Origin of the sequence: Streptomyces sp. WMMC940 (genome assembly GCF_027460265.1) — a bacterium.
Lineage (GTDB): Bacteria > Actinomycetota > Actinomycetes > Streptomycetales > Streptomycetaceae > Streptomyces.
On sequence record NZ_JAPZBC010000001.1, the window covers coordinates 3358015 to 3472163 of the forward strand.

Here is a 114149-nt window from a genome sequence, read left to right on the forward strand (position 1 = left end):
CGTCGCGTCGCTGGCCGGCATCGGCTTCACCGTCTCCCTGCTCATCGGCGAGCTGGCCTTCGCCGGCGACGCCGCCCTGACGGACGAGGTCAAGGCGGCCGTGCTGCTCGGGTCCCTGATCGCCGCGGTGATCGCCTGTGTGCTCCTGAAACTACGGGTACGCAAGTACCAGGCCCTCTGCGAGGCGGAGGACCGCGACGAGGACCAGGACGGCATCCCGGACGTGTACGAACAGGACAACCCTGAGTACCACCTGCGGATGGCCGAGATCTACGAGAAGAGGGCCGCGGAGCACCGGCGCATGGCGGAAGTCGCGGGTGCGTCGCGCGGCGACGGCGACAGTCCGGCATGATCTGACAGCAGATCCGAAGCAGAGATGAGGGAGTCACCGATGAGCGACCCCGGCAGCACGACCACCACCGTCGAAGCCGCGGGCGACGTGGTCGGACCGGTTCGGCTGGCCGGCGCGGACAAGACCATGGGACAGCTGGTGGCGACGGCGACCGCTGAGATGTCCGCCCTGGTGCACGACGAGATCGCGCTGGCCAAGGCCGAACTCAGGCAGGACGTCAAGCGGGGGGTGACGGGCGGAGTGGCCGGCACGGTCGCCGGGGTGCTCGCCCTGTTCTCCCTGCCGGTGCTGAGCTTCGCCGCCGCCTACGGCATCCACAATCTCGGCCTGGGACTCGCCTGGTCGTTCCTGATCGTGGGAGCGGCGTTCCTGCTGCTCGCGGGCCTGGCGGCGCTGCTGGCCATGACCAAGTTCAAGAAGGTCAAGCCGCCGGAGCGCTCCATCGCCTCGGCCAAGCAGACGGCCGCCGTGCTCCAGAACGCCAAGCCGCACCCCCGAGGGGCCAAGGACGTGTCCACATCTGTGGCACGCTCGTCCGCATGACGGCACCCGATACGCCCTCAGTCGGCAACGGAAACAGCACCGGAAACGGAAACGGCGGCCCCGTGCGGATCGATGGTCCCTGGACCCATCGCGACGTGGCGGCCAACGGTGCGCGCTTCCACATCGCGGAACTGGGCGACGGACCGCTGGTGCTGCTCCTGCACGGCTTCCCGCAGTTCTGGTGGACCTGGCGGCACCAGCTGACCGCGCTGGCCGACGCGGGCTTCCGCGCGGTCGCGATGGACCTCCGCGGCGTGGGAGGCAGCGACCGTACGCCCCGGGGTTACGACCCGGCCAACCTCGCACTCGACATCACCGGCGTCGTACGGTCCCTCGGCGAGCCCGACGCGGCCCTCGTCGGACACGACCTCGGCGGCTACCTCGCCTGGACGGCGGCCGTGATGCGGCCCAAGCTCGTCCGCCGGCTCGCCGTCTCCTCGATGCCGCACCCACGCCGCTGGCGCTCCTCGATGCTCGGCGACTTCGCACAGAGCCGCGCCGGATCGTATGTGTGGGGCTTCCAGCGACCATGGCTGCCGGAGCGTCAGCTCCTCGCGGACGACGCGGCCTTGGTGGGCCGGCTGATCCGGGAGTGGTCCGGTCCGTGCCCCCCCGAGGAGGACACGCTCGACGTCTACCGCCGGGCCATGACCATCCCGTCGACGGCGCATTGCTCGATCGAGCCGTACCGGTGGATGGTGCGGTCGATCGCGCGTCCGGACGGCATCCAGTTCAACCGCAGGATGAAGCGCCCCGTCCGGGTGCCGACACTCCATCTCCACGGCTCGCTGGACCCGGCGATGCGTACGCGCAGCGCGGCGGGCTCGGGCCGGTACGTCGAAGCCCCGTACCGCTGGCGGCTGTTCGACGGACTCGGCCACTTCCCCCATGAGGAGGACCCCGCGGCGTTCTCCAACGAGCTCATCAACTGGCTGAAGGACCCCGAGCCCGACCGCTGACCCCCGGCCGCGCGGACGCGGCGTGCCCCGGCCCGCCGGAGCCGATCCCGACGAAGAACCGCCAGGACGCCGGTCGGGGACCACCGCCCCGCGAACGGGTGTGCGACGAAGGGGGATTGCCTGGCGCATAGGCCAATTGGCGGGCCCAGACGCGGTTACCGACCTTGGGGCACGGGCACACGTCGGGGTATGGGCTGGACGCACGACTACAGTGACACAGCACGCAACTCCCGCTCGGCCTCCGCGCCGGTAGCGGACGAAAGGGGCGGCCCCCAGGGGCGGGGCCATGATCCCCGTCTCGGGATTCCGCGCATCCTCCGCCGCAGGGCCCGCTGGGTCTCGGCACGACTGCGCCATCCTCGCGGCTGACGTCGTCACAACGGCGTCCGTGTCACCTTCTCACGCACGTCTCCACAGGGGCGGACACTCCGTGGACGCGGAGACCTGCGGGGTGCACACGCCTTCCGCGGGACAGCCGTGTGGCAGAGGTGCTGCTCTCCGGGGTGCCCACACATCCGGGCGGCTGTTACCCGGCACGGGTCATGCCCGGGCACACGTATGCCCGGCCGGCACGGGGCGCCTCTGACTCCGGCGTCAGAGACGACACAGCGGGCGTCCGTGCCCGGAGGGTACGGACAGGAGCCGTGCGCCCGGGCCGGAAGGCACACGTGGCACACGGTCGAGGGACCTCCCCACGCCTGCCGTGCGCCCGGGCCGTGACACGGATCCGGACCGGCTGACGTCCGGGCCGGGGGCAGTGCCGGCCGTCACGCATCCGTGCGGCGGCGGCGAGCGTCAGAGCGCGCAGCCCTGGCTGTCGACCTCCTGGTTGGCCATGCGGCCGAGCCTGATGTCGTCGCGGATCTCGTCCGCCGTCAGCGCGTAACCGGTGTCGGCGTCGTCGAGGGACCGGGCGAAGATCACGCCGTAGACCTGGCCGTCGGCGGTGAGCAGTGGGCCGCCGGAGTTGCCCTGGCGGACCGTCGCGAACAGCGAGTAGACATCGCGGCGCACCTCGCCGCGGCGGTAGATGTCGGGACCTTTGGCGTCTATACGACCGCGGACGCGCGCCGGGCGGACGTCGTACGACCCGTTCTCCGGGAAGCCCGCGACGATGGCACTGTCACCGGTGCGGGCGTCCCCGTCCGTGAAGCGGAGGGGCGGTGCCTTCAGGTCGGGTACGTCCAGTACGGCGATGTCGCGCTGCCAGTCGTAGAGGACGACCTTGGCGTCGTAGCGTCGGCCCTCGCCGCCTATCTGCACGGTCGGCTCGTCCACTCCGCCCACGACGTGCGCGTTCGTCATGACCCGGCGCTCGGCGAAGACGAAGCCGGTGCCCTCGAGCACCTTGTTGCAGCTCTGCGCGGTGCCGACGACCTTGACGATGGACCGCTGGGCGCGGGCCGCGACCGGGCTGTCGACCAGCGCCCGGTCCGGCGGCCTGACCTCGGTGATGGGCTCGTTGGCGAAGGGGCTGAAGACGTGCGGGAAGCCGTTCTGCGCGAGGATGGACCGGTAGTCGTCGAACCACGTGGGCGCCTGCTCCGGCAGCACCCGGGAGACACCGTGAAGGATCTTGGAGTTCCGGACCTCCGTGCCGAACGGGGGCAGGGTGGTGCCGGCGACGAGGAGGCCGATGATCCAGGCCACCAGCAGCATCGCGACGACGTTCACGAGGGCGCCGCCGGTCGCGTCGAGCGCGCGTGCCGGGGTCCACGTGATGTACCGCCGGAGCTTGTTGCCGAGGTGGGTGGTGAGGGCCTGCCCGACGGACGCGCAGACGATCACGATCACGACGGCGACGATCGCCGCTGCCGTGGACACCTCCGTCCCGTTCGTCACCCGGTCCCAGAGGAACGGGAGCAGATAGACGGCGACGAGTCCACCGCCGAGGAACCCGATCACCGACAGGATGCCGACGACGAAGCCCTGACGGTATCCGACGACGGCGAACCACACGGCGGCGAGCAGCAGCAGGATGTCCAGCACGTTCACCGTCATTAGCCTCGCAGTTTCCTCGTCCGGCACTTCGTCCGGCAGGAAGCTTCCGGATCAGCTCCCGGTGACGCCGGACCGGCCACCGGAGAAACACAACACCTGGGCAACGGTCTCATGCGCGCCAGTCGAGCGGGACCTGCCTGGCCCGGTCCCATGGGCGTTCCCAGCCGGCGAAATGAAGGATGCGGTCGATCACTCCGGCGGTGAATCCCCAGACCAGAGCCGATTCGACCAGGAATGCCGGACCGAGGTGGCCGCTGGGGTGGACGCTCGTGACCCGGTTCGCGGGGTCCGTGAGATCCGCCACGGGCACCGTGAAGACCCGGGCGGTTTCGGCGGGGTCGACGGCGGCGACCGGGGAGCGGTCCCGCCACCAGCCGAGGACAGGGGTCACGACGAAGCCGCTCACCGGGATGTACAGCCGGGGCAGCACCCCGAAGATCTGGACGCCGGACGGATCCAGCCCCGTCTCCTCCTCCGCCTCCCGCAGGGCCGCGCGGAGCGGCCCGGTGGTGGCCGGATCCCCGTCCTCGGGGTCGAGGGCGCCGCCCGGGAACGACGGCTGGCCCGCGTGGGAGCGCAGGCTGCTCGCCCGCTCCATGAGCAGCAGCTCGGGGCCCCGGGCACCGTCCCCGAAGAGGATCAGCACGGCGGACTGCCGCCCTCCGCCGCTCTCGGGCGGGAGGAACCGGCTGAGCTGCTCGGGAGCGATCGTCCCCACGGACCGCTCGACGGGCTGCAGCCACTCGGGCAGGCCGTCGCTGCTCACGACCACATCGCCGTCGTATGTCTCATGTGTGCGTGTCATGGGCACCCCCGTGGTGTGCAACGCGTGCGGCGGCCGGGATCGTTCCGGCCGGCTCGGGCAGACCCGGGCTCCGGCGCGGCTCTGGAGGCCCGGCAGGAGGACGGAACGGCGGGCCCCGGAGGAACGACGAGGCCGCCGGCCCCGGGCCACAGCGGAACCGGAGGCCAGGACCCTGCCGCCGGCGCTCCGGTCCGGCGGCAGGTGCTCGGATGGATCACCCGGCCCCCAGCGGGGGCGCGGGCTTGCCCGGGTAGTCGGGCGGAGGGTTCAGACGCTGTCCGGGGAAGCCGCCCTTCTCGTACTTGAGGAGCTTCTTCGCCTTCTCCGGGTCGGTCTCGCCCTCCCCGTACGAGGGGCACAGACGTGTGATGGGGCAGGCGCCACAGGCGGGCTTGCGGGCGTGGCAGATCCGGCGACCGTGGAAGATCACCCGGTGGGAGAGCATCGTCCACTCGCTCTTGGGGAAGATCTCCGCGATCTCCGCCTCGATCTTGACCGGGTCCTCCTGCTCGGTCCACTTCCATCGGCGGGCCAGCCGCATGAAGTGGGTGTCGACGGTGATACCGGGGACCCCGAACGCGTTCCCCAGCACGACGAAGGCCGTCTTGCGCCCCACTCCCGGCAGCGAGACCAGGTCCTCCAGCCGCCCCGGAACCTCTCCGCCGAAGTCGTCCCGCAAGGCCCTGGAGAGGCCGAGGAGGGACTTCGCCTTCGCCCGGAAGAAGCCGGTCGGCCTGATGAGCTCCTCCAGCTCCTCCGGCACGGCCGCGGCCATGTCCTCGGGCGTCGGGTACTTCACGAAGAGCGCAGGCGTCGTCTGGTTCACCCGCAGGTCCGTGGTCTGGGCGGACAGCACCGTGGCGACGAGCAACTGGAAGGGGTTCAGGAAGTCGAGCTCGGGATGTGCGTACGGGTACACGTCGGCCAGCTCGCGGTTGATCCTCCGAGCACGGCGCACCATCGCGGGCCTGGACTCGGGCTTGCCGGCCGGCGCGGCCGGCGCCTTGGCCGCCGTCCTGGAGGCTCCGGCCTTCTTCACGGTGGCTGCCTTCTTCGCGGGGACTGCCTTCTTCGCGGCGGCCCTCCTGGATGCGGCCGTGGCCTTGGAGGCCCCCGCCGGCTCCACGGCAGAGGTCCCGGCCACAGCTCCGGCCGGGGCCTTCCGGGCGGCGCTCTTCTTGACCGCGGTCTTCTTCGCCGCAGTCGCCCTCGCCTCCGGTGTCTTCCGCGCGGCCGCCCGCCGCGTCTCCGGGGAAGCCATGGAGCTAGTCCTGTTCTTCGCTTTTGCTGCTTTTGTCGGTAGAGGCGAGTCGTGTTCGCCCACAGCGGAATCCTGCTGCCCTGCCACCCTGATGGCCCCCTCGGCCTGCGCTCTCACCGGCGAATTGGACACCCGGCCAGCCTAAGGGCCGCCACGGACATCCGCCCCGGCCATGGCGGATCACCACTCGAATCGGCCCCTGCCTCACGACAGGAAGGGCCGGTGCGTCAAACTTGTGTCGGGCCCTTGTGATCGATCGCACTGTTTTGGTGTGCGGCATCATGGGGACCACCGTCCCCTGAGCAGGTCGACAAGGAGAGAACTCGTGGACGACGTTCTGCGGCGCGCCCCGCTCTTCGCGGCGCTCGATGACGAGCAGGCCGCGGAGCTCCGCGCCTCGATGAGTGAAGTGACGCTCGCCCGCGGCGACGCGCTCTTCCACGAGGGCGACCCCGGCGACCGCCTCTACGTGGTCACCGAGGGCAAGGTCAAGCTCCACCGCACCTCGCCCGACGGCCGGGAGAACATGCTGGCCGTGCTCGGCCCCGGTGAGCTGATCGGTGAGCTGTCCCTCTTCGACCCCGGTCCGCGCACCGCGACCGCCACCGCCCTCACCGAGGTCAAGCTCCTCGGCCTGGGCCACGGCGACCTGCAGCCCTGGCTGAACGCGCGCCCCGAGGTGGCCACCGCCCTGCTGCGCGCCGTCGCCCGCAGGCTGCGCAAGACCAACGACCAGATGTCCGACCTGGTCTTCTCCGACGTTCCCGGCCGTGTCGCCCGGGCACTCCTCGATCTTTCGCGTCGCTTCGGCGTGCAGTCGGAGGAGGGCATCCACGTCGTCCACGACCTGACCCAGGAAGAGCTGGCCCAGCTCGTCGGCGCCTCCCGCGAGACGGTGAACAAGGCGCTGGCCGATTTCGCACAGCGCGGCTGGCTCCGCCTCGAGGCCCGCGCCGTCATCCTGCTCGACGTGGAACGCCTCGCCAAGCGTTCCCGTTAGGCGTTCCGTTGGCCCGCCCGGCCCCCGCCGGGCGCTTACGGCCGCGCCCACGAGCCCTATGCCCCGCACCGGGCCGTGAGACGGTCGGACGCGCACCCCGGGCCCGGCGTGCGCCGGGGGCGCGGGGCGCACATCGCGCCCCGCACCACACGCACGCAGGGTCCCCCGGCGGACGGTCGCCGGTGGCACCTTCGCACGTCCCGGGCGTCCCCGGGCGCGTCAGGACACCCGCGTACGGTCGCTCAGCGCTTGCCGCCGTCCACGATCAGTGGGTTCCCGGTCCCGCCGCCGCACGGAACGGCGTACACGGGGTTCTTGACCGCGGCCTCCTTGTAGGCCTCGATGCACTGGTTCGTCAGGACCTTGTCCGTCAGCGAATCGTTGAGGATCTTGTTCGCCCGGGCGATGCCCTCGGCCTCGATCCTGCGCCGCTCGGCCTCGGCCTTCGCCGTGCGGGCCGCCTCGGTCGCCCGTTCCGTGGCCTGCTGCTGCTGGATCTTGCGGTCGATCTGGTCCTGCAGGCGGTCGGACGGCTTCACATTGCGCAGGTTCACCGTGGTCACGTCGATGCCGCGCGGAGCCAGCCGCTCCTTGACGAGCCGGCCGATCTCCGAGTTGATCTTCTCGCGCGCCGATGTGTAGCCCTGTTCGCTGGTGTAGCGGGCGAAGACGTTGCGAACGATCTCGCGGCTGTCCGGGTAGACCAGTCGCTGCTGGATGGCGTCCTCGCTGCCGGCCAGCTTGTAGAGCTCCACGGCCTTCGCCGGCGTCACGGCCCACTTGACCGTCACCTCCGCGTACATGACCCCACCCTGGCTGGAACGCACCTCGATCACGTCCTTGTCGGACAGGTTGAGGTCGACCGGCCGGGTCGAGAACGTCGTGACGCTCGTAAAGGGCGACTTGACGTGCATACCGGACGTCATCGGCGACCCGACCTTGCCGAAGGCGACCGGGACGCCGACCTCGTAGGCACTGATGACGTACACCATGCTGGCGATACCGGCGAAGAGGCCGGCGATGAGCGCGGCGGCGGCACCGATCCTGAGGCCGCGTGGCCCGCCGCCCCGGGCCACGAAGAACATCACCACGGCGGCGACGACGAGCAGGATGGACACGACGAACACGGTTTCCCCCCATGTACCGACAGGCACGGAACGCTGAAAGCAAGCGGAGCGTAAGGCACACGGGTCGCGGGCCCCGAAGCGGGGTGGGGCATACGGGCCGCGGTCCCGCCCTCCCGACCGGGCGCTTCCCGCCTCGCCCGAAGACCTCCCCCTCCCGACCCGGAAGGGCCGGAGGAGCGCTGGAGCACCGCTCCGGGCGGGGCTCGGGCGACGGCCGGCGGCGAGGGCGGGCTCAGCCGGCACGAAGCCTCGGGTCGGCCCGGAGCGAAGGCGCTAGATGAGACCGTGCTCCTGCAGGTACTCGAGCTGCGCCCGCACCGAGAGCTCCGCCGCGGGCCACAGCGACCGGTCGACGTCCGCGTACACGTGTGCGACCACATCGGCCGCCGAGCGATGGCCGTTCTCCACGGCCGTCTCGACCTGCGCGAGCCGGTTCGCCCGATGGGCGAGATAGAACTCCACCGCGCCCTGGGCGTCCTCCAGCACCGGTCCGTGTCCCGGGAGCACCGTGTGCACACCGTCGTCCACGGTCAGGGACCTCAGCCGGCGCAGCGAGTCCAGGTAGTCGCCGAGGCGGCCGTCAGGATGCGCGACGACCGTCGTGCCCCGGCCGAGGATGGTGTCGCCCGTCAGCACGGCCCGGTCGGCGGGGAGATGGAAGCAGAGCGAGTCCGCCGTGTGCCCGGGGGTCGGCACGACCCTCAGCTCGAGACCGCCGGTACGGATCACGTCCCCCGCGGCCAGTCCCTCGTCGCCGAGCCGGAGCGCGGGGTCGAGGGCGCGCACCCTCGTGCCGGTCAGCTCGGCGAACCGGCCGGCTCCCTCGGCGTGGTCCGGATGTCCGTGGGTGAGCAGGGTCAGGGCGATCCGCTTGCCGGCCTCCTCGGCCGCCGCGACGACGTTCCGCAGGTGCCCGTCGTCCAGCGGGCCCGGATCGACGACGACGGCGAGATCGGAGTCGGGCTCGGCGACGATCCAGGTGTTGGTCCCGTCCAGGGTCATCGCGGACGGATTGGGCGCCAGGACGTTGATCGTGCGGGAGGTCGCGCTCCCCGAGACCACCGCGCCGCGCGGCTGACCCGGCAGCGCCGATGCGTTCGTCATCGCGTGCCTCCCGTCGGATCGGCCGGATCGGCCGGACCAGTCCGACCCGAGGAGGGGACGTGCTTGGTGAACTCCTCGTGGCCGGGCCAGCTGAGCACCAGTTCCCCGTGCTCCAGACGTGCCTGGGCCAGGATCGGCGCGAGGTCCTGCCCGGCGGCCGCCGCGAGGGCCTCCGCGGCGGTGGCGAACCGCCCCAGGACCCGCAGTGTGGCGATCGTCGGCGGCATCATCAGCAGGTCGCCCCTGTCGTATCCCGCGGCGGCGTCCGCGGGCCGGATCCACACCGTGCGGTCCGCCTCGGTCGAGGCGTTCCTGGTCCGCTGTCCGTGCGGCAGCGAGGCGACGAAGAACCAGGTGTCGAAGCGGCGCGGCTCGAACTCCGGAGTGATCCAGCGGGCCCAGGCCTCCAGCAGGTCCGACCGCAGCACCAGGCCCCTGCGGTCCAGGAACTCGGCGAAGGACAGCTTCCGGTCGACGAGCGCGGCCCGGTCGGCCTCCCAGTCGTCGCCCGTGGTGTCCTCGACGACGGAGTCCCCGGTCTCCCCCGCCAGCAGGACCCCGGCCTCCTCATAGGTCTCCCGGACCGCCGCGCAGACGATGGCCTGCGCGGACGCCTCGTCCTCGACGCCGAGCCGCCGCGCCCACTCGGCCGGCGAGGGACCCGCCCAGCGCACCTGCCGGGCATCGCGCTCGTCCACTCCGCCGCCGGGGTAGACGTACGCACCCCCGGCGAAGGCCATGGATGCGCGGCGGCGCAGCATATGGACGTGTGCACCCTCGGAGGTGTCCTTGAGCAGCATCACGGTCGCCGCCCGCCGGGGGACGACGACGGTGATCTCGCCCGCGGCGAGCGCCCGGATCCGGTCGGGCCATTCCGGTGGGTACCACTGACCATTGGACATGGCCGGATGCTATGCGTTCACGCGCGGATGTTCGAGGGGTGGCCGGCCAGCGGCGGCGGGCAGGGCGGCCCGGCCGGTCTCGCACATCCGGCGGTTCGGCCGGTGCCCGGCCGGCGGACGTCTTCCCTCCGGTGACCTGTCGGCGGACGCGTTCCCGCCTTCCCCGCCTCGCCCGGCTCCGGGCCGCTCTCCCGCGAGGGCCCGGGCCTCGGGTCCCGGGGCTCGCCCGGCGAGGGCCCGGGGCGCCCGGGCCCTCTCACATCAGCCCTGGACCAGCTCCACCTGGATCTCGACCTCGACGGGCGCGTCCAGCGGCAGTACGGCGACACCCACGGCGCTGCGCGCGTGCACGCCCTTGTCACCGAGGGCCGCTCCGAGCAGCTCACTCGCCCCATTGACCACGCCGGGCTGTCCGGTGAAGTCGGAGGCGGAGGCGACGAAACCGACCACCTTCACGACCCGGGCGATCCGGTCCAGGTCGCCGGCGATGGACTTCACGGCGGCCAGCGCGTTCAGAGCACAGGTGGCGGCCAGCTCCCTGGCCTCCTCCGGGGTGACCTCCGCACCGACCTTGCCGGTGACCGGAAGTTTGCCCTCCACCATCGGGAGCTGCCCCGAGGTGTAGACGTACGGGCCCGACTGCACGGCCGGCTGATACGCCGCCAGCGGCGGGACGACGGCGGGCAGCGTCAGCCCGAGTTCGGCGAGCTTGGCCTCGACCGTCCCGCTCATGACTTCTCCCGCTTGAGGTAGGCCACGAGCTGCTCGGGGTTGTTCGGCCCGGGGACGACCTGGACGAGCTCCCAGCCGTCCTCGCCCCAGGTGTCCAGGATCTGCTTGGTCGCGTGCACGAGAAGGGGCACGGTCGCGTATTCCCACTTGGTCATGGAGCCGACTGTAGCCGCACCGGTGGGCGGCCCCGCGACACAGGTTCGCGCGGCACGCGAGACGCCCGGTGCGCCTGACCCGCCCAACGCGACCCGGGGTCGCTTAGCCCGCGGGTCGACTGGTTAGGCTCCAGGACGTGAGCAGGCTCCAGGTCGTCAGCGGCAAGGGCGGTACCGGTAAGACGACGGTCGCCGCGGCCCTCGCGCTCGCCCTCGCGACGGAGGGAAAGCGCACCCTCCTCGTCGAGGTCGAGGGCAGGCAAGGCATCGCGCAGCTCTTCGAGACGGAGGCGCTGCCCTACGAGGAACGCAAGATCGCCGTAGCGCCCGGCGGCGGTGAGGTGCACGCGCTGGCCATCGACGCCGAGCGGGCCCTCCTCGACTACCTCCAGATGTTCTACAAACTCGGGTCGGCCGGCCGGGCCCTGAAGAAGCTCGGCGCGATCGACTTCGCCACGACCATCGCTCCGGGCGTGCGGGACGTGCTGCTGACGGGCAAGGCCTGCGAGGCCGTGCGTCGCCGGGACAAGCAGGGCCGGTACGCCTACGACCACGTCGTCATGGACGCCCCTCCGACCGGCCGCATCACCCGCTTCCTGAACGTCAACGACGAGGTCGCGGGGCTCGCCAAGATCGGCCCGATACACAACCAGGCCCAGGCCGTGATGCGCGTCCTCAAGTCCGCCGAGACCGCGGTGCACCTGGTGACGCTGCTGGAGGAGATGCCCGTTCAGGAGACCGCGGACGGCATCGCCGAGCTGCGCGCCGCGGACCTCCCCACCGGCAAGGTGATCGTGAACATGGTGCGGCCGCACATCCTCGACGAGGAGGCGGTCCGGACCGCCGCGACCGCCGGACGTCGCAAGGACATCGCCAAGTCGCTGACCGGAGCGGGCGTCAGCGGCGCGGCCAAGCTGGTGGGACCGCTGCTGGAGCAGGCCGCCGAGCATGCCCAGCGCGTCGAGCTGGAGCGCGAGCAGCGTGCCGCGCTGGAGGCACTGAAGCTGCCGGCGTACGAACTCCCGCTGCTGAGCGAGGGGGTCGACCTGGCGGGGCTCTACCAGCTGGCGACCGAACTGCGAAAGCTCGGAGTGGACGCCGGAGCCGATGCCGGGACGGACGCCCGATGACCGGAGTGAACGGATGACGTCGTCGATGACGCATGGCAGCACCCTGCGGGACACACCGCTGCTCGAGATCGATCCACTGCTCGATGACCCGGGCATCCGCATCATCGTGTGCTGCGGCGCCGGCGGGGTGGGCAAGACGACGACCGCCGCCGCCCTCGGGGTACGGGCGGCCGAGCGCGGCCGCCGGGCGGTCGTGCTCACCATCGACCCCGCACGCCGGCTGGCCCAGTCGATGGGGATCGACCTGCTGGACAACACCCCGCGCCGGGTGGACGGCATCGAGGGCGACGGCGAGCTGCACGCCATGATGCTCGACATGAAGCGCACCTTCGACGAGATCGTCGAGGCGCACGCGGACCCGTCCCGGTCCCGCGCCATCCTGGAGAACCCCTTCTACCAGTCGCTGTCGGCCGGCTTCGCGGGCACGCAGGAGTACATGGCGATGGAGAAGCTGGGGCAGTTGCGGGCGCGCGACGAGTGGGACCTGATCATCGTGGACACTCCGCCCTCGCGGTCGGCACTGGACTTCCTGGACGCTCCGAAACGGCTGGGGTCCTTTCTGGACGGCAAGTTCATCAGGCTGCTGATGGCTCCCGCGAAGATGGGCGGCCGGGCCGGGATGAAGTTCCTGAACGTCGGCATGTCGATGATGACCGGCACGCTGGGAAAGCTGCTGGGCGGTCAGCTGCTGCGTGACGTGCAGACCTTCGTGGCCGCCATGGACACGATGTTCGGCGGCTTCCGCACCCGTGCCGATGCCACGTACCGGCTGCTGCAGGCGCCCGGAACGGCGTTCCTGGTGGTCGCCGCCCCGGAGCGGGACGCGCTGCGCGAGGCGGCGTACTTCGTGGAGCGCCTGGCGGCGGAGGAGATGCCGTTGGCCGGGCTGGTGCTGAACCGCGTCCACGGCAGCGGCGCCGCCCGGCTGTCGGCCGAGCGGGCGCTGGCCGCCGCGGAAAATCTTGACGAGGACGGCATTGTGGATCAGGAGGCCGGGAAGGCTGTTGGGCGTGGCTCCACGGGGTCCTCTCCCACCCCTTCCGCCGTGGAGCCGGATTCCGAGTCCGACCAGCCCTCGGCACCCCCGACCTCACAACTGACCGCCGGTCTGCTGCGCCTGCATGCCGAACGGATGCAGGTGCTGTCGCGCGAGCAGCGCATGCGTGACCGCTTCACCGCGCTCCATCCCGAGGTGGCCGTGGCCGAAGTGGCCGCGCTGCCGGGCGATGTGCACGACCTCGCCGGCCTGAGGGCCATCGGCGACAAGCTCGCCGGCGGCGCCCTCCCGGCCGGAGACGCGTAGCCCGGACTACGACGGCGTCTGCCTTCTCGGGCATCCGGGCACACGGCGGAGCGACGCGGCCCGCCGCACGGCCGGGCCGCGCGGTGCCTGAGGGCTGTCCCGTACTGCGTGCGGCCGTGCACAGGCGACCGCCGGCACGCCTCTGCGAGGGGACGACAGGCGACCCCGTCCGCTGTGTGACGGCTCACATCCGGGTGGGGAGCTCCAACGCCGAGGACACGCACGGCTCGGGCGGACCGGGCACGCGTGGCCGGCGCGCTCGCCGCGGCCACCCCGGACGGCAGACGGGACGCACGACCGTCAGGCCGCCGTCAGTCGGCGAGACCGCCCGAACACGGCTCGGCGGAACACGCTCCACAGGGCGCGACAACGAACCCGAGGGACCCATGGGACCCGCAGAGCGGCCGGAGGTCCCTCGGACCCCAGGCCGCGCGGAGGGACACGATGTGGCGTGACCGGGGCCGGACCTGCGGCCGCCTCGGCCCCGGTTCAGCCCACGGCGGCGAACGTCTCATAGGTCTCGTCGTCCTCGAGACCCACGGGCAGGATGCCCGCGCTGCGCTCGTACTCCGTACGCGCGGTCTCCAGCAGACGACGCCAGGAGGTGACGGTGGGGCGCCGGCGCAGCAACGCGCGCCGCTCCCGCTCGGTCATGCCACCCCACACACCGAACTCGACACGGTTGTCGAGCGCGTCGGCCAGGCACTCCGTCCGCACCGGGCATCCGGTGCACACCGCCTTGGCCCTGTTCTGCGCCGCTCCTTGTACGAACAGTTCATCCGGATCGGTAGTGCGGCAAGCTGCCTGCGCACTCCAGTCGGTTACCCAGCCCATGCCGGCGCCGTCCTCTCCCGAATCGAGGCTCCCCCACGGCGGCAGCGGCATATTCACCGCTACCAGTTGAGGACGTTACGGAAGGTGGACACAGCGCAACACCCCCTTCGGGCCCAATCTTGAATGGCCCGAACGGACTATGCGTAAGCGGCAGATCACCCGGGGGAGTGAGCTGAGGGCATACGTAATGAATCCGGCAAATCAGCCGGACAAACGGAACGGCCGCAGGGAGGACGTCACTGCGGAGCGACTCGGGATGGCGCGCGGTCTTGATGCACAACCGCACTGCTGTGACAGTTGGGAGCAGCTTAGGCCAAGGCATATACGCGTGTCCGGAGAATGAGAACGTAGGCTGCCCCTATGTCGAAGAAGCGATCGGGCGGTGGTCTGACCGGGACCCAGCAGGCCGCCAAGTTCCTCGGTGTCAGTGTGCTCGCGGGAGCCGTGCTGGCGGGCCTCGCCCTGCCGGCCGCCGGCGCGCTGGGACTGGCCGCCAAGGGCACGGTCGAGGGATTCGACGAGATCCCCGCCAATCTCAAGACCCCGCCACTGAGCCAGCGCACGACGATCCTGGACGCCGACGGGGGCCAGATCGCCACCGTCTACTCGCGTGACCGCACGGTCGTCCCGCTGAAGGACATCTCGCCGTACATGCAGAAGGCCATCGTCGCCATCGAGGACGCGCGTTTCTACGAACACGGGGCGATCGACCTCAAGGGCGTGCTGCGCGCCGTCAACCGCAACGCGCAGGAGGGCGGCGTGACCCAGGGCGCGTCGACCCTCACCCAGCAGTACGTCAAGAACGTCTTCGTCGAGGAGGCCGGCGACGATCCGGACAAGGTCGCCCAGGCCACCCAGCAGACCATCGGCCGCAAGGTCCGCGAGCTCAAGTACGCGATCCAGGTCGAGGAGGAGCTCGGGAAGAAGAAGATCCTCGAGAACTACCTCAACATCACCTTCTTCGGCCAGCAGGCCTACGGCGTCGAGGCGGCGTCCAAGCGCTACTTCTCGAAGTCGGCGAAGAACCTGAAGCTGGAGGAGGCCGCGCTGCTCGCCGGCATCGTCCAGTCGCCCAGTCGCTACGACCCCGTCAACGACGGCGAGGAGGCGACCAAGCGGCGCAACACCGTGCTCCAGCGGATGGCCGACGTCGGCGACATCTCCCAGTCCGAGGCCGACAGGGCCAAGGAGACGCCGATCACACTGAAGGTCAGCAAGCCCAAGAACGGCTGCATCACGGCCGTCGACGGCGCGGGCTTCTTCTGCGACTACGTGCGCGAGGTCTTCCTCACGGACCCGGTCTTCGGCAAGACCCGCGAGGAGCGGGCCAAGGTCTGGAACCAGGGCGGCCTGACGATCCGTACGACCCTGGACCCGCAGGCGCAGAAGTCCGCCCAGGAGTCGCTGAAGGACCACGTCTACCAGGCCGACAAGGTCGCGGCGGCGGTCACCATGGTGGAGCCCGGGACGGGCCGGATCATCGCGATGGGCCAGTCCAAGCCGTACGGCTTCGGCGAGAACGAGACACAGATCAACTACTCGGTCGACGCCAAGATGGGCGGCTCCAACTTCGGCTTCCCGGTGGGTTCGACCTTCAAGCCGTTCGTGGCCGCGGCCGCGCTGGAGCAGGGCCGGCCACCGACGCAGTCGTACCCGGCTCCGTACAAGATGCCGTACCCGGACTCGATCGCGAGCTGTTCCGACCGGCCCTGGCGGAACCGCGGCGGCGACACGGTGGAGAACGAGAACGAGAAGGAAGTCGGGCCCTACGCCCTCCGCGAGGCGATGGAGCTCTCCGTCAACACGTACTTCGTGCAGATGATAGGAGACATCGGTCTCTGCCCCGTGGTGGAGATGACCGACCGCCTGGGCGTGGTACAGGGCAACGGGGAGAAGCTCCCGGCCAGTCCCGCGCCGCTGACCCTCGGCTCGACCGGTATCTCGCCGCTCACGATGGCCAACGCCTACGCGACGTTCGCCAACCGCGGCACGCACTGCACACCGACGGCGATCGAGTCGATCACGACCGCCGACGGCAAGAGCCTCAGGGTTCCGCGGACCGAGTGCGGCAAGGTGATGTCGGAGCGCACGGCGGACACCGTCAACACGCTGCTGCGCGGCGTGGTCGACTCCGGTACCGGCCAGGAGGCCGGCCTGACGGACCGTGACAACGCGGGCAAGACGGGTACGACGGACGAACGCAGGAACGCCTGGTTCGTGGGCTACACCCCGAACCTGTCGGGAGCGGTCTGGGTCGGCAGCGCCACCCAGAAGGTGAAGATGGTGAACATCCGCATCGGCGGCCGCTACCACGGCAAGGTCTTCGGCGGTCAGGTCCCCGGCCCGATCTGGAAGGACGCGATGGCGGGGGCGCTGGAGGGCAAGGAGGCCCCGGGCTTCAACACCGTCCACGTGCCCGACACGTCGCAGGACGAGGGCGGGGAGGACGAGGGGCGCCCTGACGACGACGGCCGCCACGACGACAAGCCCGGCAGGAACGGCGGCCGGGACCCGTTCCCCGGCATCTCGCTCCCGCCGGACTTCATCGGCGGCAACGTCACCCGCGGCCAGGACAGCGGCGGGAACGGAGGGCGGCATCGGGAGTGACCCCGATGCCGACCGCGGCTCCGGTCACCGTCCCCGTCCCGGTCCGACGTGATCCGTCCCGCGCGGATACGTGACAGGAGCGGGCCGCACCGTCCGGTGGTCCGGGGCGGACGCGGCCGCCGGTCCCGGCACGGGTGCGGCCGCCGCGGCCCGCGCGGTTCACTCGCCGCGTGCCGCCGGACCGGGCAAGGGTCACCCGACCCCGGACAGCGGCCCGGCCGCGGGGGTCACCGTGGCGCCACCGGCGTGGAGCAGTACGGCGAAGGGTCCCGGTGCGGATGGCACCGGGACCCTTCGCCGTACGGGCGCGGTGCGGAACAGGCGCCGCGCGGAACGGGCGCCGCTCGCGGGGCCGACCGCGGAGTCAGCCTGCGAGGAGCTTCTTGACCGCCGCGGCCACGCGGCCGCCCTCGGCGCGGCCCGCCACCTTCGGGTTGACGATCTTCATGACCGCACCCATCGCCCGGGGACCCTCGGCGCCAGCGCCCCTGGCCTCCTCGACGGCCTGGGCCACGATGCCGTTCAACTCGTCGTCCGTCAGCTGCTTGGGCAGGTAGGCGTCGAGGATCTCGCCCTCCGCCTTCTCGCGGTCCGCCTGCTCGGCGCGACCGCCCTGGGCGAAGGCCTCGGCCGCCTCGCGGCGCTTCTTCGCCTCCTTGGCGATCACCTTCTGGACCTCGTCGTCGGAGAGTTCACGCGCCTCCTTGCCCGCGACCTCCTCCTTGGTGATCGCGGAGAGGGTCAGCCGGAGCGTCGAGGAGCGCAGTTCGTCGCGCGCCCTGATCGCCTCGGTGAGGTCTTCCTGCAGCTTGGACTTGAGCGTGGTCATGCGTCGATTGTGGCAGGCGCGCGCCCTCACACGCCCGCGCATTTCCCCCGCGCGGGCCGGAGCCCCTGCTGCCGGGACGACGGCCGCGGCGGGCCGTGGCCTGCGCCCCCTCACCCCACGGCGTCGGCTCACCCGTACCCCGGCCACCCACCACCTCGACCCGACCGCCACCTCAGCCCGACCGTCGGACCGAACCGCCCCTGAGATCGACCCGACCGTGAGATCCGCTCACCCACCCCCTCGCCCCGGGCCGTCACCCCTGCCCGACCACCACCCCTGCCCGACCGCCACCTCGGCCCGACCGTCGGACCGACCCGCCCCTGAGATCGACCCGACCGTGAGATCGGCTCACCCACCCCCTCGCCCCGGGCCGTCACCCCTGCCCGACCTCCGCCCGTAAGGCGCCGGACACATCGTGGCCGTTTCCGGGTGGCGCCCGCGTCGGCCTGCGGCCACCGGCCGTTGACAGCCTGCGCGCATGCCGGTCCTCCGCCTTCCCGTCGACGACCGCCGCTGCCGGTGGCTGGGGCTGACGGGGTCGGCGGCGCTGGCTGCGGGCGGCACGGCAGCCGGTGCCCTGCCCGTAGGCGACGCACCGGCGCCGAACTCCGGAACGGCCGTGCTCGGCCTGGCCGCGGCGTACTTCGGACTGGTCCTGCTGGTGGCCGCCTGGGCGCTCCTCGGCCGCACGGCACGCGGGCCCGTGCCGCCGAGCCTTCGCGGCCTGCTGCTCACCCTCGCACTGTGGGCGGCGCCGCTGCTCCTGGCCCCGCCCCTGTTCAGCCGGGACGTGTACAGCTATCTCGCGCAGGGGGCGATGGTCGACGCCCGGATCGACGTGTACGCCAACGGCCCGTCCCGGCTCGGCGGACCGCTGGCCGCCGAAGTGGCGCCGATCTGGCGGCACACCCCGACCCCGTACGGGCCGGTCTTCCTCGGCTGTGCCTCGGCGATAGCGGGTTTCGCCCGCAGTGAGGTCGTCACCGGGGTCCTCGGCATGCGGCTGGTGGCCCTGCTCGGCGTGGCACTGATGGTGCTGTGTCTCCCGGCTCTCGCCGGGCACTGCGGCGCCGACCCCCGTACCGCCGTGTGGCTCGGCGGACTCAACCCGCTCGTGCTGCTCCACCTCGTCGGCGGTGCCCACAACGACGCGGTCATGCTGGGCCTGCTCGGCGCGGGTCTCGTGGCGGCACTCGGCCGGTGGCCGGTCGTCGGTGCCGTACTCGTCACCCTCGCCGCGCTGGTGAAGGCCCCGGCGGTGCTCGGTCTGCCGGCCGTCGCCCTGCTCCGGGCGCGACGCCGGTCCGGCAGGAGCCCCCTGCTGCGTGCCGTCCTCGCCACCGGCGGCGCGGCGGCCGCCACCACCGTCGCCGCGACCGCGCTGGCCGGCACCGGCTACGGCTGGACGGCCGCTCTCGACACCCCGGTGTCGCCGGGTAACTGGTCGCTGACCTCGACGCTCGGCCGCCTGACCGGGGCGGCGCTGCGGAGCGCGGGCAGCGGGCCGGCCGAATTCGCCGTACCTGCCTGGCACTTGGCCGGCCTCGCCGCCACCGCTCTCACCGTCCTCGTCTGCTGGAGACGCCACCATCTGCGCCGGCCGGTGTACGCGGTCGGACTCAGCCTGGGTGCCGTGGCCGTCCTGGGCCCGGCGATCCGTCCGTGGTACGTCTTGTGGGGCGTGTTCCTGATCGCAGCCACGGCGCCCAGCGGTTCGGTGCGCGTGCGGCGCGTGGCTGCCCTGGTGAGCGGATTTCTCGCTCTCGTGGTGATGCCGAGCGGGTTCACGCCCGACCATAATCAGCTGTTGATCGCGGTTGGCGGAAGCACACTGGGGGTACTGGCGCTGTGGTGCGCATACAGGCTGGCGGCACGAGCGGCAGACCGGGCTCCCCGCCCGGAGGCACCCCCTCCGGCGGCTCCCCGCCCGAAGGAACCTCCTCCGGCGGCCCCGTACCCGGAGGACCCGCCGCCCCCGGCAGCAGCCCCTCTCCTGGATCCTCCGCCGCAGCGCGACGACCCGGCGCGGGACCCGCACCGTCCGCTGGGGAGCACAGCGTGAGCGTTCCCGTGACCAGGCGGGGCCGTGTCCTGGTGGCCCTCGGCATGTCGGCGGTGGTGGTCTTCTTCCTCGGCACCGTGCCGTTCCACCGGAACTGGTTCGACCTGCACGTCTACTACGGGGCGGTCGAGCACTGGATCGGCGGCCACCCGATCTACGACTACCTCCGGCCCGGAACCCGCTACGGCTTCACCTACCCGCCCTTCGCGGCACTGTGCATGCTGCCGATGACCCTGGTCGGCTGGCACAGCGCCCTGGCGATAAGCCAGCTGATGAACGTGGCGGCGGCCGCACTCATCCTCTACGTCTGCCTGGACGCGACGATCAGGCGGGAGAGCCGGCACAGATGGTTCGCGTACGCCGTGGCGGCCTGCATGCTCGCACTGCTGGAGCCCGTGCGGGACACCGTGAGCTTCGGCCAGGTCAATCTCCTCCTGCTGGCGCTGGTCCTCGCCGACTGCTGGCTGCTGACGGCCGGGCGCGAGCGCTTCCCGTCGCTCGGCCGGTTCGCCGGTCTCGGCATCGGCCTCGCGGCCGCGATCAAACTCACCCCGGCGATCTTCATCTGCTACCTGCTGGTGACCCGGCGGTGGCGGCCGGCCGGGGTCGCCATCGGCACCGCGAGCGGCGCGACCCTGCTCGCCGCGTTGGCGGCGCCGACGGCATCGCGCACGTTCTGGACCGAGGCGATGTGGAACACCGACCGGGTCGGTTCGCTCTCCTACGTCTCCAACCAGTCCTGGCAGGGCATGCTGGCCCGGCTCACCGAACCGTTCGCCGAGCCCAGCCGCGCGGTGTGGGCCGTGGGCGTACTGCTCCTGATGTGGCTGTGGGCCCGGCGGGTGCGGCAGGCCGTCGCCACGGGTGACGAGCTCGCGGGCTTCGCCCTGACGGGTATCGCCGCCTGCCTGGTGAGCCCGGTCACCTGGGTGCACCACCTGGTCTGGCTGATCCCGGCCCTCGCCGTGCTCACCGACAAGGGGCTGCGGGCCGCGCCGGGCGGGGAGCGCCGCCGCAGGCTGCTGACCTGGGCCCTGGCGAGCTACGCGATCCTGTGCAGCAGCATGGTCTGGCTGTGGCGGTGGAACGACGGCGGTGCGCCCGGATTCCTCGGTGCCAACGCCTACGTGTGGATAGCGCTGCTCCTGCTACTGCTGCTGCCGCTCGGACGGCCGGGCACGGACGGGGACGGGCCGTATGCGGAGAGCGGACCGTCTGCGACGATGGGCGCATGCGCGCACGCTACGGCCTCTCCCTCAAGATCGGTGCCGGTGTCACGGCTGTCGGAGCAGTCGGCATCGCCTACGCGGCCGGGTTCGAAGCCCGCTCCTTCCGGCTCCGGCGGGTGACCGTCCCCGTTCTGCCGAGAGGGATGCGTCCCCTGCGCGTACTGCAGGTCTCCGACATCCACATGGTGTGCGGGCAACGCAAGAAGCGGGCCTGGCTCCAGTCGCTGGCGGGGCTGCGCCCCGACCTCGTCGTCAACACCGGCGACAACCTGTCGGACACGAACGCCGTGCCCGAGGTGCTCGACGCCCTCGGGCCGCTGATGGAGTACCCGGGTGTGTACGTCTTCGGGTCGAACGACTACTACGGCCCGAAGCTGCGCAATCCGGCCCGCTACCTGATCGAGAAGTCCCAGGGCCGCCACGGGCTCAACGGCAACGCCCCCGCGGTGGGCGTCGTGCACAACCCCTGGGAGGGCCTCCGGGACGCCTTCGACGCGGCCGGGTGGGTCGGCCTGAGCAACGCGCGCGGCCGTCTGAAGCTCGACGGCGGCCTCGAGCTCGCCTTCACGGGGCTGGACGATCCCCACATCAAACGGGACCGCTACGAGAAGGTCGCCGGCGGCCCCGACAAGACCGCCGACTTCTCGATGGCCGTCGTCCACGCCCCCTATCTGCGCTCGCTGGACGCCTTCACGACCGAGGGCTACCCCCTGATCCTCGCGGGCCACACCCACGGCGGCCAGCTGTGCATCCCCTTCTACGGCGCCCTGGTCACCAACTGCGACATCGACACCGACCGGGTGAAGGGTCTTTCCACCCACGGGTCCGACGGCCTCGTCTCCTACCTCCACGTCTCCGCGGGCTGCGGCACCAACCGCTACACCCCGGTCCGTTTCGCCTGCCCTCCGGAGGCGACGCTGCTGACGCTGGTCGCACGGGACTGAGCCGGCCCCCGGCCACGCCAGGACGGCGCGGCCGTAGCGGGACGCGCGGCCGTCGGCGGCGCGCCGGGCGAGGGAGCCGGCGGTACGGGTGTGACGGCTGAGGTCCCCCCGCTGGCACCGCCCCTCCCCGGCCGGCGTCCGACACGACTCAAGCCGCTCCGCCCCTGGTGAGGGCCCCGTAAAACCGGATTTCGTCTCCGGGCGCCGGTGGGCTAAAGTAAACGACGTCGCCGCGAGAGCGAGTGACATCGGGGTGTAGCGCAGCTTGGCAGCGCGCTTCGTTCGGGACGAAGAGGTCGTGGGTTCAAATCCCGCCACCCCGACAGAGAAACACCAGGTCAGGCTCGGTGCTGAGAGATCAGCACCGAGCCTGACTTGTTTCTCAGGGGCTCTCTGGAGAAATCCTGGAGAAGATCTTGGAATCTTTCTCCAGACCAGCTCCCTACCGGCGAGCCTTCAGTAGCGCGTCGAGGACAGCAACGGGCGAGCCGGGGCTCATCGCCCGGCGCGCGTCCAGCGCTTCCTCCCACATCCCGGTGAGCGCAGTCATCAGCGTCTGCCGCATCCCGGACGTGATGTGGTCATAGCGGGACTGCACGGAACCGTCCTCGTGGCCCATGCGTTCGTCCATGAGCTTCGGCGGGGTCCCCACTTCTCTCATGAGGGTCTTGTGCGTATGGCGCAGCCCGTGCGGTGTCAGCCCCGGAGCGATCGGCACCCAGCACGCCTCAGCCCTCTTGGAGGCTCCTCGCCCGCGTGCCGGAATCCCGGGCCAAGGCTCAGCGACCACGGGCACCGGGTGCTCCTGCTGATTACCGCGCCCGGGGTACCGTCCGGTGACGGCTGGCTGGAAGAGCCAGGTGGCGAATCCGGAGCGTCGCCAATGTGCAGCCAACTCCCCCGATCCCGCGTTCCGGACGTACCCGAGATCGGTAATGGCCTCCAGAACCTTCAGCCGGGTCGGCTCCGCCACAGCGTCCGGGCGATTGAGGACGTTGGAAACGGTGCCGGACGAGACGCCGGCACGGCGAGCGACGTCGGTCAGCTTCGCTCCCGGACGGGTCGTAGCGCCGTTTGCGGTGCCGTGACTGCGGAAGACGTAGGCCAGTCCGTGGCACTCACACGGCTTCGGTTTCGTCCGGGCAATGTGGTCGGCAAGAAGCGAGGCGAGGAAATCCGGAGCGTCGATGTCCCGGTAGGAGTCGTCCTTGGGCGGGCAACGATGCAGTTCACCGGTATCCAGCTCGTAGAGCTGCCACTCCACGCGAAGACTCTTCGGCCGGACGAACTCGGCCTCAAGGCCCACGACTTCACCCCAGCGCATGCCTGTGTAGCCCTTGACCATGCAGCCAACGAACTCGTCGTCGCGGCCGGACAGCAGCGCCATCCGCTCCGCGAGCAGCAGAATGCCGAGAGCCGTCGTAACCGCCTTCTCCGGGCCACGGTTGCGTGAGCGACCAGCGCGCTTTCCGCGTCCGCGCCGCTTGGTTGCCGGGTTGGAATCGCGCAGCCCCTCGTCAACAGCATCGGCAAGGATCAGGTGCAGCGTCGCCCGCCATGTCTTGACGCTGGTAGCCGCATAGGGAACGGCGCGCTCGCGCTTCTCCCAAGCGGCAATGTCGGTACTCAGGATGTCCGCGATGGCGAAGTCCTCGAATGCGGGGAGTAGATGCTCTTCGATGTGCCGCCGGTAGTTCTGCATGGTGGACGCCGCCAAGTCCTGCGCGGCATACCAGCGGCTCACGTAGGTACCGAAGGTGATCCGCTCCGGAGGCACCTTCTTCGTCCCCGCCAGCAACTTCGCCTCTTCGGCATCCGCCGCCTTCTTCGCGGCTGCCTTGGTCCGGAAGCGGATGGCATCACCATCCGCATCGCGGACCGTTCCATACTTGCCAGGCGCGAGCTTGTACCGGCCGCGCCAGTAGCCGCCGAGATTCTCGGCATACCCCAACTTGTTCTCCTCATAGACGGGTGTGCCGCCCGGCTGGACGACCGGGCGGCACACGGAATCAGGCTGCGCTGGACTGCGATTGGCTGTGTCGCGCCCTGCGCGGCGTCCTTGCCTTCAAGGGGGCGACGGCCACCGCCGCCGTAGTAACCGCCCGGCGACGCGGTGCAGGTGCGGCTCGAACAGCGGCGCTATTGGTCTGGGCGGGACGGCTCTCGAAGATGCGCATGATCTCTGCGAAGTGCTCGGCCGTGAACCGGTAGCTGCCGGCGGGCTTCGTGAAGGGGATGCGTCCCCTGCGAGCCTGCTCCTTCACCCACCACTCGGAGCAGCCAAGGGCTTGGGCGACATCCGCAGCGGAGTGGAGCTGAGGCAGGCCAGTGCTCTTCTGACTCACTTTCGCGTCTCCTCTGGAGTTCACTTGGGGGTCTTGTCAGAGCCCGGACCTGTCCGAGGCTCGGATTTCTGCGTCACCGCGTCATCAGCGTCACTTGAGGCTCTGACCTGCGGGTTTGGGTGACTCTGCGGATCGGGTGTGCGTCACCGGTGCGTCATTGGGAGCGTCACCGGGTGACGCAGGTGACGCAGGATGACGCAGAGAAATCCGTCTGCGTCACCGCTGTTGGCGCAGGTCAGGGGCCGTTTTCCGGGCCGGGTGACGCAGGTGACGCAGCGTCTTCCTACTTAGGACAAAGAAGGTGCTGCCTGTAGTACTTGACTGCGCCTTACAAAGCGAAGAAGGAGCCGCTGCGCGGCACGACCTTGGGGCGGCGTTCCGCCGAACAGCAAGAGGAGCACGTGCTCTTCTTGCTGTTCGCTTGAACGTGCGGTCGCGGGTCAGAACGCCCGCGTCTGCTCGTGCGGAAGCAGGGCCGGGGCGACCGTGCGGGTCATTTCGAGGTAGCGGCCCGCCTTGGTGCGGCCCGAGTCGATGAGGACGCCCCGGGCGGCGAGGGTGGGTTGGAGGCGCTTGAGGCGGTCGGAGAGGACTTTGCCGGTGGTGGGCCAGCCCTTGGGCAGGGGACGCGGCTCGTCGCTGCTGTAGAGGGTGCTGAGGAGGTGCAGCCATTCTGTGGAGGTCATCCGCTGCGCCGTTCCCGGGGTGAGGGTGTCGGCGTGCCTGAGGACGATCTGTGCGAGGAGGTCGCCCTCGATGACGTCGTCGTTGAGGTCGTCCAGGCTGGCCCGGTAGGCGGTGAGAGCCCCGAGACCGGTCGCGGCGTCGAGCTGTGCGCACAGGCGCGCGAAGTCCGCCATCCGCAGATCGGTCGGGGTTTCCGCTTCGACGGCTCGGACCTTGACGGTGAGGTCTAGCAGGGAGCCGAGGACGGTGGGTAGGGCTTCCGCGTAGTCGGCCCACAGTTCCGCTTCGGTGCGCCGGACCTTGGGGCGTTCCAGCCGCAGGGGCAGGAGTCGTTCGGCGAGGTCGGGGCGGATGACGCCGACGTCGATGCCTGTGAGGAGCAGGGGGCGGCGGTATCCGATGCGGTATACGTCCCCGTCGGTGAACAGGGCGCGCTTGACGTTCTCGATGCCGGTGACGATGCAGCACATCGCGTCGGAGAGTTCCGGGGTCATGTGGGAGAGGTTGTCCAGGGCGGTCACCCATCCTGCCGCGACCGCTGCGACCAGGTTCTCCTCGTCCTTCGGCGCCCGTCGCAGGTCGCCGCTCATGCCTTCCACGATCCTGATGAGCATGCGGCCTCCGGTGGACTTGCCGGCGCCCTGCGGCCCGGTGAGGAACGGCGCGGGGACCGGTACAGACGGCTCCAGGCAGCCGATGAGCCAGGCGATGGCCAGGCACTCGGTTTCCGCGGTGGCGAAATTGCACAGGCGGAGCAGGAGGTCGATGCCCTTGCCGTTCGTGTCCTTGGCCGGCAGGGGCAGTTCCCCAGTGAGCTGGGTGCGGCGCCAGCACACCTCGCGCGGGTCGGGGACGGCGATGTCCCAGCCGGTGGGGTGGATGCGCACGGACTGCCCGTCGTCGCGGCCCAGGTCCAGCCAAGTCGCCCCGTCAAAGCCCGGGGCGACGCGGATGTTCACGGACTGCACGTCCTCGCTCAGCGCGAGTGCTTCGATCAAGTCCAACGCCTCCTTGAGCGCGGTCCCGTTGAACACGCCGTATCCGTCCTTGAACAGGCCGACCATGAGTTCCTGGCGGTGGCTGCCCGTGGTGCCCTGTGAGCGGATCGGGCGGGCTACGGGGTGGCCTTTCCGCTGCGCGTACACGGTGCCGTCGGGGGTGCGGAAGTACCGGAAGTGCGCCTGCGCGTAGTCGGTGATGACCTCGCGGGCGGGAGTCTTCTCGTCGTCGGCCATGGTCACAGTCCCAACCTGGTGCGGGCGTTGGCCCACGCGTCGGTGCAGTGCCGGACGGTCTCGCCCTTGGCCTGCGCGGCGGCGAACAGCCGGGCGATGTGCGTCTCGGTGAGGCAGCCGCACCGGCCGTGCGTGGACAGCACGGCCAGGAACGTCCGGTACACGGTCGCGTGCACCGCCTCCCGGGCCTCGGTGATGCGCTGCTCGGCCATGGCGATGCCACGCTCCAGGAACGCAGGCGTGCGATGGCGGCACTCCCCGCCCCCGGTAGGCGCGGGCACGGCGAAGGGAACCGGCCGGACTGCGGTGGGCGCCTTCACGGTCAGCGTTCGCACGGCGTCCGGGAGCTCCGTCATGGTGCCGCTGCCGGGACCGAGCCACCGGGCGTAGGCCATCGTGGACTTGATATCCACGCCACGCCGCACGCCGTTGGCGGAGGTCGTAGCCCCGCGGTAGAGCCAGTGCTCGCCGCGGGTGGTCGGCACGGTCCGAGTCGTGGGCAGATTCTCGCGGGCCCACTCGATGGCGTCGGCGTTGTCCAGGTCCACGACGGTGAGGCCGGCACCGCCGGGGTGGTAGGCGACTGTGCTCGCGGCGAGCCAGGCGTGGCGCCAGGGGCCGGAACGGATGACGTCCGGGTCGGTGGTCGCGGCGGCCCATGCGTGGCAGGGCGCGGGGCAGGTGCAGGGTCCGGGGGTCTTCATGTTCGGCCGCCCGCCACAGGCGTTGTCCGCGCAGCGACGGCAGTTGCCGAACGGGGCCTTCCCTGCCCGTAACGGCATGGCGGGCACGCCGGAGGCTGCCAGGGAAAGCGCGGTGCGCAGGTGCTCTCCCCGAATGTCGGTCGGTTGGGTCATGCTGGATGTCTCCAGTTCTGTGATCTGGGCTGGTTGGCAAGGGCGGCCCCGCTTTCATTGGCGTGAGATGGGGCCGCCCTTGGCGTAGCTAGTACTGGTCGCGGGCGTCGCAGGAGTCGCAGTCGCAGTCGTCGTCGTGGGGGCAGTCGCAGCCGCAGGGGTGTCCGGTGCCGATGCAGGAGCACTGGCACATGCCCTCACCGCACGGCTCCTCGTCCGGCCCGTTCTCGGGACCGCTGTAGGTGAGCGGGCTGACGGCGCTGTGCGCGAGATCCAGGCACTGGGCGAGACCATGGGCCTGTTCCATGGCCGTGATCAGGAAGTCCTGGACGTTGGCGACGTGCCGAGCCGGGTCCTGGCCATCGGCGGATCCCAGGTGTCCGAGGGTGGTCAGGACATCGAGCGCGGTGCCGATCTGCTCGATGGCCTGCGGGAGCCGCTGAGCCAGGACCTTCAGCGCCGCGATCGCGTCGTAGGCCTCTGCCGGGTACGTCAGGCCCGGTGTCCCGGGACGAGGGAGGGTGCGGTGGTTGAACTCGCGGATGGCTTCGGCTGCCTTGCGGGTGAGCTGGGCGGGTTCGACGGTGGTGGCGGTCATGCTGCCTCCTGGCTAGTGGTGCAGGTGGGTGTGGGAGCGGGCGAAGGTGCCCCGGGTGTGGGTGGTGACGTGGGTGTTCTTGGTGACCGGCCCGGTGTAGACCGCGTGGGAGATGCTGCGCTTGGCGCGGGAGAACGCGGCGCCGATGGAGAGTGCGGCGAAGGCGATGCCGGTGAGGAGGACGCCCATGCAGATGACGCCGGTGACGCTCATGGAGGCGAATCCCTTCAGCACGAGCCAGACGCCGCAGCCGATGCCGGTGGTGCCGGCGCCGATGCCGATGGAGGCGACCGCGGTTCCGGCGGCCCAGGCGGGCACGATCCGGCGTTCGTCCTGCCAGACCGGCACCGCGTCCCCGACCGTCGGCGGCTCGGTCGTGTCGCGGTAGGACGTCGGTGTGGGCGCCGGGGGCGGTGTGGGGCGGTAGATGTCGTTGATGATGCGGCGGGCTTCGGCGTTGGCCTCGGCGTCGCTCATGCGCGGCCACCAGTCGGCCGGGGTGTTGGTCTCGCTCACAGCACGTGCCTCCCGTCGGGGTCAGGTGATGTTGGATGCGGCGTTGAGGAGGGCCTGTATGGCGGTGCGGATGGCGGTGGAGGCTCCGGTGTCGGCGGTGAAGAACCCGAAGAGGAACACCGCGAGCGCGGCGGCGGGGCCGACGTGACGGGTGCGGATGAGGACGAAGGTGAGGAGCCCGAAGAGGGCGACGGCGGACAGGGTGACGATCACGAGCGGGCCTCCCGGGAACGGCCGGCGGGCAGCTCCCTGGGGTGGGTGCTGCCCGCCGATGGCTTGTCGTCTGACTTGTCGTGTGGCTTGTCGCTTGTCTTGTCGTCTTGCTTGTCTTGTCGCTTGTCGCCTCGCAGGTCACAAGCCGTTTCCGACCCCCACGACACCCCAAGGACAGGTGTTCGTGTGGGGCGGGCGGCAAGCGACAAGCGCTACTCGCCCGAGGGCGGCCCGGGGGTGTGATCGCGGTGGACATAGCGGGCTTTGGTGCCCTCCCCGACCCTCACCGCGGTGCCGTCGTCGGCCCACGCCTTGAGCCATCCCACGACCGTCTGCCGGGTCGTGCCGTACTCGTCCGCAAGCGCGCGGGCGATCGCTGACGCCCCCGTGCCGTCCGGCCCGGCCGCGAGGAGCGCGGCGAGCGCGGCCCGCTGCGCGGGACTGTCCTCCGGCTCCTTGCGCAGCGCCGACAGGTTCAGCCCCGAGGATGCGGGCGGCGGCGCGTCCGGGTCGGGGGCAGTGGCGAACTGGGCGTCGATCTCCTCACGGAACCGGCGCAGCAGGTCATCGTCCCCGCCCGCCTTCCCGGCCCGGTCCGTGCGGTGGGCGGACAGGCTCAGCCCATCCCCAGGCGGGGACTGCTCGATGCCGGTCCCGTCCGGGGTGAGGTCGCGCATCCACGCGGTCCGCTCCGCGTCCCACCGCCGCGCATAGTCGGGGCCGGCGGCATTCGCGGACACCGCGTCCAGACGCGGATGCCGGTCGGACGTGGCGATGGTGATGTCGCGGATCTGGCTCGGCTTGATCCGCCACGCCTTGAACAACGCGCCCGGGGATTCGGGGGTGCCCATGAACCCGGCGCCCTTGAACGGCGCCTGATCCACCCCCAGCCCCCGGCGGCCAGGGAACATCTTGGACAGGTCCATGCCCTCGGTCTCCCCACCGGTCAGCGCGACCCTCACTTTGGCCTCGCGGCGAATCATCAGGTTGCCCAGCACGCTGCCGGTCGCCCCGAGCGCGGTGATGATCGTGCGGCCGCCCATGGAGCGGTGCATGCGGATGAACTCCAAGATCCGCTTGGCGAGTTCCTTCATCCGCCGGTCCGTGGAGACGAGGATCTCCGCGCCCTCGTCGATGACCAGCATGATCTGCGGAATCTTCGCGCTCACCGGCAACAGGTCGGTGTCGTGCTTGGCCAGCAGCTCCTGGTAGGCGCGCTTGCGGTGCAGGCCGATGGCGATCGCCGCGTCCAGCAGCTTCAGCGCCTCCTCGTACGTGCCGGCGAGCCAGTCCACGCCGGGCCGGACCGGATTCCCGTCCGCCTGCTTCAGCTCGCCTGCGAGGGCGGGGCGTACCCAGGGCAGGCCGGCGGATCCGGCGTTCAGGTCGATCACCCAGGTGAGGACGTCTTCGGCGCGGGCGAGTCCGGCCAGGATCGTGTGGAGCATGTTCGTCTTGCCCGATCCTGTCGGCCCGACGACCAGTGCGCACTGTTCTCGCAGGTAGGCGAGTACGTCATCGCCGTTGGTGCGGAAACCCCAGGGGATGCCGGTCAGGATCGACAGCGGCGTGTAATCCGTGGGGTACTCGCGTGGTTCGGCGAGGACGTTGCGGGTGGTGACGTCCACGATCGCCCGGCCCTGGTGGGCGCCGGGGCCGACCGCGGCGGTGCAGCCGTGCGGCAGTTTCGCATCGGCGGACAGGGCCGCGGCGTGCTGGGCGATGCGGTCGTAGGTGGTGCCGCCCTGCGGTTCGAGATCGAGGGAGTAGCCGTTGCCGGTCTCCCACATCTCCACCGCCAGCACGCGCACGGTGATGTTGCAGATCCGGCGGATCCGCTCCACCCACTCGGCAGCGATCTGACGCCGATCCGCAGTCATCTCCTCCGCGATCTGGCGCCGCTCGGCGGCCAGGGCCTCCTCCTCGCGCGCTTCCTCGTAGAGGGCGACGGAGCGGGCGCCGGCACCCATGCCGACACCGATCGTGGCCAGCGAACCGAGCGCGGCCCAGGACAGGGGGCCGGTGGCCATGGCCCAGGTAGTCCACCCGGCACCGACCAGCCACGATGCGGCCTTGAACGCCAGGGTGCGGCCCGCGTTGCGGACCTTCAGCCCGGCCACGGTGTGACCGAGGGCGCCGGCACCTCCCACAGCCATGGCCCACATAGGGGGCATGCCGGTGGCGGCGCCGGTGGTGGCGATGGCCAGGGCTCCGGTGGTCGCGGACAAGGCGCCGGTCACGGGTCCGTGACCGGCACTCCAGTCCAGCACCGGGCCACTGTCCGCCTGCTTCCTCTTCTTCGCGGCAGTGGTGGCCTTCATGTCAGACGTTCCAGCCCTTCTCGGCTTCCGGGCCGTTGCGGGGGTCCTCGTGGCGGGCGATGTCCTGCTCGTGGGCCTGGCGGAACAGCGGCCCCATGTCCTCCGCGACCGCGACCGCGGACATCAGGGCGCCAAAGATGTCGTTGAACCCGTCCGCGACTTCCTTCTCCAGCGGGAACTCGGAGTCGGCGCGCTCCGCGAGGGTCTTCATCACGTTCGCGACGCTGGTCAGCGCGGCGGGGAGGCTCTCGACCATGGCCAGGATCTCCATGGCGTCCTCGGGGTCGTAGGACTGGGCGGCCTGCTCCATCTCGGCTGCGTGCTCTTCGAACTGGAACCCGGACACGTGCTCTCCTTCACTGGTCAATGACGTGTGATCGGTGCTGTTCGGGACAGGCCCGGCCGGGCGCTCCACCCGCTCCCCGAGCCCGTCCGTGACGTCCTTGGCGGCTTCCTGCTCTGCCGCGTCCTCCGCGCTGGCCTGTTCCTCGCGTATCGCCGTATCGCGCTCGGCACGCTCCTCGCGGGCCGCGCCGGTCAGCCGCCGGTAGAGGCGCCGGCCGGGGTGGACCAGCCAGGACAGGCCCAACCTCCGGCCCAACGGGCTCGCCAGGAACCCGAGGAGACCGACCGGGAGCGCGAGGAGCGCGGCCAAGGCGCGGCGCCCATGGAACCGGGCCGCGGAACGGCGCAGAGCCTTCCGAGCGGCCTGCCGAGCAGGCGCCTTACGCACGTTCGAACGCCCGGCGGACACCTTCCGCGCGGTGGCCGCATCCCGGCGCGCCCGCTGCTTCGCAATCGCGGCCTGCTTCACCGCACGCGCCTTTCGGCCCGCACCCCCGAGCATCCGGCCCGCCACACCACCCGCCCCCGCCCGCGCCTTGCCGCCACCGGGCTTGTTCGCGCTGGGCTTCGGGGTGTTGCGGCGAGCGTCGGCCACCGCGCGCCTAGCCGCGGACGTCTGCTCCCGCTTCTGCGCCCGGGAGCCCCCGGCCTGCTTCTGCGCCTTCCGCAGCGCCCTGACCTGCCCCGCCTTGGACAGCGCACGCGCCGCAACGCCGGCGGGCTTGTTCACAGAGGCCGGAGCGCGGTGCTGGCCCGCCCCGGACCGGCCCTGACCAGCCCCACGCCGCTTCTGGCCGGGGACCTTGCCCGATCCGCCAGCTGTGCGGCCGCCGGCGGAACTGGCCTTCCTACCCGTGGTGTTGAGGCCGCCGGAGTGGTGGCGTGCGGCGTGCTGGCGGGCTGCGGTACGCGCGGCCGCCCGGCGGGCGGCCTGCTTCGGACGCGGGTTGCGGCTGCGGTAGGAGGCGAGGGTGCCGACCACGACGATGCCCGTTGCGGCGACCGCCGCGGCGATCGGCCCGCCGGCCAGACCGGCCGCCGCGATCGTGGAGACCGTCGCGTTCGCCCCCGACAGGGCCAGCGGGGCGACCGGCCAACCACCCGGAGCGTCCTCTACCTGGCCGTTCTTCTGCTCATCCGCCTTCCCCACAGCCTGTGCAGGAGACGGGGCAGACGGGGTGTCGGTGGCGGCCGGGGCCACTACCGCTTCCGTACTGGTGTCGGTCATGCTGAGAGCACTCCTTCCGGAGTGAGAAGCAGGACCCGAACGCACCGGTCCAAGGGATACGTTCGGGTCCTGCGCTTATGTGGGGAATGCGCTGTTCAGAGACAGGTGTCAGGCGGCGCTCTGTTCCTCGGGGCCGGCACAGGCGCCGCACATGCCCAGCGAGGACGGAACGACGTAGCCGACGTCGCGCCGGCACTCCGGACAGATACGGCGCGCGGCGTTGGCCTTGGCCAGAGCCGCCAACCGGCCCGGCGTCATCGGCCGCACCGGCTTCGCAGCATCGATGCGGTACAGGTAGGCGACCAGCGGGCCGCGCCGTCGCCGCGGCCGTTCGAGCTGCGCGGCGACGTCCTGCCCGCCGGGCCGGAGCCCGAGGGCGCGCAGTTGCCGGTAGGTCGCATAGCCCTCGGGGGCCAGCCGCCAGCGGTAGACGGGCAGGGTCACGACGTGCTCTCGGCGGCCATGAGCGTGGTCCACGCCTCACGCACCCGGTCCTCAGCGCCCTTGAAGCCCTGCCCACGGAACTCCATCGCGGCCTGCCGATACGACAGCGGCGGGTTCTGCGAGTGACGCAGGAACCGCAGCACCACGACCAGCTGCTCATCCGAGAGCGTGGCCCCCGGCTCGGGGACCGTCACACCCGCGACCATCGCCACATCCGCGAGCGTCACGGCCGGGAGATGAACCTCCTCATCCCGTGACTCCCCGGTGCCCTCGGCGAGCGGTTCGGAGTCCGGCGTCACGCTGGCGTCACGCCCGTCGTCACACCCACCCGCCGGACCGGAAGGCAGGGCGTTGACCTGCGTGCCGTCCACGCCCCCGGCGGTGTCCGAGGGCGGTAGGGCAGGTGCCGTCGCGGGAGCGGATTCCAGCGGCGTGACGGTCGCCGTCACGGGTGTGCCGAACATGGCGGCCAGGGCGGCATCCGCCCCCTCGGTCACGCGCTCGCGCTGCACGTTCACCAGTCGCGCCCCGAGCGTGACGTCACCCACGCCGACCTTCTCCGCGAGCTTCCACGACTCCCGCTCCGACTGCGCCTGCACCTTGGCGTCGGGGTGGTTGGCGGCACGGGCCCGGTGATAGGCGAGGGCCTGCACCAGCTCAGCCGTCTTGCGCTCGGCCTCCGGGTCGCGGCCATCGCGGTGCACGACGATGCGACGCGCGAGGAACGCGGCGCCCTCCGCGGACACGGACATGCCCATCGGAGTCAGCGCGTAGATGACCACGCGGCCCGCATCCGGGGCAGCCATCGCGGACATCGCCGACGCGGCCGCCGGCAGCGCCCACAGACCGGCGCGCACCGGCCACGGGGATGCCTGGCCCAGCATCGTCAGACCGAGCAGGACCAGCGCGAGGACTGCGGTTGCGCCCTCACCGGCCGCTACGGCACCGGCCGCGGTGCCCTTGCCGTACATGTGGCTGATGTTGGAGAACGTGCCGATCGCACCGAACCCGCCGGTCGCGGCCATCGGCACGAACGCCGCGGTCAGCACGAGCGCCTGGCCGCGGGTGAGCTTGCGCGGCGACGCCGTGACTGCGGTGCCGGTCATGCGGCTTCCCCCGTCCCGAGCCGGTTGGCGACTGTGCGACGGGCGGCCAGGACCTTGTTCGCGGCCCGGCGCAGACGGCGCTGGTCCAGCTCCGACGTCGGCCGGTCCAGCAGGCTGATCTGGACGTCCAGCAGGTCCATCTCCGCATTGATGAGCGGACGCTCCAGATCGATCGCGTGAAGGTCCCGCCAGGACGGTTCCGCGTCGGGGAGGCCATCGGTAACGGGCTCCTGAACAGCAACGATGAGCTTCATGGGTCGTGTCTCCCTAGCAGTAGGCAACGGCCCAAACAGCGGCCCCGGTGCTCGAACACCGGGGCCGCACGCCGTTGAAGTCGGTAGATCCGGCTCCCCTCAGCGCTGCTCGTACGAGACGAGCAGCGGAGGCAACCGGCCGCGGCAGACCGGCCGCGGAGAGGTCGAAAATCGCGCGGCGCTCTCCCCGCGCCGGCCGCCTTTTCGGAGGAGGCGGCCACCTCGTCGCACTGTTGAGTTCTCAAGAAACGACCAGCGTGGGGCCCGCGGCGTGCGACCGAAGCCGCCTTCCGACCGCCACAGAGGGCAGTCATACGGGCAATCCCAAGCCGTTCATGCAGGTCAAGCGCTTGCCAACCCAGGAAATCGGGAGGCCGTTCATTGACTAGCCTGCACTAGTTTGCTGTGCTGCACAAGCTTGCGCGGTGATGCGCTCTAGTTCGCTGTGGTGGGTACGCTCAGAGCATGACTGTCACTGGTGGACCCAAGTCAAAAGCGACGCAGGTGGCGGACGCACTCCGCGACGACATCAAGAAGATGAAGCCGGGGGACAGACTCCCGTCGCAGCGAGAGCTGATGGACCGGTTCGGGTTTGCGAGCCAGACCATCCAGAACGGCTTGGCCGCACTCCGCGCCGAGGGGTTGATCGTCTCGGCCGGGAACCTCGGCAACTTCGTCGGCGACGGGTCGGCCCCCACCAGCAACGTGCGCGACGACATCAAGGAAATCCGCTCCCAGATTCAGGCGTTGGCTGAACGGGTCGCAGTGCTCGAAGAGCGCTCCGCCCCGAGTGGTGCGTGATCTGCAACCAGCATGCGGGGAACGGGAGTTGATGTGTAAGTGACACCAGGGGGACGGAGAGACGGAGGTGGGGACATGTCCAGTGACACCCCGCTGTCCCCTTCCCTGTCCCCCCGGGCCACGGGGGAGACTCGGACTAGGCACTCGGAGGAGGGCGTATGACCGACGACCGGCCCGCATGGGCGCGGCGCATCGCTGCCGAGCGGACAGCACGCGACTGGTCGCAACGCGACGCGGTTCGGGCGTTGCGGGCGCACGCTCCCACGGAGCTCCCAGCAGAGGACAGCATGATTCGCCAATGGAAGCGCTGGGAGTCAGGCCAGACGCCTAACGACTTCTACCAACCGATCATTGCGGCTCTCTTCGGCACCGTGACTCACGCGCTCTTTCCGGCGCCCTCACGGCGCGACGGGGATAGGGAGATCATGGCAGCGTCCGGCATGGAGACGCTGGAGATCGTGAGCCGTCTCAACCGGTCCGACGTCGACAACGCCACGCTTGATGCCCTGCGGATCACGGCGGACCGGCTCGCCTCGGAGTACCCATTCATGCCGAGCGAGCAGCTCCTCATCGAGGGACGGCAGTGGCTTCGCCGTGTCGTCGAGCTTCACACGAAGAGCCTCACGCTCGCGCAGCACCGCGAGGTTCTCGCACTGTCCGGTTGGCTCGCGCTTCTGGTCGGCTGTGTCGAGTACGACACGGGCGACCGCCACGCCGCCGAGTCGACACGACGCGCTGCGCTCTCGCTCGCGACCGAAGCTGACCATGCGGAAGTCGCCGGGTGGGCGCACGAGATGCGGGCATGGTTCGCCCTCACGACCGGCGACTACCGCGGAGTCATCGCGGCAGCGCAAGCCGGAGCTGAGACGGCGGCACATCACGGCGTGGCCGTTCAGCTCGCTGCCCAGGAAGCCAAGGCTTGGGCACGGCTCGGAGACCGCCGGCAGGTCGAGGTGGCCTTGGACAAGGGGCGGCGAATACTCGAAGGGATGCCACACCCCGACAACCTGGACAACCACTTCGTGGTGGACCCTGCCAAGTTCGACTTCTACGCGATGGACTGCTATCGCCTGGTCGGTGAGGACAAACTCGCGCGAACGCTCGCCGAAGAGGTGCTGAGGGCGGGAACCGACTTCGACGGCACCGAGCGCTCGCCGATGCGCAACGCCGAAGCCCGCGTCACGCTGGGCGTCGCGGCGGCACGTGAGGGCGACTTGGAGCAGGCACTCATCATGGGTGAGCGGGCTCTCGAAGGCGACCGTCAGTCGGTGCCGTCGCTCATCATGACCAGCCGCGAACTCGCTGCCGAGATGAGGCGCCGCTACAGCTCCGAACCAGGCGCACAGGACTACCTCGCGCGGCTTCACTCGCTCGCCGAGCAGAAGCCCGGATTCATGCCCCGGTGAGGATCTGCTCGGTGCGGCAGGGGACTGCCGCACCGAGCCTCAAGAACACAGGCCGCCAGTCGGCACGGCAGGGCCTTGTGGTCGAAGTGGCCGGCGAGCCGGTCCAGGAAGCGGCACATCACTTCGGCGGTGAAGGACTCGGTGAAGACCATGAAGTGCATCCGGCCCTTGGTGCTGATCGCCGACATCGCGTTCACGGAGAACCGGTTCCCGCTCCGCCGCACGACGGGCGTCTTCCCCTTCTCACCCCAGGTGCGGCCGGTGACCTGGTCGGATCGGATGCCGACCTGGTCGGCGAAGAGGATCTCGCCGCCGTCTTTCTTCGCCTGCACGCGGATCTTCGGCCAGGTCTCTTCATGCCAGCGCCGGACGGCCTCGGGGTCCTGCTCGACGGCCCGCTTGTCCGGGCGCTGGAAGGACAGCCCCCACCGCTTCAGGTACTTGCCCACCCCCACCTCGGTCAGCCGCACCCGGTACAGCTTCGCGATCAGCTCGCCCACCAGCCGCCGTGTCCACAGCTGACCGGAAAGCCCCACGTCACAGGGCCGGTGGTCCAGGACCGCCTGCCGCACCGCGGCCTGCTCGGCCTCCCCGAGCACCTGGTGCACACCGACCGGCTTACCCCGAGGACGCATGACCAGGGCCTCCCGACCACCGGCCTGCCACTTCGCCCACCAGCCGTCGACCGCCTTCAGCGACACCCCGAACACCGCCGCCACGTCCTCGCGGTCCCGCCCCGCCATCAGAGCGGCCACCGCCCGCAGCCGCAGGGCCTCCTGCGCCGACGGCGACAGATGCCGCGCGTCCCCCACCAGATCGCTCACACCCACCCAACGACCCAGAACCCAAACCGTTTCTGATCAATACTACTGGCGTCGTACGGCCGCGGACCGGGCCGCCCGGCAGGCGGCCGACGCCCGGCTCGCCGCCCGGATACGAGCCGTGCACCGTGAGTCGGACGGCACCTACGGAGTCCCGAGGATCACCGCCGAGCTCCGCGAGGACGGCTGGCGCGTCAATCACAAGCGGATCGCGCGCGTGATGCGGACCATGGGCTTGGCGGGCGTGCGGCTGCGTCGCAGGCACCGCACCACGATCGCGAACCCGTCCGCGGCGAAGGCCCAATCGGTGGATGCGGCGGTATTGCTGGCGCAGATGGTGACCCGCGCGCAGAACTCGAACAGCGCCAGGCCGAAGGGCTGCCGGCGGAGTCCTGGTCCGGCGCGCTGTCGCCGGAGCGGCGGGAGCAGCTGGAGGAGATCGACCCGTCCTGGTGCCCGGCCTGGCCAGTCGAATGGCAGCGGGCCTTCCACTCACGAGGCAGCACCTGGAGGAGGTCGGCGGTGAACTGCCCACCGAGCCGGGCATCGTCGTACACCGGGGCGAGGACCTCGGACGGTGGGTGCGGGCGCAGCGCCTCGGCTGGAACAAGCTCACGGCGGTGCAGCAGTGGATGTGCGAGCAGGTCCTCGGGATCGAGCCCGCAGCCGAGGCCTAGAAGCCGCCGCCGCGCCGCACGCAGGCCGACAGATGGGCCATGAACTATGAGGCGGCCAAGCAGTTCTACGAGCGTGAGAGGCACCTTCAGGTCCCGAGGAAGCACGTCGAGCGGATCGTCGGCGAGGACCAGGAGAAGCGGGAGCACAAGCTGGGGGCCTGGATCGGGAATCAGCGCAGCCGGGCGGCGACGCTGACGCCGGAGCGGGTGGGGCTGCTGTCCGCCATCGACATGCGCTGGACATAGCCCCGTACGAACGAGCAGCGGCGCCGGGCCAGGGGTCTGTCCGGCCTCGTCCAGGCCTGGCCGCGAGTGTGGGGTGTCCGGCCGCGTTGATCGGCTGGGCACCCCACACTGAAAAATGGCTAGTTGCCGGTGTGGTAGGTGTTGACGAGCTTGGTGGAGGCGTAGACCCAGGCGCCGGGGTTGGACGCCCAGCCGGCCTGGCCACCGTTGAAGAGGGCGTCGGGCCGGGCGGTCCAGGTCCACATTTTCACGACGTCGTCCGTCTGGTGGTTCATGATGGCGAGGTCGTCGCGGCCGTCGCCGTTGTAGTCGCCGGTCGTCATCTGCAGGCGCTTGACGTCCAGGCCGCCGGCGCTGTTGAGGGTGAGCGTGGCGGAGCCGAACTTGTTCTGGCCGTCGACCTTCTCGAACAGCATGGTGCTGGTCTTGTCGCTGCCGTCGGCGTAGTCGTACCAGATCAGGGTGTCGTCGTGGCCGTCGCCGTTGAAGTCGCCGGCCTGCGGGATGGCCTGATCCCACTTGAGGGCGGCGGTGTTCCACCACGTCGTGGGGCTGGCGAAGGTACCGCCCGGCTGGGTGGTGAAGACGTAGGTCTTCATCCCGTTGCCGCCCTGGTCGTAGTACACGCCCAGCTCTTCGCGGCCGTCGCCGTTGAAGTCGCCGGTGACGAACTTCGTGCTGCTGCGCAGCCAGGTGCCGGCGGGTGCGGACCAGGAGGCGACGGGGGCGTTGAAGGTGCCGTTGGTCTTGGTGGTGAAGGTGTGCAGCTTGGTGGTGCCGTCGGCTCCGGCGTACCAGACGGCCATGTCGTCGCGGCCGTCGCCGTCGAAGTCACCGGCCTGCGGGGTCATGTAGCTGTAGTGGAACGGACCGCCTGCGGGGGAGCTCCAGGCCTGGACGGGGGTGGCGAAACCGCCGTCGGTCTTGCCGAGGGCGACGAAGGCCTTTACGCTGGCGTCGCTGTAGCCGCGCAGCATGGCCATGTCGCTGCGGCCGTCGCCGTTGAAGTCGCCGGAGACGAACTTCATGTACCTCGCATCCCACTCGCCCACGGGGGCGGCGTAGGACTTGTACGGTGCGCTGAGTGTGCCGTTGTCGCCCTTGCCGAAGAAGGTGTAGGTGGCGTCCGAGCCGGCGGTGAAGTCGTACCAGGCGCCGATGTCGCTGCGGCCGTCGCCGTTGATGTCGTTGCGGACGACGGTGTTGCTGGACCACAGAGACTGGTTCTGGGTGTTGTAGACGACCAGGTTGCCGCGGTCGGTCAGGACTGCCTGGCCGCCGGCGGCGGCCGTCTTGGACTCCCAGAGAGTCGTCGTGTCGGCGGCGCTGCGGACGATCAGGTTGCCGCTGGCGTCGAAGCGGGCGGTGGCACCCGGGTTGCCCGCGGTGGCGGTGGACCACAGGGTCTTGCCGGCGTTGGACGCGATGACCAGGTCACCGTCGGTCTGCATGGTAAGGCGGGCGCTGGCGGAGACGAGGCTGTCACCGGGCAGCAGCTGCTGGCCGGCGGTCAGGGTCGAGCCGAGCTTGATGTTGTCCGCACGCGCGGCGATGGCGTCGGTGCGGGTCTCGGCCGCGTCCTGGCCGAAGCATCCGCCCTGCCACGAGTGGCTGCTGACGGCGACGAGCTCGGGCTTCCCGTTGTTGTTGCGCAGGAGCGGGGCTCCGGTGTCGCCCATGCAGATGACGTCGCTCGCGGTCTTGCCCGCGACATTCACGTCCGTGTCGCTGACTGTATTGACGGTGAACGAGCCCGTGTGGAGCTTGAGGGGTGCCCATTCAGTCTTGGTGCGGCCGTATCCGGCGACCGTCAGGGTGTCTGCGCCGGCGGCCGGGGTGGTGGCCATGGCGACAGGGGTGATGCCGGTTGCCGGAGTCGCGAGGCGGGCCATGACCAGGTCGCGGCCGGCGCGGGGCACGAGGTCGACGATCTCGCTGACGTGGCCGCCGGTGGTGGCGGACAGGTCGCTGCGGCCGATGGTGGCGATGGTCTTCTCGGCGGGCTTGCCGGGCGCGAGCTCAGTGTCACTGGTGGTGAAGCACGAGGCGGCGGTCAGGACCCAGCGGGCGTCGACGAGTGCGCCGGTGCAGGCGCGCCTGCTGTCTTCGTCACCGATCTCGATCTTCGCGGTGAACGCGTAGACGTTGTCGGCGGCGGGGGTGCCGGTGACGGCCTGGGCGCCGGTGCCGGTGAGGACACTGGAGACGACGGCTGCGGCGAGCAGGGTGCTCGTCAGCGTGGCGCGCGGGCGAATGTTGGACACGTTGATTTTTTTCCCTGGGTGTTCAGTGGTGCGCAGGCCGGTTCACGGCTGCTGGGCGCAAAAGGTGATGGTGCGAGCAGGGCCGGGGTCAGCCGGTGACGCGCAGTTCGACGAGGACGGAGCGCAGTCCGATGTCGCCTGCCTCGCCGACGGGCTGGTACTCGTTGGCCGGCACGTCGACGACGGTCTCCTCGCCCTCGGCTGTGAGGGTGGCCTCGACGGGGTGGTCCTCGGTCCACACGCCGTAGGCGTCGGGCAGCTCCAGCGTGAGGTAGCCGGTCTTCGCGGTGGCGTTGAAGCAGTAGCCCGCGTTGTCGAGGCGGGACTCGATCTTGATGTTCCACGCCTGCGAGCACTGGACCAGTGTGATGTGCCCGTCGCCGCGCTTCAGGGTGATGCCGCGCTCCTGGAGGATCTTGTCGGCCCCCGGGTAGTTGAAGTCTTCGACCGCCGACGGCATCTCCGTGGCAACTGCCGCGGTGGCCGCGGTCTGCGGCGCCGCCTGGGCAGTGGTCAGGCCCGCCGTTCCCAGGCATGCGGCTACGGCACCAGCAGTGCCGAACAGGAGTGCCTTGCGGGCACGCGAAATCGCCATGGCTTCCCTCACAGTGAAGATGAACAGATCGGAGCCCCCTCCGATCCGCTGAAGTAAAGCACATGTAATGTTCCTGTGAACGCGCCCCCAACTCGCCGCCCACCAGGGGGCAAGGAAGCGGCGGACCCGTGTATGTGGGTTGGGTGTTCCCGCGCGTTTGCTTTGGCAGCCACCCAGGCTTCGCTGCGTTCTCTTCGAAGCGGACATATCCGCCTTGCATGGATGTTGGCGGCGATGTGCCGGGTGTGTTCGGCATGGAGGAAAAGCCAGGTGAAACACTTCTCACGCTCCATATGGGCGGGGCGGAAGCGCAGAGACCGACTCAGAGAGCGCACGAGGGCCGTGGCCGCGCGCAGCACATGCGCCACGGTGCTGTCCGCCGCAATGCTAACGGGGTTGCTGGGAACAGCGCCCGCGTTTGCCGCCGAGGGCGACGAGGCCGGCGTGCCGGTCTTGTCGCATCGGGAACTGGCAGTCGACTCCTGGATATACGGCGGTGTGGGTGTCAAGGAGGCTGCCGAACGGGCGCTTCTTGGCACCGATGAGGACGTCCAGGAGTTCCTCGAGGGCAAGGGCGCCCTGCAGCTTGCCGATGACCGTGTGGATGCCAGCCGTGTTCTCAATGCGGGTGGCCCGGCGGTACGTGAGGCGGCCAAGACTGCCCTCCAGTCCGGTAAGCCGGAGGCGCTGCAGGCGTTTCTGAAGGACGGCTGGAAGGCGCCGCACCAGCAGGACCAGCGGGTCGAGGTCTCGCGGGTCGTCAACCTGGGCGGCATCGGGGTGCAGGACGCCGGCAAGGCGGCTCTGAACGGCACGCCCGGGGAGGTCGAGAAGTTTCTGAAGTCGGGCCAGTTCACCGCGCGTGAGGCGGACGACCGCGTCCAGCTCTCGAAGATCATCAACACCGGCGGGCCCAATGTGAAGGCGGCGGGCAAGCTCGCGCTGCAGGGCACCTACGACGACATCGTCGAGTTCCTCGAGGTGGGCCAGTTCGTGGCCCGCAACCGTGACCAGGAACACGCCACCATCGCCCAACTGACCGAGCAGGCCAAGCAGTCCGGCAAGCTGGCCGAGGACGCGACCAAGTCCGCCCAGGAAGCGTCCGCGCGGGCGATTGCGGCCGCCGAGCTTGCCAAGCAGGCCGCGGCCAAGGCAGCGTCGGAAACCGCGGCGGCCAAGGACGACGCCACGCGCGCCGCCGTCAAGTCCAAGCAGGCCGCCGCCGCCGCCCGGGCCGCAGCCGATGCGGCGCAGACGGCCATCGGCGCGGCCAATGCCGCCAACCGCTCCGCGAGGATCGCCGCACTGGCCGCAGCCCAGACCGCGAACGCGGCCGCGGCCGCCGCGGATGCCGCCAACCGCGCCTACAACGCAGCCATCGCCGCGGGCAAGGACAAGGACCAGGCCGCCAACGCGACCGCCCAGGCCAAGGCCGCCCGCACGGCAGCGAACCTGGCTACCCAGTCCGGCATCGCCGCCCAGCAGGCCAGCGCTGCCTCCCTGGCCGCCGCTACCGCGGCCGCCGCGTCCAGGAGCGCGAGCGGTAACGCGAACCTCGCCGCCGACGCCGCCGACGAGGCCGCCGGCCATGCGGATGCCGCCGGGGCGTCCTCGGCCGAGGCCCGGGCCGCCGCGGCGGAGACCCGCCGGCACGCCAACGAGGCCAACCGGGCCGCCACGGCTGCGGAGACCCTGGCCCGCAAGTCCGCCACCGCTGCCCTGGAGGCGCGCGACGCCGCGAACTCGGCAGCCGCGCACGCCAACAACGCGGCCGCCGCCGCCGAGGAAGCCGCCGCACACGCCGGGGAGGCCGCCGACCAGGCCGCGGAGGCCACCAAGCAGGCCAACGCTGCGAAGGTCGCCGCCGAGGCAGCGAGCGATGCCGTGGAGACCGCGCAGGAGACCTTCGACATCGCCCGGGAGACCGAGGCGGAAGAACTCGCCACCCGCACCGCTGCAGGCATCGAACACGCCAAGTCCCGAAAGTCCATCGCAGAGACCTTCACCACCGAGGTCTCCGGCACCGTGGTGGAGGGCCAGGCGATCGAGGACGACACCCGCGCACTGGCCGCCGAGGCCGCTCAGCCCGGTGCCGACGTTACGGCCATTGCCGCCAAGGGCCGCAAGGTGGCGCTGCGTGCGCTGAAGCACTTCGGCTCCTGGCGCCAGGAAGCCGCCGTCCGGGCCCTGTCCGGCAGTGACGAGGACGTGCTGGAGTACCTGCGTACCGGATGGCAGCAGGCCCAGCAGGACGAGACTCGCCAGCAGGTCGCCGACGTCGCATCCAACAGCCCCTACGCCTCCGTCCGCACCGCAGCCACCCAGGCACTCGCGGGCACCGATCAGCAAATCGCCGACTTCTACAGCACCGGCCAGTACCAGGCCGGACTCGCCGACTACCGCGTGCTCGTCTCGCAGATCCACAACACCGGCGAAACGGGAATCAAGGAGAAGGCCGAGGCTGCCCTCGCCGACGGCAGCGCCCAGGCACTGCTCGCCTTCATCAACAGCGGCCAGTACACCGCGCGCAACGCCGACGAACGAGTAGCCGCCAGCCAGCTGGTCAACACCGGCGGCCCGGAGGTGAAGGCCGCCGCCACGATCGCCCTGACCGGACCGGCCGACCAACTGCACCAGTTCGTCGAGAACGGCCAGTACATGGCCGAACGCAAGGACAACCTGGCCGACACCCACATCGCCCAGGTCCAGCGCCTCATCGCCGAAGGCCAGTACATCGCGGCCAAGGCCCAGGAGAACCGATGGCTCGCCGCCAAAGCCGCAGCCGACGCCAGGCAAGCCTCCGGCGAAGCACAAGCAGCCGCCGCCGAAGCACAAAACCAAGCCACCCGCGCTAGCGGGTACGCCGCCGACGCCGACAAGGCCGCCGACAGCGCCGAAACCAGCGCCGCCCAAGCCAAGCAGTCCGCCACCACCGCCCGCAACGCCGCCAACAGGGCCGAACAAGACGCAATCGCCGCCGAGGAATCCGCCGCCCAGGCAGAATTCTCCGCCCGCTACGCACGCTCCTCTGCAGTCATGGCCGATGAGGCGGCGACCGACGCACGCGAATCCGCGTTGGCCGCAGGCAAGAGCGCCGAGGAAGCAAAGAGCCTCGCGAAGCAGGCCTGGGCGGACGTAGTCAAGAAGCGCGAGGCCGAAGAGGCTGCAGCGCGCCGCGCGGCGGAAGAAGCACGCAAGCAGCAACGCGAAGCAGAGAGCAAGCCACCCTGCTATCTCCACCCCACCAGAGACACCCTCCCCCTCTGCGCACTCGCCGGACAGCCCCTCGAAACCCCTCCGATCGATCCCGTTCTCAAGGAGATCGTCTGGAGCGCCACCGGCCTCAACGACGCCAAGGACTGCTTCAAGGACCCCGGCCTCAGCAAATGCGCCATGTTCGCCATGGCCTTCCTTCCCGTCGGCAAAGCCAAGGGCCTAAAGAACGCATTGGAAACGGTCGAGGATGCGGCACAGGCATCACGACTCCGGACCTTCCCCGGCGCCATCGCCGACGCCAAGCATCTGGACGAAATGGCAGCAAACGGCATCAAGTTCAACAGAGCAGAAGTGATCGCTACCGCGCGGACTGCTGATGGCCGCATCGTATTCCTTGAAATGGGGAACTCGAAGGCTGGCCTCCGGCACGTAATGAAACACGGCGATGAGTTCACCAGAGCCGGCATCTCCGATGACGAGATCCCGTCCTTCGTTGTCAAGGCCGTCAGCGAAGGAAAGATCGTCGGCCATCAAGGAAGCGGCACGGGTCGGCCGATCTATGAGGTGGTTTACAATGGAAAGAATCATAAGGTGGCTGTAACCACCGGCAGTAATGGGTTCATCGTGGGCGCGAACATGAGGGGTTCGGGATCGTGAGCAAAGAGACAGAGTCGAGCGATATCCGGGTTATGGCGGACTACGGATGCCATCCCCTCTGGCTCACACGCGAAAACGACAATGTGTCGCCGACGGATCCTCAATTGGGGCTAACACCCATTCTGGCTGAACGGCTAAGCGAGTGGGCTCAAGAATTTGACAGAATTCTTTGCCTGGATGATCCGGCTTCGTCCGGATTCCCTTCCCCGGAAGCCGAGGCCAATTTCGCCGAGAGTGGAGAGAGGTTGGCGCGAAAACTGGCTCAGGAATTGGGCCCCAGCTGGAAGGTTGGCTATTTCGATCTCAGGATCGATGCCGACCGTGAAATTCCTTACATGCTCTAGCTAGGGACCGATCTGGTTGCCTGTCGCGTGGGCGACAGGCAACCGCAACACGTCATTGAAGATTCCAGGCGGCTTGGCCTCAAGCGATACCATGCGAAGCATTAGGAAGGCCAGCAGTGCCTGACAGCGACCTGCACAAAGAAGAACTCGACTATCTGATCCGATACGCTCACATGGCGCCGGTCTATTTTTTCCCCGCTTCGCGACGCAGCGGAGAAGATCGCAGGCAAGCGCAGTAGCGAGAGCGAGATTCAACAAACCACCCTGAATCTGATCAGCGACATGATCGACCAGGGGGTCAAAGTCGGAGACATGAGCCCGAAGGATGGCGATGGAGTCATCCCTTGGAATGTTCCGAAGAATGACGCACTGCGTCGCGTAGCGGACGAGATGCGACAACACCAGGACCCGGTCGACTTCATCGACATCTGCTAGTTCAGCGCCATCTGAGTTCCCGCGCACGCTATAATAGCCTCCGAGACTCCGGCTCACGCTCCTTGGAGAATTCCTGGAGATGATCTTGCGATTGGGCCCCTGAGGGGCCAACGGAGACCGACGCGGCCCAACGCTCTGATCTACACATTTGACATGCAACACAGGTGAGCGATCTTCCAGGACCTGATTCGGGACGAAGAGGTCGTGGGTTCAAATCCCGCCACCCCGACAGAGAAACACCAGGTCAGGCCCGGTACTGAGAGATCAGTGCCGGGCCTGATTTGCTGTGCGGCCCCGTTTTGGGAGCCATTTGGGAGCCAACTGGGTGTGATCTTCGGGATCCGGCTCCCGGCGGCTCCCGGCGAGGGGCGTTCCGCCTTCGAGCGCGCTGTGCGCCGGGTGCACCCCGGGAGAGCCCTTCCCCACGGCTTGTGCCGGGGAACCCACGGACGGTACGACGATCGCCATGCACCCATGGTCTCCATTAAATGACCGGCAGCTCGCGCTCCTCACCCGCATCGGTGGGGACGGAACCGACCCCGTCACGTCGGACAACCCCGAGCTCGCGACCACGGCCCGCGCGCTCAAGGACCGGGGCCTGATCACAATGCCCAAGAAGAAGGGGAAGTGGCAGGCGGAGATCACCGACGCGGGACGCTTCTACCTGGAACACGGGCATCATCCCGACCGCCCCGAGCCAGCTCCACGCAGACCTCGTTCGGCGGCATATGGAGCCAAGGCGCCGGCTGCACCTCGCCCTCGGCAGGACGCCGCTCCCCCACCCGAGACCAAGCCAGCCCCGCAGCGTGCCGTGAAACCCCCACACCCGTCACCAGCGGAAGTCGGGGCGGCACTGATCGCACAAGTGCAGGAAGCCGGACGATTCCTTCGGATCCCGGACCCCAGCGACGCGGAACGGGCTCGGTATCGCAGAGCCTTCGACGCGGCACGGCAGCGCGCCCCGGAGGGATACCACCTGAAGTACAGCGGGCGGGCGAAGGGGGACTTCTTCCTCGGCCTGCTCCGGGTGACCGGTGAGGACGACACCGAGTGGAACCGGATCCGCCTGGCACGCAGCCGTGTGATCACCGACGTCGAGGACGTGCTCGCCGCAGTCACCGCGGACCACAGCGCCTTCGAGATCTCCGAGGAGGTCCTGCCGAGAGTGCTCACGCTGCTCCGGCTCCTCGCCGAACAGGCTCTCGCACGGTACGGCGAGATCGCGGTATCCAAGAAGCGCAAGCAGCCCAGGCCGCTGCTCACCGTCCACGGCAGAACGTACGAGATCAGCTTCCGCGAGCGGCAGAAACAGGTCCGGTACGTGCCCAAGCAGCCCGGCCGACGTACGTACGACTGGCAGCGGGTCACCCCGGCGCACAAGTTCGAGCCGTCCGGCGAGCTGGAGCTGATGGTTGGCCAGCACTCGGGCTACGGCTACGGCCACAGCTACGGCTGGAAGAAGGAGTGGGCCGACACCGCCAAGAAGCCCTTGGAGGAGCAGATCGGCTCAGTCTTCCGGGTGTTGAAGGCGCGCGCGGAGGAGCAGGAGCGGGCTCGGCTGGAACATGAGGCGGAGCAGCAGCGTCTGCGAGAGGAACGAGAGCGGCAGGAGGCAGAGCGCCGGCGGCTGGAAGCGGAGCGGGAGGAACGCGAACGGCGGGAGTGGGAGGCCGCCGTCAGTGTCGCTTCGATCAAGGCCGTTCACGCGGCACGGGCCGAGCACTTCGGCACGGGCCTTGAGCGGTGGCGTGCCGCAGGGGAGATCAGGGCTTTCTGCGCCGCTCTGGATGAAGCCGCCGTCGCGTCGCAGGATGCCCTCGAAGCCGAGAGACTGCGAGAGTGGTCGGCTTGGGGAAAGGCGGAGGCCGACCGGCTCGACCCCACCATGAACGGCAGGGGCCTGGCCTCGCTCAATTTCCATGCGGAGCCGACAGGAGATCAGCTGCGACCGTTTCTCGACGGCTGGCACCCGCACCGGCCGGAGAAGGAGAAGCCGCCGGCGCAGCCCGCGCCGCCCAAGCCGGAGCCAGACCCGTGGCGAGGTGTCATCGACGCACATCAGGATCAAGGCTGGAGATATGGACGCCAAGGTCGCGCTCAATGGTGGAGGCGATGACGCCGTGGCCTCGGTCGCGTAGGGCCTTGACCGCCTTCTCGACCAGCTCCCCGAGCCGGATGACCTCGGCGCGCAGGGCAACCAACTCGTCGTAGCGGTCTGCCTTATCTTCGCCGCACCACGCCCGGACGGTCCGTAGGACGGCTCCATCCGCGTCCAACTTGCGATCGTCCCGGCGGCCGTAGGAGTACCAGGAGGACTGGGTGCGCTCCTGCTCGATGTCCTGCTGCTTGCGATCCACCTCAGGGAGGATCTCTTCAGCGAGGCGGCCGGCCACCTGACGGGCGACGCGTTCGGTAACCGGCCATCCGGCCAAGCACGAGCCGTCGCTCTTCTCGTAGACCATCGGGTCGGCACGTAGTTCAGCGGTGTCCATGCCGATGACCGGTGCCGCGTCGTCAAGGCGGCCCAGCTCCAGGACTCCTGCGTCCGCAACGCCCCTGCGCAGACGCAGCCTGTTCTTCGGCCGGACGAACCCGAGGATCATGCGCGCGGCCTCGAACTCTGTGCTTCCCCGCACCTGGCGTGACGCCTCGGCCAGTGCCAACTCTCCCGCGTCGTCCGCGCGGAACACGTCGACGTCCGCCCACAGTGTTACGAGAGAGTTCGGATTGACCCACTCCTGCAGGCCCGCGTCGTCGCCGTCGAGGAACCGCACATGGATCCAACCGGACCTGCCGGAGCCGCCCACTCGAACGATCTCCACCCGGCGAACCGCGCCGCCCAGCTCCTTCGGCCTGGCACGGTATGCCCAGTGCTCACCCATCTCCATGTGTCCATTGAGTCAGGTCAGTTGGCGCCATGACGCGGCATTCGCCGCAATCAACTCGAAGAAATGACTGCGCCAGACTGAACCTGTCCCGCGTCAGCTCGGCGGCGCGTTTGAGCGCGCGGAGCGTGGACGGGCGCACGAGGGGATGTCCTCCGGGTCAGGTCAGGTGGGTCGAGATGGCTTCGGCCAGGGGCAGCGGGACGCCGAGCCGGGCGCGAAGGGTCGAGGTGTCGATGGGTGTTCCGGTCCGGGCGCGGTGCTCGTCGGCGCGCGAGGTTGACGAGCGCCGGTGGCACCGGGGGCGCAGAGGGCGGAGCCGGTTTCGGCTCCGAAGCGGGCAACTCGGCCACCGGGGTCGGTTCTTCGGCCGCGTCCGGCGCCGGAGCCGACTCGTGCTCCTCCGAGCGGGCATCTGCGGTTGCTCCGTGAGCGAGGAGCGTCCCGCCCAGGAAGGCGACTGCGGGCCAGCCGGCGACGAGGATCCGCAGCCAGTCCGGTACGTCGTCCAAATCGAGCAGTCCGGCCGTGGCCACGTTGGCGCCGAGCGAGGCGGTCAGTGCGACGAGGAACCAGCACCATCCGGCCGCTTTCGCCCCGCCGGAGCGGAGCCGCCGCCAGGCCGCGACCAACAGCAGGTCGACGGAGACCGGGTAGGCCCAGGCCTTCCAGCCGTCCTGCCCGGCAGCCAGCGCCAGATCGTGCAGGTGGGCGAAGGACAGCGCGGCGGCGATCAGTGCCTGGACGAGTACGGCGTCGATACGGACGGGCAGGGCACGCACGGGGCAGCTCCTTCCGGTTTAGGGCATGGAGGGGTTGGGAGGTGGCACGGATTGGCCGTGCCGGCCGTGGGCGGGTGCGCCTATTCGGTGACCGGGCGAGCGGTGGCCACGGGCCCGGACGCCTCGACCGGCATCGGCGCTACGTACGGGCGGAAGGGATCGAGCGCCGGTACGTCGGGGGCGAGGTCAGCCGTAGCGCGGCAGATGGCCGCGGCGTCGGCGAGCGAGAGGTAGGGGGTGCGGATGCGGGACCAGCCGCCGGAGGTGTCGCCGACGACGGCGAGGCCGGGCAGTTCGGGGGCGATGGCGCACGCCGCGAGGACGGCTTCCGGGGCGATGTCGCCTAGCGCCATCTTCGCCGAGGCTTCGTCGTTCACGCGGTGGCAGACGCGGCCGGTGAGCTGGGCGCGGAGCATGGTCGCGCCCTTGCCCAGCTCGGCGCCGAAGCGCTGCCCGCAGACTTCGAGGTAGATCCCGGCGGCTCGGCCGAGTTGGGCGAGCCGGATGAGCTGGGTGACCATCTCGTCCCGCCGTTCCTCCTCCTTTCTGGTGGCGACAAGGAAGAGTTCCGCCACTTCGTCGATGAACAGCACGATCGGAGCGGGGCGTTCGCCTTCCGGCAGGCCCCAGATGTCCGAGGTGATCAGCTCCTCGGGCGTGCCGGGTGCGATGCCCTGCCGGGCCTTGATCAGGTCGTACCGGTCTTCCATCTCCTTCACCAGTGCGGGAAGCAGTTCGGCCGCTTGGTCCGGGTCGGTCGCCAGAGCGGAGAGCCTGGGCGCGAAGGGAGCCAGTTCGACCCCTCGCTTGCAGTCGATCCCGACCAGGACCACCGGCTGGGCAGCGAGACCGGTCAGCAGGTTCCGCAGGTACATGGACTTACCCGAGAGCGTGGCGCCCAGGACCAGCTCATGCGGCACGGTCCGGTAGTCGCGTATGAACGCAGTCGCGTCCTCCCGTAACGCCACCGGGATCTGCAGCGGACCGCCGTCGAGCCGACGGGGCATCCGTACCTTGCGCAGTACGTCGAAGCCGACGAGCCGCAGTTCGACGACCCCTGACTTGACGTCCCGCACATGGACGGCGTGGACGCCCCAGGCGTGCCGGAGGCGTTCCGCGGAGGCCGCCACGTCCGCCGGCTCCTGGCCGGGAGCCAACCGCAGCCGCATACGCAGTCCGGTCGTCGTGGGCCGGATGACGCCCCGACGCGGAGGCACCGGCCGAATCTCACGCCGGGTGGCAGCTCGAACGGCCAGCGCCCGCCACCGGGACGGCTCGACGGTCAGGCCGCAGGCGTCCATGGTCGAGGAGTACGAGGCCAGAAGCCGGGCCGCCGCGAGCGGCAGCCCGACCGTGGACCAGTACGCCGCCGGGTATGCGTGCCGGGCGTAGGCGGCGCCGCCTATCGCAGCGAGCGAACCGCCCAGCTCGGCCCACGTCACCAGGTCCGTCACGGCGATCAGCCCGCTTCCGCCATGGGGAAGGCGCCCGGGGCGACGGCGGTCGCCCGATACGCGATGCCGTGGCGCTCCTGGCCGTTGAACACGCTCTGCCACGGCCGAGCCACCAGGCCCGGAAGAGACACCGGGGCGCCGACGGTCAGGCCCTCGGTCACGCCGCTCTCCGGGACCGCTACCTGGATCAGCGACGACTCGCCCTCGTCGATGTAGACGACGCCGACGGTCATCAGCACCTCGCCGGACACCGCGTCCTTGGCGATCTCACCGGTCTGCCGGTCGCGCACCTTCGGCGCCGGAGCTTCGGTGAGCAGGATGGTGGCGGCCGAGGCGTCAACACGGATCACACGCACAGGGATTGCTCCTTCTGAGAGTCGATCAACTTGCCTACCTGACAAGTTGACTTAGCAAGTCCGAAGTTAGAGATGACAGGTTGACTTGTCAAGTCGCTATCACTGGCAACTCGCTCCCGACCGGGGTCAGTTCAGGCGGTACGTGTCTTCGAGTTCCTGCCGGTCAGCCGGCAGCAGCAGCTCGGAGACCTGCAACGAACGGCCCGATGCGTCGCGCGCCACAACCAGAACGCTCAGCACGGGAACACCGTCCGGCAGGTCAAGTACGGCTGCCTCGCCCGCATCAGGCAACCGAGCAGACACGCGCTCGACGACATGATCGAAGCGGATCTTCTTCCGAGCTTCGAGGTGTTCGCGCGCACTCCCGCTCAGGGGTTCGCCGGACCCCAGCTCAGTGCCTTCCGCCAGGCCGGCGGGGAAGTACGACGAGACCAGCTCCACCGCCTCGCCGTCCTCTTCGACCAGGAAGCGACGCAGGAGTACTTCGGTCCTCTTCGGCAGGCCGAGCGCCGAGGCGACTCGCGACGGAACAGGCACACGCCCGACTTCGATCAGGCGGCCCGCGGCGTGAGACTCGTCGCGCTCAAGCGCCCCACGCCCCCGCCGGTCCTTCTGCTCGACGACTTCCGGGCGACCCCGGACGGTCGTCCCGTATCCCTGCCGGGACTCCAGCCAGCCGTCCCGCTTCAGGAGCTCCAGGGCCCGGACGACGGTCGGGCGGGACATGCCGAACGTCTGCACCAGCTGGTTTTCGCTGGGCACTCGGGTGCCGGGCGCGTACGTGCCGTCTTCGATGCGACGCTGAAGCGTCTGCGCGAGGCGCACGTACTTCGGTGGCTCCACTTCATAGGTCACGAGCGCCGCCTGTCGAGATTGGCCAAGTCAACTGGTCAACCAGCCTAGCGACACTTTCACACCGGGAGTAGAAGGGGTGGACCGTCCCGTCACGCCGGCCAGGCATCGGCGACCACGAAGGAGACGACCGTGCCGCCGTGCCGACTGGGACCGGAGCGCCAGGAGTCGGCGATGGAGTCGACCAGGAGCAGTCCCCGTCCATGAGCGTCGTTCGCTTCGGGGTGCCGCACCCGCACGTTCACGGGGAAGCCCGGGTTGTGCACGTCAACGCGGAGCGCGGTTCCCTCGCGGTACCACTCGACCCGCACCAGCCAGGGGTCGTCCGCCTGCCCGTAGAGGATGGCGTTGGTCACCAACTCCGAGATCATCAGAGTGCAGTCGTCGACGGAGCAGGCCGGGTTGTACGGAGCGATGAACTTCCGGAACCAGCGTCGGGCGCGAGGCACCGACTCGGGTTCCGGATGCAGGGTCATCGCGCCGAGCCGCGGCGAGCCCTGACAGGGGTAGCGGTCGATCGTGTAGGCCATGCGTGCTCACTCCTTGCCGCTGCCGTCGCAGTCGAGGCAGCGCCGCTTCGACATGGCACGGTCGCGGTCATTGGCCGTGGAGAGCGCCAGCACCGTCCGGGAGCCAACGCGCTTCCAGCCACGCCCCCGACACCCCCGGCAAGCTAACCGCGCATCCGGCTCCGGCCGCCGACTCACCACGTCGTGCCTCCTTCTCCTCCAAGTGGCCTTAGCCACTTTCTGGATAGTGGCATTAGCCACTTCGAAGACGCAAGCGGTTCGGTGCAATTGGTGAGTCGTCAGGTCAGCGGGTAGCCCTGCTCGAAGGCCCAGCGGTGCGGCGGGTAGGTGGCTTCGGCGAACTCCAGGGGGCGGTCATGGAGGTCGAAGACGACGTGATGGACGATGAGGACCGCGGATCCCGGCTCCAGCCGCAGGTCGGCCACCTCCTCGTCGGTGGCTTCCCGAGCGCACATGCGATCCTCCGCGTAGCTCCCTTGACGCCCCGTCATCCGCTCCACGTACATCAGCGTCCCTTCCTGGATCCGCTCGGGATCCGTGAGCTTGGGCGCCCGCCGGCCGATGTCCGGCGCGAACCACGAGGTGGACAACGTGATCGGGCCGTCCTGGTTGTTCGTCACGCGCCGGCGGTGCACGGCTCGACGATCCTTCACCAGGCCCAGCGCCTCGGCGACGTGGTCCGGAGCCTCCAGCCAGCCGGCGGAAGTGATCACCGCGTACTCGCCGGGCGTGTAGATCTTCCCGGTCTGCCGAGCACGCCCGTACAACTCCCGTGCACGCCGGTTCACTTCGAGGCTGCGCACGTACGTCCCCGAGCCCTGACGCTTCTCGACCAGGCCCTGATGACTCAGCGCCGCCAGGGACCGCGCGGCCGTGGGCCGGGACACCTTCCAGTCCGCGGCGAGCTGCCGTTCCGAAGGAACCTCGTCACCCGGCCGCAGGTCGCCCCGAAGGATCTGATCACGGATGTGGTGAGCGATCTGGAGATACTTCGGTTGAGCCTCTTCGATCTGAGGCATCTCCCCTCCTTGTCCAAGTGGCTATGGCCTTTGGCCACTATAGGGTGAGTGGCCAACCCGCGAACCCGTAGTCTGATCGCATGACGCGGTTGATCGTCGCAGCAGGAGGAGGGGGCGACGCAGTCGCCGCCGCCATGCTCCACGCCGCCCTCTATGGCGACCGGGACCAAGCGGTGATCCTCACGTACGCATGGGACCGCCTCCTGATCGACCCGCTACCGGGTCCGCGGCGACCCGCCGACTTCACCGGCCTGGAGCGCCTCACTCCGGCCGTGTGGAGAGTGCCGGCGCAGGCCCGGCCGATCGCACCGGCAGGTTCCACACTCCCCCGACTGGCGGCGGAGCTCCCGCACACCTTCGCGCTGCTCGACCCCTACCAGGGAGCCGAGGGACTCACCCACCAACTCGAGGATCTGGTGAGTCACTTGGAGCCCGAGTCGATCGATCTCCTGGACGTGGGCGGCGACATCCTCGCTCGCGGCTACGAGCCGACGCTGAGGAGCCCACTCGCCGACGCCCTCGCCCTGGCAGCCTGCTGCCAGGTGAACGCGCCCATCCGACTGCTGGTCGCGGGGCCAGGCTTGGACGGCGAACTCCTGTCGGCCGACCTGCACGACGTGCTTGGCTCCGTCGTCCACACCTTCACCGCCAGCGACGCGGAGACGATCAGCCCGGCTCTGGAGTGGCACCCGTCCGAAGCGACCGGAGTCCTCGCCGCGACGGCCAGGGGTGCGCGAGGCACCTGCGAGATCCGGGACGCAGGGCTCCCCGTACCGCTCACGGACGACAGCCCCACGGTGCACGAGGTCGACCTGGACGACGCCGTCAACCGCAACCAGTTGGCCCGAGCCATCATGGCGACAGAGCACCTGGACGAGGCCGAGGCCTACAGCCGCGAGATCTGCGGCTACTCGGAAATCGACTACGAGCGCAACAAGGCCCTGTGGCTCAGGGATCAGCAGCCCGCGACTCTGGACCCGTCCGCCATCTGGCCCCAGCTCGACCAGTTCGAGGCCGAAGCCCGCGCCCGCGGAGTCACCCACACGACGTTCCGCCGTATCACCGAGGCCCTGAACCTCAGCGGCTCCCAGCGCGATGACCTGCGACAGCTCCTCATCAACAGCCGGCAGGAGCAGTATGACGCGCCACTGTGGCGCATCCCCATAGCCGCTGAGTAACAATCTTGTTCACGGGTTCAAGGCGCATCCGCCGCGCACAGCGCGGCGTACGCGCGGCCCGGCGGCTCGGGCCGCGCTCCTGTCTTCGCCCCGCTCCGGCCCGGCCTCCGGGCGCACGCCGATGGGCGAGGGCTTGATGGGGTGAACCCCGATGTGGCTGGGGCGGTCGGCTCCGCGGCTTTACGCAGCCACCATGGGGCGAGCCTCGAAGATCATGGCCCCAACGTCGTGCTTTACCGGGCAGGTCCACAGACTGCCCGACGCGCCGGAAGCTTACGGGGCCATGATCTCTCGCCCCATGGCAGCTCCCGCCCAAAGCCGCTACACCGCCCTCGTAGGAGAGGGCCCCGCAGCCCTGGCACGACCTAGGCTGGAGCTGACATGAGTGTGGACCTCATTCAAATTTCTCATCGGTGAACCAACCGACTCCGGCACCCCACGCAAGACACCTTCGCGTCACCATTACGGAAGAGTGGCGCGATCAGGCCACATAAAACCTCAAATAAAGATCAAGTTGTCACGGTCGGGTAAATACTCCCGAAGATGCGGCCCCAAGGCGCTGTTGCGATGCTTGACTCCCCCTAGTCCGCGACCACGGATAGAACAGAATGTTCCGCATCGAAACAGGGGGAAAGCACTCGATATGGCACGCATTCGAAAGATCTCCGTCGTAATGGCTTCGGCTGCGATCGCAGCTTCCGTTCTAACTCCCGTCACCGCAGTCGCCGCAGACGACAGCCCCGACCCCGCTCCCGCCCCCGACGTCTGCTCGGGTGGGTGGCGCAGCAACGTGTACGGCTACAAGGCCACCCACATCGGCAAAGGCCCGGTCTACAAGGACGGTCCTGGCGGGACGATGGTGATCACCAGGACCACCGCAGAGAAGGTGGGGTCGTCGATCTCCGGGACCGCAGGAGTGACGGCCGATTTCGCCGTGGCCCAGGCAAAAGCGGAAATCAGCAGGGAATCCGTCAAGGAAGTCAGCTGGGGCACCGATCACCAGTACAGGCGGAACATAACAAGCGGAAGGTACGGGAACACGCAGTACGGCTCCTGGGGGCACTCCGCCACGTGGGAGAAGTACTACGAGCTCCCCAATTGCAGGAAGTCCCAGCGGACATCGGGAGGGGTTAAGGTCGCGAACAAGGCCGTCGGATTCCGCTACTGGGAGACCCGATCCTGATGAATCTTTCCCGCGCTGCCGCGTCCGCGGCCATCGTCACTGCCACCGCGGTGACGGCCACAGCGTGTACAGGTTCGGGTCAGCCCACACCCCGCACAGGCACACCGTCGGCACCAGCCTCGGCCGTGGTGCTGTCGCCGCCGGAGATCCGACCCGGCTATCGCCAGATTGCTTCCGGAGGTCCCCGGCGCGGCGCGTGGGACCTCGGTCCGGTCCAGCTCGCCAAGGGCATCTCCTGGGTGAACGTCAACTGCGTTGCGGACGCCGGTGCCGGTGCCGGTGCCGGTGCCGGTGCCGGTGCCGGCAGGATCACGCTAGTTGTCGACACAGTAGGAGAGTTCACGGTCGACTGCCCAAGCACCGAGGGCCCGCATCAACGTCAACCAACTCGACCTCGCTGAGGGCCGCAAAGGACGCTTCCACGTCGAGACCACGGACAATGTCCGGTGGATCGCCAGCATCCAAGTCCCCAAGTGACAGAACACACCGCACGGGCCCGCCGGCGCGACTGGTGACGGCGGCGCCGTACAGCAGCGCGGCACCGTAAACCCAGCAACCGCCCCCGTCGCTCAGGGCCTGGTAGCGGCCGCAATTGCCGTCGCTGACCGATCCCGGCCAGGGCTACGGATCAGAAGGCTCCCGACATCCACGGCTGACATCAACGGAGCCGGACGGAGGCGCACACCAGCGTCTTCGTCCGGCCGCCGCTCAGTAGGCAGCAGCAGTCGGAACGGCCCCAGATCGAACTTACAAGGCAGGTGTCAGCCGCAGCGCCCGTGCCAGATGCGTGCCAGAACGGGCGGTCAGCCACGGTCAACCGCGGGACGACAGAGTGCGTCGCCGCAGTGGTCGATCAAGGACTCCGCCCTGCTCAACGGCTCAGAGGCACGGATCCGTTCGGTGATTCCCAAGCTCAGGTGCTACGACGCGAGATGCGCCGCTCCTCCAAGGCCAAGCAGTAAATCGGACAGGTCCGACTGAAGTCGGTTGTACTTGTCCTCACTGGCCTGATCTCTTGCGAAGTCGTCCAGGCTGCCGGTCATCTCAAGCCCCAACGCTTCCGCTTCCTCGAATCCTGCCAGGAGTGCCGCCTGCCAGACCTCAGTGTCATTGGCCGCGTGGAACCTCTCGTCCTTCATCGGAACCATCGATAGTTCTTCGGCCGCACGCACGTTCAACTCACCGAAGATCTCGACTAGCTGTCGACGCACCCTCTTCCTAGGACGTGAGGAGAGACCCCAGGCGTGGGCGACCATGTCACACAGGTAGCGCGACCTTGCCGAAGGGAGCAGGAAGTCGCCCGGGTAGGACCTCGACGCCGTGTAGCGGTGCCAGTGGTAGGACAGGTGAGCTCGGAGCTCGACCACCTCAGCCCGCAGTCCCAGCACGGCAGTGGCGCGAGCCTTCCCAATCTCCTGTCGGTAGCTCACGAAAGGCGCAAGGAAGAGAACGACGATTGCACCCCCGAGGGCGCCAGTTCCGATCTTGATAGCAAGATCTCAAAACATGCTCATCCGAACAGTGAACCTCTTTCATCCTGCGCTGAAGGGTGAAATGGGCTGGTCAGCGGGCGTGGTGACGAGGCAGGGCCCCTGGTCGTTGGCGTGGTGATTCCACTCAACACGCTGGCGACCGGAGGGGCCCTGTTGGTTCCGTATCCTGCCATGCTCGATGTCCAGCATGAGCTCGTTGAGCATGTTTCCTGGCTGCTGTACGAGCACCGCCGGGCCCGCAACGTCCGCTGGCGCAAGCTCGGTTGCTTCAAGCAGGCGCTGCTCACCCTGGTCCATCTGCGCAAGAACGAGACGTTCTGGTTGCGTCCAGGGAAGTGGTGTACGGACTCCCACCTGATCCGGGTGTTTGGCCCGGCGTCGGAGTGAGGGTCCGGATATGAGAACGGCCACCGGCTGATCTTCGAGTTGTCGAAGCTCGAAGGAGATCAGCACGATGACCGCATCCGACAGTCTGCCCCTGCACGCTCTCGCCGAGGAGAATCTCGCCGCGGCGAGTCCCGATCTGCTGCGCGCGATGATCAAAACGTTCGCCGACGCGCTCATGTCTGCGGAGGCCGACGCGCTCTGCAACGCCGAATACGGGCAGGTCAGCGACGAGAGGGTCAACCACCGCAACGGCTATCGCCCGCGCGAGTGGGACACCCGCGCCGGGACCGTCGAGCTCGCCGTCCCCAAGCTGCGGCAGGGCAGCTACTTCCCGCACTGGCTGCTGGAACGGCGCCGCCGGGCCGAGCAGGCCCTGATCTCGGTGGTCGCCACCGCCTACCTGCTCGGTGTCTCCACTCGCCGAGTGGAGAAGCTCGCCGAGTCCCTCGGGGTGACGCAGCTGTCGAAGTCCCAGGTCAGTGCGATGGCCAAGCACCTGGACGAGCAGGTCACCGCCTTCCGTAACCGTCCCCTGGACGCCGGCCCGTACTCGTTCGTCTGGGTCGACGCGCTCACGCAGAAGGTCCGCGAGGGCGGCCGCATCGTCAACGTGCATGCACTGATCGCGGTCGGCGTCAACGCTGACGGCCACCGCGAGATCCTCGGCCTGGACGTCGCCACCGCCGAGGACGGCGCCGGCTGGCTCGCCTTCCTGCGTTCCCTGATCGCCCGTGGCCTGTCCGGCGTCCAGCTCGTCATCTCCGACGCCCACGCCGGCCTCGTCGACGCCATCGGTGCCGTTCTGCCCGGCGCCTCGTGGCAGCGCTGCCGCACCCACTACGCGAGGAACTTGCTGAGCCAGGTCCCGAAGTCGGCCCAGCCCTGGGTGGCCACGCTGCTGCGGACGGTCTTCGAACAGCCCGACACCGACGCGGTCCAATCACAGATGCGGCACGTCCTGGACGCACTCGAGGCCAAGTTCCCCAAGGCTGCAGCCCACTTGGACGCCGCGCAGCACGACTTGCTCGCCTTCACCGCCTTCCCGAGGGAGATCTGGCGGCAGATCTGGTCGAACAACCCGCAGGAGCGGCTGAACAAGGAGATCCGCCGCCGCACCGACGTGGTCGGCATCTTCCCCGACCGCACCGCCGTCATCCGGCTCGTCGGGGCGGTCCTGGCCGAGCAGAACGACGAGTGGACCGAAGCCCGCCGCTACATGGGCCGCGAACTCCTCGCCAAGGCCCGACTCCACCCGATCGAGTCAGAAACCGACGACACCGTCCTGCCCACCGAACTCACCGCATAGCCTCAAATACGAGATCACCGAGTGGCCGTCGATACACCACTCCAGCGGACGTGACCGACGTTCTCGCAGCTCGGAGCCGGTTTCGGGATATCCCAGGCCACCGCCTGGCGGTACGTGGACGAGGCCTTGGACGTTCTGGCTTCCTGGGCGCCCGGCCTTCATGAAGCTCTGACCGGCCTTGGTGAAAGCGACCACGTCATCGTTGACGGCACCCTGATTCCCATCGACCGGATCCGCGCGGACGAGCCGTACTACTCCATGAAGCACCGCAAGCACGGCATGAACGTGCAGGTCATCGCCCGACCCGACGGCACACCGCTGTGGTTCTCCCGCGCGACACCGGGCCGCACCCACGACCTGACCGCGGCCCGCGCCCACGGCATCGTCCAGGCCTGCCTCACCCGACAGATCCTCGTCCTCGCGGACCGCGCCTACCAGGGCGCCGGCGCCACTGTCCGAACCCCGTACAAGAATCAACGCGAACAACCCGAGCACTACCAGCAGTTCAACCGCGACCATGCTCGGCTGAGAGCTCCAGGAGAACGGGCCTACGCACACCTGAAGTCCTGGCGGCTACTACGGCGAGCCAGATGCTCCACCCGCCGGATCGGCACCGTCGTCCAGGCCGTCCACACACTACTGACCTGCGACTATTCAGGATGAAAGAGGCTCACTGAGCCCTTTCCAACTTGCGGCAACAGCGAGCCAGTTGGGGTGACAACGTGGTGAAGCCCCTGGTAGATGGGTTTTCGACCAAGAGAACCGTCTCCACCAGAGGCTTCGCATGCTTGTCTACCCTTCGGGCGTCGACGTGTCCAGCTCTGCCCTGCGCTTCCTGTCCGCCCGTCTGCGGCAGCACCGTCGCGCGATCGGCTCCCGCTGGAGGCGTCTGAACCCCGGCCGCCAGGCCCTGCTCGATGGCGTCCCTTGACGTGGTGTAGCCGATCACGGTTAGGGAGTGCGCCGGGGGCGTGCGCTGACAGCGATTCCGCTCCCTGCCCAGCAGGCGGGCCACCTGCAACTCTCCTTGGTGAACGGCCAGTTCAACCCGGGAGGTGCACGGTGGCCCTGTCCCAGTCTGACCTACTACGCCTGCTGGAGTCACTACGTTCGGCGGACGGGCTTGAACTCGTCCGCGGCGTGGCCGAGCGGATGCTCCAGGAGCTGATCGAGGCCGAGGCCACGGCCCGGATCGGCGCGGAGTGGAATGAGCGCACGGAGACGCGCACCGCGCTTCGCAACGGCCACCGCGACAAGACGGTCAGCACGCAGGCCGGCGACCTGGACCTTGCGATCCCCAAGCTCCGGTCGGGGAGCTTCTTCCCCGCGCTGCTGGAGCGACGCCGCCGCATCGACCAGGCCCTCTACGCGGTCATCATGGAGGCATACGTCCACGGCGTCTCCACGCGGTCGGTCGACGACCTGGTCAAGGCCCTCGGCGCGGACACCGGGATATCCAAGAGCGAGGTCTCACGGATCTGCCAGGACCTGGACGGCCAGCTGACCGCGTTCCGTGCCCGGACCCTGGACCACGTCCGCTTCCCGTACATCTACCTGGACGCCACCTACTGCAAGGCGAGGGTCGATCACCAGATCGTGTCGAGGGCAGTGGTGATCGCCACCGGGATCACCGAGGACGGCGGCCGCGAGGTGCTGGGCGTGATGGTAGGCGACAGCGAGACCGAGATGTTCTGGACCGAGTTCCTGCGTCACCTGCGCGAACGCGGTCTGACCGGGGTCCGGCTCGTGATCGGCGACCACCACTTGGGGCTGGTCAAGGCCATCCGCAAGGTCATGCTCGGAGCCGCCTACCAGCGGTGTCGCGTTCACTTCCTGCGCAACGTGTTCAGCGTGATCAAGAAGGAAGCGGCGGAGATGGTCGCCGCGACGATCCGCACGATCTTCGCCCAGCCCACAGCCGACGCGGTCCGCACCCAGCTCGACACCGTCGCCGACATGCTCGGCAAGCAGTTCCCGAAGGTCAGGGAGATGCTGCTGGACGCGAAGGACGATCTGACCGCCTTCGCCGCCTTCCCGGAGCGACATTGGAAGAAGATCCAGTCCACCAATCCACTGGAGCGGATCAACCGCGAGGTCAAGCGCCGCACCGACGTCGTCCAGGTCTTCCCCAACGATGACGCGCTCCTACGGCTGGTCACCGCCGTGCTCTTCGAACTGCACGACGAATGGATCGCCTTCCCCCGCCGCTACCTGCCCGAAGGAAGCATGGACCAGCTCTACCCCGCCGAGCGCTCCGAAAGCGCCCCCGCGCTACCCGACACCACCAACACGACCGCCGGATGATCGGCTACACCACGAGAAGGGACACGACCCCCTGCTCGCACTCGCCCACCTGCGGATGGGAAACACGTATGCCCAGCTCGCGGCCGGATTCGGTATCGGAACCACGACCGCCTATCGGTATGCCACCGAGGCTGTCGAACTCCTGGCAGGCCTCGCGCCCACCCTGGCCGACGCGATCCGGGTCGCGTCGACGAAGGCGTTCGTAATCCTCGACGGCACACTCCTGCCGACCGACCGCATCGCCGCGGACCCGCCCTTCTACTCCGGGAAACACAAGAAACACGGGATGAACCTGCAGGTCCTCACGGATCCCTTCGGCCGGCTGCTGTGGGCCTCGCCGGCACTGCCCGGCGCCGTCCACGATGTCCGCGCGGCCCGCGAGCACGGCATCGTCGACGCCCTTGCCGCAGCCGACATCAAGTGCTGGGCGGACAAGGCATATCGGGGCGCCGGCGGGACCGTTCGAACCCCCTACTGGGGCCGCTGGGAAACCCTTTCCACCGGCCAGCAGGCCGTCAACCGGTCCCACGCGAAGATTCGCGCACTCGTCGAGCAGGCCATGGCCACCCTCAAATCCTGGCGGCTCCTCCGCAGGCTCCGGTGCTCGACCACCCGCGTCACCAGCCTCGTCCGGGCCGTCCTCGCCCTGCATCTGGCCAGCTCAGAGTGAGGATGGAAAAGGCTCACTATGAGTTTATCGCTCGCGCTCAACTTGCTGGCAGTTCTGTTGTCGGCTGTCGCACTGGTCACCTCAATAGCAGTCTCGCGGCGACAGCTTCGCTTGGCGCAGAACTCCAATGTTCTGCCAATCATTCTCCAACTCTTTAAGGAGACGCGCGATCCAGATTTCTCCCGTGCGATCGAATACATAAGCCACGACTTAGCTCGGGAGTATCCACCCGACAACGGTTATCGGCGACTTCCGCCTGAAGTCAGGAAGCATGTTCGCCGTATTGGTCTTTTCTACGATGACGTCGGAAAGCTCGTGGCTTTTGGTGTTGTCGACGAACGGCTGGTAATTGGCTCCTACGGCGTCAACATAGTGGCCATGTGGGACGCCTTGTCTCCGTACATTCACAGAGAGCGAGCCTTGTCCACCAAGTCTATGCTCTATTTCGAGGATCTCGCGGCCAGAGCCAAGACCACGCCGATGGCGGCAGTACACGCAGAGTTGAGACTCTCTCAGTGCCCACCATGACCTCAACCCTAGATCACTGCTTTGTAAGCCTGGCGCTGCTCTTTGCCCCGTTGCGCCAGGTCAGCAAACCCGCGGCGGTGCTCCAGGCGCCAGCAGGTCTCTGCCCCTTTAGCGCCCCGACTGACCGTGGCTGACCACTCGTTCTGGCACGACTGTGGCACGGTCTGACCCTCTCGATGCGAACTACGGTCGTGTGTTCCTGCTGTTGACCGAGGGCTGCAACGGCGCTTGCCGTGGCTGACTGGAGGGCGGATCGTGTCCTGGTCATGAGTGAGAACGGTTGCTCCCGGGCTTGCCATACCGGCGACGCCACCGCCGCGCCGAGCGATAGGCGCGCGGCTTTGGCGGGATCGGATCCCATGGTTTCCGCCAGTCGGTGTAACCGCCGAGGTGGTCTACAAGGTCCAGGCCGGGGTCGTCGGCCAAGGCACTCCACTCGTCGTAGCTCCCCTCGAGGAAGAGCGCGTAGATTCCGACCCAGCCCAGCCGGTACCGGTAGATGAAGGACGGCTCGTCTGCATGCTCGATGATGATCCGAGGGCGAACGCCGCTGAGATGCCAGATCCGGGTCTCGGAACGGATTGTGGCCTGACGGTGCCCGATGGTGAGGACACTTCGGTCGCCGGTCCGGCGCAGTTCGGCTGGCTTCTTGCCTAGCTGCCCGGTCCACATGACCTCTTCCCGCATTGGTCGCCGCGTCATGACGACATGATCCGTCTGCCCGTTCCGCCACGGCAAGGCTGAGGCCAACTCGGGTACTCCTCGTCAGTTAGCCAGGTCAGCGGTCCAGCGCACCTTCGGTGCGCGCCGGGGGCGTGGTAAATGCCGTGGCGCGCGCTGGAGGTGCTTCTGTCTGCCCTGACGGGGGTCGACGTCGGTCCGGGACGCTGGTGGGGTTCGTTCCGGCCGAAACCGATTGCTCTGTGATGCCGGTGAGCTCGCAGGTCAGCGTGGTGCTGAGGGCCGTCCACGGGAACCGTGGAGTGTTGCTGCGAGCACGTGCGTCAGAATTCCTGATTCACCCTGGCCCTCCCGGAACGGCGTACTGCTCGACCGCCGAGGGAGGGACCGGGACATGGACGTGCTGCACGACCGCTGGGCCGGCCTGGACATCAGCAAGAAGGACGCCAAGGCGTGCGTCCGCGCCCCGAGCACGAAGCGGCGGGGGTCGTTCACCACCGAGACCACCACCTGGGGATCGACGACGAACGCCGTACTCGCACTGCGCGATCACCTGCTCGCCGCCGAGGTCACACTCGTCGTGATCGAGGCGACGTCGGACTACTGGAAGCTGTTCTACTACCTGCTGGCCGACGAGTTGAACGTGATCCTGGTCAACGCGCGGCAGGTCAAGAACCTGCCCGGCCGCAAGACGGACGTCTCGGACGCGGCCTGGCTGGCCCAGCTCGGCGCCCACGGCCTGGTGAGGCCCTCGTTCGTGCCACCCCAGCCGGTGCGCGAGCTGCGGGACCTGACCCGGGGCCCGCACCCAGATGACCCGCGAGCGCGGCCAGATCGTCCAGCGCCTGGAGAAACTTCTCGAAGACACCGGGATCAAACTGGCCGCGGTCGCCTCCGACATCATGGGCGTCTCCGGCCGGGCCATGCTGGAGGCCCTCATCGCGGGTGAACGCGATCCCCAGGTCCTCGCGGAGCTGGCCAAGCGCAAGCTCCGCAACAAGATCCCCGAGCTCACCGAGGCGCTGACCGGACGCTTCCGTGCCCACCATGCCTTCCTGACCCGGCTGCACCTGGATCACTACGACCAGCTCACCGACGCCATCGGGCAACTGGACACGCGGATCGACGAGGCGATGGCCCCCTTTCGTCCCGCGCTCGACCTGCTCGACACCGTCCCCGGGATCAACCGGGCCGTCGCCGAGGTGATCACCGCGGAGACCGGCGGCGACATGAGCCGTTTCGCCTCCGCCAGACACCTCGCCTCATGGGCCGGAGTCTGCCCCGGCCACCACGAATCCGCCGGCCGCACCAAGAACACGAAGGTCCGCCCCGGCAACCCGTATCTCAAGGGCGCCCTCGGTCTCGCGGCATTCGGCGCGGCCAGGACCAAGGACACCTATCTGCAGGCCCGCTACAAACGGCTGACCACCCGCCGCGGCCCGCTCAAAGCCCTGGTCGCCATCGAGCACTCGATCATCACCGCGATCTGGCACATGCTCACCGACGACGTCCCCTACCAGGACCTCGGCGGCACCTACTTCGCCCAGCGCGACCCCGAACGCGCCACCCGCCGCGCGGTCACCGCCCTCAACCAGCTCGGCTGGGTCTGATGCAGGTTCGGGTGACATCTGAACTGGCTTGCCCTGTGGGGCAGGTGGGAAGGATGTCGCTGTGCCCAAGCCCTATCCGGAGGAGTTCCGTCAGGACGTCGTGCGGGTCGCGAGGAACCGCGGGCCGGGTGTGACGGTCGAGGAGGTGGCCACTGACTTCGGAGTCCATCCGATGACGTTGTGGAAGTGGATGCGCCGAGCGGACATCGACGACGGCTCCAAGCCCGGAACCTCCAGCCAGGAGAGCGCGGAGCTGCGGGAGGCACGTCGGCGGATCAAGCTGCTGGAGCAGGAGAACGAGGTCCTGCGCCGGGCCGCGGCCTATCTGTCGCAGACACATCTGCCGGGAAAAGGATTTACCCGCTCGTGAAGGAGCTGGCCGGGGACGGGGTGCCCGTCACGGTGACGTGCCGGGTACTCAAGCTCGCCAGACAGCCCTATTACCGCTGGCTCGACAAGCCGGTGACCGACGCCGTACTCGCTGAGGCGTATCGCGCGAACGCGTTGTTCGGGGCCCACCGTGAGGACCCTGAGTTCGGCTACCGCTTCCTGGCCGACGAGGCCCGCAGCACCGGGGCCGCGATGGCGGACCGGACCGCGTGGCGGATCTGCCGGGACAACCGCTGGTGGAGCGTGTTCGGCAAGAAGCGCGGCCGGGGCAAGAAGGCCGGCCCGCCAGTGCACGACGATCTCGTCCGTCGTGACTTCACCGCGGCCGGCCCGAACCGGCTCTGGCTCGCCGACATCACCGAACACGCCACCGGCAACGGTAAGCTGTATCTCTGCGCGATCAAGGATGTCTTCAGCAACAGGATCGTGGGCTACTCCATCGACACGCGAATGAAGTCCCGCCTGGCCGTGATCGCCTTGGACAACGCCGTGGCCCGGCGTGAAAACGTCGACGGATGCATCCTGCACACCGATCGCGGCTCGCAATTCAGGTCCCGGAAGTTCGTCCGGGCGCTCGACCGCCACCGGATGGACGGATCGATAGGGAGGGTCGGGACAGCCGGCGACAACGCGGCCATGGAGTCCTTCTTCAGCCTGCTGCAGAAGAACGTCCTCGACCGCAGGAAGTGGGCCACCTGCGAGGAACTACGGATCGCCATCGTGACCTGGATCGAGCGGACCTACCACCGCCGTCGCCGGCAAGCCGCACTCGGCCGACTGACCCCCGTCGAATTCCAGACCGTCATGACCACACCGGCCCTCCAGGCCGCGTGACTCAACCTGTCACCCGAACCTGCATCAGACCCCTTGACTCCCGTTCGAGGCTGTGACAGAGGTGCATGGCATATGGCGCCGGCGCACAGGAGGCCACGGACACACCCTCCGCAAATGAAGTCCCACGGCTGACAGCACTGATGGTCGTGGTCGACGTGCCAGTACGAAGTCTCTTCGTCTCCTCGGGGCCCCCGCGCACACAATGCACATACACGGTGTTGGAGTTCCAGGATGGCGTGCATGTCGCTCGCCTTCAGGTTGTACCGCCGCGCCTGACGCGCTACGACGCTACAGCTCAGGCAATGGCCCCTAACCTCGCGCTTTCATGAAGCGGACTGTCCGACAGGTGATCAGGCAAGCAGAAAGTGCCTCTGACCAGCGAGAATGAGGATTGCTGAGGTCCTTGTTCCCGCCCCTGTCGGAGGCACTTTCCAGGTGAAGCAGCCTATCGGGTCCTATCCCCACGTCCTTGTCCGGGATGACGGCCGGGCCGTGGTCTCGCAGGCCGGTTCGGTCCTGCTGGTCGAAACGGTCCGCAAGATCGGCCTTGACCAGGCGATATCCACAGCCCTGACCCCGTGGCGGAGACCGCGAGCCGTCCACGACCCCGGCAAGATGCTCGTGGACCTTGCGCTGGCGGTCGCGCTCGGCGGGGACTGCCTCGCCGACATCGCGATGCTGCGGTGCGAGCCGGCCGTGTTCGGGCCGGTCGCCTCCGATCCGACGGTCTCCCGGCTGATCGACACCCTCGCTGCCTCCAGCGAGAAGGCGCTGACCGCGATCCGCACCGCACGTTCCGAAGTACGCAGGCGGGTCTGGGGACTGGCCGACGACCGTGCTCCGGACGCCGACGCTCAGGTGACCGTGGACCTGGACGGGGTCCTGGTCGTCGCGCACTCGGACAAGCAGGACGCGGCCCCGACTTGCAAGAAGACCTACGGCCACCACCCGCTCATGGGCTTCGTCGACCACGGCCCGGGAGGAACCGGCGAACCTGTCGCAGCCCTCCTTCGGCCCGGCAACGCGGGCTCGAACACGGCCGCCGACCACATCAGCGCCGCTCGCCTCGCCCTGGCTCAACTGCCCAAGAAGTACCGGCGGGGACGGCGGACGCTGATCCGCTGTGATTCCGCGGGCGGCACCCACGAGTTCGTGGCCTGGCTCGCCCAGCGCGGACGCTGGCTGTCCTACTCGGTCGGCATGGTGATCACCGAGGCCATCCACGAGCACGTTCTGAAGATCCCCGCATCGGCCTGGACACCCGCAATCGAGTCGGACGGTGAGGTCCGTGACGGGGCCTGGGTCGCCGAACTCACCGGCGACCTGCTCGACGGCTGGCCCAAGGGCATGCGGCTGATCGTCCGCAAGGAACGGCCCCATCCCGGAGCCCAGTTGAGGATCACGGACGCGGACGGCATGCGGATCACCTGCTTCGCCACCAACACCCTCAACCGGCCGATCGCCGGACTCGAACTCCGCCACCGGCTGCGAGCCCGCGCGGAGGACCGCATCCGGGCCGCGCGTGCGACCGGTCTGCGCAACCTGCCCCTGCACGACACCGCCCAGAACAAGGTCTGGCTGGAGATCGTCCAGATCGCCCTCGACCTGCTGGCCTGGATGCCCATGCTCGCCCTGACCGGCAAGACCCGGCTCTGGGAACCCCGCCGCCTGCGGTTGCGCCTGTTCTCCGCGGCCGGCCAGCTCGTCACCACCGGTCGGCGCCGCATCCTCCGCCTCGCACGCCATTGGCCCTGGACCCGCGAGATCACAGACGCCCTCGAACGGCTCGCACCCCTGCCAAACCCTGGCTGACCAGCGGACTCACCCGTCCCTACAAGAGAACGTGCCAGCCCGGAGGAGTGGAACCCGGCGTCCACCCGAGACGACACCCGGGCCCTGAAACTGCCCGGCCTCAGCCACCGACAACGAAATGGGCCCCCGACTCCGTCGGCGACCCATCACGAAAGATCGAGGCTAACCCGTCCGTGGACGCCAAACCTGTAGGGGGCATCGCACGCCTCACAGGCCAGCAATGACTTGTCGGTGAGCGGAATCCCGTAAGACATGCCCCGACAGTAGCGGGAGCTACTGACACCAGTTCACTCCCGATCGCGAAGGCTTCACTCACCGCGCACGGGAAGCGGGCGGGCGAACTCTATGTGAGTGGATCACTGCCGAACAGATCGAGACCCAGGAGCCGACGTTCATCGGGCCCACGCGACTGAAGGACTCTGACGGCTTCCGGTCATTGAGCCCTTTCCAACTTGCGGCAACAGCGAGCCAGTTGGGGTGACAACGTGGTGAAGCCCCTGGTAGATGGGTTTTCGACCAAGAGAACCGTCTCCACCAGAGGCTTCGCATGCTTGTCTACCCTTCGGGCGTCGACGTGTCCAGCTCTGCCCTGCGCTTCCTGTCCGCCCGTCTGCGGCAGCACCGTCGCGCGATCGGCTCCCGCTGGAGGCGTCTGAACCCCGGCCGCCAGGCCCTGCTCGCACTCGCCCACCTGCGGATGGGAAACACGTATGCCCAGCTCGCGGCCGGATTCGGTATCGGAACCACGACCGCCTATCGGTATGCCACCGAGGCTGTCGAACTCCTGGCAGGCCTCGCGCCCACCCTGGCCGACGCGATCCGGGTCGCGTCGACGAAGGCGTTCGTAATCCTCGACGGCACACTCCTGCCGACCGACCGCATCGCCGCGGACCCGCCCTTCTACTCCGGGAAACACAAGAAACACGGGATGAACCTGCAGGTCCTCACGGATCCCTTCGGCCGGCTGCTGTGGGCCTCGCCGGCACTGCCCGGCGCCGTCCACGATGTCCGCGCGGCCCGCGAGCACGGCATCGTCGACACCCTTGCCGCAGCCGACATCAAGTGCTGGGCGGACAAGGCATATCGGGGCGCCGGCGGGACCGTTCGAACCCCCTCCTGGGGCCGCTGGGAAACCCTTTCCACCGGCCAGCAGGCCGTCAACCGGTCCCACGCGAAGATTCGCGCACTCGTCGAGCAGGCCATGGCCACCCTCAAATCCTGGCGGCTCCTCCGCAGGCTCCGGTGCTCGACCACCCGCGTCACCAGCCTCGTCCGGGCCGTCCTCGCCCTGCATCTGGCCAGCTCAGAGTGAGGATGGAAAAGGCTCAGTGGGAGATTAGCCGCCCCTCGACTATTTCGAAAGAGGAACGCAAGCAGGGAGGCTCGGTGAGCCAACCTGGATGCATATGGAGGCTGGCTACGCGGGACCACAACCGGCTACGTAGGGGGCGGCACGGACCGTCAATCCGCGCCGTCCTCCTGCCGAACGGTCGGCGGCACATGGTGACTCCCCCGCGGACGCGGGCCGGGCGCGCACCGGCGAGTCGAGTCGGCGGTCGCGCGGGGCACGCGCGGGCCCGGGCGCGCCCGATGGGTCCGCTCAGTCGCAGAGCGTCGCCACCACAAGGCTGTCGAAGGCGACGCGGCCGGACTGCCACACGGCGACCCGGACCACGGCGCCCTCGCCGGCGTCCTGCGCGGGGAGTCTGGTCGCGGAGACACGGCAAGGGGCGGTTGGGTCGAGGGCGAAGTGGAAGGCGCTGCGCAGCTCGACCGGGAGTACCCGGTAGGGGGCGCAGGCCGCCTGGATCGCCTGGCGGGCCGCCTCCACCAGGACCATGCCGGGGACTTCGCCCGCGGGCCGGTCGAAGAGGACCGGATGCCCGGGGTCCATCCGCAGGTCCCATTCCAGCCCCCGGCCCGCGGCCCTCGGGGATCGGGGCACACCCAGCACCACGTCGTGCTCGTGCAGCCGGCCCACGATCGCGGGGGGCACCGGTTCGGGAAGCGGCGGGTACCCGCCGCCCTCCGCCACGGCGGGGCCGCGAGAGGCGGACGCGTGCAGGGTCAGCCGTCCGGCACCCGCGAGGTCTCCCCCGCGCAGCAGGTCGGCCTCCAGGGTGAAGGCCGTGAGTCTCCCCTGTCGCCGCCGAAGGTCGGTGGCGGCAGCCTCGATGCGCAGCTCGGCGGGCGTGGTGCCGAGCAGAATCGTCCCCGGCACCACCTCGAACTCCATTTCGGCCATGGCGAAGCGGTCGCTCTCGGGAACCCCGTAGTACGCCTGCCCGACGAGAATGGCCGCCTGCCGGAGCGATTCCGCGACGAGGAGGGGGTCGTACCAGGCCCCGGCCACGGGTGCGTAGAAGTGGTGTCCGCGCGGCCACTGCGCGCCCAGCCGGAACGCGTCGGGGCCCAGCCGCCGCCAGTCCGTGATGAGCACCTCGGCCACCGCGCTGCGGTCGACGAGGTGGCGCGGAGCGGTCCGGACGAAGCGGAGGTCGGCCTCGCCCCCGGCCTCCGGCGGCAGGGGCACGGTGAGCGTGGGATCGGTGAGGGACACGCAGGTTGCCTTTCTCGTGAGCGTCGACGCGGAGTGCGTGCCGGTGCGGTGCGAGTCCGGACCGGGCCGAGATGCGGACCGGGCCGGACGGGATACGGACCGGACCGGACCGGACGGGGTGCGGGCCGGATCGGAGTGCGGGCCGGTGCGTGGCAGGCCCCGGACGGGGTGGCCCAGCGCGTGCACGGTCCGGCCGGGACCCGGGCGGGGAGCCCGACCGAGGGCGTCGGCGATCTCGGCCGGGCGGCCGTCGCCCCGCCGTCAGGCAGCCGCCAGGGCGGTGAAGCGACCCGCGTGGAAGACCAGGGGCCCCGCCTGGTCGGTCAACGCCCCTTCCAGGGCCTCGGCGATGACCAGCTCGTGGTCACCGGCCCGGTGCAGCGCACTGATCCGGCAGTCGAGCCAGCCGAGACCGTCGGCCGGGATCGGGTGGCCGGCGCGCGTCGCCGACCAGTCGCCGCCGGCGAACCGGTCGGCGCCCTTGGCGCTGAACAGACGGCACAGTTCCGCGTGCCGGTCGCCGAGGATCGTCACGGCGAAGGACCCGGTGTCGCGGATGGCCGGCCAGGTGGAGGAGGTGTCCGCCGCGCACAGTGCGACGAGCGGCGGGCTCAGGGAGACGGAGGTGAAGGAGTTGACCGCCATGCCCTTGGGGCCTTCGGCCGTGTCGGCGGTGACCAGCACCACTCCGGTGGTGAACCGGCCGAGTATGTCGCGGAACGAGCGCTGCTCCAGCATGAGGTGCTTCCGATCGGATGGGACGCCCCGCCCGGACCGGGCGCGGACCGGGCGTGACGTGAGGTGAGGTGAAGTGGGGTGAGGTGAAGTGCGGTGAAGTGGGATGAGAGCTGCTGACTTCGCGGACTTCGCGGACTTCACCGACTTCGCCGCCTCGGTCGGCCGGCCCTCCTCGCGGACCCTGCTGACGTCCGGAAACGATTCGGCAGGGCCGGGCGTGCCGTGGCTACGAGGACCGCTTGTTGCGGGCGGCGATCGCGAAGTCCACCGCCTCCTGCGGGCGGGCGGCCGTGCCGGTGACACGCGGAGCGACGTAGCGGGCGAGGAGTTCCATGCTGCGGTTGGTCTTCTCCCACGACGTCCAGTCGGCGACGTAGACGAGCAGCGTCCCGAAGCCGCCCGTGATCTCGTGCAGCCGCTCGATGCCGGCGACCACGTCGTCGACGGAACCGACGAGCGCGCCGCCCGCCTCGACCCGGGCCTCCAGCGCCCGCTCGCGCGGTACGTCCGGGCTGAGCACCTCGCGGCCGGCCGCCTTGCCGAAGTACTCGAACAGCCAGCGGTCGTAGCCCTCACGGACGTCCGCGTACGCCTCCTCGCGGGTCTCCGCCACGTGCACCGGCAGCGCGATGCGCCACTTGTCGCGGTCAAGGGTCCGACCGTGCTCGGCGGCGGCCTCCTCCGCGTACTTCCACTGGTGGGCGAGGTTGATGTGGGCGGGGGCTCCGGGCGTCAGCAGGGCGAAGGGCAGGGCGAAGGAGGTCATGCTCAGCCCGTACTTGCCGATGAGGGCCGGGCTGGACTGCGAGGTCCCCGATGTGGCGAGGGCGACCTCGATGCCCTGGGGGCTGAAGCGCGGAAGCTGGAGCTTCGCGTCGCGCAGGTCGAACCAGTCCGTCTGCTGGGTGATCCGCTCGTCACCGTTGACGAGTTCGAGGACGGTGGGCAGGGCCTCCTCCAGGCGGCGCCGCTGCACCGGCTGCTGAAGACCGAACATCTGCGCGTCGAAGGGCACGCCCGGACCGACGCCCAGGATGTACCGGCCGCGGGTGAGGTGGTCGAGGTGAACGGCCCGACTCGCCACGTGGAAGGGGTGGTGCCCCGAGAGCGGCACGACTCCGTGGGCCAGCTTGATCTGGGTGGTGCGCTGCGAGGCGGCGGCGATCATCGTCTCGGGAGCGCCAACGAGGCCCCAGCCCAGCGTGTGGTGCTCGCCGAACCACGCCTCGTCGTAGTTGAGCGCGTCGGCGTGCTCGACGAGGTCCAGGTTCCGGCGTATCGCCAGGTGCGGGTCCTGGCCGGTCTCGTGGACGGGGGACAGGAAAAGGCCGATACGGCTGTGCACAGTGATCCTCCGGAGGAGTGGTGTTGGTGGAGCGGTGAAACAAGAGGGCGCGGGGAGGCGGATGCGTGGGACACAGCCGCCGCCCCGGGTCAGACCACGCGGTACACCGCGTCCTTGAGCGAGCGGGCCTTCTCGTAGTCGGCCGACAGGGTGGCCTCGTCGGGGGCGGTGAGGAACACGCGCAGCGAACTGGTGAGGAGATCGACCGTGGGCCTGATCCGGGAACCGGGCCCGTACTTGACGGTGGCGAACAAGACGCTCTCAAGCGAACGGAGTTCCGCCACGGCCGTCTCGTCGACCGACTCCACCGTGCCGTCCTGTTCGGTGGGGGTGTTGTAGACGACGGCCGGCCGACGGCGGCGGTAGGTCCTGCCCGCGTACCGGGCACGGAACTCGTCCGGCCGGGTGTAGGCAAGCGCGGTGAGCGCCGCCTGGTTGTGACCGAGGCACACGTCGTGGAAGGGGGCGTTGATGTTTCCGTTGAGGCGGGTGCCGATCTCGACCAGGACGGGCCCGTCCTCGGTGACGATCACCTCGGCGTGGGCCGGGCCCCACGCCACGCCGAGGGCGGCGAGGACCTCGTCGACGTAGGCCGTGAGTTCGGCGACCACGGGGGTCTCGTCCGGATCGGCGAGGATGTCGCGGTTGTAGATGTTCTTGCCCGAGGGCAGCAGGCTCTTCTCGTACTCCCAGACGCCGCAGACGTAGCGCTCGCCGTCGCAGCTCACGGTGTCGACGATGTACTCCGTGCCCTTGAGATAGGACTGCACGAGAATCTCGGTGTTCGGGAGGCCGAACATGTTGGGGGCGCCGAGGACCGCACGGGCGGCGGCCCGCACGGCGTCCGGTCCGTCGCAGACGAAGACCCCGTCGGAGGCCGCCGAACTGAGCGGCTTGACGACCACGGGATAGCTGCCGCCTGCCTGCGCCCAGTCCACCGCGGTCTCCGGGTCGCCGGTCTTGGTCTGCCGCACGCACGGGACCCCGGCGCGGCGAAGTGTCTCGGTCATCTCGTACTTGTCGCGACGGGCCGGCGAGAGGGCCGAACCGTTGGACGGGACACCGACCGCCTCGCTCAGCCGGTCGGCGAGCGGCACGGACGACTCCTGTCCGGCGATCACGCACACCGGACCTAGGCCCCGCAGCAGTTCCACGAGAGCCGGCTCGTCGGATTCGACGACGGTGTCCCGGTACGCGGCGAGATCCGGCGGAGCCATCGCCGGGATGAGCTCCGGCGTGCTCTGGACGTGCACGACGTCCGTGCCGTGCGCGGCGAACGCGGCCGGGTAGAAGTTGCCCGCGGAGTAGCCGTCGACGACGACGGCCACCGGCCGGGGGCCGCTGTGCGGGTGGGCGCTCATGAGTGTGCCTCCGTCCGGGAGTCGATGAAGCGGGCGAGGCGGGCGATGCCCTCGCGGATTGCCGCGGGGGTGAGGTTGCTGAAGCCGAGCCGCAGTGCCCGTTCGCCGCCGCCCTCCAGGTGGAACATGCGCATGGGCGCCCAGCTGACCGCGTAGTCGCGGGCCGACCGTTCCATGGCGGGCAGGTCGGCCTCGAAGGGCACCTCGACGACCAGGAAGAATCCGCCGCGCGGCCGGTTCCAGCGCACCCCGTGCTCGGCGTACCGCTCGGGCGGGAAGTGCTCGGCGAGGGCGTCGAGGGTGGCGGCCAGCCGCTCCTGGTACACCGCGGCCAGGTCGCGGGTGGCGGAGCGGAGGTCGTGGTCGGCGTCCACGAGGATGCCGCCGATCGCCGCCTGTGACAGCGAGGACGAGCCGACCGTGAACATCGCCTTGGCCTTGGACAGTTCCTGGGCGAGGGTGCGCGTGACGCCGTCCTCCCCGACGACCGGGCGGTCGCCGACCAGGTAGCCCAGGCGGGCGCCGGGGAACGCGGACTTGGCGAAGGAACCGAGGTAGACGACGTCTCCGCGAGTGTCCAGCGACTTCAGGGTGGGGAGCCGCTCCTCGTCGCTCGCGAACAGACCGTAAGGGTTGTCCTCCAGGATGGTGAACCCTTCCTCGGCGGCCAGCGCCAGCAACCGCCGGCGGGCCTCCAGGGGGACGACCGTGCCCGAGGGGTTGGAGAAGTCGGGGACCAGGTACAGGGCGGTGGGGCGCCTGCCCTCGGCCCGTACGGCGCGCACGGCCGCGGCGACGGCCTCGGGTTCGAGGCCGTTCGGGCCCTCGGTGATGCCCTTCACGGGGATGTCCAGCATCCGTGCGGCGCCACGGATGCCGACGTAGGCGGGGGAAACCGACAGCAGCACGTCGTCCGGTGACCGGAACAGGCCGCGGAGGGCGACGAGGGCCGCCTCCTGGAAGCCATGGGTGATCATGACCGCTTCGGGCGCGACATCGATGTCCTCGTCCTTGGCGAGCATCCGGACGACCTCGTCCTGGATGAAGCCGTTGACCGGTCCGTACTGGAAGTGCAGCCGTGTGATGCGGTGTTCGGGCACCCCCTTGGCCCGCAGATGCGCGATGTACCTGTCGACGTGGTACGACAGCTTCGCGAGGTCGTGCGTGCCGTCGTGGGGAGCCCCCGACGAGAACGACAGGGCTTCGGGGAACTTCATCGCGGTCTCGCTGAGCAGACGCATCGAATCCATGTCGGGATCGGCTATGGCCGCGTGCAGGTAGTCCCTGCGTACGGCGCTGTCCTGCTGAACCGGAGTGATCAGCACGTCGGATGGTCCTTTCGGGAACACGCCGGGGGATCGGGGCGCCCGGGCGGGAGAAGGAGTTGGTGGTGGGCAGGGCGGGAGAAGAAGGCCGGGCAGCCGCGAGGGCGGACGGCCGCGCGGTCAGACGGCCGCCTGCGGCCGGGCCGCGACCCAGGCGCCCTTGCCGGGCGCCCACCGGCGGATCTCCACGTGGCGGACGATGCCGCCCCTGACATAGGGTTCCGCGTCCAGGATCTCCTGGAGGCGGTCGCGATTCTCGGCCTCGTAGACGAGGAGCCCGGCGTTGGCGTCCTGGAGCGGGCCGGCCATCAGCAGCACACCGCGGTCGGTGAGGGCGCGCAGGTACTCGGTGTGGGCGCCGTGCAGGGGCTCCCGGCCGGCGCGGTCCACGGTGTACTCGAGCTCGACGACGAACGTCGCCACGGTTGCCTCCTGAGCGTTGCGGGGTCGTGGGGTGTCCGGCGTGGCGCCGGGGAGTGCGGGGCGAAACTCACATGTAGAGGCCGCCGTTGATGTCGATGACGGAGCCGGTGGAGTAGCCCGCGCTCTCGGAGCAGAGATGGAGCACACTCCCGACGGCCTCGTCGACGGTGCCCATGCGCCGCATCGGCAGCTTGGACAGCACGGCCTCCTTCTGCGCGGGGTCGCGCCGCTCCCAGGCCCCGGCGACCCGTTCGGTCGCGATGGGGCCGTGGGCGACGACGTTGAGGACGACACCGTGCGGCGCCAGCTCGTACGCCATCTGCTTGGTCATGCCGATCACGGCGGCCTTGGCGGCCACGTAGGCAGCGTTGTTGAAGTGGCTGTAGGTGCGGCCGCCCGCGGAGGCGAAGTTGACGATGCGTCCGTAGCCGTCGGCGGCCATGCGGGGTGCGCACACCTTGACCGCGATCCAACTGCTGACCACGTTCTCCAGGAAGGACTGGTCGAAGTGTCCTGCCGTGAGGTCGGTGTAGCCGATCACGCGGGTGTCGCCGCCGACGCCGTTGACGAGGATCGACGGCGCGAACCGGTCCACGATGTCGGTCAGCTGGACCTCCGCCGCCGGGATGTCGGTGATGTCACCGACGACGGTCTCGACCTTCGTGACCTGACGCAGCTCGTCGGCGAGCCGGTTGACGGCCTCCTCGTTCCGGTCGAACAGGACGAGGGTGTGACCCTCCTCGGCGAGTTTGCGGGACACCTCGGTGAGGATGCCGCCGGCGGCTCCGATCAGCAGGGCGGTACGGGGGGTGGGTGCGGACATGCTCGGTCACCTTTTCTCTGTTGTCAGGTTCTGTGCGGCCAGGTTCTGCCCGGCGGTCGCACGGGGCTCCCCGGGACCGGTGTCGGTCCTGGCACCGGGGCCGGTGTCGGTTTCGGACCTGGCGCCGGGCGTGAATCCCGCCAGCCGCGGCAGCAGCGCGAAGCCGAGCATCACCGCGAAGCCGAGTCCGAGGACGGAAATCCACAGCACCTCGTAGCCGTGGGCGTGGGACAGGGCGAGGCCGGCGGGGCTGCCGACGACGAACGCGGCGTTCCAGGCGAAGAAGTAGGAGCCCTGGTAGCTGCCGCTGCGCCCGGCGGGCGCCCGGTCGGCGATGAAGGTCGCGGACATCGGTGCCCAGATCACTTCTCCGAGCGTCCAGACGACCGTGGCGATGGTGAAGGACAGGATCCCGCCGGCGAAGACGTTCCCGCCGAAACCGACGGCCATGAATCCGGCGGCCATCATCAGCGGGACGTGGGCTCGCATCCGGCCGACGAGGCGGGGCACGAGCGGCAGCAGCGCGACGGACAGCACCGCGTTGACGGCGAGGACGAACCCGATGTCCCCGCTGGACAGCCCGCTGTCCCGCATGTCCAGCGGCAGCGCGGAGTTGACCTGGAGGTAGATGCAGGCGAGCAGGAAGGTCATCACCAGGAAGCCGACCAGGACAGGGGTCCGGAAGGGCTCGGCGATGCCCCGGGCGGCGGAGGCGAGCGCCGCTGCCGCGCCCGCCGGCCGGCCGGCGGCGGCGGCGTGTACGGGCGGCGGATCGGCGGGAACCGCGAACACGAGACCGGCATAGACCAGGCTGGACGCCGCCCAGACGACGAAGAGCGCGGTCGGGCTGACCTGGAGCAGGAACCCGGAGAAGACGGGGCTCAGCGACATTCCGATGTTGAAGCCCACCAGGAAGAGGCTGTATGCCTTGGAGAACTGCTCCTGCGGGACGATCGCGGAGATGAGCCCGGCCCCCGCCGGCCGGTCGACCGCCGACAGGAAGCCCGTGATCAGCGATAGCACGCACAGTGCGACCACATGCTCGGCGACGGCGAACAGCAGCGCCATGACCGCGATGACCGGCTGGGCGGCGACGATCGTGCGACGCGGGCCGATGAGGTCGGCGACCGCTCCTCCCACGAGTCCCGAGAGGACCACACCGGCTCCGAAGAGTCCGACGACGAGCGGGGTCGTGCCGGGGGCGACGAGCCCTTCCTGCTCCAGGTAGAGCACGAGGAAGGCGGGGGCGAGTGTCCCCAGCCGGCTGACGGTCTGCCCGCACCACAGCAGCCAGAACGCTTTGGGAAGGGCCATCAGGAACATCCTGTTCGTGTCGGAGTTGTGAGGGGCTGTGACAACGTGGCCACGGGATGGGCAGGAGCGGACGGGGCCCGCAGGCCCGGTATTCGGCCCGCGGCGGGCGGGGGGATCGCGGGAGCGGGCTGCCGCGCCGACCCCCTCCCGGGCACAGCAGCGCCGGCCGGCCGGCCCCTCGGGGCGGGCGTGCGCGGCGCCGGGTCAGGCGTGCGCGGCGCGGGGCCGGGCCGGGCGGACGACACGGCAGGCGCCCCGGGCACGGCGGCGGACGATGACCGCGCAGGGCCCCGGGGCGGCGCCGACGGCACGGCTCGCGCCTGCGTACGCCGGGCCGGACCCGACGGGGCACTCGCGGAACCCGCCGGGGGACGCACCGCACGGGCCGGCCGGCCGGAGTCGCGCCGCGGACCGGTGCCGGCCCCGAGGGCGCCGTACGCGTAGGCGGCGGAGACCAGGGTCATGTGGTGGTGCCAGCCCGGGAACGAGCGTCCCTCGAACGCGCCCAGGCCGAAGTCGGCGGTCAGACTCTCCACCGTGCCGGCCACCCGCGCGCCCAGGGCGACCAGCGCCAGTACCTCGCGCAGCGGACGGTCGACGAGGTCGGTGAGCCAGATCCGCCCGCCCCGGGCCCCGTCCGGCCCGGGCTCGGCAATCAGCCGGAGGGCGACGGGGAGGCCGGGGAGGCGGACCACCCCCGTCGCCACCGCGGCCGCCGGGACCGGACGGTGCGCCCGGTCCGGTTCCTCCGCCGCCGGAGCCGGAAGCGGCGGCGGGTCGGGGTACGCCGCGAGGACGTCCCGTACGGTCGCCCCGCCGGTCCGGGCGGCCGGGCGGGACGGGGCGGGAGCGGCACGTTCGGGAAGGACGACGAGACTGCCCGGCACGGACAAGGCGAAACGCCGGCGCCGCGCGACGAGGCCGCCGGCCAGCGCGGCCGTGTCCGCGAATCCCGCGAGGTCGGCGACGACGGGCACCGACTCAGGAGCGGAGTCCGTCACACGCCCCGCGCAGTCGTCGACCAGGTCCAGCGCCAGGGTGTCGGCCGCGTCCTGGTTCGCGCCCTTCCCGTCGGGGACCCGGGCTCGGTCGCGCAGTTCCCGGTCCTCGGACCACGGTCCGGGCAGCAGCAGGCGCCAGTCGACCGGCAGGACCGTGCCGCCGGCGGCGAGGAACGCGCCCACGCCGAGCTGGCAGTTGACGGTCCGTCCGTCCCGGGGGATGAAGCGCCGGTGCACCCCGCAGGAGCGCTCACCGCGCTTCGGCAGCACCGCGGTGCCGACGACCAGGGCACGGGGCCGCGCGGCGCGTGCCACCCACTCGGTCAGACGGCTGCGCACCGGTTCCCAGTCCCAGGGGCTGGCACTGACGAACTGGTGCAGCGCCTGGGCCGCCGTGGCCGAGTCCGAACCGGACGCGGCGAGGCGCCTGACCGTCTTGCGTCCCGGTGTCACCAGCAGACCCCGGGTGTACACCGAAGCCCACCTGCGCTGGTCGGCCCGGGGCAGCCGCTCGAAGATCTCCCCGACGAAGGCGTTGAAGGAGTCGGGGCGTCCGGTGGAGCCGTCCCGGGTGCGCGCCGGGCGCCCTGCGGGGACCGTGCCCGGCATCACGGCCGGAGCGGGGGTCGCCGTGGACAAGGTCCTCACCATGACTCGTTCCCTTCCTGTGTGCGGTGCCGGGGCGGGCCCCGGGAGTCCTCGGTACTCACAGAAAAAAATAGAGAACGAACTCTTTGTTTTCAATCGCGGGTGCCACCTCGACGACGACTTTGCGGAGTCGGGCCCTTGACACACCTTCCCACCTGCGGTTCTACGACACCGTTCCCAACGCCTCCCACAGTCCCGTGGACCGCAGGGCCGCCCCGGGCCAGTCGGCTCCGAGTCCCTGGGAGGCGAGCGAGACGGTCAACACCCCTTTGAAAGTCGACAGATGGAGGGTGCACCCGGCAGGCCCGCCGCCGCGGCCACCGGACGCCCAGAACGCGGTCACCCTCGCGGCGTGCGCGCCGAGCGCGGTGTCGACCGAACCGGCGTCCACGACACGCAGTTCGGGACTGCCGGTGGTCCCCGCCTCCTGTTCGGCTGCCCGGTGGGCACCCGGGTGCCCCGGCCCCTCCGGCCCCTCCGGCCCCTCCGGCCGCCAGGCGCGCCCCGCCGAGCAGAGCAGCGCGGCGTCTTCGCGGGCCCGGACTGCCGGGTCCCCTCCTGGCCGGGTGCGCAACGACGCCCGCACCACACCCAGTACGCAGCCGGGCTCGGAAATCAGCGCGCGCTCCGCGTAGCGGCGCCGCAGGGACATCGCCCTCGCCACGGTGACCTCGCCGCGGCCCGTCGTGCCGGCCAGCGCACCGGCCAGCCTGCTCGTGAGCAATCCGCCGACCGTCAGGTGCCGTTCTCCGCACCAGTCGCGCAGGCGCCTGCTCTCGCCAGGGGTGAGCGGCAGGATCACCGCGCCGCCCTCCCGGCCGGCCTGATCACCGGCGGGGCCGATGCCGGTACCGCCTCGGCGGTACGGCCGCCTCGGTCCGCCCGCCCGGACGTCCGCGTACGGCGGCGCGGCGCGGCGGCCCCGGTGCGGCCATCCCCGCGGCAGGCACACCCCGCATCCGCACACGCCTCCGCCCTCGTAGGTGAGTTCGTCGGTGTCCGGCGGCAGCGGCTCCTCGGGGGCGGGGGCGTCGACTGCGCCCGGAGCGCCGAACAGCGCGTCCAGCAGGAACCGTGCCAGCCGGCCGGCCGAGTAGGGGTCGCAGATCGAGGGGTGGCAGGTGAGGGCGAAGCGTGTGCCCCCCGCCGCCCCGCGGCCGACCCGGAGCCGCCACAGCCGCTCCCCCGCCCCCGGGATGCCCGCGTCCGCTGCGCCGTCACCGCCCCGGCAGGCAACCGGTGCCGGGCGTGGCAGGACGTGGACGGGGTACGGGCCGGGCGTCCCGTGCCGGAACCACAGGCCGCCGCCGGTGTCCTCGATGCGCAGCGACAGCAGGGGCAGCCGCCGCACCCACTGCGCCACGGCCCGCTCCACCCTTTCGGGCGGGAGTGCGTCGGCCACCGTGAAGGAGGTGGTGATCAGGCCGCTGCCGGACAGGAGCGCATGGCGGTGGGCGAACCCGGCTTCCGTACCGCTGAGCCGGCGGACACGCCCGCCGGGCGCGGGCGCGCCCTCACCCCGGCTCACGAGCCCTCGCACACGGCGTCGCCGGGCGCCGGCGACGCGTACCTCACCGTGTTGGACAGGGTCACGCCGTGGCTCGTGAAGTCCAGGGTGACGCGGTCGCCGTCGGCCATCCGGAAGCCGCCGTGGAAGCTGCTGCGGTCGGCGCCGATGTAGACGTAGTGCACCCGGCCGGGGGCGAGCAGGGCGTCGAACGCGAACAGCCCCTGGACGATGTCGTCGAGCCCGTAGTGCAGCGCCTTGGTCCCGGTGGTGAAGTCCCCGTGCCAGGCGGGCTCGCCGTCCCGCTCGATCCTGACGTGCCCGGTGACGTGGCACGGCGGCTCACCGAGGAACAGCCAGGGCGCGACGGCCGCGTCGCAGAGCTTGGCGTACGAGAGGTGGCCGCGGTGCCGGCGGAAGCGCCCGATGTCGGTGAGGTCGTTGCCGAAGCCGTAGCCGACGTAGCGGGGGGTGCGGTCGTCTCCGGTGACGTAGACGAGGACGACCTCCGCCTCCTCGGTCAGCGCGACCGAGGAGGCAGGGGCACGCAGTTCCTCGCCCGAGGTCCTGAGCACGTCGCCGAGGCCCTTCAGGAACCAGTTCGGCTGGGCGGGGGTCTCCGCGTCCACCTTGACGTTGTGGGTCTGCATGAACCCGCCGACCATGGCGTCGCCGGGGCTGTCGGGGAGCAGCGGCGGACGGAAGGACACCGAGTGCCGCTCGTGCGCCGGCACGGCCACCGTCCCGGCGTCGGGAAGGGCGGCGCCCTCGGCCAGCAGCCCCGCCAGGTCCACGCCGCCGCGCGGCACCAGGCGCAACGGTTCGCCGTCCGCGGGCAGACCGAGACCGAAGTACCGGTCGTTCCGGTAGGTGCATTCGAAGAGTACGTTCATGACGGATACCGCCTTTCGGGCACGGACGTGCCCACGAAGGTTGGGAGGGCCGGACGCGCGGCAGAGCCGCGCGGGTTGCGGGAACGTGCGCAACCGGGACCACCCGGCGAGGTCGGGGCCGGCGGCCGTGCCGGGCCGGTGACCGCCCGGTGCGGGCGGGCGGCGGGCGGGCGGGCGGCGGGCGGTTCAGAGGTCGCAGGCCGCCCAGCGCTCCGCGTTCCCGGCGAGGTCCATGCCCCAGCCGGTGCCGACCGCGGGCGACAGGGTGTTCGTCCGCCGGTCGACGGCCGGCGGCGGAACGACGATCATCTCCGGGAAGAAGCGGTCCGACTGGCCGGCTTCGACGGTGAGCGCGTCGGGGTGGCCGAAGGCCAGCGCCCGGCCCGCGTTGATCAGCGGACCCACCTCGGCCACCTGGACCCCGAACTGGAAGCGGACGCCGTGCTCCCGGGCATAGGCGACGAGCCCGGCGGCGGGCAGGGGCCCGCCGTTCTTCGCCACCCGGATGTTGAACGCGTCGCACGCGCCCGTCTCGACCGCCGTGCGGGCGTCCGCGACCGTGCAGACGGACTCGTCCAGCATGATCCGCACACCGCTGTCCCGGCGCAGCACGCGCAGTGCCTCCCAGGACCCCCTGGGCAGCGGCTCCTCCACGTAGTCGACACCGGCCTCACGCAGCCGGCGCGCGCGGGCGACCGAATCGGCGGGCGTCCAGCACATGTTGGCGTCGACCATGACGGGAACCTCGTCACCGACCTCGTCACGGACCGTGCGCACCGTGCGGGCGTCGCGCTCGATGTCGTCCGAAGCCTTGATCTTCACGAAGTGGAACGGGCCCCGGGTCGCGAGGAACTCCTCCGCCGACAGGCTCAGATCGAGTACCTGTGACACGGCCAGTGTGCCCGGCCCCGGGGAGACGGGGCCGGGCAGCAGTTGCCGCCCGCCCGCTCCGAGTCGGCGCCCCAGCCAGTCGAGGACCGCCGTCTCCAGCAGGCACAGGAGATTGTTGCCGCCGTCGACACCGAAGGTCCGCGCGAATCCGTCGCGGTGCAGCAGGCCCAGCAGTTCCCCGGGCTCCCGCGCGGTGAGCACACCGAACAGGGCGTCGAAGTCGGTCCGTTCGACCGCCACCCGGACACCCGCGGTGGTCTCGCCGGTCACATAGGGCCGGGGAGCGCACTCCCCGATGCCGTCCGTGCCGCGGGCCGTGAGGCGCAGGACCAGCGAGTCCGAGCTGCGGCGCCGCGCGGCGGGATGGTCGAACGGTGTCCGCATGGGGAGCTCGACGTGGTAGAGGCGGGCCCGGCCCCTCTCAGACGCCACGGTTCAGCCCCTGGAGCAGCGTGTACGTGGACGTCCAGTCGACCAGGTCCCCACTGACGTCGGTGTAGAAGAGGTAGTGCCTGTCGGTCGGGAACTTCATGATGGCGCCCCGGCCGGACACCAGACGCTGGAAGACGGCGTGGGCCGCGTCGAGGTCCACGATCGGGTCGGTCATCCCGGAGACGAAGGTCGCGGCGGGCACCTGGTGCGGCACCCGTCCCGGCGCGAGGTACCGGCGCTCCAGTTCGAGCAGCACGGCCCGCGACCGGCGCGTCAACTGCCTTACCGCCAGGTCGTCGTGGTCGATGAAGTGCTGGTACTTGGCCGTGCCGGTGAAGTCGGCGGCCGTCAGCCCCGCGTCCCACAGCTCGTCACCGCCGTCCGCCCCGAGGGCCGCCCGGGACTCCTCGTCGAGCGTCGCGTGCATACGGCCGAGCCAGGAGGAGCAGAAGACGGCCGCGTCGTAGGAGGTGGTGAACCCCTCGTGGGTCATCAGGGCGGCCATGTACGAGCCGCCGAGGCAGTGCCCGAACAGGGACAGGGGCACCGAGTCCCCGATCACGGCGCGTACGTGCGCGACGGCATCCGCGTAGTCGCCGAGCACGGTGTCGGCGTCCGGTATCTCGTGGCGCGGACCGGGACTTATCCCGCTGCCGCGCCGGTCGAGGACGAAGAGGGCGATGTCGTTGTCGGCGAACCGCGGGCCCACCTCCCACAGCCAGCCGGCGTGACTCTGCAGGCCGTGGAAGTAGAAGACGGCTCCCTTGATCTGCTCCGGCCGCCAGACGTGCAGGGCGAGCCGGGTGTCGCCGCACGGGAGGTCGACGATCTCCCGACGGGTGTTCTGCGGGGGCCTGAGGGTCTCGATCACTGTGGCTTCTCCTTGTGGGTCGTCGGTCGGGACGGCGGGTCACCGGGCGAGGACGGCGTCGAGGAAGTCCGCGTCCTGCTGGAAGGGCTTGAACTTGTACTGGGTGGCGTTGCCCTGCTGGCGGCGCGACTCGACGTGGGCGGCGATCGCGCCCTGGGCCACGGTCCGCACGCGCAGGCCGCCCAGCCGGCGGCTGGTCCGCTTCGAGGCGTACTCGATGTTGATGGCGGACAGTTCGCGGTCGATCGCGGTCGAGAGCGTCCGGTCCAGCGCCTCGCCGGGGGCCGGGACCTCGACGACGACCGTGTAGTACGGCGGCTCGTCCCAGCACGGGCCGCACATGTACAGCCCGGTGTCGAGGCCGGCGCCTTCGAGGCCCTGGCGGATGGCCTGGGTGACCTGGCTCTCGGTGATCTTCTCGCCGGTGAAGGAGTGGAAGACGCCGTCGCGGTGGGTGAAGTGGACCCACGGGGTACCGTCCACGATCCTGTCGACGCGGTAGATGTCACCGGTCCACAGCCGGTAGAGGCCGTTGCCCTGGGACATGATCAGGTGGTAGTCGTGCCCCGCCTCGACCTCGTCGTACAGCAGCGTGTCGACCTTCTCGCCCGCGTCGAGGAGTTCGCCCAACGGCACCTCGGCGGGGACGAACTCGAAGAACGCCTGGCTGACGGCCAGGGGCTGGCTCTCCAGGGTCTCGTCCACCGGGATGGTGGTCACCCCCTCGGTGCCGCAGCTCATGAACGGCAACTTGGCCACGCCGGGCAGGACCGCCTCCAGGCGCGGCCGGTACAGCTGGGCGGAGGCCGAGAGCCAGCAGCTGTAGAGGGTCAGCGAGGGCCAGACGTCGACCAGGCTGAACCCGTCCTTGACGAGGACCTGTTCCAGGTGCCGCGCGGCGTTCTCGTCGGGCCGGGCGCACGGGCGGCCCTGGAGGGTGCCTGCCCGCAGGTCGCGCACCAGCTCCGGACCGTGCTCGGCTATCAGGTCGCGCAGCGAGACGAGGGTGCTGGGGTTGATCGCGGAGATGTAGTGCAGGTCCTTGCCCACGAGGTGCCGCACACGGTGGTACATCCGCCCGGCGTGGCCGGCCGGGGCCTCCGGTCCGAACCAGGGCGACTCGTACCACGGCGGGTTCCAGTCCCGGCTGTTGATCTGGGGATGCCGGTTGCTGATCGCCTGGTGCTCGACGCCGTGCACGAAGTCGTACACGTCCTCCCGGACGGTCTGGGTGTCGAGCGTGGCCCACGGATGGGCGAGGATCTCGGGGTGGTGCTCCAGGTAGGTGCCCCACATCGCCTTCATCGCCGGGATGCGGTACGTGAGCAGCCAGTGCAGCGTGTACGGGACGCGCTTGGGGGTGCCGGTCGTGCCGCTTGTCTTGAGCCATCGGAGCACGGGACTGCAGGAGAGGACGCCGCCCTTGGTGTGGGTCTCCCGGTCGATCTGCCCGGCGAAGTCGTTGTAGCGCATGACCGGGAGCACCGAGCGGAAGGCCGAGGGGTCCGCGGCGACCGCGTCGTACCCCTGTTCCTTCCAGTGCAGGGAGCTGATCCCGATGTCGATCAGGTCGTCCAGGACACGGGCCTGGGCGGCGGCCGGGTCCTTCAGGTCGGCGAGCAGGCTCTCCCGGGCCCGGAGGCACTCCTCGACGAAGGGGTCGCGCCGGGACTGCCAGTGCTGCTGCCACCGGGAGGTGGACGGCGACGGGGGGCCCGCGGGCTCCGGGGGCACCGCGGTACTTCCGGGACTCCGGGGCGCCTGCGGGGTCCGGGGCGTCCGGCTGTTCCGGGGGGTCTGCGGGCTCGGGGCCGCGGGGGATCCTGCCGCAGGGCTCAGGACCTGGGGTGCGTTCACTGTCGCTCTCTCCTCGGACATGGCTGTGCCGACCGCCCGATTGCGGGCATGCGTCGGCACCGCACGGCATCGGCCGGGCGGTCAACGGTGGGTGGGGTGAGGTGGTGCGGTGAGTCGGTGGTGCGCGCGGGAATCCGGGCGGGGCTCGGGGCCGGGCGCGGCTAGGCGCCGCGCGGGCAGGCGGCGGCCGCCCGGCCGCCGCCGTCGTCCCCGGCAGCGAGCGTGGCCAGTTCGTCCAGGTCGTACAGCGCCTGGCGCCTGGTCCCGTAGCGGGTGATCTTTCCTCGGCGGGCCCACTGCCGGATCGTGCCCTCGCGGACGCCGAGGGCGAGTGCCGCGAGCGAGGTGGGGACGCGCTTTCCGCGTGTGGTGCGCGGGTCGTTCATGTCACTCCTCGGCGTCGGTCAGGTCCTGGTGCGGTTGAGAAGAAGCCATTGGCGTGGGGTGAGTACGTGCCCCGCGCCGCAGAGCGGCCCGCGCAGCACCATGTCGTCACCACCTCGGGCGGGCAGGGACACCTCGGCGTCGCACCCCGGTTCCACGCAGCGGCCCAACGGCACGAGTTCCGGCTTGGGAGGCGCCACGACCATCCGCAGGGCGGCTGCCACCCGGGCGACCTCGTCGGCCGCCGTCCCGGCGGCAGGGTGGGCGGCGAGGGTGCCGAGGTGACGGCCGAGGTACGCCGCCAGTTCGGCGACCGTCCGGGCGGGCAGAGCCTCCTCGGAGGCCGCCTCGTCCCGTACGAACCGTGCGCAGGAGGCCAGTTGCACGACCGCGTCGTGCCGCGCGTCGAGTGCCGCGTCACTCACCGGCGGCGCCTCGGGGCGGTGGCCCGTCACACGGGCCGGGCCCCCGTGGCGGGCGGGCAGGACGAACTGCTGCTCGCTCTGCCGGTACAGCTCGGGCAGGGCGGCCAGGTCCGCGGCCAGGGTGCGCCGGCAGGATGCGCAGAGCAGGGACCCGGGCGCGGGACGCCTGCGGTGCAGCCCGCCGGACCGCTCCGCCCGGCGGCAGCGGTTCGACGCGCACCGCTCCGGGGGGACTTGCGAGGGGTTCGGGTCGGCAGTGTCCACTGTCGCCTCACCTTCAGAAGGGAATAAAAAAAGCGCCGCTCGATGGCGACGCGACGGCAGTGCGTAGGCTCCTGGAAGAGGGCAGACTGCCTCGCGAAAGAGTGTTACACAGCTCTCGCGACGGCGCAAGGGATTGCTCCGGGAAGGTCTTCGGACCTTGGGGAGCCCCGACTTGACGGCTCGTTGGCATCCTGCGACGCGTCTGCGCCCGGCCCATCTGCGTCCGGCTGCCGGAACGGGCCGGCAGCGAGGCCAGTGGAGACGGCGAGGGGCCGGGGTGCCGGACCGTGGGGAGCCGGAACGCGGACGGCGGGTGCCGACGCGCCCCGCACTCGCGGGGCGCGTCGGCACCCGCCGCCGGGGAGTTCACCGGGGTGCGGCGGCAGCCGTCGCCGGGCAAGTCACCTGAGGGCGGGCACACCGAGTACCCGATCACGCAGAACGGGGAACTCCGCACGCACCTTGGCGACGAGGGCGGGGTCGAGGTCCACGACGAGCGTCTCCTCGTCGGGCCCGGCCTCGGCGAGCACCTCGCCCCAGGGATCGACCACGACGCTGTGGCCGGCCTGTTCCACTCCGGCGTGCGTACCGGCCGTGCAGCAGGCCAGGACATAGGCCTGCGACTCGACGGCCCGTGCCCGGGTGAGCAGGGACCAGTGGGCCCGGCGGGCGGCCGGCCAGCCCGCCGGGAGGAGGAACATCTCGGCGCCGGCGTCCACCAGCAGCCGGAACTGCTCGGGGAAGCGCAGGTCGTAGCAGGTGGCGAGACCCGCCGTAGGCCCGCCGTCGGCGGGCACGACGGTGACGGTCTCCTCGCCCCGGCCCAGCAGGGCGGCCTCGCCGCGGTCGAACCCGAAGCGGTGGATCTTCCGGTAACTCCGGTGCAGGGCACCGTCGGGCGCGAAGACCAGGGAGGTGTTGTACAGGGTGCCTTCCGCGCCGCGCTCCACGATCGACCCGGCGTGCAGCCAGACCCGCGCCTGGGCCGCGGCCTCGCTCATGACGGCCGCCGTGGCACCGTCCACCGGTTCCGCATGTTCCCGGAAGGCGTCGAAGGAGAACGCGCCGACGGTCCAGAGTTCCGGCAGCACCACCAGGTCGGCGCGGTGCTGTTCACGGACCAGACGGGCGGCGCGGGCACGCCGCTCGGAAACGGTCTCCTCCGGTCGTACGGCGATCTGCAGTAGTGCGGCGCGCACAGCGTCTCCGTTCAGGGGTGGTGTCGGTTCCGCTCCGGGCGGACGAGCGGGGCGGGCAGTACGGATGGGGCGGGCAGTACGGATCAACGGCCAGGACGGGTGAGGCACATGGGCGCACGGCCCCGGACAGCAGGTCAGCGCAGGTGGGAAGCGCCGTTGACGTCGACGACGGTGCCGCTGCACCACTCCGCATCCGCACTGCTCAGCCAGGCGACGGTCGCCGCCACGTCCTGCGGCAGGGCGATCCTGCCGAGCGGGCTCTGCCGTCGCACCTCGTCCGCCACGGGACCGACGAGCATGGGTTCCGTGAGGTCGGTGCGGACGAATCCCGGCGCGACCGCGGTCACGGCGACACCGAGCGGGCCCAGTGACACCGCGAGGGACTGGGTGAGCGAGTGCAGAGCGGCCTTCGTCGCCCCGTAGGCGGGGGCATCCGGTTCACCGCGGTAGGCGCCGCGCGAGCCGACGTTGACGATGCGCGCGCCCTGCGGACCCTGGACGCGGTGCCGCAGGTGGTCGACGAACTGCCAGATCAGATCCGCGGGACCGAGCAGGTTGACGTCGACCAGGCGCCGCCAGTCCGCCTGCCACTCCTCGAACGAGGTGGTGGCCACGGGCTGTTCGGTGTAGGCACCCGCGTTGTTGACGAGCACGTCCACCGCGCCCAGCAGGCCGACCGCAGACCGGACGACCTCGTGTGCGGCCCCGGGTGCACCGAGATCACCGGCGATCAGAGCGTGACCGGTGCCGGGCAGGGCGTCCACCACCGTCTTCGCGGCGGCGGAGTCGGCCCGGCAGTGCACCGCCACGCGGTGCCCGTCGGCGGCGAGCCGGTTGGCGATCGCGGCCCCGATACCCCGGGAACCGCCGGTGACGAGCGCGCAGCGTCGAGTCATGGTGAGCCTCTACCTTCTCGGAGGTTCGTGTACATGTGCGCGGAGCCGGGTCCGGTCCGGCGGGCATTCCGTCCGCAGCACGAAGTGCCAGAGGCACTCCAGTTGGGCACGGACCTCCGCGCCGGTGCACCCCTCCCGCAGGGCCGCCTCGGCGCCCGCCGTGAGATAGACCGCCAGCAGTTCGAGCCGATCGGACCCGGCGTCGGACGGTACGCGGGCACGGGCGAGCAGTTCCCGCAGGGCGTCCCGCCACACGGCGTGCCAGGGGGAGGCGACCGCATGCTCCCGGGAGAGTCTGGCCGCCGCGCGTACGGTGACCTCCTCGTCGAGCAGCCGGGCCACCGCGAGGGTGAACTCGGCTACCGGCGGCAGCCCTCCGTCCGGCCGGACGGGCTCCCCCGGCAGGCTGCGGCAGTCCGGCAGGGGAGGACGGTCCGGTGCCAACCGCGCCAAGGTCTCGCGGGTGAGGCCCTCGGCCTGCCGGCAGACCCCGCCGACCAGGTCGGCCTTGGTCGGGAAGTGGAAGGTGAGCGCTCCCATCGTCACCCCACAGGCCCGGTGCACGGCCGACAGCGAAGTCCCGGCGTAGCCCTGACGATCGAACTCGACCGCCGCCGCGTCGATCAGCGCCTGCCGGGTACGTTCGGCTCTCACCTGCTTCACCATGGGTCCACCCTCGGCATCCGTCACGGGATCTGAATCCCACGGGACCGGGCTGGGATGCGCGCCCCGGCGCCGAGGGCAGCGGGCCCGTCGCCGCGTCCCCGCCCGCCCCGCGGTTCGGGGCGGAGGCCGGGAGACCCGGGGACCCCCTTGTCCGGCGAACCTACCGCCGGTTGTGGCGGGGGATGCCTCTCACGCCCGGTTTCGCGAACACTTGGCCAAGTCGGGGGCATCCGTCCCGACTCGGTCCCGTTCTCACGCGGCCGCGAGGTGCTCCCGGTACCAGGAGGCCGCCCCGGCCAGTCGCGCCAGCGGCCCCGGCCCCGGCGGACAGTCCGTGAGCTCCCAGATCTCCTCGCTCTCGTACCAGTGATCGCTCGCCAGCAGGGCGAACTGCCGCTCGCTGATACGGCCGGGCGTCTCGCGCAGCCTCGCCAGGCACTGATCCCAGGGCAGGTCACCGGTGACCGCGGGCAGTACGGCGAGTTCCGCGAGCCGCATCATCAGGTCGGAGTTGCGCACCGGCACCGGATGGCTGGCGTGGTGCACCCCGGAGGGGACCGGGCCCGGGGCCGTGGCCAGGGCGTCGATGAGCCGCGCCAAGTCGTCGACGTCCACCGCGGAGATCCGTCCGCGCCCGCCGTCCCAGCGGAACGGCACCCGCCGGAGCAGTTCGCCGAGCGCGGGCACGACCCAGCGGTCACCCGCGCCGAGGATCAGCCCCGGCCGCAGGACGACGCCCCCGGCGTCGAGCACGATGCGCTCGGCGGCCAGCCGGGTCCTGCTGGCGGCCGACACGGGCTCGGGCGTCACCCCGTCCACGGGGACACTGCGGTGCGGCCCGGGGCCGTAGACCGCCGTCGTGGACAGGTGGACGAGGCGCGGCACCCCGGCGCGCCGAGCCTCCTCGACGACGGCCCGGGTGCCGCCGACGTTCGTCCGCTCGCACTCCTCGGCGTCCCCGTCGACCCGGCAGGCAAGATGGACCACGACGTCCATGCCGCGTGCCACGCCGTCCAGCGACGCGGGATCGGTCAGGTCCACGCACACCCACCCCGCTCCCGCCGGCGCGTCGGCCGGTACGCGGCGGGCGACCGCACGCACCTCGACGGGCCGCCCGTCCGCGCGCTCACGCAGCAGCCGGGAGAGGACCGCTCCGCCGACGAAGCCCGTCGAGCCGGTCAGCAGCACCCGCAGGGGCCTCATGAGGAACCGCCCTTCGCCGCCGTCTTCTTCCTCGCGGGCTTCCCGGCCGCCGCCTGCACCGCGTCCGCTTCCGGCTCCTGCTCCGGCTGGTGCTCCGCGTCCCGTTCCGCCCCCTGCCCCTGCCTCGGCCCTTGCTCCTTCTCCGGGACCTTCTCCTTGTCCGCCGGCACCGCCCCCGCCCCGGGGAACTCCAGCGCGGCGATGACCTCCGCGGGCGCGAGGGCCGGCAGCAGGCATCGCAGCATGTTCTCTATGCGTGCGGGCAGGTCGGCCCGGTCGGACGCGAGGCGGGACATGATCTGCGAACCGGTGTACGCGGCCACGATCACCTGTGGGTAGGCATCCTCGTCCACGTCCGGGTGGAGCTGGCCGAGTTCGCGTGCCTCGGCGAGATGGGCGCGGAACTGCTCGGCCCACCAGTCGTAGATCGAGTAGTCGAGCAGGTTCACCTCGCTCTGCTCGACGGCGAGCCGCACACCGGCCCTGAACAGGACGTTGGACCGCATTTCCACGGCCAGGTACTGGCAGACGTCGACCAACTGCTGCAACCCCTTGTGGTCGACGGGCCAATGGAGTTCGGCGGCCTGTTCCACGATGACGGCCCGCGCCAGGTCCTCCTTCGACCGGAAGTGGAAGTACATGGCCCCGGTCGTGGTGCCGGCCTTCTGCAGGATCGCGTTCAGCCCCGCCCCGTGGTAGCCGGACTGGTCGAACACCTCGGCTGCTGCCCGAATGAGCGCGAGACGGGTCCGTTCCGCGCGCTCCTGCCGTTGCCGTGCCATCGGCGGACTCCCTAACCCGTAGACAAACAAAAAGAACGACCTCTATTTTATTCATGTCGGCGCCGCCCTGTCACTGCGGACGCCTTCGCTTCACCTGCGCGTGCCCATTGAGAGAGCCACCGCACCAGGGGGACCCACCATGTCCATCAGCCTTGCCCAGCACACTCTCGGAAGCCGTTTCGTGGCGGTTGAGACCGCTTTCACCCACAAGACGAACCCGGACGAAGTGCTGCTTCGCGACTGGCGCAGAACCGCGCCCGACGCCTACACCGCCACCGCGGTCTGGCCGACCGCGCACCCGTTCTACGCGGACCGCCTCGGCCTGCACGATCCGCTGCTGCTGAGCGAAACCGTCCGCCAGACGCTGCCGCTGCTGTCCCACGGCGCCTACGGGGTGTCGTTCGGCCACCAGTTGCTGTGGAAGGACTTCGGCTGGGAACTCGACCCGGCCGCCGCCCGCGCCGACGGCACTCCGGCCGCACTCCAACTGCACCTGAACTGCAACGATGTGACGTACCGACGAGGCCGCGCCGCGGCGATATCCCTGAGTGTCCACGTGGAGCGGGACGGCCGTCCGCTGGCCACCGCGCGCACGCGCTTCACCATTCAGGACCGCACCGTCTACAACCGGCTGCGCGGAAGCTACGCCGACGGCGCGGCGGCCACCGCACGCGCCGTACCGCTGCCGCCGCCGGCCGGACTCTCGGCGTTCGGCCGCGACCGCTTCGAGGACGTGGTCCTCGCCGCGACGGACCGGCCCGGCCGCTGGCAGTTGCGGGTCGACACGACCCACCCCGTCCTCTTCGACCACGTCGTCGACCATGTCCCGGGCATGCTGCTCCTGGAGGCCGCCCGCCAGGCCGCCCTGGCCACGGCGCACCCGCAGCCGGTGTTCGTCACCGGCATGGACTCCGACTTCGTGAAGTACGCCGAGATGGACGCCCCCTGCTGGCTGGAAGCCGAGCCGACGGCGGAGCCCGGCCGGGTCCGGGTCGGCGCGCACCAGCACGACCGGGAGATCTTCTCGGCCGTGGTCACGCTGGCCGCACCGCCCGCCCCCTTCTCCCGCACCGCCTGACGTGCGCGCCCGCCGCCCGCACCGCCGGGGCACGGCCCGTGCGCGGGACTCGGTCCGCCGCGGCGGCGGCGGACGGGTCGGGCGGCAGACCGGTCGGGCCCGGCGCTCGGGTCGGGCTACCCCACGGACAGGCCGGTCCCCGCGGACGGGTCGGCGGCGGCCCGCAGCGCGTCCAACAGCCCCCGCAGCGCGGGCTGTTCGAGTGCGGTCTCCCGCACAACGGCCGAGATGACCCGGAGCGGCTCGGGGTTGCGGACCGGGCGCACGACGACACCCGGATGCCGGTTGCGGAGTCCCAGCCTCGGCATCAGACCGACTCCGAGCCCGGCCGCGACGAACCCCTGAGCGGTGGCGTAGTCCTCGCTCCGGATCACGAAGTCCGGGCTGAAGCCCGCTGCCGCGCAGGAGTCGATCACCGGCTCCAGGCACGGCCCGGGCGGCTCACTGCCGACCCACTGTTCACCGGAGAGCTCGTGCAGGTCGACGACCTCCCTGGCGGCAAGCACGTGACCGAGCGGCAGGACGGCGTCGTACGGATCGTCGAGGAGGTGGACGACCCGGAAGCCGGGGCCGACACGGTCCCGCGCCTGCACGACGACGGCCAGGTCGGTCCGGCCCGGCGCCACATCGTGGAACGGCTCGTCCACGTCGTTGAGTTCGAGGTCGATACGGACGCCGGGATGCTCCGCCCGGACCCCGGCCAGGGCGGGCGCCACCAGCGTGGAACCGGCCGTGGCGAAGTAGCGGACCGCCAGACGGCCGGTCCGCCCGGCCCGGAGATCGGCGAGCGCCGTCTCGGCCTGGGAGACCGCCGCACCGATCAGGGCCGCGTGCTCGGTCAGCAGCAGCCCCGCGGCCGTGGGGCGCACCCCCCGGCCGACCCGTTCGAGCAGGGGGGTGCCGGCCTGCTTCTCCAGGGCCGCCACCTGCTGGCTGACGGCCGAGGGCGTGTAACCGAGATTGGCTGCGGCGGCGGTGACCGTGCCACTCGTGACCACCGCACGCAGGACTTGCAGTCGCCTCACGTCGAGCATGTAGCACAACTTAACAGAATGAGTAGAACCATTCGCTTGTCCGTAAGGCTCGACTGAGGCACCTTCGAGGAGCGGGCACCGCCCCGCACCACCCCGTGACAGCCGACCCCGTCCCGCAACGACGGACGAACCCGGTGGAGGAAGCATCGTGAACAGCAGCGCACAGAGTCTCTGGGGCGGCTTGCGGGTTGCCGTGCTCGCCCTGCTCTGGGGTTCCACGTTCCTCTGGATCGAACTGGCACTGAGGGGGCTCTCACCGCTCCAGGTCACATTCGTCCGGTGCGGGCTGGGAGCCCTCGTCCTCGTGGTCGCCTGCTACACGACGGGGCACCGGTTGCCCCGGGGCGCTGCCGTGTGGCGGCACATAGCGGTCGCGGCGTTCTTCTGCAACGCCCTCCCCTTCGCGCTGTTCAGCCTCGGTCAGCAGACCGTCGACTCCGGTCTCGCGGGCGTCCTCAACGCGACGACACCACTCTGGTCGATCGCCCTCGGTCTGGCCCTCGGCTCGGAGCGGGGAATCCACCGGGTGCGGCTGACCGGTCTGCTGCTCGGCTTCGCGGGCACGATCGTCATCTTCGCCCCCTGGCAGACCACCGGCGACGCCGGCTGGGGCGCCCTCGCCATCCTCGGCGCGGCCGCCAGTTACGCCGTCGCGTTCACCTATATGGGCCGCACGCTGGTCCGCAAGGGGACCCCGACCATCTCGCTCTCCGCGGCCCAACTCCTCGCCGCGACCGGGCTTACCGCCGTCGCGATGCCCGTCGGCGGGCTGGAGCGGATCGACCCCAGCCTCACGGTGGTGACGGCCGCCGTCGCCCTCAGCGTCCTCTGCACCGCGATCACCTTCCATCTCACCTACCGGATCATCAACGACGAGGGGGCCACCAACGCCGCCGTGGTCGGCTATCTGCTGCCCGTCGTCTCCGTGCTGCTCGGCGCCGTCGTCCTCGGAGAGGACCTCGGTATGCGGGTGGTGCTGGGTATGGCCGTCGTCCTGCTGGGAGTCGGGATGACACGGCGGCCGGCCGCGGCGAACGCCGGGAAGCCGGCACGCGGGGAAGCGGACTCCGGGGAACCCGCCGCCGGCGAACCCGGTCCCGCGGGCGGCGCGGCGGTCTCCGGGGTCCCGGCGGGTGCCGCCGCCACCCCGGCGGCCCCTGTCGCGGCGGCCACCACCCCGCCGGAGCAAGCCCGATGAGCGCCCGAGCGCCGGAGCACCGGCTGTGGTCGGCACACCGCGACCTGATCGAAACGGCGGTCCGCACCGACCTCACTCACCCCTTCCGGTCCGGGCAGCCGCACTTCCCGGGGTTCGGGGACGAGCGGCGCGAGACGGTGTTCAGCCTGGAAGGAGGCGACGGCTTCACCGTGCACCGCTACACACTGGTCGGCCAGTGGGGCACTCATGTCGACCCGCCGTCGCACTTCGTGGCCGGGGCCCGCACGTTGGACCGGATCCCGGTCGAGGAGATGATCCTGCCCCTGGTGGTGCTCGACGTGGCCGACCGCGTCCGCACCGACCCCGACACCACGCCCACCCTCGACGACGTGCGCTCCTGGGAGCGCAGGAACGGCCGCGTGCCGGCCGGGTCGTTCGTCGCCCTGCGCACGGGGTGGAGCCGGCGCTGGCCGGACCCCGTCGCCATGACCAACCGGGACGAGGACGGCGTCAGCCACACGCCGGGCTGGTCGGCAGAGGTCCTGCGGTACCTGTTCGAAGAGGTGGACGCCACCGCCATCGGACACGAGCAGTCGGACACCGACCCGGGCATCGCCGGCTCCGCGGGCGACTGCGCCCTGGAGGCGTACGTCCTGGGGCGTGACCGCTGGCAGATCGAGCTGATGACCAACCTGGACCGGCTCCCGGAGGCGGGCGCCCTGATCGTCGCCACCTGGCCCCGGCCACTGGGCGGTTCGGGCTTCCCCGCACGGGCGTTCGCCCTCCATCACCCCTGACCGCTGTCCCTCGCCACCGCTCCTGACACTGTCCGGCATCGCGTCGGGGGTCGGCAGAACCGCTGTTCCCACGGCTCGACGGCCGATTCTCCGGGGGCAGGCGACCGGTGCAGTACTGGTGGGGCCAGGTCGCAGTCCGGCGCTCCGCGTACTTCGCGGTGACCGGTTCGCCAGGCTCGTCCAACCCAGGATGTCGGCGAAGATCACAAAGCAGATCTCCATCCGGGAGAAGGACTCCCACCGCGTAACACGCAAGGGCATCGGCTGGCCCGGCAACGGCCACGCACATCGGCGGGCGGGCAGGGACGTCCGCACACCGTCGGCACGGCCGGGTACATTGCCGGGATGCCCACTGCGCGGGACCGCCGTCCTCTCTTGTTCCTCGATGTCGACGGGCCCCTCCTGCCGTTCGGTGCCGCACCCGGTGCGCACGAGGCCGGTGGTCAGGAACAGCGGCCGGTGGCGGCGGCCGGTTTGAATCCGCTGCTGGGCAGGCTCGATCCGGCGCTCGGACCCAGGCTGGCGGCCCTTCCCTGCGAACTGGTGTGGGCCACGACGTGGATGGACGACGCCGACGAGTGCGTCGGGTCGCTGCTCGGGCTGCCCCGCCTCGACGTCGTGGACTGGCCGGGAACGCCGGAGCAGGAGAAACAGGATCGGCGGGCGGGGCTCCACTGGAAGACCCGGACGCTGCTCGACCGGGCCGGCGGACGCCCGTTCGTCGGGGTCGACGACGAGATCGGCGAGGCGGACAGGGCCTGGGTGGCCGCTCACCACGGGAACAGGGCTCTGCTCCATCGTGTCGATCCCCGTCGTGGCCTCCGGAACGACGACCTGGACGTCATCGAGGACTGGCTGCGCGGACACTGAGCGGCCGACACGCCGGGCGGCGACTGCGACGCGCGTGTCGCCACCCGTTCGCCGAGCCGTTTCGATATTCCGTCCTTGAGCCTATTGCGGGCGCCGCGACCTGTGGGAATGGCACGACATGAGGACGACGCGGAATCGTCGGGCCATTTCGCTGCAGTCGTTTGATCACAAGAACTGATTGCCTTTCCCCCTGAAGCGCGGCGTCCTCGTCGGGGCAACGAGTCCTGGCCCGCGCCACTCGGAGGGTGGTGAAAATGCGTACCGCACGTCTTCTCGCCGGAAGTGCCCTGGCCCTGGCCGCACTCGGCATCCCGGCTCCCGCGGCAGTCGCCGAAGGGTCCGAGGTCACGGTCAGTCCCGAGGTGGGTTATCCCGGCTCGACCATCACCGTCAGTACGTCCGGGGTCTGCGACCCGGCAGCGACCTACGCCAAGGGACAGGCGGAGATCGGAGGTCAGATCAATCTGACCGAGAGCGGCAACGAAGGGGAACTGGAAGGCACGTTCACCGTTCCCGACAACGCGAAGGAAGGCACGTACGACATCACGGTCAAGTGCCCTCCCGGGGTCCGGGTCGAGTCCGAGTTCGAGGTCGCCGGGCGCCCGGACGGTGCGGTGAGCGGTGGATTCGGCGGTGGCGGCGGGATGAACAGCACGGAGCTGGCCATCGGAGCCGCGCTCGTTCTCACCGCGACGGCGGGCGGCGTCCTGACGCTGCGGCGTCGTCACGGCAACGGTTCGGCGGCCTGAGCGGCCCCCGGCACCGGCCGAAGGGACCCGCCACCTCCGTCACCGAGACCGGAGCCCGGACCGCTATGGGACGCAAGCACCCCTCCCCCTTCACGTCGATCAGGGTCTTCGGCGTCATGCTGCTGGTCGGCATCGGCTTGCTGATTCACGGTCTGCGCGGCGAGACGGCTCCCCAGCCGTCCGCCGCCCAGGCCTTCACCGCACCGGTGCCGGGCCCGGCGGTCTCCCACGGGCCGGCCGTCCCGCCCCTTCTGGCCGTCCCGCCCGCCGCCAGGGCGGCCAAGGCGCCGCCCGGTGCCCGGCCTCGTTCCGTACCGGTGCGGCTGCGCATCCCCGCCATCCGTGTGGACACCCCGTTGATGAACCTCGCCCTGGACGAGAACGGCGCGCTGGAGGTGCCGCCGGTCGACAAGGCGCAGATCGCGGGCTGGTACTCCAGAGGGCCGGCACCGGGCGAGGTCGGAGCGGCCATCGTGGCCGGGCATGTCGACACCCCCACCGGCCGCGCCGTCTTCTACCGGCTGGGCGCGCTCACCAAGGGCAGCGCCATCCAGGTCACCCGGCTCGACGGGCGCACGGCGCACTTCTCCGTGGACGCCGTCGAGGTGTACTCGAAGCACTCCTTCCCCAGCAAGAAGGTGTACGCCGGCACCACCGTCCCCCAGTTGCGGGTGATCACGTGCGGCGGGGGCTACACCAAGAAGACGGGCTACCTCGGCAATCTCGTCGTCTACGCGACGCTCAAGCGCATGGCCTAGCCCTCCCACGCTCGACAGCCCGGCTGCCGTGGCCGTGGCCGAGGCCGCATGATGGAGTCCTCACGCCGCAGGACCGCACCGGAGGGGCCGCCGTGATCGTCGTGCCGATGACAGCCGCGCACGCGGAGGAGGTCCTCGCCGTCTACCGGCTCGGCATCGACGAGGGCGACGCGACCTTCGAGACCCGCGCTCCGTCCTGGGCCGAGTTCGACGCGGCGAAACTGACGGAGCATCGGTTCGTCGCCCTGGGGGATTCCGCGCCTGGGCCGGCCGCACCCCCGACACACCCGCGGTCCAGGGGCGCCGCGGACACCACGCAACTCACCGCCGACCGTGTCGGCCACGTGCTCGGCTGGGTCGCGGCGTCGACCGTCTCCGACCGCTGCGCCTACGCGGGAGTCGTCGAGCACTCGGTGTACGTCCACCCCGCCGCCCGCGGCCGGGGGGTGGCCCGTGCCCTGCTGCAGCGGCTCGTCGCCTCGACCGAGGCGGCCGGCGTCTGGACGATCCAGTCCGGCGTCTTCCCCGAGAACGGGGCCAGCCTCGCCCTCCACCGGAGCCTGGGCTTCCGGGTCATCGGCACCCGCGAACGGATCGGCCGCCACCACGGCGTGTGGCGGGACGTGGTCCTTCTGGAACGCCGCAGTCCCGTCATCCCCTGATGGACGCGTCCGCAGCCGGTCGGGGGCGCGGGGCCCGCGGCGCAGCCCCTTCGCCCCCAGCGGGCGGTCGGCCTCACGCCGACCGGAAGGGGTTGGTGAGTACATGTCGCGGAGGTTGTCCACAGGCTGAGGGCGGGGCGAACGGATTGTGGGTGCGGCGGCGCAGAATGGTGGGCATGACTGAGATCACCGAATCCACGGCGTCCGCGGCACCCGCCGTCGTTCCCGCGGCTCCCGCCGGGGAGCGCACGGCGGTGTCAGCGGGCGGGCCCGCGGACATGCCGGCCTGGGAGCAGCGGTTCCGCGCGCCCCGGGTCTCGCTGCCCGATTGGGCGGAGGACGCCCCGGACCGCGCCCTCTTCGTCTCGAACGCGACGGGGACGTACGAGCTGTACGCCTGGGACCGCGCCACCGGCGGACAGCGCCAGGCGACGGACCGGCCGAACGGGACGACGGACGGGATACTCACCCCCGACGGAGCGTGGATCTGGTGGTTCTCGGACACGGACGGTGACGAATTCGGCGTCTGGATGCGGCAGCCCTTCGGCGGCGGGCCGGACGAACTCGCCACGCCGGGCCTCGCGCCCTCGTACAGCGCCGGCGTCGCCCTCGGCCGGGACGGCACGGCCGTGGTGGGCCGGTCCACGGACGAGGACGGGACGACGATCCACGTCGTGCGGCCCGGCGGTGCACCGGTGGAGATCTACCGGCACCGGGAGTCGGCGGGCGTCGGCGACCTGTCGTACGACGGGACGCTGCTCGCGCTGGAGCACACCGAGCACGGCGACGCGATGCACTCGGCGCTGCGGGTCGTCCGGCTGGACGGGACGACGGTGTGCGAGCTGGACGACACCGAGGGCGGCTCGGAGGAGCTGGGGCTGGAGGTGCTCGGTTTCGCCCCGGTCCAGGGGGACACCCGGTTGTTGGTCGGCCACCAGCGGCGGGGGCGCTGGGAGCCCATGCTGTGGGACGTGGCGACGGGCGAGCAGACCGACCTCGCGATCGACCTGCCGGGCGACGTGAGCGCCGAGTGGTATCCGGACGGCTCCGCACTGCTCGTCGCGCACAGCTTCGAGGCGCGCAGCGATCTGTGGCGGTTCGACCCGGCCACGCGCGAGCTGACCCGGGTGGAGACCCCGGCGGGGACGGTCTCGGGCGCGACGGCCAGGCCGGACGGGACGGTGGAGTACGTGTGGTCGTCCGCCGCGCAGCCCCCGAAGGTCCGCTCCACCGCGGGCCGGGAGGTACTGGACCCGCCGGGTCTGAAGGCGCCCGGTTCGGTCGGTGTGGAGGACGTGTGGGTGGAGGGCCCCGGCGGCCGGATCCACGCGCTGGTGCAGCGACCCGAGGGCGAGGGGCCGTTCCCCACCGTCTTCGACATACACGGCGGCCCGACCTGGCACGACAGCGACGCCTTCGCGGCCGCGCCGGCGGCCTGGGTGGACCACGGTTATGCGGTGATCCGGGTCAACTACCGGGGCTCGACCGGCTACGGGCGGGCGTGGACGGACGCCCTGAAGCACCGCGTCGGTCTGATCGAGCTGGAGGACATCGCGGCGGTCCGAGAATGGGCCGTGGCCTCCGGCGTGGCCGACCCGGCGAAGCTGGTGCTGTCGGGGGGCTCGTGGGGCGGCTATCTCACCCTGCTCGGACTCGGCACACAGCCCGGCTCCTGGGCCCTGGGCCTGGCGGCGGTGCCCGTCGCGGACTACGTCACGGCGTACCACGACGAGATGGAAGCCCTGAAGGCGATGGACCGCACACTGCTCGGCGGCACTCCGGAGGAGGTCCCCGAGCGCTACGAGGCCTCGTCCCCGCTGACGTACGTGGACGCGGTCACGGCTCCGGTGTACATCTCGGCCGGGGTCAACGACCCGCGCTGCCCGATCCGCCAGGTGGAGAACTACGTGGACCGCCTCGCGGCCCGCGGCGCGGTCCACGAGGTGTACCGGTACGACGCGGGTCACGGCTCGCTGGTGGTGGAGGAGCGGATCAAGCAGGTGCGGCTGGAGTTGGCCTTCGCGGAGCGGCACCTGCGGTAGCGGTGCCGGCTCCACGGCCGCCACGGGTCCCGCCCACCACGGGCCACGGCCGCAACGAGTGACGGAGGCTGTCCGTTCGGGCAGCCTCCGGGCACCGGCGGGCGGGGCGCCAAACGGGACCCGGGAGAGGGGGAAAGCGGGGCGTTCCGTACCGTGGAGGCGTGTACCGGTTCCTGCTGACGCCCCGCTGGTGGGGGATCAATGTCTTCGTCGCACTGGCGATCCCTTTCTGCATCTTCATGGGGACCTGGCAGCTCGGCCGGTTCGAGGACCGCGTCGACACCCACCGGGCCGCCGAGCAGCGCCCGGAGCCGGGCGAACGCGCCGCGGCACCGCTCGCGGAGCTGCTGCCGGTGGACAAGAACACCTCGGGGCGGCTCGCCACGGCCGCCGGCAGGTACGGCGAGCAGTTCCTCGTGCCGGGCCGGGAACTGGACGGTCGGCGCGGCTCGTACGTTCTGACGCTGCTCCACACCGACGGCGGCAGGGCGCTGCCGGTGGTGCGGGGCTGGCTGCCCACCGGGGCGACGCCACCGCCCGCTCCCGCCGGTGAGGTGACGGTCACGGGGGCGCTGCAGGCCTCGGAGACACAGGGCAGCGAAGGGGTGCGCACTGCGGGCGGCCTGCCGAGCGGCCAGCTCGGCATGATCAGCGCCGCCTCGCTGGTGAACCTCGTCCCGGACGATGTGTACGACGCGTGGATCACGCTCACCACGGCGCCGGACGGGATGCGTCCGGTGCCTGCGGCCGCGCCGCAGGGCAGCGGTCTCGACCTCAAGGCGTTCCAGAACCTGGGCTACACGCTGGAGTGGTTCGCCTTCGCCGGCTTCGTGCTGTTCATGTGGTTCCGCTTCGTCCGCCGCGAGGCGGAGGCGGCCAAGGACCAGGCGCTCGGTATCGACCCGGTGTGATGCGGCTCCACAGCACGGCGTCATCCGGCCTCCGCGGGTGGACGTGACGGCGCCGGCAGCGTCCCGGCCCACCCGGCGGCACGGCCGGTGAGCCGCCGGGTACCACCACGTCCCGAAGGGCTGAAGGGCCGGCCCGGCACGCGCCGGTGGACGGGGCACCATGCACGCCGGTGGCCCGTCAGCGCATCCACACCGCTGGACCGTCACCGCGCACGCCGGGCCGAGAACGGCGTGCGGTCAGGACGGGTTGAGCAGGCCCGTGCGGTAGATCGTGCCGGCGCAAGCGTTGGGGACCGCGGCCTCCGCGTTCGGGCCGCCCGCCTCGGGGGTGTGGACCACCGAGATGCTGCCGTCCGCGACGGTCCCGTCGTCGAGTTGGGGCTCGGTGTTCGTCGCCGTGCCCGCGCCGTCGGTCGTGCCCGAAGCGCCGTCCGTGGGTGTGGGGTCGGGAGATGCGCCCGTCGTCGGACAGGTCTCCGAGGGGACGAAGGCGAACTTCACCTCGTACGACGCCTCGGGCTTGAGCACCACGGCGCCGATCTCCTGGGACGGGTCGGGCAGTCCGCTCGCCGCGTCCCCGGTGGTGTGCGTGACCACACTGATCTTCGTGGCGTCCGCGGCACCCGCCGTACGGAAGCTGACCGCACCCGCAGCCCCGATCGAGCACTCGCTCGGGGAGACATTGGAAATGCGGAACGTGCCGTACACCTTGCCGTCGGCCTCGGCGGCACCGGCCTGCGCCGCGCTCACACCGAGCTGGCCGGCTTCACATGCGGGTGTGGAGGCGACGGCGCTGTCGGTCGGGGTGGTCCCCGTGCCGCCCGGGATGCCCGCGGTCGCGGCGGCACCCAGGGTCGGCGACTGCTGCGTGGCGCTCGGTGCTCCGGGGACGCTCGGCTGTCGTCCGGCGGGGTCGCCGTTCGCCGCCTGCCCGCCGTCGAGGCGGTCCTGCTCGCCGGTGCCGCCCTGGGCCTGCTCGCCGTGCCCGGCGTTCACCGGCTGGTCGTCGAGGCCGCCCGAGTTCGCCACATGGACGAAGGCGGGGACTGCGGTGCCGAGAAGGATCACGGACGCGGCCAGGCCGACCAGGGCCTGGCGCTTGCGTGCGCGCCGCGCCGGCACGGCCCGGCGCAGATGCTCCAGGGCGCCGTCGGCGGGTTCGAGGGTGCCGACTGCGTCGTGGAGCAGTCGCCGCAGGTCCGGTTCGTCCCGGTCCGCCGGGTCCTCGTGGCCGGCACCGGCCGGCGTCGTTCCGTCCTGGCCCGGTCCGCCTCCCAGCAGGTCACGGAGCAGGCGGTCCCGGCCCGGCAGGCCGCCGGCGGGAGCGTCCGCGCCGGCGGGCAGGTCACCCCGGGGTGTGTCACCCCCGAGCCCCTGGTCGTCCGTTCCGTTCCGCGGCCCGTCGTTCACAGTCTCTTTCCCAGTCCGGTCGTTCAACGGCCCGTCCGGCCCGTAAAGCTCAGTCGTGTGCTTGCCGTCCGGTGCTTCACCACCGGACGGGCCCTGCGCGGCGCCCTTCCCCGGAAGGTCATCCCGAGGGGCGTCCTCGCGGCCGTGCTCGTGCCCGCGTTCGTGCCCGGTCATGCCGTGGCCTCCATGGCGACGCGCAAGGCCGCGATGCCCCGTGAGCCGTATGCCTTCACCGAGCCCAGCGATACGCCGAGCGTCTCGGCGACCTGGGCCTCCGTCATGTCGGCGAAGTAGCGGAGCACCAGCACCTCGCGCTGCCGCCGCTGGAGGCCCTTCATGGCCTTGATGAGCGCGTCCCGCTCCAGCTGGTCGTACGCGCCCTCCTCCGCGCTCGCCATGTCGGGCATCGGTTTGGAGAGCAGCTTCAGCCCGAGGATCCGCCGGCGCAGCGCGGACCGTGACAGATTGACGACCGTCTGCCGCAGATAGGCGAGGGTCTTCTCCGGGTCGCGGACGCGGCGGCGCGCCGAGTGGACGCGGATGAACGCCTCCTGGACGACGTCCTCGCAGGACGCGGTGTCGTCCAGCAACAGGGCCGCGAGACCGAGCAGCGACCGGTAGTGGGCGCGGTAGGTCTCGGTGAGATGGTCGACCGTGGTGCCCGCGGCCACCGCCTCCTCAGCGCTCTCGCGCTGGGACGGTATGGGGGCAGAGTGCGCAGCCGGCATGGGAGCGATCACCGGCATCCCGCCGCCGGAGCCCCTGCCCGGGACGGGCGAAGGGCGGGGCACCCGGAGCGGGAGCACCGTGATGCCGCGCGCCGGAGCCCGACCGGCGCCCCGGACCGGAGGCGGGCCCAGGGGCCGGGCCGGGGCGAACGCCCTGCCGCGGACCGGGGCCACCGCGGCGATGTCGAGTACTTCTGCCACGCCTGTTGGACATGCCGACCCCCCTCAGGGTTGTACGCGCACACCATCGCTTGTGACGACGCACCGTATGCCCTCATGCGCTCCCGATCTTCCCCAATGCCCCATTTGTCATGGCTTATCGCGGCACCGCGAAGGGACGACCGCATAGACGCTCCCCGCACAGCAACCGGTTGCACAGTGGCGCAAATGCATCGTCGGACATGCCATCACCCCAGTTCAAGGGGCACGTCCCGGATGTTTGATCACAGGGGGGTTCACAGATCCTACAAAGAAGCACCGACACTCTGCTCAGAATTCGCGGGCGATCGCCTCTGCCAGCTGAGCGGTGTTCAGGGCCGCACCTTTGCGGAGGTTGTCCCCGCACACGAAGAGATCCAGGGCCCTCGGGTCGTCCATGGCCCGCCGGACGCGTCCGACCCAGGTCGGATCGGTGCCCACCACATCGGCGGGCGTGGGGAATTCACCGGCCTCGGGGTCGTCGAAGAGCACCACGCCCGGCGCCGTGGCGAGGATGTCGTGGGCCCGCTCGACGGAGACCTCGTGCTCGAAGCGCGCATGCACCGAGACCGAGTGGGCTGTGACGACCGGCACACGCACACAGGTCGCGGAGACCCGGAGTTCGGGCAGATCCAGGAGCTTGCGGGTCTCGGCACGGATCGCGACTTCCTCCGAGGACCAGCCGTCGTCCTCGAGCGCCCCGGACCAGGGGACCACGTTCAGCGCCGTGGGCGCCGGGAACGGGCCGAGTCCGTCGCCGACCGCCCGGCGCACATCGCCGGGACCGGTGCCCAGTTCGGTGTCCGCGACCAGCGCGAGCTGGGTGCGGAGCGCCTCGACACCGCACTGTCCGGCACCGCTGACCGCCTGGAGGGCGGAGACCACGAGTTCGTCCACGCAGAACTCGGCGTGCAGCGCGCCCACGGTGACGATCATCGCCAGGGTGGTGCAGCCCGGGCTCGCGACGATGCCGCGCGGCCGGAGCCGCACGGCATGCGGATTGATCTCGGGTACGACGAGGGGGACGTCGTGATCCAGCCGGAAGGCGGCCGAGTTGTCCACGACCACCGCGCCCTTGGCGACGGCGACCGGCGCCCACTGGGCCGCGACCGGGGCCGGCACCAGGAACAGCGCCACGTCGACCCCCGTCAGCGCCGCCTCGGAAAGGGCGACGACCTCGGTCTCCTCGCCGCGGACGGCCAGCTTGCGGCCGGCCGAACGCGGTGAGGCGACCAGGCGTATCTCGCCCCAGACGTCCGCTCGCTGGGACACGATCTGGAGCATCACCGCACCGACGGCTCCGGTCGCACCCACGACCGCGAGCGTCGGCTTGCGGTTCATCGCGCGACCACCGTCGCGCGCCGAGCGGTCACCGGCCGGTGCCTCCGTAGACGACGGCCTCGTCGGAGTCGCTGTCGAGGCCGAAGGCGGTGTGGACGGCCCGGACGGCCTCCTTGACGTCGTCGGCGCGGGTCACGACCGAGATGCGGATCTCGGAGGTGGAGATCAGCTCGATGTTCACGCCGGCGTCGGACAGCGCCTCGAAGAAGGACGCCGTGACACCCGGGTTGGTCTTCATGCCCGCGCCGACGAGCGAGATCTTGGCGATCTGGTCGTCGTAGCGCAGCGACTCGAAGCCGATGGCGCTCTTGGTCTTCTCGAGCGCGTCGATCGCCTTGCGGCCCTCGGTCTTCGGGAGGGTGAAGGAGATGTCGGTGAGGCCCGTGGACGCGGCGGAGACGTTCTGCACCACCATGTCGATGTTGATCTCGTTGTCCGCGATGGTGCGGAAGATCGCGGCGGCCTCGCCCGGCTTGTCCGGGACACCGACGACGGTGATCTTCGCCTCGGAGGTGTCGTGGGCGACTCCGGAGATGATGGCCTGCTCCACCTTGCGGGCTCCTTGCTCGGCGTGCGGTTCGTTGCTGACCCAGGTGCCCCGCAGCCCCGAGAAGGACGAGCGGACGTGGATCGGGATGTTGTAGCGGCGTGCGTACTCGACGCACCGGTGCAGGAGCACCTTGGAACCGGAGCTCGCGAGCTCCAGCATGTCCTCGAACGAGATCCAGTCGATCTTGCGGGCCTTCTTCACCACGCGCGGGTCGGCGGTGAAGACGCCGTCGACGTCGGTGTAGATCTCGCAGACCTCGGCGTCCAGCGCCGCGGCCAGCGCGACGGCGGTGGTGTCCGAGCCGCCGCGACCGAGGGTGGTGATGTCCTTCTTGTCCTGGGACACGCCCTGGAAGCCCGCGACGATAGCGATGTTGCCCTCGTCCAGCGCCGTCCGGATCCGGCCCGGCGTGACATCGATGATGCGCGCTTTGTTGTGGACCGAGTCGGTGATCACGCCCGCCTGGCTGCCGGTGAACGACTGGGCCTCGTGGCCCAGGTTTTTGATCGCCATCGCCAGCAGGGCCATGGAGATCCGCTCTCCGGCGGTCAGCAGCATGTCGAACTCACGGCCGGCAGGGATCGGGGATACCTGCTCGGCGAGATCGATCAACTCGTCCGTCGTGTCACCCATCGCCGAGACCACGACGACCACCTGGTGGCCGTTCTTCTTGGCATCGACGATCCGCTTGGCGACCCGCTTGATGCCCTCGGCATCGGCAACGGAGGAGCCTCCGTACTTCTGCACGACAAGGCCCACGTGCGCTCCTCGCTCGGTCTCTGGCCGCAGTCAACACTGCGGTCCGCGTCAGTTTAACGAGCAGCCCGGAATCGCCGCCGCCGTATCACATCGCGAGATGTCCCGCTCACGTCGTGATCACCGGCAAGGCCGGGCTGCCCGAGGATGCATCTGCCCAAGGGCTCACCGGGTACGCGGTTCTGTGGGCGGCGTCACATGTCCGCATGTGCTCCGGCGGTGCCGGCCGCGGGTCCGCACCGGCGCCACCCGGAGGTCGGCGCAGGCCCCGGGGAGGTGGGTCAGACCGGCCGGTGGCGACGGCGCGTACTCCCCGCCGGCCGGCGCGTACCCGCCCCTTCGGGCGAGGGGAAGCGGGAAGGGGACGGATCACTGGGCCGCGGGAGCCCTCCGCAACCCGAGCGGCCCCGCGATCTCCTCCGCCATCACGCGCCCAGCCTCCTCGGCGAGGTCGTCCTCGGCGAGGTCCTCGTCGGTGTCCAGCCCGTCCAGTTCCTGCAGCGGCTGGTCCAGGCGCACATGGGAGACCAGGGACTGCAGCGCGCGCAGCGTCGCCGAGGCGGTCGGCCCCCAGTTGGAGAAGTAGGAGAACTGCCACCACCACAGCGCCTCGGTCGTGCGGCCCGCGCGGTAGTGGGCGAGGCCGTGGCGCAGATCGGTGACGATGTCCGCGAGGTTGTCGGAGATCCGGAACGGCACCGGTGCCTTGCGGGGCTCGTACGGGTCGAAGACCTCGGAGAAGACGTCGACCGGGTCGAGGAGCCGGGCGAACCGCTCGCGCAGGTCGTCGACGTCCACGTCCGGTCCGGTGTCCGTCTCGTAGCGCTCCTCGGGGACGATGTCCTCGTGCGCGCCCAGCCGGCCGCCCGCGAGCAGCAGCTGGGAGACCTCCAGCAGCAGGAACGGCACGGCGCTGTCCGGCTCGTCGCCCCGCGCCACCTCGGTGGTGGCCACGATGAAGCTCTCGATCGAGTCGGCGATCTGGACCGCGAAGTCGTCCGGGTCCTGCGTGACGGAGTGCAGCGTTGCGTCAGACATCGAGAAGTCGTCTCCCCTCGAAGGCACGCCCGAGCGTGACCTCGTCGGCGTATTCCAGATCGCCGCCAACGGGAAGCCCGCTGGCGAGACGCGTCACCTTCAGCCCCATGGGCTTGACCATGCGCGCCAGGTACGTGGCGGTCGCCTCGCCCTCGAGATTGGGGTCGGTCGCCAGGATCAGCTCGGTGACCGTGCCGTCCGCGAGCCTCGCGAGAAGCTCGCGGATGCGCAGGTCGTCCGGGCCGACGCCCTCGATCGGGCTGATCGCTCCGCCCAGCACGTGGTAGCGACCGCGGAACTCCCGGGTCCGCTCGATCGCGACGACGTCCTTGGGCTCCTCGACCACGCAGATGACCGCCGGGTCGCGGCGCGCGTCCCGGCAGATGGCGCACTGCTCCTGCTGCGCGACGTTCCCGCACACCGCGCAGAAGCGGACCTTGTCCTTCACCTCGAGCAGCGCGTGCGCGAGGCGCCGGACGTCGGCCGGCTCGGCCTGGAGGATGTGGAAGGCGATCCGCTGCGCGCTCTTGGGACCGACGCCGGGCAGCCTGCCCAGTTCGTCGATGAGGTCCTGAACCACGCCTTCGTACAACGGAACGCCTCTCTCGGAATGCTTCGGTGGTTACGGTAGTTGGTCCGGTCCGACCAGGGTCAAGACCGGCGCGGAAAGGGCGTCAGAAGGGGAGTCCGGGGATCCCGCCGCCGCCGAGTCCCTGGGCGAGCGGGCCGAGCTTCTGCTGCTGCAGCTGCTGTGCGTTCTCGTTCGCGGCCTGGACGGCGGCGACGACGAGGTCCGCGAGGGTCTCGGTGTCGTCCGGGTCGACCGCCCCGGGGTCGATGACGAGGCCGCGCAGCTCGCCGGAGCCGGTGACGGTCGCCTTCACGAGACCGCCGCCCGCCTGGCCTTCGACCTCTGTCGCCGCCAGCTCCTCCTGCGCACGGGCGAGGTCCTGCTGCATCTTCTGGGCCTGCTGAAGCAACTGCTGCATATTGGGCTGGCCACCACCGGGAATCACGGTCACTCCTGGCATTTCGACGTCGATTGTTCGGTAAACCGAGCCTACGTGGTCGGGGGGCGGCGTGCCCCGCCCAGTGGGCACCGACTCTTTCGAGTGACTTCCGCGGGAGAAGACGCGTCCTTCGCCTACCGGACCAGGACGCTCGTGCGGGCGGAATTACCGGGATTCCGCTCCCCCGGCCCACCGTTCGGCGGTAGGAAGAACCTGCGCACCAGAACCCCACGTACACCGCACGTCACGCAGGGTTGGCACGACTGCGCCCGGGGCCGCGTACCGACGTCGTCCGCAGTCGCCGCCGCAGTCACGCACAGCCGCAGTCACGCACCCGTAGTCACGCAGAGCGCAGAGGAGTGCCCCGGTGAGCCAGCCGGAGATGCAGCCTGGGGGGTCGGCCCGGGAGGAGGACGGGGCCGGGGCCCCGGAGACCGGCGGCGCCCCGGACGCCGGAAGCATCCCGCGCCGCGACCGCGGCCCCGACCTGTCCGGCCGGCCGTTCCCGCTCGGCGACTGGGGCGAGCCGGCGGAGCGCCTCGACGAGCTGTACCGCTGGGTGGAGGCCAACGCACTGCGGACCGCGGACTGGTATCTGGCCGACCGGGTACGCAAACGCCGCGCGGCTCGTGCGCTGCGCGCCGGCACGGTCCTGGGCGTGGTCGCGGGGGCCGCGCTGCCCCTCCTGGACCTGACGGGGATGCTGACCGGCGCGGCAGGGTGGGGGTACCTGTCGCTGCTGCTGGGCGCCGCCTGTGTGGCCTGCGACCGGTACTTCGGCCTGACCTCGGGCTGGACGAGGGACGTGGCCGCGGCGCAGGCGGTGCACCGCCGGCTCCAGGGTCTTCAGTTCGACTGGGCCTCCGAGAGCGTCCGCGAGGTGCTCGGCCCCACGGAGGGCACGGCGAGCGAGGCGGCGGAGCGCTGTCTCACCGTGCTGCGCCGCTTCTCGGAGGACCTGACGGAACTGGTCCGCGCCGAGACGGCCGACTGGATGCTGGAATTCCGGGCCGGTCCGGCCCCGCTGCTGATGCAGTCGGCACCGGTGCCGTCGCGTCCCGACCACAGCCACCCGTCGGGCCGCTTCCCCCTGCCGCCCCCGCCCACCCGGCCGAACATGCCGCGGCAGCGCCCACCGGAGGCGCGCTAGCCGGTGCAGTTCCCGGGCAGACCCGGGCGTACTGATCACGAGCGTCGTCGGCGTGGCGTGCGCCGGGCCCGGGATTCCCCTGTCCTGATCACCGTCCGCGTGGGCAGGGATGCGATCCGGGACGGCGGCTGGCGACCGATCACCGCGGCCGTGTAGGAAGAACATCAGCGATCTATTTGAGCGGGGCCTTCCACATCTCCGCGTCACGCGACAGGACAATGGACCACACTCCCCTGGCGCCGGAATTCCAGGCTCACTCAAACGCTCATCTATCACGTGAATGAGTGCTCGGGATTCAGGGATCCAGGATCTCCTACAGCGCGATCGAGTAGCATCCTCGATCGTTTCCACCCTGACACCGACCTCCAGGACGGATTGCCTCAACCCGGAGAATTGGGTTCGATCCGGGAAGGCTCCGTACGCACGCAATAGCGACTCAGGAATCACATCACCGTGAGGCAGCGACTATCGATGCGCCTGGATACTAATCCCGACACAATCCCATGACCCTTCGGATCGCAGGAATGACAGTTCCACGAGACCATAGTCCCGACGCATGCGACCTTTGCGCACGTCATCGACGCAGTCGTCGCCGAGAGCCTGCTCCCGTTGAGCGGGGCTACATCCCAACCCCAACCCGAACTTGACCAGTAACGGACACATCGCTGAAGAAACTCAGACCAGTCACCCCATCTTCTCCAATACCTTGATGAGGAAGCGCATCTCGGCTGCCCGATTGGACTGCATGCCAAACTCTTCAGCATTCATGCTGGCGCGAGCTGACTTGGCCTTATCGATGATGTCGGCCCTTAGGCTCGGATTCGAATGGATCTCATCCAGAACCTTCTGGACCTCTTTCGGACTACTGAACTTGATTGGGTGATGTCGGTGGTGTCGCAGAGACCGCTGAACTCTGGCCGTTCGAGATCAAGAGCGTGTCTGCAGCCATCGACGCGCGGCAGCCAGGGTCACCTCGACGTCGTCGCTCCAGGAACAGACTTCCAGCCACGACAGGTAGCCGCCTTGCGTGAAGACCAGGACCTCGCCAGGGAACTCGCCAGCCTCGGTGACGAGCTGCGCTTCGGCCGCCACGACAGTGCTGGGGCCAGTGGGTGCGGGCTCCGCCTTGCTGGTGTCGAGTTCGAAATAGACGGTTCCGCATCCGCATGTGCAGTGCTCTCGCACGATGAGGTGCGGGATCTGCCTTCGGAGCGCGACATGAACCGGATTGTCCGTGTTCAGGACTGCCGTGAGCACGTCGGCTATGTCGGCAGGCAGGCTCTCGGTCATTCCGTCACCGTATCTGACCAGCAACTTTTGACTTGACCGTGCCGGCCAATCGCCGATCGGCCAGCCATTGCGTTCACGCGTCCAGGGCCAGGCCGGTGCCGGCGAGGCAGCCATCGATGACGTCCGGCCGGTACTGCACCATCTTGAGCTTGCGCTTGACTGCCCGGGTGATCTGGCCGAGGTCGGCTGCGGTGGGGTTGCCGATGTCGCGCTTGACCAGCGACCAGATGCTCTCCTGCGGGTTCAAGTCCGGGGTGTAGCTCGGAAGCTGGAAGACGGTGAGCCAGTCCGCGTGGGCGGCGATGAACTCGCACATCGGCTCGACCAGGTGCATGCGCAGGTTGTCCCACACGAGCACCATCGGGCCGCCGAGCTGGATGTGCGCTCTGACCAGCAGGTCGCGCAGGTCGCGCCAGCCGATGCCCTTCGGCTCGCCCTTGCGGCCCCGGTACTCACGGACCGAGTAGAACATCCTCGACCGCTTCCCCGGCTTGTAGCAGGTCAACCCGGCCATGGACACCCGGCCCGAGCCCCGGCCACGGACCCGGACTACGGACGTTACGGCCGCTCTGCCGTCTACGACCTGCTCCGCACACGCCAGCTCGCCTCAATCGCCCTCGGCCGCGCCCGCCGCATCCCCGCCCACGCGCTGACCGACTTCATCCGCACCCGCCTCGACCAGGAAGTCGCCGCCTGATGACCACACCCCGCGACACCCCCGCCTCCCGCCGCACCCGCGCCAACGGCGACGGAACCGTCTACCAACGCAGGGACAGCCGCTGGGAAGCCGCCGGATACGTCCTCGCCCCCGGCAACACCCGCCGCCGCGTCCACGTCTACGGCACCACCCACAAAGACGCCCTGGCCAAACTCACCGAGAAGATCGCCACCAGCAATCGTGGCCTCCCCGTGCCCTCCGCACAGGGCAGCGTCGGCGCGTACCTGACGTACTGGCTCGATGCCGTTGCCGTCCACCACCTCCGCGAGAACACGCACACCCGATACACCGCTTGCGTCAATCGGTACCCTCGTCCCCGGCCTGGGCAAGAAGAAGCTCGCCAAGCTCTCCGCCAAGGACGTCCGCACCTGGCTCAACCAGCTCCGCACCACCTAGCTGCACGCACGGCGTCGGCGCCGGGCGCGACCAGCCCCGCTACTGCGCCGCCGGCCAGTGCTGCTCCAAGCTGCTCTCCCCGCTGACGCTCACCTACATCCACTCCGTGCTCAAGTCCGCACTCGAACACGCCGTACGCGAGGAGGAGATCCCTCGCAACGTCGCCCGCAACGTCCGCATCGGCACCCCACGGCCCCGACGCTTTGAACCCTTCACCGCCGAAGAAGCCCGCCAGTTCCTCACCGCCGCCCAGGACCACCGGCTGCACGCGCTGTTCGAACTCGCCCTCCACACCGGACTCCGCAAGGGCGAACTCCTCGGCCTGTGCTGGACAGACCTCGACCTCGACGAGGGCACCGCCGCAATCCGCCGAACCCTCCAGCGCACCAGCGCAGGCGGACTCACCACGCTGCCCACCAAGACACGGGCTTCCGAGCGTCGCATCGCCCTCCCCACCCGCTGCCTCCAGTCGCTGAAGCTCCACCATGAGCAGCAGCGCGAGCGTGAGGCCGCGGGCACGACGTGGCGGCACGACGGGCACGTGTCACCACCGCGCAGGGCCGACCGATCGACCCGACCAATCCTCACCCGCACCTTCATCACGCTCCTCCGCAAGGCCGGCCTCCGCCGCATCCGCTTCCACGACCTCCGCCACTCGACCGCCACCCTGCTCCTGGAACAGGGCGTCGAACTCGTCGTGATCAAGGAACTCCTCGGCCACGCCCGCATCGGCGTCACCGCCACCGTCTACGCCCACGTCCGACTCCGCCTCCAGCGAGACGCCATCAACACCCTCAGCACCGCCCTTGACGGCCCTGCCAACGACAAGTCGGCCCACGACGACGGCGACGACCCGCCGCTGTGCGGAGCTACCGTCCACTGACGTTGCCGTCAACTACTGCCGTCAAGACCCGCAGAAGCCCCGCCAGGACGCACCTGACGGGGCTTCAATTTTGCTGCTGCTATCCAGCGCGAGGGTTGCAGGATCAGGCAGCGAGGCTACACCTCACCCTCCAGCCAACGTTCGAATGGCACGACCTCCGACAGTTCGGAATTGATCGCCTTCAACCCTCCGGCGAAGTCTTCGGCCAATTTCGAGAGCATCGCGACTAGCTCACTCTGTGCAATGATCTCGCGCTCTGGGTTTGGAACCCAATTGGTCCGCGATTCGCAGTAAATCATCACGAGATCCCCGCTTGAGCGGAAGGTCAAAGTCCTCTCGATACCCTGCGAGTAGAGATCCACCTCGACTTCGCGACGGTCGCGCACACCCGCCAGAAGCGACGGTAGCTGCTCCATGAAGGCAGACAAGTCATACGCGACATCGAGCGGCCACTCATCACTCCCGAAGCCGCCGATGTGGAATTTGCTGCCTCCAGCCTCAGAGAGGGCGCTACACGCCTCCATGACAAGGGTCTCGTAATCGTCACCCGGCTCCAGACTCGCTGAAGCAGGAGCCACAGCACCTGACGGCACGGCCGGATTGAACGACACGGAGAAGCTCATCTCTCCAGCCTCCTAGTTCGGGCCAATGATCGGGAATCCCGTCTTGTACAGTCCATTTGGACTCGGGACGATGGTTGCTGCCCGCGCTTGGACGATACTCCCATCCGGCATAATCACCTGCCCCAATCCGTCCGGGATGCGCACCGACCTGGGCCCGGCTCCTTCGACATGGAGTCCCTTCAAGAACTCTGCAGCGGCATCATTATCCAGCCACTGACCTTGCTGATTCCCGGTGCTGCGAGCGCGATCGGTCAGAGCCTTCGTGTTCTTCGCTCCGGCGCCATGAGTCTTGAACGTATGGCCCCACGTTTTAACACTGTTGGACGCCCAGTTGATGCATCCATTGCTGTTGTGAACGAGAACCGGCGTCTGCCCCGCCAGCACATAGTACGTGTGAAGGTCCGCAACGGTGAGGTTGTACGTGTCCTGATGGGCACCGTAAGTGC

At 70.2% G+C, this 114149-nt stretch carries 104 protein-coding genes, 1 tRNA gene and 9 pseudogenes (2 of these 114 only partly in view); 47 read left to right on the forward strand and 67 right to left on the reverse strand.

From position 1 onward, the window contains the following. From nhaA to O7595_RS14665, 4 genes are all read left to right on the forward strand, one after another. Window positions 1-352, forward strand: the final stretch of a protein-coding gene (gene nhaA / locus O7595_RS14650) for a Na+/H+ antiporter NhaA (RefSeq protein WP_269729135.1). Its footprint begins 1046 nt before the window's first position; 352 of the gene's 1398 nt are visible here — the last part of the coding sequence; its start codon lies beyond the left edge, outside the window; its stop codon occupies window positions 350-352. Window positions 353-391: 39 nt separating this feature from the next. Then, on the forward strand, window positions 392-895 hold the full coding sequence (locus O7595_RS14655) for a phage holin family protein (RefSeq protein ID WP_443071621.1): 504 nt from the start codon (window positions 392-394) through the stop codon (window positions 893-895). Next, window positions 892-1854 carry an alpha/beta fold hydrolase gene (locus O7595_RS14660; RefSeq protein WP_269729136.1) on the forward strand — a complete coding sequence of 321 codons (963 nt, stop codon included), beginning with the start codon at window positions 892-894 and terminating at the stop codon, window positions 1852-1854. Before O7595_RS14655 ends, O7595_RS14660 begins: the two co-directional genes overlap by 4 nt. Before the next feature lie 189 nt (window positions 1855-2043). After that, on the forward strand, window positions 2044-2223 hold the full coding sequence (locus O7595_RS14665; RefSeq protein ID WP_093653883.1) for a hypothetical protein: 180 nt from the start codon (window positions 2044-2046) through the stop codon (window positions 2221-2223). Window positions 2224-2649: 426 nt separating this feature from the next. On the opposite strand, the gene O7595_RS14670 is transcribed toward O7595_RS14665, so the two are convergent. From O7595_RS14670 to nth, 3 genes are all read right to left on the reverse strand, one after another. Beyond that, complete coding sequence (locus O7595_RS14670; protein ID WP_269732490.1) at window positions 2650-3849, reverse strand: MarP family serine protease; 1200 nt, start codon at window positions 3847-3849, stop codon at window positions 2650-2652. Window positions 3850-3964: 115 nt separating this feature from the next. After that, on the reverse strand, window positions 3965-4660 hold the full coding sequence (locus O7595_RS14675) for an NUDIX hydrolase (RefSeq protein ID WP_269729137.1): 696 nt from the start codon (window positions 4658-4660) through the stop codon (window positions 3965-3967). A gap of 214 nt (window positions 4661-4874) precedes the next feature. Further along, the gene (nth, locus tag O7595_RS14680) at window positions 4875-5921 is read right to left on the reverse strand and encodes an endonuclease III (protein WP_269729138.1); all 1047 of its coding nucleotides are present in this window, start codon (window positions 5919-5921) and stop codon (window positions 4875-4877) included. A 325-nt stretch (window positions 5922-6246) separates the two neighbouring features. Between nth and O7595_RS14685 the strand changes: the two genes are divergently transcribed. Further along, window positions 6247-6921 (forward strand): Crp/Fnr family transcriptional regulator, encoded by a 675-nt coding sequence (locus O7595_RS14685; RefSeq protein WP_017947815.1) that lies wholly within the window; start codon window positions 6247-6249, stop codon window positions 6919-6921. Between the two features lie 242 nt (window positions 6922-7163). Here O7595_RS14685 and O7595_RS14690 read toward each other — a convergent pair whose 3' ends face one another. From O7595_RS14690 to O7595_RS14710, 5 genes are all read right to left on the reverse strand, one after another. Then, complete coding sequence (locus tag O7595_RS14690; RefSeq protein WP_332328166.1) at window positions 7164-8048, reverse strand: prohibitin family protein; 885 nt, start codon at window positions 8046-8048, stop codon at window positions 7164-7166. Between the two features lie 273 nt (window positions 8049-8321). Next, window positions 8322-9152 (reverse strand): MBL fold metallo-hydrolase, encoded by an 831-nt coding sequence (locus O7595_RS14695; RefSeq protein ID WP_269729140.1) that lies wholly within the window; start codon window positions 9150-9152, stop codon window positions 8322-8324. Continuing rightward, window positions 9149-10054 (reverse strand): NUDIX hydrolase, encoded by a 906-nt coding sequence (locus O7595_RS14700; RefSeq protein ID WP_269729142.1) that lies wholly within the window; start codon window positions 10052-10054, stop codon window positions 9149-9151. Before O7595_RS14700 ends, O7595_RS14695 begins: the two co-directional genes overlap by 4 nt. A gap of 261 nt (window positions 10055-10315) precedes the next feature. Continuing rightward, window positions 10316-10786, reverse strand: coding sequence for a RidA family protein (locus O7595_RS14705; protein ID WP_269729144.1), 471 nt, complete (start codon window positions 10784-10786; stop codon window positions 10316-10318). After that, complete coding sequence (locus O7595_RS14710; protein ID WP_017947820.1) at window positions 10783-10941, reverse strand: DUF4177 domain-containing protein; 159 nt, start codon at window positions 10939-10941, stop codon at window positions 10783-10785. Before O7595_RS14710 ends, O7595_RS14705 begins: the two co-directional genes overlap by 4 nt. Window positions 10942-11078: 137 nt before the next feature. Here O7595_RS14710 and O7595_RS14715 point away from each other — a divergent pair, with 137 nt between their 5' ends. Further along, window positions 11079-12071 (forward strand): ArsA family ATPase, encoded by a 993-nt coding sequence (locus O7595_RS14715; protein ID WP_269729145.1) that lies wholly within the window; start codon window positions 11079-11081, stop codon window positions 12069-12071. A gap of 13 nt (window positions 12072-12084) precedes the next feature. After that, the gene (locus tag O7595_RS14720) at window positions 12085-13374 is read left to right on the forward strand and encodes an ArsA family ATPase (RefSeq protein ID WP_269729146.1); all 1290 of its coding nucleotides are present in this window, start codon (window positions 12085-12087) and stop codon (window positions 13372-13374) included. 489 nt (window positions 13375-13863) lie between these two features. On the opposite strand, the gene O7595_RS14725 is transcribed toward O7595_RS14720, so the two are convergent. Beyond that, window positions 13864-14208, reverse strand: coding sequence for a WhiB family transcriptional regulator (locus O7595_RS14725; protein WP_171052979.1), 345 nt, complete (start codon window positions 14206-14208; stop codon window positions 13864-13866). Window positions 14209-14568: 360 nt separating this feature from the next. On the opposite strand from O7595_RS14725, the gene O7595_RS14730 reads away from it, so the two are divergent. After that, the gene (locus O7595_RS14730; protein WP_269729147.1) at window positions 14569-16815 is read left to right on the forward strand and encodes a transglycosylase domain-containing protein; all 2247 of its coding nucleotides are present in this window, start codon (window positions 14569-14571) and stop codon (window positions 16813-16815) included. Between the two features lie 364 nt (window positions 16816-17179). On the opposite strand, the gene O7595_RS14735 is transcribed toward O7595_RS14730, so the two are convergent. Further along, window positions 17180-17644 (reverse strand): GatB/YqeY domain-containing protein, encoded by a 465-nt coding sequence (locus O7595_RS14735; protein WP_269729148.1) that lies wholly within the window; start codon window positions 17642-17644, stop codon window positions 17180-17182. A gap of 478 nt (window positions 17645-18122) precedes the next feature. Between O7595_RS14735 and mptB the strand changes: the two genes are divergently transcribed. The 4 genes from mptB to O7595_RS14755 all read left to right on the forward strand — a co-directional run bounded on the left by mptB (window position 18123) and on the right by O7595_RS14755 (window position 22202). Next, window positions 18123-19706, forward strand: coding sequence for a polyprenol phosphomannose-dependent alpha 1,6 mannosyltransferase MptB (mptB, locus tag O7595_RS14740; RefSeq protein WP_269729150.1), 1584 nt, complete (start codon window positions 18123-18125; stop codon window positions 19704-19706). Then, the gene (locus O7595_RS14745) at window positions 19703-21055 is read left to right on the forward strand and encodes a glycosyltransferase 87 family protein (RefSeq protein ID WP_269729151.1); all 1353 of its coding nucleotides are present in this window, start codon (window positions 19703-19705) and stop codon (window positions 21053-21055) included. Before mptB ends, O7595_RS14745 begins: the two co-directional genes overlap by 4 nt. Next, entirely contained in the window at window positions 20938-21879 is a 942-nt protein-coding gene (locus tag O7595_RS14750; RefSeq protein ID WP_269729152.1) for a metallophosphoesterase, read from the forward strand. Before O7595_RS14745 ends, O7595_RS14750 begins: the two co-directional genes overlap by 118 nt. Window positions 21880-22128: 249 nt before the next feature. Beyond that, window positions 22129-22202, forward strand: a tRNA-Pro gene (locus O7595_RS14755). Between the two features lie 119 nt (window positions 22203-22321). Here O7595_RS14755 and O7595_RS14760 read toward each other — a convergent pair. The 11 genes from O7595_RS14760 to O7595_RS14810 all read right to left on the reverse strand — a co-directional run bounded on the left by O7595_RS14760 (window position 22322) and on the right by O7595_RS14810 (window position 34028). After that, window positions 22322-23830, reverse strand: coding sequence for a tyrosine-type recombinase/integrase (locus O7595_RS14760; protein ID WP_269732491.1), 1509 nt, complete (start codon window positions 23828-23830; stop codon window positions 22322-22324). Window positions 23831-24664: 834 nt separating this feature from the next. After that, entirely contained in the window at window positions 24665-26146 is a 1482-nt protein-coding gene (locus O7595_RS14765) for an ATP-binding protein (RefSeq protein ID WP_269732492.1), read from the reverse strand. 2 nt (window positions 26147-26148) lie between these two features. Then, window positions 26149-27003 (reverse strand): bifunctional DNA primase/polymerase, encoded by an 855-nt coding sequence (locus O7595_RS14770; protein ID WP_269729153.1) that lies wholly within the window; start codon window positions 27001-27003, stop codon window positions 26149-26151. An 88-nt stretch (window positions 27004-27091) separates the two neighbouring features. Beyond that, a complete protein-coding gene (locus tag O7595_RS14775) occupies window positions 27092-27601 on the reverse strand; it encodes a hypothetical protein (protein ID WP_269729154.1) in 510 nt (169 codons plus the stop codon). Window positions 27602-27613: 12 nt separating this feature from the next. Then, the gene (locus O7595_RS14780; RefSeq protein WP_269729155.1) at window positions 27614-28117 is read right to left on the reverse strand and encodes a hypothetical protein; all 504 of its coding nucleotides are present in this window, start codon (window positions 28115-28117) and stop codon (window positions 27614-27616) included. A gap of 21 nt (window positions 28118-28138) precedes the next feature. Continuing rightward, on the reverse strand, window positions 28139-28330 hold the full coding sequence (locus O7595_RS14785) for a hypothetical protein (RefSeq protein WP_269729156.1): 192 nt from the start codon (window positions 28328-28330) through the stop codon (window positions 28139-28141). A 212-nt stretch (window positions 28331-28542) separates the two neighbouring features. Beyond that, entirely contained in the window at window positions 28543-30651 is a 2109-nt protein-coding gene (locus tag O7595_RS14790) for an FtsK/SpoIIIE domain-containing protein (RefSeq protein WP_269729157.1), read from the reverse strand. A gap of 1 nt (window position 30652) precedes the next feature. Continuing rightward, window positions 30653-32224, reverse strand: a complete 1572-nt coding sequence (locus tag O7595_RS14795) for a hypothetical protein (RefSeq protein WP_269729158.1) — start codon at window positions 32222-32224, stop codon at window positions 30653-30655. A 108-nt stretch (window positions 32225-32332) separates the two neighbouring features. Beyond that, the gene (locus tag O7595_RS14800; protein WP_269729159.1) at window positions 32333-32668 is read right to left on the reverse strand and encodes an RRQRL motif-containing zinc-binding protein; all 336 of its coding nucleotides are present in this window, start codon (window positions 32666-32668) and stop codon (window positions 32333-32335) included. Next, window positions 32665-33774, reverse strand: coding sequence for a hypothetical protein (locus tag O7595_RS14805; RefSeq protein WP_269729160.1), 1110 nt, complete (start codon window positions 33772-33774; stop codon window positions 32665-32667). Before O7595_RS14805 ends, O7595_RS14800 begins: the two co-directional genes overlap by 4 nt. Then, window positions 33771-34028: a DUF6284 family protein gene (locus tag O7595_RS14810; RefSeq protein WP_269729161.1), complete on the reverse strand. Its 258-nt coding sequence runs from the start codon at window positions 34026-34028 to the stop codon at window positions 33771-33773. Before O7595_RS14810 ends, O7595_RS14805 begins: the two co-directional genes overlap by 4 nt. A 465-nt stretch (window positions 34029-34493) precedes the next feature. Here O7595_RS14810 and O7595_RS14815 point away from each other — a divergent pair, with 465 nt between their 5' ends. Both O7595_RS14815 and O7595_RS14820 read left to right on the forward strand, forming a co-directional pair. Beyond that, window positions 34494-34829, forward strand: coding sequence for a winged helix-turn-helix domain-containing protein (locus O7595_RS14815; RefSeq protein ID WP_269729162.1), 336 nt, complete (start codon window positions 34494-34496; stop codon window positions 34827-34829). 158 nt (window positions 34830-34987) lie between these two features. Beyond that, entirely contained in the window at window positions 34988-36235 is a 1248-nt protein-coding gene (locus tag O7595_RS14820; protein WP_269729163.1) for an XRE family transcriptional regulator, read from the forward strand. Here O7595_RS14820 and O7595_RS14825 read toward each other — a convergent pair. Next, complete coding sequence (locus O7595_RS14825) at window positions 36193-37059, reverse strand: IS630 family transposase (protein WP_443071622.1); 867 nt, start codon at window positions 37057-37059, stop codon at window positions 36193-36195. The two genes, O7595_RS14820 and O7595_RS14825, sit on opposite strands and share 43 nt — an antisense overlap. A 40-nt stretch (window positions 37060-37099) precedes the next feature. Here O7595_RS14825 and O7595_RS14830 point away from each other — a divergent pair. From O7595_RS14830 to O7595_RS33845, 3 genes and pseudogenes are all read left to right on the forward strand, one after another. Next, window positions 37100-37351 (forward strand): annotated as a pseudogene (locus O7595_RS14830) (IS3 family transposase); the annotation flags it as partial. A 178-nt stretch (window positions 37352-37529) separates the two neighbouring features. After that, window positions 37530-37733 (forward strand): hypothetical protein, encoded by a 204-nt coding sequence (locus tag O7595_RS33840; RefSeq protein ID WP_443071879.1) that lies wholly within the window; start codon window positions 37530-37532, stop codon window positions 37731-37733. 39 nt (window positions 37734-37772) lie between these two features. Then, window positions 37773-37979 carry a helicase associated domain-containing protein gene (locus O7595_RS33845; RefSeq protein ID WP_443071623.1) on the forward strand — a complete coding sequence of 69 codons (207 nt, stop codon included), beginning with the start codon at window positions 37773-37775 and terminating at the stop codon, window positions 37977-37979. Window positions 37980-38098: 119 nt separating this feature from the next. Here the strand turns inward: O7595_RS33845 and O7595_RS14840 are convergent, their stop codons facing one another. Both O7595_RS14840 and O7595_RS14845 read right to left on the reverse strand, forming a co-directional pair. Next, the gene (locus O7595_RS14840; RefSeq protein ID WP_269729164.1) at window positions 38099-40243 is read right to left on the reverse strand and encodes an FG-GAP-like repeat-containing protein; all 2145 of its coding nucleotides are present in this window, start codon (window positions 40241-40243) and stop codon (window positions 38099-38101) included. A gap of 88 nt (window positions 40244-40331) precedes the next feature. Next, a complete protein-coding gene (locus O7595_RS14845; protein ID WP_269729165.1) occupies window positions 40332-40838 on the reverse strand; it encodes a hypothetical protein in 507 nt (168 codons plus the stop codon). 342 nt (window positions 40839-41180) lie between these two features. Between O7595_RS14845 and O7595_RS14850 the strand changes: the two genes are divergently transcribed. The 4 genes from O7595_RS14850 (at window position 41181) to O7595_RS14865 (ending at window position 47606) form a co-directional block, all read left to right on the forward strand. After that, window positions 41181-44711 (forward strand): ALF repeat-containing protein, encoded by a 3531-nt coding sequence (locus O7595_RS14850; RefSeq protein ID WP_269729166.1) that lies wholly within the window; start codon window positions 41181-41183, stop codon window positions 44709-44711. Next, window positions 44708-45055 carry a hypothetical protein gene (locus O7595_RS14855; RefSeq protein WP_269729167.1) on the forward strand — a complete coding sequence of 116 codons (348 nt, stop codon included), beginning with the start codon at window positions 44708-44710 and terminating at the stop codon, window positions 45053-45055. The genes O7595_RS14850 and O7595_RS14855 overlap by 4 nt, the downstream gene beginning before the upstream one ends. 282 nt (window positions 45056-45337) lie before the next feature. Further along, window positions 45338-45490, forward strand: a complete 153-nt coding sequence (locus tag O7595_RS14860) for a hypothetical protein (protein WP_269729168.1) — start codon at window positions 45338-45340, stop codon at window positions 45488-45490. A 466-nt stretch (window positions 45491-45956) separates the two neighbouring features. Then, on the forward strand, window positions 45957-47606 hold the full coding sequence (locus O7595_RS14865) for a PE-PGRS family protein (RefSeq protein ID WP_269729169.1): 1650 nt from the start codon (window positions 45957-45959) through the stop codon (window positions 47604-47606). Here O7595_RS14865 and O7595_RS14870 read toward each other — a convergent pair. The 7 genes from O7595_RS14870 to O7595_RS14900 form a co-directional block, all read right to left on the reverse strand. Further along, window positions 47536-48378, reverse strand: a complete 843-nt coding sequence (locus O7595_RS14870) for a PE-PGRS family protein (protein ID WP_269729170.1) — start codon at window positions 48376-48378, stop codon at window positions 47536-47538. The genes O7595_RS14865 and O7595_RS14870 overlap by 71 nt on opposite strands. 50 nt (window positions 48379-48428) lie before the next feature. Continuing rightward, entirely contained in the window at window positions 48429-49157 is a 729-nt protein-coding gene (locus O7595_RS14875) for a DUF2637 domain-containing protein (protein ID WP_443071624.1), read from the reverse strand. An 80-nt stretch (window positions 49158-49237) separates the two neighbouring features. Beyond that, window positions 49238-50611 carry an FtsK/SpoIIIE domain-containing protein gene (locus O7595_RS14880; RefSeq protein WP_269729171.1) on the reverse strand — a complete coding sequence of 458 codons (1374 nt, stop codon included), beginning with the start codon at window positions 50609-50611 and terminating at the stop codon, window positions 49238-49240. Between the two features lie 5 nt (window positions 50612-50616). Further along, a complete protein-coding gene (locus O7595_RS14885; protein ID WP_109295668.1) occupies window positions 50617-50967 on the reverse strand; it encodes an SCO3933 family regulatory protein in 351 nt (116 codons plus the stop codon). 126 nt (window positions 50968-51093) lie between these two features. Next, a complete protein-coding gene (locus tag O7595_RS14890; RefSeq protein WP_269729172.1) occupies window positions 51094-51822 on the reverse strand; it encodes a GntR family transcriptional regulator in 729 nt (242 codons plus the stop codon). An 89-nt stretch (window positions 51823-51911) separates the two neighbouring features. Next, the gene (locus tag O7595_RS14895; protein ID WP_269729173.1) at window positions 51912-52349 is read right to left on the reverse strand and encodes an ATP-binding protein; all 438 of its coding nucleotides are present in this window, start codon (window positions 52347-52349) and stop codon (window positions 51912-51914) included. Window positions 52350-52627: 278 nt separating this feature from the next. Further along, window positions 52628-53368 carry a GntR family transcriptional regulator gene (locus O7595_RS14900; RefSeq protein ID WP_269729174.1) on the reverse strand — a complete coding sequence of 247 codons (741 nt, stop codon included), beginning with the start codon at window positions 53366-53368 and terminating at the stop codon, window positions 52628-52630. An 80-nt stretch (window positions 53369-53448) separates the two neighbouring features. Between O7595_RS14900 and O7595_RS14905 the strand changes: the two genes are divergently transcribed. Then, complete coding sequence (locus O7595_RS14905) at window positions 53449-54546, forward strand: DUF1152 domain-containing protein (RefSeq protein WP_269729175.1); 1098 nt, start codon at window positions 53449-53451, stop codon at window positions 54544-54546. A gap of 790 nt (window positions 54547-55336) precedes the next feature. Next, window positions 55337-55729 (forward strand): hypothetical protein, encoded by a 393-nt coding sequence (locus O7595_RS14910; RefSeq protein WP_269729176.1) that lies wholly within the window; start codon window positions 55337-55339, stop codon window positions 55727-55729. 920 nt (window positions 55730-56649) lie between these two features. Here the strand turns inward: O7595_RS14910 and O7595_RS14915 are convergent. Next, complete coding sequence (locus tag O7595_RS14915) at window positions 56650-57159, reverse strand: hypothetical protein (RefSeq protein ID WP_269729177.1); 510 nt, start codon at window positions 57157-57159, stop codon at window positions 56650-56652. Window positions 57160-57333: 174 nt separating this feature from the next. Between O7595_RS14915 and O7595_RS14920 the strand changes: the two are divergent. From O7595_RS14920 to O7595_RS14950, 7 genes and pseudogenes are all read left to right on the forward strand, one after another. Then, window positions 57334-57540 (forward strand): annotated as a pseudogene (locus O7595_RS14920) (IS5/IS1182 family transposase); the annotation flags it as partial. 136 nt (window positions 57541-57676) lie between these two features. Beyond that, a complete protein-coding gene (locus O7595_RS14925; protein ID WP_269729178.1) occupies window positions 57677-58915 on the forward strand; it encodes an IS256 family transposase in 1239 nt (412 codons plus the stop codon). Between the two features lie 57 nt (window positions 58916-58972). Further along, window positions 58973-59578: pseudogene (locus tag O7595_RS14930) on the forward strand (transposase family protein); the annotation flags it as partial. A gap of 121 nt (window positions 59579-59699) precedes the next feature. After that, a pseudogene (locus tag O7595_RS14935) lies at window positions 59700-59831 on the forward strand (IS5/IS1182 family transposase); the annotation flags it as partial. A gap of 146 nt (window positions 59832-59977) precedes the next feature. Continuing rightward, window positions 59978-61219, forward strand: coding sequence for an IS256 family transposase (locus tag O7595_RS14940; protein ID WP_269729179.1), 1242 nt, complete (start codon window positions 59978-59980; stop codon window positions 61217-61219). Window positions 61220-61250: 31 nt separating this feature from the next. Next, a pseudogene (locus O7595_RS14945) lies at window positions 61251-61889 on the forward strand (transposase family protein); the annotation flags it as partial. An 18-nt stretch (window positions 61890-61907) separates the two neighbouring features. Then, the gene (locus tag O7595_RS14950; protein WP_269729180.1) at window positions 61908-62417 is read left to right on the forward strand and encodes a DUF4760 domain-containing protein; all 510 of its coding nucleotides are present in this window, start codon (window positions 61908-61910) and stop codon (window positions 62415-62417) included. A gap of 264 nt (window positions 62418-62681) precedes the next feature. Here O7595_RS14950 and O7595_RS14955 read toward each other — a convergent pair whose 3' ends face one another. Next, a complete protein-coding gene (locus O7595_RS14955; protein ID WP_269729181.1) occupies window positions 62682-63119 on the reverse strand; it encodes a hypothetical protein in 438 nt (145 codons plus the stop codon). A gap of 373 nt (window positions 63120-63492) precedes the next feature. Between O7595_RS14955 and O7595_RS14960 the strand changes: the two are divergent. Together O7595_RS14960 and O7595_RS14965 are read left to right on the forward strand one after the other, a co-directional pair. Continuing rightward, window positions 63493-64708, forward strand: a pseudogene (locus O7595_RS14960) (IS110 family transposase). Window positions 64709-64769: 61 nt separating this feature from the next. Further along, a protein-coding gene (locus tag O7595_RS14965; RefSeq protein ID WP_269729182.1) for an IS3 family transposase occupies window positions 64770-65932 on the forward strand; the annotation gives its coding sequence in 2 pieces (ribosomal slippage) (window positions 64770-65054 and window positions 65057-65932; 1161 coding nt in all). Here the strand turns inward: O7595_RS14965 and O7595_RS33850 are convergent. After that, on the reverse strand, window positions 65839-66231 hold the full coding sequence (locus tag O7595_RS33850) for an endonuclease domain-containing protein (protein ID WP_443071834.1): 393 nt from the start codon (window positions 66229-66231) through the stop codon (window positions 65839-65841). The two genes, O7595_RS14965 and O7595_RS33850, sit on opposite strands and share 94 nt — an antisense overlap. A 136-nt stretch (window positions 66232-66367) precedes the next feature. Here O7595_RS33850 and O7595_RS14970 point away from each other — a divergent pair, with 136 nt between their 5' ends. Together O7595_RS14970 and O7595_RS14975 are read left to right on the forward strand one after the other, a co-directional pair. After that, entirely contained in the window at window positions 66368-67744 is a 1377-nt protein-coding gene (locus O7595_RS14970) for an IS1380 family transposase (RefSeq protein ID WP_269729183.1), read from the forward strand. 547 nt (window positions 67745-68291) lie between these two features. Further along, window positions 68292-69056 (forward strand): transposase family protein, encoded by a 765-nt coding sequence (locus O7595_RS14975; RefSeq protein ID WP_269729184.1) that lies wholly within the window; start codon window positions 68292-68294, stop codon window positions 69054-69056. 288 nt (window positions 69057-69344) lie between these two features. On the opposite strand, the gene O7595_RS14980 is transcribed toward O7595_RS14975, so the two are convergent. The 21 genes and pseudogenes from O7595_RS14980 to O7595_RS15080 all read right to left on the reverse strand — a co-directional run bounded on the left by O7595_RS14980 (window position 69345) and on the right by O7595_RS15080 (window position 91552). Continuing rightward, the gene (locus tag O7595_RS14980; protein WP_269729185.1) at window positions 69345-70304 is read right to left on the reverse strand and encodes a ScbA/BarX family gamma-butyrolactone biosynthesis protein; all 960 of its coding nucleotides are present in this window, start codon (window positions 70302-70304) and stop codon (window positions 69345-69347) included. 261 nt (window positions 70305-70565) lie between these two features. Then, a complete protein-coding gene (locus O7595_RS14985; protein WP_269729186.1) occupies window positions 70566-71042 on the reverse strand; it encodes a flavin reductase family protein in 477 nt (158 codons plus the stop codon). 226 nt (window positions 71043-71268) lie between these two features. After that, window positions 71269-72387, reverse strand: a complete 1119-nt coding sequence (locus O7595_RS14990; RefSeq protein ID WP_269729187.1) for an LLM class flavin-dependent oxidoreductase — start codon at window positions 72385-72387, stop codon at window positions 71269-71271. Between the two features lie 89 nt (window positions 72388-72476). Continuing rightward, window positions 72477-73748 (reverse strand): ATP-grasp domain-containing protein, encoded by a 1272-nt coding sequence (locus O7595_RS14995; RefSeq protein ID WP_269729188.1) that lies wholly within the window; start codon window positions 73746-73748, stop codon window positions 72477-72479. Continuing rightward, the gene (locus O7595_RS15000; RefSeq protein ID WP_269729189.1) at window positions 73745-75073 is read right to left on the reverse strand and encodes an aminotransferase-like domain-containing protein; all 1329 of its coding nucleotides are present in this window, start codon (window positions 75071-75073) and stop codon (window positions 73745-73747) included. The genes O7595_RS14995 and O7595_RS15000 overlap by 4 nt, the downstream gene beginning before the upstream one ends. A gap of 120 nt (window positions 75074-75193) precedes the next feature. Beyond that, window positions 75194-75496: a YciI family protein gene (locus tag O7595_RS15005; protein WP_269729190.1), complete on the reverse strand. Its 303-nt coding sequence runs from the start codon at window positions 75494-75496 to the stop codon at window positions 75194-75196. Window positions 75497-75563: 67 nt separating this feature from the next. After that, window positions 75564-76319, reverse strand: coding sequence for an SDR family NAD(P)-dependent oxidoreductase (locus O7595_RS15010; RefSeq protein ID WP_269729191.1), 756 nt, complete (start codon window positions 76317-76319; stop codon window positions 75564-75566). Window positions 76320-76325: 6 nt separating this feature from the next. Then, window positions 76326-77633, reverse strand: coding sequence for an MFS transporter (locus O7595_RS15015; RefSeq protein ID WP_269729192.1), 1308 nt, complete (start codon window positions 77631-77633; stop codon window positions 76326-76328). Between the two features lie 413 nt (window positions 77634-78046). Continuing rightward, window positions 78047-79243 (reverse strand): annotated as a pseudogene (locus O7595_RS15020) (IS701 family transposase); the annotation flags it as partial. A 202-nt stretch (window positions 79244-79445) separates the two neighbouring features. Next, window positions 79446-80810 carry a hypothetical protein gene (locus O7595_RS15025; RefSeq protein WP_269729194.1) on the reverse strand — a complete coding sequence of 455 codons (1365 nt, stop codon included), beginning with the start codon at window positions 80808-80810 and terminating at the stop codon, window positions 79446-79448. Continuing rightward, window positions 80807-81682, reverse strand: coding sequence for an FAH family protein (locus O7595_RS15030; protein WP_269729195.1), 876 nt, complete (start codon window positions 81680-81682; stop codon window positions 80807-80809). Before O7595_RS15030 ends, O7595_RS15025 begins: the two co-directional genes overlap by 4 nt. Before the next feature lie 186 nt (window positions 81683-81868). Continuing rightward, on the reverse strand, window positions 81869-83005 hold the full coding sequence (locus O7595_RS15035) for an enolase C-terminal domain-like protein (protein ID WP_269729196.1): 1137 nt from the start codon (window positions 83003-83005) through the stop codon (window positions 81869-81871). Beyond that, entirely contained in the window at window positions 82995-83876 is an 882-nt protein-coding gene (locus O7595_RS15040) for an alpha/beta hydrolase (protein WP_269729197.1), read from the reverse strand. Before O7595_RS15040 ends, O7595_RS15035 begins: the two co-directional genes overlap by 11 nt. Before the next feature lie 39 nt (window positions 83877-83915). Beyond that, window positions 83916-85610 carry a GH3 family domain-containing protein gene (locus O7595_RS15045; protein ID WP_269729198.1) on the reverse strand — a complete coding sequence of 565 codons (1695 nt, stop codon included), beginning with the start codon at window positions 85608-85610 and terminating at the stop codon, window positions 83916-83918. 284 nt (window positions 85611-85894) lie between these two features. Further along, window positions 85895-86119 carry a MerR family transcriptional regulator gene (locus O7595_RS15050; RefSeq protein ID WP_269729199.1) on the reverse strand — a complete coding sequence of 75 codons (225 nt, stop codon included), beginning with the start codon at window positions 86117-86119 and terminating at the stop codon, window positions 85895-85897. Between the two features lie 18 nt (window positions 86120-86137). After that, complete coding sequence (locus O7595_RS15055; RefSeq protein ID WP_269729200.1) at window positions 86138-86806, reverse strand: hypothetical protein; 669 nt, start codon at window positions 86804-86806, stop codon at window positions 86138-86140. Window positions 86807-87207: 401 nt separating this feature from the next. Next, window positions 87208-88005: a carbon-nitrogen family hydrolase gene (locus O7595_RS15060; RefSeq protein WP_269729201.1), complete on the reverse strand. Its 798-nt coding sequence runs from the start codon at window positions 88003-88005 to the stop codon at window positions 87208-87210. Window positions 88006-88139: 134 nt separating this feature from the next. After that, complete coding sequence (locus O7595_RS15065) at window positions 88140-88901, reverse strand: SDR family NAD(P)-dependent oxidoreductase (protein ID WP_269729202.1); 762 nt, start codon at window positions 88899-88901, stop codon at window positions 88140-88142. Between the two features lie 9 nt (window positions 88902-88910). Further along, complete coding sequence (locus O7595_RS15070; RefSeq protein ID WP_269729203.1) at window positions 88911-89567, reverse strand: TetR family transcriptional regulator; 657 nt, start codon at window positions 89565-89567, stop codon at window positions 88911-88913. Window positions 89568-89819: 252 nt separating this feature from the next. After that, window positions 89820-90770 carry an NAD-dependent epimerase/dehydratase family protein gene (locus O7595_RS15075; protein WP_269729204.1) on the reverse strand — a complete coding sequence of 317 codons (951 nt, stop codon included), beginning with the start codon at window positions 90768-90770 and terminating at the stop codon, window positions 89820-89822. Then, a complete protein-coding gene (locus O7595_RS15080) occupies window positions 90767-91552 on the reverse strand; it encodes a ScbR family autoregulator-binding transcription factor (RefSeq protein ID WP_269729205.1) in 786 nt (261 codons plus the stop codon). The genes O7595_RS15075 and O7595_RS15080 overlap by 4 nt, the downstream gene beginning before the upstream one ends. Window positions 91553-91691: 139 nt before the next feature. Here O7595_RS15080 and O7595_RS15085 point away from each other — a divergent pair, with 139 nt between their 5' ends. Then, on the forward strand, window positions 91692-92630 hold the full coding sequence (locus O7595_RS15085; protein ID WP_269729206.1) for a ScbA/BarX family gamma-butyrolactone biosynthesis protein: 939 nt from the start codon (window positions 91692-91694) through the stop codon (window positions 92628-92630). A 116-nt stretch (window positions 92631-92746) separates the two neighbouring features. Here O7595_RS15085 and O7595_RS15090 read toward each other — a convergent pair whose 3' ends face one another. Next, entirely contained in the window at window positions 92747-93664 is a 918-nt protein-coding gene (locus O7595_RS15090) for a LysR family transcriptional regulator (protein WP_269729207.1), read from the reverse strand. Window positions 93665-93812: 148 nt separating this feature from the next. Here O7595_RS15090 and O7595_RS15095 point away from each other — a divergent pair, with 148 nt between their 5' ends. The 8 genes from O7595_RS15095 to O7595_RS15130 all read left to right on the forward strand — a co-directional run bounded on the left by O7595_RS15095 (window position 93813) and on the right by O7595_RS15130 (window position 101612). Next, a complete protein-coding gene (locus O7595_RS15095; RefSeq protein WP_269729208.1) occupies window positions 93813-94862 on the forward strand; it encodes a DMT family transporter in 1050 nt (349 codons plus the stop codon). Next, window positions 94859-95620, forward strand: coding sequence for a cyclase family protein (locus O7595_RS15100; protein WP_269729209.1), 762 nt, complete (start codon window positions 94859-94861; stop codon window positions 95618-95620). Before O7595_RS15095 ends, O7595_RS15100 begins: the two co-directional genes overlap by 4 nt. A gap of 345 nt (window positions 95621-95965) precedes the next feature. Beyond that, window positions 95966-96490, forward strand: a complete 525-nt coding sequence (locus O7595_RS15105) for an HAD domain-containing protein (protein ID WP_269729210.1) — start codon at window positions 95966-95968, stop codon at window positions 96488-96490. A 254-nt stretch (window positions 96491-96744) separates the two neighbouring features. Beyond that, entirely contained in the window at window positions 96745-97239 is a 495-nt protein-coding gene (locus O7595_RS15110; protein ID WP_269729211.1) for a hypothetical protein, read from the forward strand. Between the two features lie 65 nt (window positions 97240-97304). Continuing rightward, window positions 97305-97997, forward strand: a complete 693-nt coding sequence (locus O7595_RS15115; RefSeq protein ID WP_269729212.1) for a class F sortase — start codon at window positions 97305-97307, stop codon at window positions 97995-97997. 107 nt (window positions 97998-98104) lie between these two features. After that, entirely contained in the window at window positions 98105-98659 is a 555-nt protein-coding gene (locus O7595_RS15120) for a GNAT family N-acetyltransferase (protein WP_269729213.1), read from the forward strand. Between the two features lie 278 nt (window positions 98660-98937). After that, window positions 98938-100701 carry a S9 family peptidase gene (locus tag O7595_RS15125; protein ID WP_269732493.1) on the forward strand — a complete coding sequence of 588 codons (1764 nt, stop codon included), beginning with the start codon at window positions 98938-98940 and terminating at the stop codon, window positions 100699-100701. A 161-nt stretch (window positions 100702-100862) separates the two neighbouring features. Continuing rightward, window positions 100863-101612: an SURF1 family protein gene (locus O7595_RS15130; RefSeq protein ID WP_269729214.1), complete on the forward strand. Its 750-nt coding sequence runs from the start codon at window positions 100863-100865 to the stop codon at window positions 101610-101612. Window positions 101613-101849: 237 nt separating this feature from the next. Here O7595_RS15130 and O7595_RS15135 read toward each other — a convergent pair whose 3' ends face one another. The 7 genes from O7595_RS15135 to O7595_RS15165 all read right to left on the reverse strand — a co-directional run bounded on the left by O7595_RS15135 (window position 101850) and on the right by O7595_RS15165 (window position 108649). Continuing rightward, window positions 101850-103022: a hypothetical protein gene (locus tag O7595_RS15135; RefSeq protein ID WP_269729215.1), complete on the reverse strand. Its 1173-nt coding sequence runs from the start codon at window positions 103020-103022 to the stop codon at window positions 101850-101852. Window positions 103023-103192: 170 nt separating this feature from the next. Further along, window positions 103193-103951 carry a SigE family RNA polymerase sigma factor gene (locus O7595_RS15140; RefSeq protein ID WP_269729216.1) on the reverse strand — a complete coding sequence of 253 codons (759 nt, stop codon included), beginning with the start codon at window positions 103949-103951 and terminating at the stop codon, window positions 103193-103195. Between the two features lie 288 nt (window positions 103952-104239). Then, entirely contained in the window at window positions 104240-105289 is a 1050-nt protein-coding gene (locus O7595_RS15145) for an aspartate-semialdehyde dehydrogenase (RefSeq protein WP_269729217.1), read from the reverse strand. A 28-nt stretch (window positions 105290-105317) separates the two neighbouring features. Beyond that, complete coding sequence (locus tag O7595_RS15150; protein ID WP_269729218.1) at window positions 105318-106598, reverse strand: aspartate kinase; 1281 nt, start codon at window positions 106596-106598, stop codon at window positions 105318-105320. A 366-nt stretch (window positions 106599-106964) separates the two neighbouring features. Next, window positions 106965-107633 carry a DUF5063 domain-containing protein gene (locus tag O7595_RS15155; protein ID WP_269729219.1) on the reverse strand — a complete coding sequence of 223 codons (669 nt, stop codon included), beginning with the start codon at window positions 107631-107633 and terminating at the stop codon, window positions 106965-106967. After that, window positions 107626-108225, reverse strand: coding sequence for a recombination mediator RecR (gene recR, locus O7595_RS15160; RefSeq protein ID WP_269729220.1), 600 nt, complete (start codon window positions 108223-108225; stop codon window positions 107626-107628). Before recR ends, O7595_RS15155 begins: the two co-directional genes overlap by 8 nt. An 82-nt stretch (window positions 108226-108307) precedes the next feature. Further along, window positions 108308-108649 carry a YbaB/EbfC family nucleoid-associated protein gene (locus O7595_RS15165; protein ID WP_269732494.1) on the reverse strand — a complete coding sequence of 114 codons (342 nt, stop codon included), beginning with the start codon at window positions 108647-108649 and terminating at the stop codon, window positions 108308-108310. Between the two features lie 361 nt (window positions 108650-109010). Between O7595_RS15165 and O7595_RS15170 the strand changes: the two genes are divergently transcribed. After that, window positions 109011-109793, forward strand: coding sequence for an SLATT domain-containing protein (locus tag O7595_RS15170; protein WP_269729221.1), 783 nt, complete (start codon window positions 109011-109013; stop codon window positions 109791-109793). 927 nt (window positions 109794-110720) lie between these two features. On the opposite strand, the gene O7595_RS15175 is transcribed toward O7595_RS15170, so the two are convergent. Both O7595_RS15175 and O7595_RS15180 read right to left on the reverse strand, forming a co-directional pair. Beyond that, window positions 110721-111083 carry a hypothetical protein gene (locus O7595_RS15175; RefSeq protein WP_269729222.1) on the reverse strand — a complete coding sequence of 121 codons (363 nt, stop codon included), beginning with the start codon at window positions 111081-111083 and terminating at the stop codon, window positions 110721-110723. Window positions 111084-111156: 73 nt separating this feature from the next. Further along, window positions 111157-111657, reverse strand: a pseudogene (locus tag O7595_RS15180) (transposase); the annotation flags it as partial. Here O7595_RS15180 and O7595_RS15185 point away from each other — a divergent pair. From O7595_RS15185 to O7595_RS15195, 3 genes and pseudogenes are all read left to right on the forward strand, one after another. After that, window positions 111646-111780 (forward strand): annotated as a pseudogene (locus O7595_RS15185) (helix-turn-helix domain-containing protein); the annotation flags it as partial. The pseudogenes O7595_RS15180 and O7595_RS15185 overlap by 12 nt on opposite strands. Window positions 111781-112041: 261 nt before the next feature. Then, on the forward strand, window positions 112042-112197 hold the full coding sequence (locus O7595_RS15190) for a hypothetical protein (RefSeq protein ID WP_269729224.1): 156 nt from the start codon (window positions 112042-112044) through the stop codon (window positions 112195-112197). Window positions 112198-112303: 106 nt separating this feature from the next. Further along, window positions 112304-113080, forward strand: coding sequence for a site-specific integrase (locus tag O7595_RS15195; protein ID WP_269729225.1), 777 nt, complete (start codon window positions 112304-112306; stop codon window positions 113078-113080). Window positions 113081-113196: 116 nt separating this feature from the next. Here O7595_RS15195 and O7595_RS15200 read toward each other — a convergent pair whose 3' ends face one another. Together O7595_RS15200 and O7595_RS15205 are read right to left on the reverse strand one after the other, a co-directional pair. Then, window positions 113197-113703: a hypothetical protein gene (locus tag O7595_RS15200; protein ID WP_269729226.1), complete on the reverse strand. Its 507-nt coding sequence runs from the start codon at window positions 113701-113703 to the stop codon at window positions 113197-113199. A 12-nt stretch (window positions 113704-113715) separates the two neighbouring features. Next, window positions 113716-114149 carry the 3' end of a polymorphic toxin-type HINT domain-containing protein gene (locus O7595_RS15205; RefSeq protein ID WP_269729227.1) on the reverse strand. 6394 nt of this gene lie beyond the right edge of the window, so 434 of the gene's 6828 nt are visible here — the last part of the coding sequence; its start codon lies beyond the right edge, outside the window; the stop codon is at window positions 113716-113718.

Excerpts from the sequence above, each read along its gene's own strand:
- O7595_RS14655 (WP_443071621.1), top strand. The coding sequence starts at position 392 with ATGAGCGACCCCGGCAGCACGACCACCACCGTCGAAGCCGCGGGCGAC.
- O7595_RS14660 (WP_269729136.1), top strand. The coding sequence starts at position 892 with ATGACGGCACCCGATACGCCCTCAGTCGGCAACGGAAACAGCACCGGA.
- O7595_RS14665 (WP_093653883.1), top strand. The coding sequence starts at position 2,044 with ATGGGCTGGACGCACGACTACAGTGACACAGCACGCAACTCCCGCTCG.
- O7595_RS14675 (WP_269729137.1), bottom strand. The coding sequence starts at position 4,660 with ATGACACGCACACATGAGACATACGACGGCGATGTGGTCGTGAGCAGC.
- nth (WP_269729138.1), bottom strand. The coding sequence starts at position 5,921 with ATGGCTTCCCCGGAGACGCGGCGGGCGGCCGCGCGGAAGACACCGGAG.
- O7595_RS14695 (WP_269729140.1), bottom strand. The coding sequence starts at position 9,152 with ATGACGAACGCATCGGCGCTGCCGGGTCAGCCGCGCGGCGCGGTGGTC.
- O7595_RS14700 (WP_269729142.1), bottom strand. The coding sequence starts at position 10,054 with ATGTCCAATGGTCAGTGGTACCCACCGGAATGGCCCGACCGGATCCGG.
- O7595_RS14705 (WP_269729144.1), bottom strand. The coding sequence starts at position 10,786 with ATGAGCGGGACGGTCGAGGCCAAGCTCGCCGAACTCGGGCTGACGCTG.
- O7595_RS14710 (WP_017947820.1), bottom strand. The coding sequence starts at position 10,941 with ATGACCAAGTGGGAATACGCGACCGTGCCCCTTCTCGTGCACGCGACC.
- O7595_RS14720 (WP_269729146.1), top strand. The coding sequence starts at position 12,085 with ATGACGTCGTCGATGACGCATGGCAGCACCCTGCGGGACACACCGCTG.
- O7595_RS14725 (WP_171052979.1), bottom strand. The coding sequence starts at position 14,208 with ATGGGCTGGGTAACCGACTGGAGTGCGCAGGCAGCTTGCCGCACTACC.
- O7595_RS14730 (WP_269729147.1), top strand. The coding sequence starts at position 14,569 with ATGTCGAAGAAGCGATCGGGCGGTGGTCTGACCGGGACCCAGCAGGCC.
- O7595_RS14735 (WP_269729148.1), bottom strand. The coding sequence starts at position 17,644 with ATGACCACGCTCAAGTCCAAGCTGCAGGAAGACCTCACCGAGGCGATC.
- mptB (WP_269729150.1), top strand. The coding sequence starts at position 18,123 with ATGCCGGTCCTCCGCCTTCCCGTCGACGACCGCCGCTGCCGGTGGCTG.
- O7595_RS14750 (WP_269729152.1), top strand. The coding sequence starts at position 20,938 with ATGCGCGCACGCTACGGCCTCTCCCTCAAGATCGGTGCCGGTGTCACG.
- O7595_RS14765 (WP_269732492.1), bottom strand. The coding sequence starts at position 26,146 with ATGGCCGACGACGAGAAGACTCCCGCCCGCGAGGTCATCACCGACTAC.
- O7595_RS14770 (WP_269729153.1), bottom strand. The coding sequence starts at position 27,003 with ATGACCCAACCGACCGACATTCGGGGAGAGCACCTGCGCACCGCGCTT.
- O7595_RS14775 (WP_269729154.1), bottom strand. The coding sequence starts at position 27,601 with ATGACCGCCACCACCGTCGAACCCGCCCAGCTCACCCGCAAGGCAGCC.
- O7595_RS14790 (WP_269729157.1), bottom strand. The coding sequence starts at position 30,651 with ATGAAGGCCACCACTGCCGCGAAGAAGAGGAAGCAGGCGGACAGTGGC.
- O7595_RS14795 (WP_269729158.1), bottom strand. The coding sequence starts at position 32,224 with ATGACCGACACCAGTACGGAAGCGGTAGTGGCCCCGGCCGCCACCGAC.
- O7595_RS14805 (WP_269729160.1), bottom strand. The coding sequence starts at position 33,774 with ATGACCGGCACCGCAGTCACGGCGTCGCCGCGCAAGCTCACCCGCGGC.
- O7595_RS14810 (WP_269729161.1), bottom strand. The coding sequence starts at position 34,028 with ATGAAGCTCATCGTTGCTGTTCAGGAGCCCGTTACCGATGGCCTCCCC.
- O7595_RS14815 (WP_269729162.1), top strand. The coding sequence starts at position 34,494 with ATGACTGTCACTGGTGGACCCAAGTCAAAAGCGACGCAGGTGGCGGAC.
- O7595_RS14820 (WP_269729163.1), top strand. The coding sequence starts at position 34,988 with ATGACCGACGACCGGCCCGCATGGGCGCGGCGCATCGCTGCCGAGCGG.
- O7595_RS33840 (WP_443071879.1), top strand. The coding sequence starts at position 37,530 with ATGGCAGCGGGCCTTCCACTCACGAGGCAGCACCTGGAGGAGGTCGGC.
- O7595_RS33845 (WP_443071623.1), top strand. The coding sequence starts at position 37,773 with ATGAACTATGAGGCGGCCAAGCAGTTCTACGAGCGTGAGAGGCACCTT.
- O7595_RS14845 (WP_269729165.1), bottom strand. The coding sequence starts at position 40,838 with ATGGCGATTTCGCGTGCCCGCAAGGCACTCCTGTTCGGCACTGCTGGT.
- O7595_RS14860 (WP_269729168.1), top strand. The coding sequence starts at position 45,338 with ATGATCGACCAGGGGGTCAAAGTCGGAGACATGAGCCCGAAGGATGGC.
- O7595_RS14865 (WP_269729169.1), top strand. The coding sequence starts at position 45,957 with ATGCACCCATGGTCTCCATTAAATGACCGGCAGCTCGCGCTCCTCACC.
- O7595_RS14870 (WP_269729170.1), bottom strand. The coding sequence starts at position 48,378 with ATGGAGATGGGTGAGCACTGGGCATACCGTGCCAGGCCGAAGGAGCTG.
- O7595_RS14895 (WP_269729173.1), bottom strand. The coding sequence starts at position 52,349 with ATGGCCTACACGATCGACCGCTACCCCTGTCAGGGCTCGCCGCGGCTC.
- O7595_RS14900 (WP_269729174.1), bottom strand. The coding sequence starts at position 53,368 with ATGCCTCAGATCGAAGAGGCTCAACCGAAGTATCTCCAGATCGCTCAC.
- O7595_RS14905 (WP_269729175.1), top strand. The coding sequence starts at position 53,449 with ATGACGCGGTTGATCGTCGCAGCAGGAGGAGGGGGCGACGCAGTCGCC.
- O7595_RS14925 (WP_269729178.1), top strand. The coding sequence starts at position 57,677 with ATGACCGCATCCGACAGTCTGCCCCTGCACGCTCTCGCCGAGGAGAAT.
- O7595_RS14950 (WP_269729180.1), top strand. The coding sequence starts at position 61,908 with ATGAGTTTATCGCTCGCGCTCAACTTGCTGGCAGTTCTGTTGTCGGCT.
- O7595_RS14955 (WP_269729181.1), bottom strand. The coding sequence starts at position 63,119 with ATGACGCGGCGACCAATGCGGGAAGAGGTCATGTGGACCGGGCAGCTA.
- O7595_RS14975 (WP_269729184.1), top strand. The coding sequence starts at position 68,292 with ATGCTTGTCTACCCTTCGGGCGTCGACGTGTCCAGCTCTGCCCTGCGC.
- O7595_RS14985 (WP_269729186.1), bottom strand. The coding sequence starts at position 71,042 with ATGCTGGAGCAGCGCTCGTTCCGCGACATACTCGGCCGGTTCACCACC.
- O7595_RS14995 (WP_269729188.1), bottom strand. The coding sequence starts at position 73,748 with ATGAGCGCCCACCCGCACAGCGGCCCCCGGCCGGTGGCCGTCGTCGTC.
- O7595_RS15010 (WP_269729191.1), bottom strand. The coding sequence starts at position 76,319 with ATGTCCGCACCCACCCCCCGTACCGCCCTGCTGATCGGAGCCGCCGGC.
- O7595_RS15015 (WP_269729192.1), bottom strand. The coding sequence starts at position 77,633 with ATGGCCCTTCCCAAAGCGTTCTGGCTGCTGTGGTGCGGGCAGACCGTC.
- O7595_RS15030 (WP_269729195.1), bottom strand. The coding sequence starts at position 81,682 with ATGAACGTACTCTTCGAATGCACCTACCGGAACGACCGGTACTTCGGT.
- O7595_RS15050 (WP_269729199.1), bottom strand. The coding sequence starts at position 86,119 with ATGAACGACCCGCGCACCACACGCGGAAAGCGCGTCCCCACCTCGCTC.
- O7595_RS15065 (WP_269729202.1), bottom strand. The coding sequence starts at position 88,901 with ATGACTCGACGCTGCGCGCTCGTCACCGGCGGTTCCCGGGGTATCGGG.
- O7595_RS15070 (WP_269729203.1), bottom strand. The coding sequence starts at position 89,567 with ATGGTGAAGCAGGTGAGAGCCGAACGTACCCGGCAGGCGCTGATCGAC.
- O7595_RS15075 (WP_269729204.1), bottom strand. The coding sequence starts at position 90,770 with ATGAGGCCCCTGCGGGTGCTGCTGACCGGCTCGACGGGCTTCGTCGGC.
- O7595_RS15080 (WP_269729205.1), bottom strand. The coding sequence starts at position 91,552 with ATGGCACGGCAACGGCAGGAGCGCGCGGAACGGACCCGTCTCGCGCTC.
- O7595_RS15085 (WP_269729206.1), top strand. The coding sequence starts at position 91,692 with ATGTCCATCAGCCTTGCCCAGCACACTCTCGGAAGCCGTTTCGTGGCG.
- O7595_RS15090 (WP_269729207.1), bottom strand. The coding sequence starts at position 93,664 with ATGCTCGACGTGAGGCGACTGCAAGTCCTGCGTGCGGTGGTCACGAGT.
- O7595_RS15100 (WP_269729209.1), top strand. The coding sequence starts at position 94,859 with ATGAGCGCCCGAGCGCCGGAGCACCGGCTGTGGTCGGCACACCGCGAC.
- O7595_RS15105 (WP_269729210.1), top strand. The coding sequence starts at position 95,966 with ATGCCCACTGCGCGGGACCGCCGTCCTCTCTTGTTCCTCGATGTCGAC.
- O7595_RS15110 (WP_269729211.1), top strand. The coding sequence starts at position 96,745 with ATGCGTACCGCACGTCTTCTCGCCGGAAGTGCCCTGGCCCTGGCCGCA.
- O7595_RS15115 (WP_269729212.1), top strand. The coding sequence starts at position 97,305 with ATGGGACGCAAGCACCCCTCCCCCTTCACGTCGATCAGGGTCTTCGGC.
- O7595_RS15120 (WP_269729213.1), top strand. The coding sequence starts at position 98,105 with ATGACAGCCGCGCACGCGGAGGAGGTCCTCGCCGTCTACCGGCTCGGC.
- O7595_RS15125 (WP_269732493.1), top strand. The coding sequence starts at position 98,938 with ATGCCGGCCTGGGAGCAGCGGTTCCGCGCGCCCCGGGTCTCGCTGCCC.
- O7595_RS15145 (WP_269729217.1), bottom strand. The coding sequence starts at position 105,289 with ATGAACCGCAAGCCGACGCTCGCGGTCGTGGGTGCGACCGGAGCCGTC.
- O7595_RS15155 (WP_269729219.1), bottom strand. The coding sequence starts at position 107,633 with ATGTCTGACGCAACGCTGCACTCCGTCACGCAGGACCCGGACGACTTC.
- O7595_RS15175 (WP_269729222.1), bottom strand. The coding sequence starts at position 111,083 with ATGACCGAGAGCCTGCCTGCCGACATAGCCGACGTGCTCACGGCAGTC.
- O7595_RS15190 (WP_269729224.1), top strand. The coding sequence starts at position 112,042 with ATGCCGTTGCCGTCCACCACCTCCGCGAGAACACGCACACCCGATACA.
- O7595_RS15200 (WP_269729226.1), bottom strand. The coding sequence starts at position 113,703 with ATGAGCTTCTCCGTGTCGTTCAATCCGGCCGTGCCGTCAGGTGCTGTG.